Origin of the sequence: Paenibacillus turicensis, from assembly GCF_050461185.1 — a bacterium.
Taxonomy (GTDB): domain Bacteria; phylum Bacillota; class Bacilli; order Paenibacillales; family Paenibacillaceae; genus Fontibacillus; species Fontibacillus turicensis_A.
This window is the reverse complement of the sequence record NZ_JBCMOR010000001.1, coordinates 230,687-344,941: the sequence shown is the minus strand read 5'-3', so window position 1 is coordinate 344,941 and position 114,255 is coordinate 230,687. Positions and strand designations below refer to the sequence as shown.

The 114,255-nt window shown below is 38.6% G+C and carries 103 protein-coding genes and 1 tRNA gene (1 of these 104 running past the window's edge); 34 read left to right on the top strand and 70 right to left on the bottom strand.

Features of this window, described 5'->3' with window-relative positions; translation table 11 throughout:
* Together ABE099_RS01465 and ABE099_RS01460 are read right to left on the bottom strand one after the other, a co-directional pair.
* Positions 1-1,351 (bottom strand): DUF5704 domain-containing protein (locus ABE099_RS01465; RefSeq protein ID WP_430026802.1); only part of this gene is annotated, 1,351 nt, incomplete at its 3' end.
* Between the two features lie 36 nt (positions 1,352-1,387).
* A complete protein-coding gene (locus ABE099_RS01460; RefSeq protein ID WP_430026801.1) occupies positions 1,388-2,839 on the bottom strand; it encodes an S-layer homology domain-containing protein in 1,452 nt (483 codons plus the stop codon).
* Between the two features lie 711 nt (positions 2,840-3,550).
* On the opposite strand from ABE099_RS01460, the gene ABE099_RS01455 reads away from it, so the two are divergent.
* The gene (locus tag ABE099_RS01455; protein ID WP_430026800.1) at positions 3,551-3,952 is read left to right on the top strand and encodes a DUF7668 domain-containing protein; all 402 of its coding nucleotides are present in this window, start codon (positions 3,551-3,553) and stop codon (positions 3,950-3,952) included.
* Positions 3,953-4,046: 94 nt separating this feature from the next.
* Here ABE099_RS01455 and ABE099_RS01450 read toward each other — a convergent pair whose 3' ends face one another.
* The gene (locus ABE099_RS01450) at positions 4,047-5,099 is read right to left on the bottom strand and encodes an ankyrin repeat domain-containing protein (RefSeq protein ID WP_430026799.1); all 1,053 of its coding nucleotides are present in this window, start codon (positions 5,097-5,099) and stop codon (positions 4,047-4,049) included.
* A 273-nt stretch (positions 5,100-5,372) separates the two neighbouring features.
* On the opposite strand from ABE099_RS01450, the gene ABE099_RS01445 reads away from it, so the two are divergent.
* Positions 5,373-6,185, top strand: coding sequence for a formate/nitrite transporter family protein (locus tag ABE099_RS01445; protein WP_430026798.1), 813 nt, complete (start codon positions 5,373-5,375; stop codon positions 6,183-6,185).
* A 198-nt stretch (positions 6,186-6,383) separates the two neighbouring features.
* On the opposite strand, the gene ABE099_RS01440 is transcribed toward ABE099_RS01445, so the two are convergent.
* The 3 genes from ABE099_RS01440 to ABE099_RS01430 all read right to left on the bottom strand — a co-directional run bounded on the left by ABE099_RS01440 (position 6,384) and on the right by ABE099_RS01430 (position 7,541).
* Positions 6,384-6,872, bottom strand: coding sequence for an NUDIX hydrolase (locus ABE099_RS01440; protein WP_430026797.1), 489 nt, complete (start codon positions 6,870-6,872; stop codon positions 6,384-6,386).
* A gap of 180 nt (positions 6,873-7,052) precedes the next feature.
* The gene (locus tag ABE099_RS01435) at positions 7,053-7,334 is read right to left on the bottom strand and encodes a hypothetical protein (protein WP_430026796.1); all 282 of its coding nucleotides are present in this window, start codon (positions 7,332-7,334) and stop codon (positions 7,053-7,055) included.
* Positions 7,335-7,361: 27 nt separating this feature from the next.
* Positions 7,362-7,541 carry an aspartyl-phosphate phosphatase Spo0E family protein gene (locus tag ABE099_RS01430; protein WP_430026795.1) on the bottom strand — a complete coding sequence of 60 codons (180 nt, stop codon included), beginning with the start codon at positions 7,539-7,541 and terminating at the stop codon, positions 7,362-7,364.
* Between the two features lie 145 nt (positions 7,542-7,686).
* On the opposite strand from ABE099_RS01430, the gene ABE099_RS01425 reads away from it, so the two are divergent.
* On the top strand, positions 7,687-7,935 hold the full coding sequence (locus tag ABE099_RS01425; protein WP_430026794.1) for a helix-turn-helix domain-containing protein: 249 nt from the start codon (positions 7,687-7,689) through the stop codon (positions 7,933-7,935).
* A gap of 1,276 nt (positions 7,936-9,211) precedes the next feature.
* On the opposite strand, the gene ABE099_RS01420 is transcribed toward ABE099_RS01425, so the two are convergent.
* A complete protein-coding gene (locus ABE099_RS01420; RefSeq protein WP_430026793.1) occupies positions 9,212-9,610 on the bottom strand; it encodes a hypothetical protein in 399 nt (132 codons plus the stop codon).
* Between the two features lie 101 nt (positions 9,611-9,711).
* Between ABE099_RS01420 and ABE099_RS01415 the strand changes: the two genes are divergently transcribed.
* Both ABE099_RS01415 and ABE099_RS01410 read left to right on the top strand, forming a co-directional pair.
* On the top strand, positions 9,712-10,209 hold the full coding sequence (locus ABE099_RS01415; RefSeq protein ID WP_430026792.1) for a metallophosphoesterase family protein: 498 nt from the start codon (positions 9,712-9,714) through the stop codon (positions 10,207-10,209).
* Between the two features lie 286 nt (positions 10,210-10,495).
* Entirely contained in the window at positions 10,496-13,081 is a 2,586-nt protein-coding gene (locus ABE099_RS01410) for a glycosyl hydrolase (RefSeq protein ID WP_430026791.1), read from the top strand.
* Between the two features lie 86 nt (positions 13,082-13,167).
* On the opposite strand, the gene ABE099_RS01405 is transcribed toward ABE099_RS01410, so the two are convergent.
* Together ABE099_RS01405 and ABE099_RS01400 are read right to left on the bottom strand one after the other, a co-directional pair.
* Positions 13,168-15,033, bottom strand: coding sequence for an ABC transporter ATP-binding protein (locus tag ABE099_RS01405; protein ID WP_430026790.1), 1,866 nt, complete (start codon positions 15,031-15,033; stop codon positions 13,168-13,170).
* The gene (locus tag ABE099_RS01400; RefSeq protein WP_430026789.1) at positions 15,023-16,762 is read right to left on the bottom strand and encodes an ABC transporter ATP-binding protein; all 1,740 of its coding nucleotides are present in this window, start codon (positions 16,760-16,762) and stop codon (positions 15,023-15,025) included. Before ABE099_RS01400 ends, ABE099_RS01405 begins: the two co-directional genes overlap by 11 nt.
* 151 nt (positions 16,763-16,913) lie before the next feature.
* Between ABE099_RS01400 and ABE099_RS01395 the strand changes: the two genes are divergently transcribed.
* Entirely contained in the window at positions 16,914-17,747 is an 834-nt protein-coding gene (locus tag ABE099_RS01395; RefSeq protein WP_430026788.1) for a MerR family transcriptional regulator, read from the top strand.
* Between the two features lie 192 nt (positions 17,748-17,939).
* On the opposite strand, the gene ABE099_RS01390 is transcribed toward ABE099_RS01395, so the two are convergent.
* Positions 17,940-19,268 (bottom strand): HAMP domain-containing sensor histidine kinase, encoded by a 1,329-nt coding sequence (locus ABE099_RS01390; RefSeq protein WP_430026787.1) that lies wholly within the window; start codon positions 19,266-19,268, stop codon positions 17,940-17,942.
* Positions 19,261-19,992 (bottom strand): response regulator transcription factor, encoded by a 732-nt coding sequence (locus ABE099_RS01385; protein WP_430026786.1) that lies wholly within the window; start codon positions 19,990-19,992, stop codon positions 19,261-19,263. Before ABE099_RS01385 ends, ABE099_RS01390 begins: the two co-directional genes overlap by 8 nt.
* 115 nt (positions 19,993-20,107) lie before the next feature.
* On the opposite strand from ABE099_RS01385, the gene ABE099_RS01380 reads away from it, so the two are divergent.
* Both ABE099_RS01380 and ABE099_RS01375 read left to right on the top strand, forming a co-directional pair.
* Positions 20,108-20,806, top strand: coding sequence for a TVP38/TMEM64 family protein (locus ABE099_RS01380; protein ID WP_430026785.1), 699 nt, complete (start codon positions 20,108-20,110; stop codon positions 20,804-20,806).
* A 133-nt stretch (positions 20,807-20,939) separates the two neighbouring features.
* On the top strand, positions 20,940-21,488 hold the full coding sequence (locus ABE099_RS01375; RefSeq protein ID WP_430026784.1) for a GNAT family N-acetyltransferase: 549 nt from the start codon (positions 20,940-20,942) through the stop codon (positions 21,486-21,488).
* Positions 21,489-21,516: 28 nt separating this feature from the next.
* Here ABE099_RS01375 and ABE099_RS01370 read toward each other — a convergent pair whose 3' ends face one another.
* Positions 21,517-22,725: a benzoate/H(+) symporter BenE family transporter gene (locus ABE099_RS01370; protein ID WP_430026783.1), complete on the bottom strand. Its 1,209-nt coding sequence runs from the start codon at positions 22,723-22,725 to the stop codon at positions 21,517-21,519.
* 240 nt (positions 22,726-22,965) lie between these two features.
* Here ABE099_RS01370 and ABE099_RS01365 point away from each other — a divergent pair, with 240 nt between their 5' ends.
* The 8 genes from ABE099_RS01365 (at position 22,966) to ABE099_RS01330 (ending at position 28,539) form a co-directional block, all read left to right on the top strand.
* Complete coding sequence (locus tag ABE099_RS01365; RefSeq protein ID WP_430026782.1) at positions 22,966-23,517, top strand: stalk domain-containing protein; 552 nt, start codon at positions 22,966-22,968, stop codon at positions 23,515-23,517.
* 81 nt (positions 23,518-23,598) lie between these two features.
* Positions 23,599-24,306, top strand: a complete 708-nt coding sequence (locus ABE099_RS01360; RefSeq protein ID WP_430026781.1) for a response regulator transcription factor — start codon at positions 23,599-23,601, stop codon at positions 24,304-24,306.
* A complete protein-coding gene (locus ABE099_RS01355; protein WP_430026780.1) occupies positions 24,303-25,343 on the top strand; it encodes a HAMP domain-containing sensor histidine kinase in 1,041 nt (346 codons plus the stop codon). Before ABE099_RS01360 ends, ABE099_RS01355 begins: the two co-directional genes overlap by 4 nt.
* A 32-nt stretch (positions 25,344-25,375) precedes the next feature.
* A complete protein-coding gene (locus ABE099_RS01350) occupies positions 25,376-26,095 on the top strand; it encodes a cytochrome c biogenesis CcdA family protein (RefSeq protein ID WP_430026779.1) in 720 nt (239 codons plus the stop codon).
* Between the two features lie 27 nt (positions 26,096-26,122).
* Positions 26,123-26,671 carry a redoxin family protein gene (locus ABE099_RS01345; RefSeq protein WP_430026778.1) on the top strand — a complete coding sequence of 183 codons (549 nt, stop codon included), beginning with the start codon at positions 26,123-26,125 and terminating at the stop codon, positions 26,669-26,671.
* Positions 26,672-26,686: 15 nt separating this feature from the next.
* Complete coding sequence (gene msrB, locus ABE099_RS01340; RefSeq protein WP_430026777.1) at positions 26,687-27,784, top strand: peptide-methionine (R)-S-oxide reductase MsrB; 1,098 nt, start codon at positions 26,687-26,689, stop codon at positions 27,782-27,784.
* A 22-nt stretch (positions 27,785-27,806) separates the two neighbouring features.
* On the top strand, positions 27,807-28,178 hold the full coding sequence (locus tag ABE099_RS01335; RefSeq protein ID WP_430026776.1) for a VOC family protein: 372 nt from the start codon (positions 27,807-27,809) through the stop codon (positions 28,176-28,178).
* A gap of 109 nt (positions 28,179-28,287) precedes the next feature.
* Positions 28,288-28,539 carry a hypothetical protein gene (locus ABE099_RS01330; RefSeq protein ID WP_430026775.1) on the top strand — a complete coding sequence of 84 codons (252 nt, stop codon included), beginning with the start codon at positions 28,288-28,290 and terminating at the stop codon, positions 28,537-28,539.
* A 65-nt stretch (positions 28,540-28,604) separates the two neighbouring features.
* Here the strand turns inward: ABE099_RS01330 and ABE099_RS01325 are convergent, their stop codons facing one another.
* The 4 genes from ABE099_RS01325 to ABE099_RS01310 all read right to left on the bottom strand — a co-directional run bounded on the left by ABE099_RS01325 (position 28,605) and on the right by ABE099_RS01310 (position 32,776).
* Positions 28,605-29,183, bottom strand: coding sequence for a nitroreductase family protein (locus tag ABE099_RS01325; protein ID WP_430026774.1), 579 nt, complete (start codon positions 29,181-29,183; stop codon positions 28,605-28,607).
* Positions 29,184-29,239: 56 nt separating this feature from the next.
* Complete coding sequence (locus ABE099_RS01320; protein WP_430026773.1) at positions 29,240-30,193, bottom strand: iron-siderophore ABC transporter substrate-binding protein; 954 nt, start codon at positions 30,191-30,193, stop codon at positions 29,240-29,242.
* A 136-nt stretch (positions 30,194-30,329) separates the two neighbouring features.
* Positions 30,330-31,979 (bottom strand): helix-turn-helix domain-containing protein, encoded by a 1,650-nt coding sequence (locus tag ABE099_RS01315; protein WP_430026772.1) that lies wholly within the window; start codon positions 31,977-31,979, stop codon positions 30,330-30,332.
* A gap of 368 nt (positions 31,980-32,347) precedes the next feature.
* On the bottom strand, positions 32,348-32,776 hold the full coding sequence (locus ABE099_RS01310) for a nuclear transport factor 2 family protein (RefSeq protein WP_430026771.1): 429 nt from the start codon (positions 32,774-32,776) through the stop codon (positions 32,348-32,350).
* Positions 32,777-32,955: 179 nt separating this feature from the next.
* Between ABE099_RS01310 and ABE099_RS01305 the strand changes: the two genes are divergently transcribed.
* Together ABE099_RS01305 and ABE099_RS01300 are read left to right on the top strand one after the other, a co-directional pair.
* Entirely contained in the window at positions 32,956-33,267 is a 312-nt protein-coding gene (locus ABE099_RS01305) for an ArsR/SmtB family transcription factor (protein WP_430026770.1), read from the top strand.
* A 182-nt stretch (positions 33,268-33,449) separates the two neighbouring features.
* A complete protein-coding gene (locus ABE099_RS01300) occupies positions 33,450-34,385 on the top strand; it encodes an alpha/beta hydrolase (RefSeq protein ID WP_430026769.1) in 936 nt (311 codons plus the stop codon).
* 31 nt (positions 34,386-34,416) lie between these two features.
* Here ABE099_RS01300 and ABE099_RS01295 read toward each other — a convergent pair whose 3' ends face one another.
* The 14 genes from ABE099_RS01295 to ABE099_RS01230 all read right to left on the bottom strand — a co-directional run bounded on the left by ABE099_RS01295 (position 34,417) and on the right by ABE099_RS01230 (position 50,245).
* Positions 34,417-35,370 (bottom strand): tRNA dihydrouridine synthase, encoded by a 954-nt coding sequence (locus ABE099_RS01295; protein WP_430026813.1) that lies wholly within the window; start codon positions 35,368-35,370, stop codon positions 34,417-34,419.
* Between the two features lie 255 nt (positions 35,371-35,625).
* Complete coding sequence (gene gtfA / locus ABE099_RS01290) at positions 35,626-37,095, bottom strand: sucrose phosphorylase (protein ID WP_430026768.1); 1,470 nt, start codon at positions 37,093-37,095, stop codon at positions 35,626-35,628.
* Positions 37,096-37,156: 61 nt separating this feature from the next.
* Positions 37,157-38,113, bottom strand: coding sequence for a carbohydrate kinase family protein (locus tag ABE099_RS01285; protein WP_430026767.1), 957 nt, complete (start codon positions 38,111-38,113; stop codon positions 37,157-37,159).
* 8 nt (positions 38,114-38,121) lie between these two features.
* Complete coding sequence (locus ABE099_RS01280) at positions 38,122-38,619, bottom strand: DUF3237 domain-containing protein (protein WP_430026766.1); 498 nt, start codon at positions 38,617-38,619, stop codon at positions 38,122-38,124.
* Complete coding sequence (locus ABE099_RS01275) at positions 38,616-39,425, bottom strand: alpha/beta hydrolase (RefSeq protein ID WP_430026765.1); 810 nt, start codon at positions 39,423-39,425, stop codon at positions 38,616-38,618. The genes ABE099_RS01280 and ABE099_RS01275 overlap by 4 nt, the downstream gene beginning before the upstream one ends.
* Before the next feature lie 6 nt (positions 39,426-39,431).
* Positions 39,432-40,412 (bottom strand): alpha/beta hydrolase, encoded by a 981-nt coding sequence (locus tag ABE099_RS01270; RefSeq protein ID WP_430026764.1) that lies wholly within the window; start codon positions 40,410-40,412, stop codon positions 39,432-39,434.
* Between the two features lie 18 nt (positions 40,413-40,430).
* On the bottom strand, positions 40,431-41,237 hold the full coding sequence (locus tag ABE099_RS01265; RefSeq protein WP_430026763.1) for a Nif3-like dinuclear metal center hexameric protein: 807 nt from the start codon (positions 41,235-41,237) through the stop codon (positions 40,431-40,433).
* Positions 41,238-41,265: 28 nt separating this feature from the next.
* Positions 41,266-42,165 carry a carbohydrate ABC transporter permease gene (locus ABE099_RS01260; RefSeq protein ID WP_430026762.1) on the bottom strand — a complete coding sequence of 300 codons (900 nt, stop codon included), beginning with the start codon at positions 42,163-42,165 and terminating at the stop codon, positions 41,266-41,268.
* A 12-nt stretch (positions 42,166-42,177) separates the two neighbouring features.
* A complete protein-coding gene (locus ABE099_RS01255) occupies positions 42,178-43,101 on the bottom strand; it encodes an ABC transporter permease (protein ID WP_430026761.1) in 924 nt (307 codons plus the stop codon).
* 90 nt (positions 43,102-43,191) lie between these two features.
* The gene (locus ABE099_RS01250; protein WP_430026760.1) at positions 43,192-44,703 is read right to left on the bottom strand and encodes an ABC transporter substrate-binding protein; all 1,512 of its coding nucleotides are present in this window, start codon (positions 44,701-44,703) and stop codon (positions 43,192-43,194) included.
* A 140-nt stretch (positions 44,704-44,843) separates the two neighbouring features.
* On the bottom strand, positions 44,844-46,439 hold the full coding sequence (locus ABE099_RS01245) for a helix-turn-helix domain-containing protein (protein ID WP_430026759.1): 1,596 nt from the start codon (positions 46,437-46,439) through the stop codon (positions 44,844-44,846).
* A 2-nt stretch (positions 46,440-46,441) separates the two neighbouring features.
* Positions 46,442-48,151, bottom strand: coding sequence for a sensor histidine kinase (locus ABE099_RS01240; protein WP_430026758.1), 1,710 nt, complete (start codon positions 48,149-48,151; stop codon positions 46,442-46,444).
* A gap of 427 nt (positions 48,152-48,578) precedes the next feature.
* Positions 48,579-49,784, bottom strand: a complete 1,206-nt coding sequence (locus ABE099_RS01235; protein ID WP_430026757.1) for a winged helix-turn-helix domain-containing protein — start codon at positions 49,782-49,784, stop codon at positions 48,579-48,581.
* An 80-nt stretch (positions 49,785-49,864) separates the two neighbouring features.
* On the bottom strand, positions 49,865-50,245 hold the full coding sequence (locus ABE099_RS01230) for a flagellin (RefSeq protein WP_430026756.1): 381 nt from the start codon (positions 50,243-50,245) through the stop codon (positions 49,865-49,867).
* Positions 50,246-50,389: 144 nt separating this feature from the next.
* Here ABE099_RS01230 and guaD point away from each other — a divergent pair, with 144 nt between their 5' ends.
* Positions 50,390-51,799, top strand: a complete 1,410-nt coding sequence (gene guaD, locus ABE099_RS01225; RefSeq protein WP_430026755.1) for a guanine deaminase — start codon at positions 50,390-50,392, stop codon at positions 51,797-51,799.
* A 111-nt stretch (positions 51,800-51,910) separates the two neighbouring features.
* Positions 51,911-53,269 carry a uracil-xanthine permease family protein gene (locus tag ABE099_RS01220; RefSeq protein ID WP_430026754.1) on the top strand — a complete coding sequence of 453 codons (1,359 nt, stop codon included), beginning with the start codon at positions 51,911-51,913 and terminating at the stop codon, positions 53,267-53,269.
* Positions 53,270-53,416: 147 nt separating this feature from the next.
* On the opposite strand, the gene ABE099_RS01215 is transcribed toward ABE099_RS01220, so the two are convergent.
* Positions 53,417-53,986, bottom strand: a complete 570-nt coding sequence (locus ABE099_RS01215) for an SF0329 family protein (RefSeq protein WP_430026812.1) — start codon at positions 53,984-53,986, stop codon at positions 53,417-53,419.
* A 253-nt stretch (positions 53,987-54,239) separates the two neighbouring features.
* Here ABE099_RS01215 and ABE099_RS01210 point away from each other — a divergent pair, with 253 nt between their 5' ends.
* Positions 54,240-56,924, top strand: coding sequence for a transglutaminase domain-containing protein (locus ABE099_RS01210; protein WP_430026753.1), 2,685 nt, complete (start codon positions 54,240-54,242; stop codon positions 56,922-56,924).
* 105 nt (positions 56,925-57,029) lie between these two features.
* On the opposite strand, the gene ABE099_RS01205 is transcribed toward ABE099_RS01210, so the two are convergent.
* From ABE099_RS01205 to rsgA, 4 genes are all read right to left on the bottom strand, one after another.
* Positions 57,030-58,400, bottom strand: coding sequence for an amino acid permease (locus ABE099_RS01205; protein WP_430026752.1), 1,371 nt, complete (start codon positions 58,398-58,400; stop codon positions 57,030-57,032).
* A gap of 206 nt (positions 58,401-58,606) precedes the next feature.
* Positions 58,607-59,176 (bottom strand): GNAT family N-acetyltransferase, encoded by a 570-nt coding sequence (locus tag ABE099_RS01200; RefSeq protein ID WP_430026751.1) that lies wholly within the window; start codon positions 59,174-59,176, stop codon positions 58,607-58,609.
* 204 nt (positions 59,177-59,380) lie between these two features.
* Positions 59,381-60,460 (bottom strand): phosphotransferase enzyme family protein, encoded by a 1,080-nt coding sequence (locus ABE099_RS01195; RefSeq protein ID WP_430026750.1) that lies wholly within the window; start codon positions 60,458-60,460, stop codon positions 59,381-59,383.
* Positions 60,457-61,533 (bottom strand): ribosome small subunit-dependent GTPase A, encoded by a 1,077-nt coding sequence (gene rsgA / locus ABE099_RS01190; RefSeq protein ID WP_430026749.1) that lies wholly within the window; start codon positions 61,531-61,533, stop codon positions 60,457-60,459. Before rsgA ends, ABE099_RS01195 begins: the two co-directional genes overlap by 4 nt.
* A 529-nt stretch (positions 61,534-62,062) precedes the next feature.
* On the opposite strand from rsgA, the gene ABE099_RS01185 reads away from it, so the two are divergent.
* Positions 62,063-63,040, top strand: coding sequence for a phosphotransferase enzyme family protein (locus ABE099_RS01185; RefSeq protein WP_430026748.1), 978 nt, complete (start codon positions 62,063-62,065; stop codon positions 63,038-63,040).
* Positions 63,041-63,114: 74 nt separating this feature from the next.
* Here the strand turns inward: ABE099_RS01185 and fic are convergent, their stop codons facing one another.
* The gene (fic, locus tag ABE099_RS01180; protein ID WP_430026747.1) at positions 63,115-63,729 is read right to left on the bottom strand and encodes a protein adenylyltransferase Fic; all 615 of its coding nucleotides are present in this window, start codon (positions 63,727-63,729) and stop codon (positions 63,115-63,117) included.
* A 280-nt stretch (positions 63,730-64,009) separates the two neighbouring features.
* Between fic and ABE099_RS01175 the strand changes: the two genes are divergently transcribed.
* On the top strand, positions 64,010-64,537 hold the full coding sequence (locus ABE099_RS01175; protein WP_430026746.1) for a sigma-70 family RNA polymerase sigma factor: 528 nt from the start codon (positions 64,010-64,012) through the stop codon (positions 64,535-64,537).
* Between the two features lie 2 nt (positions 64,538-64,539).
* Entirely contained in the window at positions 64,540-65,874 is a 1,335-nt protein-coding gene (locus ABE099_RS01170) for a DUF4179 domain-containing protein (RefSeq protein ID WP_430026745.1), read from the top strand.
* Between the two features lie 120 nt (positions 65,875-65,994).
* On the opposite strand, the gene ABE099_RS01165 is transcribed toward ABE099_RS01170, so the two are convergent.
* From ABE099_RS01165 to ABE099_RS01135, 7 genes are all read right to left on the bottom strand, one after another.
* Entirely contained in the window at positions 65,995-66,753 is a 759-nt protein-coding gene (locus tag ABE099_RS01165) for an amino acid ABC transporter ATP-binding protein (RefSeq protein WP_430026744.1), read from the bottom strand.
* Positions 66,746-67,486, bottom strand: a complete 741-nt coding sequence (locus ABE099_RS01160) for an amino acid ABC transporter permease (protein WP_430026743.1) — start codon at positions 67,484-67,486, stop codon at positions 66,746-66,748. Before ABE099_RS01160 ends, ABE099_RS01165 begins: the two co-directional genes overlap by 8 nt.
* A 12-nt stretch (positions 67,487-67,498) precedes the next feature.
* The gene (locus tag ABE099_RS01155; protein ID WP_430026742.1) at positions 67,499-68,353 is read right to left on the bottom strand and encodes a transporter substrate-binding domain-containing protein; all 855 of its coding nucleotides are present in this window, start codon (positions 68,351-68,353) and stop codon (positions 67,499-67,501) included.
* Between the two features lie 12 nt (positions 68,354-68,365).
* Positions 68,366-69,373 (bottom strand): glutathione S-transferase C-terminal domain-containing protein, encoded by a 1,008-nt coding sequence (locus tag ABE099_RS01150; RefSeq protein WP_430026741.1) that lies wholly within the window; start codon positions 69,371-69,373, stop codon positions 68,366-68,368.
* A gap of 14 nt (positions 69,374-69,387) precedes the next feature.
* Complete coding sequence (locus ABE099_RS01145) at positions 69,388-69,900, bottom strand: GNAT family N-acetyltransferase (RefSeq protein WP_430026740.1); 513 nt, start codon at positions 69,898-69,900, stop codon at positions 69,388-69,390.
* Positions 69,901-70,214: 314 nt separating this feature from the next.
* A complete protein-coding gene (locus ABE099_RS01140) occupies positions 70,215-70,646 on the bottom strand; it encodes a GNAT family N-acetyltransferase (RefSeq protein ID WP_430026739.1) in 432 nt (143 codons plus the stop codon).
* A 60-nt stretch (positions 70,647-70,706) separates the two neighbouring features.
* Positions 70,707-71,828 (bottom strand): 5-methyltetrahydropteroyltriglutamate--homocysteine S-methyltransferase, encoded by a 1,122-nt coding sequence (locus ABE099_RS01135; RefSeq protein ID WP_430026738.1) that lies wholly within the window; start codon positions 71,826-71,828, stop codon positions 70,707-70,709.
* A 228-nt stretch (positions 71,829-72,056) separates the two neighbouring features.
* On the opposite strand from ABE099_RS01135, the gene ABE099_RS01130 reads away from it, so the two are divergent.
* Together ABE099_RS01130 and ABE099_RS01125 are read left to right on the top strand one after the other, a co-directional pair.
* Positions 72,057-72,872, top strand: coding sequence for a helix-turn-helix domain-containing protein (locus ABE099_RS01130; protein WP_430026737.1), 816 nt, complete (start codon positions 72,057-72,059; stop codon positions 72,870-72,872).
* Between the two features lie 113 nt (positions 72,873-72,985).
* Complete coding sequence (locus ABE099_RS01125; protein WP_430026736.1) at positions 72,986-73,681, top strand: stalk domain-containing protein; 696 nt, start codon at positions 72,986-72,988, stop codon at positions 73,679-73,681.
* A gap of 168 nt (positions 73,682-73,849) precedes the next feature.
* Here ABE099_RS01125 and ABE099_RS01120 read toward each other — a convergent pair.
* Positions 73,850-73,920, bottom strand: a tRNA-Cys gene (locus tag ABE099_RS01120).
* Between the two features lie 234 nt (positions 73,921-74,154).
* Here ABE099_RS01120 and ABE099_RS01115 point away from each other — a divergent pair.
* Positions 74,155-75,042 carry a LysR family transcriptional regulator gene (locus ABE099_RS01115; RefSeq protein WP_430026735.1) on the top strand — a complete coding sequence of 296 codons (888 nt, stop codon included), beginning with the start codon at positions 74,155-74,157 and terminating at the stop codon, positions 75,040-75,042.
* 45 nt (positions 75,043-75,087) lie between these two features.
* Here ABE099_RS01115 and ABE099_RS01110 read toward each other — a convergent pair whose 3' ends face one another.
* The 7 genes from ABE099_RS01110 to glyA all read right to left on the bottom strand — a co-directional run bounded on the left by ABE099_RS01110 (position 75,088) and on the right by glyA (position 81,744).
* Complete coding sequence (locus tag ABE099_RS01110; protein WP_430026734.1) at positions 75,088-75,594, bottom strand: peroxiredoxin; 507 nt, start codon at positions 75,592-75,594, stop codon at positions 75,088-75,090.
* Positions 75,595-75,628: 34 nt separating this feature from the next.
* Positions 75,629-76,336, bottom strand: a complete 708-nt coding sequence (locus tag ABE099_RS01105; protein ID WP_430026733.1) for a type 1 glutamine amidotransferase — start codon at positions 76,334-76,336, stop codon at positions 75,629-75,631.
* Between the two features lie 7 nt (positions 76,337-76,343).
* Entirely contained in the window at positions 76,344-77,573 is a 1,230-nt protein-coding gene (locus tag ABE099_RS01100) for a cysteine desulfurase (RefSeq protein WP_430026732.1), read from the bottom strand.
* Between the two features lie 18 nt (positions 77,574-77,591).
* On the bottom strand, positions 77,592-78,869 hold the full coding sequence (hemL, locus tag ABE099_RS01095) for a glutamate-1-semialdehyde 2,1-aminomutase (protein WP_430026731.1): 1,278 nt from the start codon (positions 78,867-78,869) through the stop codon (positions 77,592-77,594).
* Between the two features lie 185 nt (positions 78,870-79,054).
* Positions 79,055-79,291: a thioredoxin family protein gene (locus ABE099_RS01090; RefSeq protein ID WP_430026730.1), complete on the bottom strand. Its 237-nt coding sequence runs from the start codon at positions 79,289-79,291 to the stop codon at positions 79,055-79,057.
* Positions 79,292-79,409: 118 nt separating this feature from the next.
* On the bottom strand, positions 79,410-80,492 hold the full coding sequence (gene serC, locus ABE099_RS01085; protein ID WP_430026729.1) for a 3-phosphoserine/phosphohydroxythreonine transaminase: 1,083 nt from the start codon (positions 80,490-80,492) through the stop codon (positions 79,410-79,412).
* Entirely contained in the window at positions 80,479-81,744 is a 1,266-nt protein-coding gene (glyA, locus tag ABE099_RS01080) for a serine hydroxymethyltransferase (protein WP_430026728.1), read from the bottom strand. The genes serC and glyA overlap by 14 nt, the downstream gene beginning before the upstream one ends.
* A 92-nt stretch (positions 81,745-81,836) precedes the next feature.
* Between glyA and ABE099_RS01075 the strand changes: the two genes are divergently transcribed.
* Positions 81,837-83,357 (top strand): PLP-dependent aminotransferase family protein, encoded by a 1,521-nt coding sequence (locus tag ABE099_RS01075; RefSeq protein ID WP_430026727.1) that lies wholly within the window; start codon positions 81,837-81,839, stop codon positions 83,355-83,357.
* Here the strand turns inward: ABE099_RS01075 and ABE099_RS01070 are convergent.
* The 7 genes from ABE099_RS01070 to ABE099_RS01040 all read right to left on the bottom strand — a co-directional run bounded on the left by ABE099_RS01070 (position 83,275) and on the right by ABE099_RS01040 (position 93,000).
* Entirely contained in the window at positions 83,275-84,015 is a 741-nt protein-coding gene (locus ABE099_RS01070; RefSeq protein WP_430026726.1) for a YggS family pyridoxal phosphate-dependent enzyme, read from the bottom strand. The genes ABE099_RS01075 and ABE099_RS01070 overlap by 83 nt on opposite strands.
* A 261-nt stretch (positions 84,016-84,276) precedes the next feature.
* Positions 84,277-85,176: a carbohydrate ABC transporter permease gene (locus ABE099_RS01065; protein WP_430026725.1), complete on the bottom strand. Its 900-nt coding sequence runs from the start codon at positions 85,174-85,176 to the stop codon at positions 84,277-84,279.
* A 15-nt stretch (positions 85,177-85,191) separates the two neighbouring features.
* The gene (locus ABE099_RS01060; protein ID WP_430026724.1) at positions 85,192-86,166 is read right to left on the bottom strand and encodes an ABC transporter permease; all 975 of its coding nucleotides are present in this window, start codon (positions 86,164-86,166) and stop codon (positions 85,192-85,194) included.
* A 100-nt stretch (positions 86,167-86,266) separates the two neighbouring features.
* Complete coding sequence (locus ABE099_RS01055) at positions 86,267-87,937, bottom strand: extracellular solute-binding protein (RefSeq protein WP_430026723.1); 1,671 nt, start codon at positions 87,935-87,937, stop codon at positions 86,267-86,269.
* 183 nt (positions 87,938-88,120) lie between these two features.
* The gene (locus tag ABE099_RS01050; RefSeq protein ID WP_430026722.1) at positions 88,121-89,773 is read right to left on the bottom strand and encodes a response regulator transcription factor; all 1,653 of its coding nucleotides are present in this window, start codon (positions 89,771-89,773) and stop codon (positions 88,121-88,123) included.
* A gap of 17 nt (positions 89,774-89,790) precedes the next feature.
* The gene (locus tag ABE099_RS01045; RefSeq protein WP_430026721.1) at positions 89,791-91,614 is read right to left on the bottom strand and encodes a sensor histidine kinase; all 1,824 of its coding nucleotides are present in this window, start codon (positions 91,612-91,614) and stop codon (positions 89,791-89,793) included.
* A gap of 213 nt (positions 91,615-91,827) precedes the next feature.
* Positions 91,828-93,000 (bottom strand): DUF4317 domain-containing protein, encoded by a 1,173-nt coding sequence (locus tag ABE099_RS01040; protein WP_430026720.1) that lies wholly within the window; start codon positions 92,998-93,000, stop codon positions 91,828-91,830.
* Positions 93,001-93,246: 246 nt separating this feature from the next.
* Between ABE099_RS01040 and ABE099_RS01035 the strand changes: the two genes are divergently transcribed.
* Positions 93,247-94,185 (top strand): GNAT family N-acetyltransferase, encoded by a 939-nt coding sequence (locus tag ABE099_RS01035; protein ID WP_430026719.1) that lies wholly within the window; start codon positions 93,247-93,249, stop codon positions 94,183-94,185.
* Between the two features lie 159 nt (positions 94,186-94,344).
* Here the strand turns inward: ABE099_RS01035 and ABE099_RS01030 are convergent, their stop codons facing one another.
* The 7 genes from ABE099_RS01030 to ABE099_RS01000 form a co-directional block, all read right to left on the bottom strand.
* A complete protein-coding gene (locus tag ABE099_RS01030; RefSeq protein ID WP_430026718.1) occupies positions 94,345-97,740 on the bottom strand; it encodes a HEAT repeat domain-containing protein in 3,396 nt (1,131 codons plus the stop codon).
* Positions 97,741-98,205: 465 nt separating this feature from the next.
* Positions 98,206-99,039, bottom strand: coding sequence for a methyltransferase domain-containing protein (locus ABE099_RS01025; RefSeq protein WP_430026717.1), 834 nt, complete (start codon positions 99,037-99,039; stop codon positions 98,206-98,208).
* A 326-nt stretch (positions 99,040-99,365) separates the two neighbouring features.
* On the bottom strand, positions 99,366-99,830 hold the full coding sequence (locus ABE099_RS01020) for a GNAT family N-acetyltransferase (RefSeq protein ID WP_430026716.1): 465 nt from the start codon (positions 99,828-99,830) through the stop codon (positions 99,366-99,368).
* A gap of 23 nt (positions 99,831-99,853) precedes the next feature.
* Complete coding sequence (locus tag ABE099_RS01015; protein ID WP_430026715.1) at positions 99,854-100,267, bottom strand: HNH endonuclease; 414 nt, start codon at positions 100,265-100,267, stop codon at positions 99,854-99,856.
* Positions 100,260-100,658, bottom strand: coding sequence for an 8-oxo-dGTP diphosphatase MutT (gene mutT, locus ABE099_RS01010; protein ID WP_430026714.1), 399 nt, complete (start codon positions 100,656-100,658; stop codon positions 100,260-100,262). Before mutT ends, ABE099_RS01015 begins: the two co-directional genes overlap by 8 nt.
* A 52-nt stretch (positions 100,659-100,710) precedes the next feature.
* Complete coding sequence (locus ABE099_RS01005) at positions 100,711-103,125, bottom strand: DUF2357 domain-containing protein (RefSeq protein ID WP_430026713.1); 2,415 nt, start codon at positions 103,123-103,125, stop codon at positions 100,711-100,713.
* Positions 103,097-105,310, bottom strand: coding sequence for an McrB family protein (locus tag ABE099_RS01000; RefSeq protein ID WP_430026712.1), 2,214 nt, complete (start codon positions 105,308-105,310; stop codon positions 103,097-103,099). Before ABE099_RS01000 ends, ABE099_RS01005 begins: the two co-directional genes overlap by 29 nt.
* Before the next feature lie 365 nt (positions 105,311-105,675).
* Between ABE099_RS01000 and ABE099_RS00995 the strand changes: the two genes are divergently transcribed.
* Entirely contained in the window at positions 105,676-106,113 is a 438-nt protein-coding gene (locus ABE099_RS00995; RefSeq protein WP_430026711.1) for a GyrI-like domain-containing protein, read from the top strand.
* A gap of 339 nt (positions 106,114-106,452) precedes the next feature.
* A complete protein-coding gene (locus ABE099_RS00990; protein WP_430026710.1) occupies positions 106,453-106,977 on the top strand; it encodes a GNAT family N-acetyltransferase in 525 nt (174 codons plus the stop codon).
* A gap of 186 nt (positions 106,978-107,163) precedes the next feature.
* On the opposite strand, the gene ABE099_RS00985 is transcribed toward ABE099_RS00990, so the two are convergent.
* The 4 genes from ABE099_RS00985 to ABE099_RS00970 form a co-directional block, all read right to left on the bottom strand.
* Positions 107,164-108,309 (bottom strand): SDR family NAD(P)-dependent oxidoreductase, encoded by a 1,146-nt coding sequence (locus tag ABE099_RS00985; RefSeq protein WP_430026709.1) that lies wholly within the window; start codon positions 108,307-108,309, stop codon positions 107,164-107,166.
* A gap of 44 nt (positions 108,310-108,353) precedes the next feature.
* The gene (locus ABE099_RS00980) at positions 108,354-108,779 is read right to left on the bottom strand and encodes a MarR family transcriptional regulator (protein ID WP_430026708.1); all 426 of its coding nucleotides are present in this window, start codon (positions 108,777-108,779) and stop codon (positions 108,354-108,356) included.
* A gap of 124 nt (positions 108,780-108,903) precedes the next feature.
* On the bottom strand, positions 108,904-109,758 hold the full coding sequence (locus tag ABE099_RS00975; protein ID WP_430026707.1) for a phosphotransferase enzyme family protein: 855 nt from the start codon (positions 109,756-109,758) through the stop codon (positions 108,904-108,906).
* A 214-nt stretch (positions 109,759-109,972) separates the two neighbouring features.
* Complete coding sequence (locus ABE099_RS00970) at positions 109,973-110,242, bottom strand: AbrB/MazE/SpoVT family DNA-binding domain-containing protein (RefSeq protein WP_430026706.1); 270 nt, start codon at positions 110,240-110,242, stop codon at positions 109,973-109,975.
* Positions 110,243-110,512: 270 nt separating this feature from the next.
* Between ABE099_RS00970 and ABE099_RS00965 the strand changes: the two genes are divergently transcribed.
* Together ABE099_RS00965 and ABE099_RS00960 are read left to right on the top strand one after the other, a co-directional pair.
* Positions 110,513-111,673, top strand: a complete 1,161-nt coding sequence (locus tag ABE099_RS00965) for a DJ-1/PfpI family protein (protein WP_430026705.1) — start codon at positions 110,513-110,515, stop codon at positions 111,671-111,673.
* A 68-nt stretch (positions 111,674-111,741) separates the two neighbouring features.
* Positions 111,742-112,677 (top strand): helix-turn-helix domain-containing protein, encoded by a 936-nt coding sequence (locus ABE099_RS00960; RefSeq protein ID WP_430026704.1) that lies wholly within the window; start codon positions 111,742-111,744, stop codon positions 112,675-112,677.
* 70 nt (positions 112,678-112,747) lie between these two features.
* On the opposite strand, the gene ABE099_RS00955 is transcribed toward ABE099_RS00960, so the two are convergent.
* Entirely contained in the window at positions 112,748-113,815 is a 1,068-nt protein-coding gene (locus ABE099_RS00955) for a methyltransferase domain-containing protein (protein ID WP_430026703.1), read from the bottom strand.
* A 273-nt stretch (positions 113,816-114,088) separates the two neighbouring features.
* Between ABE099_RS00955 and ABE099_RS00950 the strand changes: the two genes are divergently transcribed.
* Positions 114,089-114,255: the start of a GNAT family N-acetyltransferase gene (locus tag ABE099_RS00950; RefSeq protein ID WP_430026702.1), read on the top strand. 295 nt of this gene lie beyond the right edge of the window; the window shows 167 of its 462 coding nt (coding positions 1-167); it begins with the start codon at positions 114,089-114,091; the stop codon falls past the right edge of the window.

Sequence of the window (114,255 nt, the reverse complement as noted above, 5' to 3'; positions counted from 1 at the left end):
CAATGCTATTCCCGTTAGCATCGGTGACGGTTGTTGTTTCCTGCCATTGTAGCGTAAAGGTTTTATTGACCGTAACCTCAAAGATACATTTCCCTGTCATCTGTACAAATTTATTCTGATATAAGTAATTTTTAGCGAATACATTGCCGTACAGGGATTCGGATGTGGGGATGCCTTGAAGGACGTTAAATTGCTCTGATCCGCGTTGGTCTGCTAAAATCACTGCACTTACATTGGGATCTAAATCTTTTCCACTCACTTCTTGTCCGCGTTCCTCTGTGCACTTGGGGTCTTTTGGCGTATCACCTTTGCCTTTTGTTGTATACACCCTTATCCGATCAGGATAGCGATAACTTTGGGCTCTGATGGTGTACATATAGGATGAGTTGTATACCATCAAGTATTTCCCTGGTTCATAATAACCCTTTGACTTATAATGCTGGGAGAAATAAATCTCAGCATGCCCAAGTGATGTAACCTTTAAATCCTTTTCCCAGGTATTTTGATAAGTTTGTCCATCTATCATAATATTTCCATAATAAGGAAAATGTATATTATTTCTTTCGTACTCTACCTCTACTCTTTTAGGATTATCTGTAGCAGCACCTGCATTTAATTGGTTTAAAAGTGTTGGATTCTCATCTATCCACTCTTCAAAAAACTTACCCACATCTTTATACCGCTCATTATAATAAGACTTTTGTCGAACAAATTTCGCCAAATGAGTAAAATAAGTCCCTGGATATGCATCAATACCGGAATTCATTTTAGTTGGTGTTACTCTTTTACTTTTATCTTCTTCCATCCAATTTGATGTATACCACATCACCCATTTTTTACCAACTAATTTAAATGCAATGTATGCTCCCGAAGGAGATTTATTATCCTTTGATATGACTGGAACCTTTTCAGGCTTTAAGGGTACATTTGCTTTAAATGTTTGAGAGTTTACTATCTGTGTTTGGACCACTTCATTACCTTTAAGAAACTCAATCTTTGTAATTTTATTCCCTATACCTGCATCTTCATTGACTATTGCTTTTAAATTTGGAAATCGAGTAAATATAGAGTCATATGCGTCTGTTTTGTATGTTATTTCTGGTTTATATTTGTATATCTTAGAAAGAGGTCCCTTATAGTTTTCCAGTCTAAATTTATTCTCTTCAGGTAAATATTCCCTACGAATATCGCCATTTACCTCATAATCCTTTATTTTCTTTACTGGATGAGCAACTTCTACAGCTTCTTGGTTAGCTCCAACTGCTTTTACTAGGGTGGAGTTCCATATGGGTAGAGAAGTTACCAATAAAGCAAAGACTAGTACTATGTTTAGCCATGATCTACTTTCCATGCTTTCCTCCTTATAACGGGTGGCACTACACTATAATTAATTTCTCTTATACTTTGGACCGTCTAGCTCTAGCACTGTAGCTTCTTGGTACAAATAACCTGCATTAGCTGGAGCCATAATATCAATTTTTAATTTGCGATTTTGAATCCAACCTGTTTTTGGTATAATTATTGCTGGTATATCATTATATTTTTTATACCAAAGTCTTGCAGTTTTATTTAATGTCCCTGAAAAAAACTTATCCAAATCGGGTGAATCAACACCATACATGACATAAGAAGGTCCGTTATATTCAGAATGGTACTTCTCTTTATTTTTATTAAAGATTTCACTTGTCTTAAAGTAGAGCACATAGCTTTTTTTCCATTTGTTTACTGAGTTTTTTTCTTCAGGTACACCTCCAATAATCCCCGAATTATTAAACCATTTCAATTCATTCACTGGTGGCAACAGCTTCAAATTAGGATCATTTTGATCTTCTAAATCGATGGCAATGACAGCGTCCAAAGCCCCTTTATATAGACCATCTCTTGACGTCATTGTCATTTTATCTTGCTGCCACATTTCCTCAATCGTCTTCCCCTTATAATCCTCTTCCTTCGTCACCATAATCTCAGGCATCACCGTAAATATATTTGTCCCATGCCAGGCTAACTCTGCACTCCCTACTGCATATTTATCTACAGGCAACTTCTCGCCATTTTTCACAGCTAAAATACGCTCGATAATCGTTACCGATTGCGCACGGGTGGTTGTCTTTGTTTCGCCAAGCTCCCCTTTACCAAGCCCTGTAACTAAGCCTGCTTTGGTTGCTAAATACATCCATTTACTATCCTCTTTTGCTTCTTCTCCAAGTCCTGCACGTACAGCAATGCGTGCCATTTCCTTACGGGTGATAACTTTATTCCAACCTAGATCACTATCTGAAAAGTCACTACTCACATATAACTTGTTTTCTTTTGCTACTTTTACAAAAGGCTCATACCATGTAGATGCTCCCTCTGTTTCAACAGGTAGCTTCATAGCCGTAACCACCATCTTCATAAATTCATCTCGTTTAATCGCTTGCTCAGGCTTAAATACACCACCTGGGTAGCCACTTACATAACCTTTTTCAATCGCAGCTGTAATGCTTTTTTTCGCCCAATGTGTATCCTTCACATCTGAAAAGGAAGTCACTTGCTGAGTCGTTACGTCAGACATTTGGCTACTACTTTCCTGATTTACGTTATCTTTTTCCCCACTCTTCTCTCGACTAGTACGATCCTTGTCTGTCAGTTCTCCATTATTGCTGCTCTTCTCCACCGAGGTATCTATATCTGTTTTAGTTTCTGTACCATTATTCTCCACCGTTGTTGTTGACATCACTGACGTACCGGCCTTCTCACTATCTAGCGCTTTCACTTCATTCCCATTACCCCAAAGCGCCCCTCCACTTGCAGCTACCAACGCCATCGCTAAAATAATACTGATCGCCTTTTTATTCATTGCCATTCTCCTTTGCTGTTCCTTTTTTAATATTTAAAAATACAATAATGATTAAAATCTTTTGAAAAAATTAAATAACTTTAAGATTGCTTAAATCAAATCTCTTTCCTTTTCGCTCCCAAAACTATGTATATTGCTATACTGAGATGTTCTTTCTACTATAGTTTTATTATTACCACTGCCTATCCTCACTCCTTTTACCTAGGACAAATTCCCTTCATCCAACCATAATGTTCCACTAAAATAGACTATTCTATCTATTGGACCTATTCGACAAAAAAACCCTTTTAACCTCCTTCATTCAGGATAATATGAAAAATATAGGAATATCTAAACATTAAAAAAAACACCAGCACCTATGTAGTATCTAATTGCCATTTTTAATGACACTAGTTAGATCCAATGTGTATGGTGTGCTTCATCAACAAACTGGAAAATCAGGAGATTCTTTTGAATTTAATCAAAAATAATTACCATTGCCAATGCTATAAAAAGGAATTAATCTGATTCCCAATTCCCTTCATTCATTTCATGATCATACGTAAAAACTGTGCATCTTTAAAAATTAATAAATTGTTAGCTTCTTCTTTTTATTTGTTATCTCAATCTGAAATAATATAAAGTAACTGTTATTGAGATATTGTTTTTTTTCATTTAAAGCTGTTATCATCCAAGGAAAGTTACACAAAGATCAGATCAGGAGGCTTTCTAATGATTCCTTACAATAATGAAGAGCAACATGAACACGATAAGGTATTTTTAAGCTTTATACAGGACTTTCTAGCACAATTATCCGTAAAAAAATTAAATGAGGCATACCTGATGCTTGACGATGCTTCTAACTATAGTAATGCTTGGAGCAAGCAGGATTTAGAACTTTTTCTACAGCTGAATATGGAGGATGAACCTTACTTAACGATTGACAATCCAAATGAGGTTACGCTTCCTTCCAACCATCGGTTTGATGTGTACGAATATAATGATGGGAGTGGGTACGGAGCTGAATATGATCTGACAAGTAATGGTGAATTAAATGATTTTACGATTATGTTTGATTTTATAAAAGGTAATGAGGGGTATTTAGTATATTTAACGGACATTCATGTACTTTAGACACATCAAAAAAAGGACGGCAAGTACCCACTTATCATTTAAGTAAATGGATAACTGTCGTCTGCAACTTGCTGAACTCTATACTCGCTAAATGCTAACGTTGATAATCTACCATACCTATCTTTAACGGCTGTGGATTAGCAAGCACCCATTTGACCGCTAAATGGCATAACAAAGCGGGTTCATCGTCACCTTGTCCAGATTGTAGCTCTGCTACTGCTTGAGCAGCTGATACTAAATCCTGCCCGCTTAAAGGTGTCCCTATCTCTAAATAATTAAGCAAAGCTTTTAGCATCTTTTTATACTCTTTGTCCCAGTTGATGCCACCGTTATTCATAATTTCATTGGAGACTCGACCCGTAATTCGAATGATCTCTCCTTGAATCGTATCTGCATGCCCACTTCCCGGAACAAGGTATTCCCACAATTCATGGTGTTGCTGCTGCCATGTCTCACTGTGCACTGCAATTGGCGACACTCCATCATGCTTATTAATTTTTCCAACTGGGATTACACCAAACATTTCATACAACTCATTTAGCGCTTCATCTGTTTCTTGTAAATAATCTTTATTAAAATGATCTCGATGGAATTCAAAACGTTCTCCGATTGCCATAACTGACTCCTGCATAGGCTTAGTAATTGGTGTATTAGCGCCTAGAAATACCTGTGCAACCTTAACCATATTTACAATATCGATATTAGAACAGCGTGCTAATGCACTTTCTAGTGGCGTGTAATTCATTCCATTTTTGATTGTAATATCTGCACCTAAGTTAATGAGCTGTTGAGTTGGTTCTGCCTTAAAGTAACCTGCAGCGATATGTAGAGGGGTATCCCCCCATCTGCTAGTAGCATTAATATCTGCCCCAAGCTCAACAAGCAAAGCAATATCTTCTCCACGTCCTACCTTAGCATGAAGTGCTGTTTTGCCATACGTATCCCGATGGTTGATATCTGCTCCTTGTTCAACAAGCCACTTTACAAGCTCATCTGGAATATGACGTAAAAATAGTGCGCTCTCCTTATTAGAGCCATCATAGGCATCTAACTCACATTTTTCATAAACTGCCTTTAACGTCTCTATATTAGCGGTTTCTAGCAACTCGGAGAAATCTTTGGGTAATGTTTTTCTCTTTTTAGCCATAGGTGCTCCTTCCATACAAATATTCAGTTTAATTTGCTCTTTTATTTTACTAATATTAATATCGAGTGTCTAATTGTCTTAATTTTGTTATATTTTTTGTGATCCTACGCACAGCGTATTTTTTTTAGATCAAGCAAACTATGAAATATAAATTAGATTGTGAAAAAATGCACAATAGTTAAACAGTAATGCTTTGAGGCTATGCACTTAGGAACCACATGGGAACCAATTAGAGAAAATGTTTTTTAGCTGTCCAACTACGGAGGGGATATCATGTTTACACAAAATTTAGAAGCAATTACGGATGCAGCAGTAAAGAAAAAAGAGATGATGAAGGCGAGTTTTTCCCGATATTTTGTATTGGCGATGCTTGCAGGGGCTTATGTAGGACTTGGTATCATTCTTATTTTTAGCGTTGGGGCTCCTTTAGCTGCCGTTAAATCACCATTACAACCGATGGTTATGGGAATGTCCTTTGGTCTAGCACTCACATTAGTTATTTTTGCAGGCTCAGAGCTATTTACAGGCAACAACATGTTTTTTACCGCAAGCACATTAGCTCGAAAAACGACTGTAGGCGATATGCTTACGAATTGGACCGTCGTATTTTTTGCCAATCTAGCTGGAGCATGTGTGCTTTCCCTCCTTGTGGTAGGCTCAGGATTGTTTAGCGCCGCTGGTGCAGAGCATCTCATTTATGCCGCTACAGCTAAAAAGATGAGTGCCCCGATTATGGAGTTGTTTTTCCGCGGAATTTTGTGTAACTGGCTTGTCTGCCTTGCAATCTGGATGAGCAATCGTACCAAAGAGGATATCGCTAAGCTTGTTCTTATCTGGTGGTGCCTATATGCGTTTATCGCGAGTGGTTACGAGCATAGTGTTGCAAACATGACCTTATTGAGCTTGGCACTGATGTTGCCAAAACATCCAGAAACAATCACATTTGCTGGTTGGCTACACAATATGATTCCTGTTACATTAGGTAATATCGTGGGCGGATCTATGTTTGTAGGTATGACCTATTGGTTTATTTCCCCGATTCGTAAAAAGACAGATAACTTAGTTGAGAAAAAAAGTGCTTTATAAATTGTAAGTGTAAGTTTAATATACTAAAGCTGAATATACTAAGTTAAGGAGCTAAGACGACCTCTTAGCTTCTTTTTGTTCCAACTTCTTTTTCCCAACCGTTATATCGTTCACTTAAACTATTAGCTTAATTGTAAACATCCATGTATTTGGTACAAAGAAAGCACGGACTATTTAGTCTACTGCTATTGCCTATTTCTATTGCTGTTTGTACACAAAATGCTTTATTTCAGAGCTGTAAGCCTGTAACAATTCTTTTGTATCCAACGGATAGAGTTCTATGTCCGCAATTTGATCTAGTGAGATCCAAGAAAACTCCAGCTTAGCCTGCTCATTTCCCCATTCATCAATCGCAAAAAAACTATGATCCAGTGGTATTTTTGATTCATCTTTAAGAGAAACATCGAAAAATAAACAAATTTGGTGACAGGGCTTGCCTCCCCAAGAAAAAAAGTTCTCACCTACCCATCTCAATCCGTTCACAGTAATATTCGCATTTATCTCTTCCAAAAATTCTCGTATAAGAGTTTGCTCATTAGTTTCACCAAAGCTGACATGTCCGCCAGGAAAGGAGTACCCCGAATCATTAATAGGTCTTTGCAGTAGTATTTTCCCATTATGAATCAGAATACCCGCAACTCTGTAGCTAAAAATATAATCTTCTGTCTTAAAAAGGATATCTGTCATTACGTCTTGTCCTCCTTTATATATAGAAAACAAAAACATTGAATTAATTACAATATAATAATAGGCTCTATTAATAAATCGGTACTTGACAGCAAATAGAGGGTGGTAGCTACGATCCAGAGCGTTCTTGCGATTGTGTTAAGAATGAGCCTAATAATATTAAAATAATATTTAAACTTACTATTCTATTATATTCTTCAATAAAGAATAGGAAAGCTGTATGCCATCCTCCATGCCCTGCTTGTAGAGCTGTTCTTGAATTAACGACTGCCTATAATGATGCTGATCTTCCCATGCTCTGAATTCAGGGGTTTGTACAATATTTTTATTTTCAAACATGTCATAAAACATTCTACGCTCTTCCCGCCGTATCTCTCGTAATTTGGACTCATTCTCAATTGTGGCCGTGACTTCATCTAACCTGTTTAGTATTGCTTGACTTAGCCATAACGGCAATTGCATTGCTTGTCCCCTTCCTACACCTTTAATCTATGTTCTCCTGCTTGCATTTTTTCTTTTATAAAGCTTCAAAAGTAATTCATCTACACGCTGACTTTGTGCTTGAAGCTCTTTGTTATGGCATAGTGGAATATTTTGCTCAAATGATCTTTTACCAAGCTCATTCAACTTGCTTCGTTCCTTCTCCAAATCGCTAAGCAGATCAGACATGAATATCCCTCACTTTTTTAGCACATAGATATCTAAGTGATTTTAATTTAATGCGAATATCGGTTTATTTCATTTTAATCCGATATTCGCATTAAAACAACTAAAAGATCACTTACAATTTGGGTAAAATTGTGGGGTGCTACTTATGAGACATAGAAAAGAGCCAATTGGCAACAAAAATATTATAGGTAAGCGTGTAACTAAAATTCGGAAAGCTCAAGGAATGAAACAAAAAGAATTTTTGGCTCGTTTGCAGACACTTGGTCTGGATATTAGTCCAACGAGTCTGTCTAGATTAGAGGGACAAGATCGACTTGTCCAAGATTATGAGGTTGTCATTATTGCGAAGGCACTTGATATTTCAGTGAATACTTTGCTGGGAGAAAAAGTATAAATTCTCCTTTTTCTATATCTCCAGTAATGCTCAAAATTCTTCATTATATTCCACACGTAAAACAATAGTTCCTCATAGATAAATTACTTAATAAATTTTTACCTATAGTATATTTAAGAATCATTAGAGGAGGCAGAAATTCCCCAATGTACTTACTGAAAAGTAAGCTAACAGAGATCTGGATACACTTCCCTATTATAATCCCAACAAAAAAAGGACTTTAATGAAGTCCTTTTTTGTTGGGATTATAATAGTATTTTGAAGTATATTTTAAATATTAAATAGTCTATGCTCCTTGGGGAAGTCCTGTATCTATTTCATCATGTAGCTTCTCTGGGTCAATTATTGAAAGAAAACTGGATCGGTATTCTTTTAATTTCTGTAATGTTTCATTAGTATATTTGTAGTAGTTATGGCTACTTGACAAGCATTTAACTTCATCCATGCAGAATATAGATTTTAATTAAGGTTCTTCGAGTTATATACCACATATGGTGGGTAAACTCAATTTCAAGAAAAAAAAACACAATATGTTGTGTTTTTCTCTTGACACCCACAACAAAATAACCTATACTGAAATTGTTGCGAGATCAGTAGGCTTAGTGGGGTTACAGAATAGACTTATTTTCTTTAGGATATTATTAAATGCGCCAACATTTAATAATAAAGTGTATTACTATTTATTATGCTAATGATCACATCTTATCAAAAATAGATAGCAAAATGCAATGTTAAATTATGTAAAATAATTTGGATCCTAGCTAAAAAAATGTACTACATACACTGAAAATAATATACTATTTGTTTCCTTACTAGGCTAATCAGCTGAAGTAAGGAGAGGTAAAAATGAGTAAACTTTACTGTTCTTTCCCGAAAAGTACGCATGTGTGTACACACATACGTACTGCACATTGGGTCAGAGGACACTTTAGACACGGTTACTGGATCCCAGCTCATATTCGCAGTGGTTCAATAGTATCTGAACATTGTCGATCATAGTCAAAGAGCAAGGAGAGGCATACCACCTATCCTTGCTTTTTACTTGTTAATTATAACTTCTTTAATTCATTTAATTTCTTGAGTACATAAACCAGATCCTGACTTTATACGAACAATATTCTTAGACTCATATAAGAATCTAAGTTGAACAATAAACTTAAACACTTCATGATTCTGGAATATAGTAACACTTAGACTTACCTTTCCCAACGGTAGGAATGGACGTTGACCCTACAGAAAAAATAGCCTGTATTCCTCACTAATCAATTTAATATTCTCACTTCCCCATCTCTTTCATAACCTCTATCGAATCAATCTCCCAACTCCAATTAGAGTAGACTAGTGAAAATAAAAGACTCCCTGAATATATATTTGTAGGATTATGATCTGAATCATAAGTAAAAATTTCGAAATTAGCTAAGATTTGAGCAGTTTTCATAGTACGATTTACCGTTTTAACATCAATCGTTGGCTCCGGTAAGTTATTTTGCTTGTTATAAAGTAGAAAATTTTTGACAATTTCATCATTTATTAATTTTGGATTAGCATCATAACCCTGATGAATATAGTTTTTCACGACGGTAACAGGAGCATGATACAGAGAAAAACCAACTACAGTGATTAAAATAATAACTAAAATAACGATAAGCATTACTGTTTTCTTAAAAGTTCTCATTTAGGTTCTCCTCTCATGTATATTTTAACTTTACTGCTCAATATGGGTATAATAGCAACATAACTTGAGATTTTAATTTTAACATACAGGAGATGATAATTATGAGAATTGGCGTCGTTTCAGATACACATATATTTCGTGCAGGCAAAAAACTACCTCAGCAGCTGATTGAGGAATTTAGTAAGGTTGATCTAATTTTACATTTGGGAGATTGGGTCGTGATGGACGTATATGATCAATTAGCTCAGTTAGCCCCTGTAGATGGAATTGCGGGTAATAATGATGGGTATGAAATCATTGAACGGTTTGGCGAAAAAAAGTTGTTAACCTTGGAGGGAAAGCGGGTTGGATTAATCCACGGACATACCCCTTATTCTCGTAAAGGAACCGATGGAAATGCATTACTCGCCTTTGAAGGAGAAAAAGTAGATATAATTTTATTTGGTCATTCACATCAACCCTTGATGCGGAATGAAAATGGTATTCTATTGTTTAACCCAGGTTCACCAACGGATAAGCGCCGTGAGAAAAAATATTCATTTGGGCTACTTGATATTACTGAGACTGGTATCAACGCCCAACACATTTTTTTCAGTTAACTTAGTTTATATATAAAATGTGACATTTATAGTCGCCTCCAACTTAACTATTAGGAGGTTCCTATCCTCCTACCGTAGTGCATTGCCCTCCTATTGAAATAGCATGGAATATCATACACTTTCTTTAGATTACTCTTGTTAAATTCCATGCTTCTTTCCTTAAAACCATTACTAATTTACTATATTTACAAAAATTGGTCTTTATGCTATGTTTAGATTGGAATCGCTTCCATGAATCAACAAAAGTGAAACTATTTTCATATTTTAATGAAAAGGAGTTTTGACGATGAAGAATTGGTTCAAGAAAGCAAGTGCAATGATGTTAGCAGTGACTCTTGTATTTGGCGTTGTTGGCTTTAGTTCACCCCCTTCCGCGCATGCAGACACCCCCTTATTTAAGCTAGAAGCAGAAGACGCTCAGCTTACTCCAGACCTTAAAGTCACCACAGATATTTATGGAGTACCTAAGCCTGGCTTTACTGGAACTGGGTTTGTGTGGATGCAAAGCTCAGGTACGATCACGTTTGATGTCACTGTGCCTGAAACAGGGATGTATACGATCTCCACTTCCTTTATGCAAGAGTTAAGCAAGGAAGGCCGACTCCAATATTTAAATATTAACGGCAAATCAAAAGGCTCTTACATGCTCCCCTACACTACATCATGGACTAACTTTAATTTTGGCTACCATAAGCTCAATAAAGGAATAAACACCATTCAAGTCAAAGCGGGCTGGGGCTTTGCGTACTTTGATAACTTTACAGTCGATGTCGCAAATCTTGATCCGCTCAACGTAGAGCCTATTTTATCTGACAAGCAAGCAACACCTGCAACACAACGACTGATGGACTACTTAACAGAAGTGTATGGTAAAAATATGCTTTCGGGACAGCAGGAAATATACGGTAGCGGAAATGATGGTAATTATGAGCTTGAATTTGACTGGATTTATAATTTAAGTGGCAAGTATCCTGCAATCCGTGGCTTTGATCTTATGAACTATAACCCGCTTTATGGGTGGGATGATGGCACAACAGAGCGTATGATCGATTGGGTTAAAAACCGCGGTGGGATTGCAACGGCTTCTTGGCATATTAATGTACCAAGGAACTTTACAACCTATAAGCTTGGGGACCCTGTAGACTGGAAGGAAGCCACTTATAAGCCTACAGAAACAAACTTTAATACGAAAAATGCTGTGATCCCAGGCACAAAGGAATATCAATATGTGCAAATGACGATCAGCGACCTCGCAGAGCAGCTGCAAATTTTGCAGGAAAACAACGTCCCTGTTATCTTCCGTCCTTATCATGAAGCAGAAGGCAACGGTGGATTAAATGGTGAAGGTGCATGGTTCTGGTGGGCATCAGGTGGTGCTGAGGTGTACAAGGATTTGTGGAATATGCTTTATAAGGAGCTAACCGAAACCTATGGCTTGCACAACTTAATTTGGACCTATAACAGTTATGTGTATAGCACCTCTCCTGCATGGTACCCTGGTGATGATAAAGTGGATATTGTAGGCTTTGATAAATATAATACGATCTACAACAGAGATGATGGCTTATCGGGTGTGCCAAATGAAGATGCGATTAGCTCGATTTTTTATCAGCTTGTTGATTTGACTAAAGGAACTAAAATGGTAGCAATGACGGAAAACGATACCGTTCCAAGCCTACAAAACTTGCTGGATGAAAAAGCAGCTTGGTTATACTTCTGCCCTTGGTATGGTGAATTCCTGATGGATGAAGCTTATAACTTTAAAGCTACTTTAAAAGAACTGTATCAAAGCGACTATGTCATTACATTAGATGAGTTACCTGACTTAAATGCTGAAAACCCTCAAACAAGTGCAACCATTTCACCAAAAAGCATTGAATTTGATAAATATGCGACCAATCCAGAGGATCAAGTCGTCACGATCAACTTTAACGGCAATACCTTGAATGGACTCAAGCTTGGCAACCAAGCATTAACCGAAAATACAGATTATACTGTGGACCAAAACACAGTGTTACTCAAAAAAGAGTTTTTGAATGGACTTTCTGTTGGTGAGCATTCCATTATTTTTGACTTTAACCAAGGTAATGATCCTGCGCTTAAAGTTAAGGTGACAGATAGTTCACCAAGCGCAACAATCTCACCACAAAAGGTCACCTTTGACAAAGGGGCAACCGATCCACAGGATGTTGTCATTAGCCTCTCTCTAAACGGACATGAATTAATTAACCTTACGAATGGAACTTTACCGCTAGTAGCAGGCCAAGACTATGTAGCTAATGAGAGTTCTGTTACATTAAGTAAGGATTATGTTGCCTCATTGCCTGTTGGGGAGCATAACATTACGTTCCAATTTAATGGCGGAACACCTGCAATCTTGACCATCACTGTGACTGACAGTAACATTCCAATTCCGAGTGGAGAATTAGATGTACAATTTTATAATGGGGATACTGGTAGCTCTACCTCTGGAATCTCACCTAAATTTAAGCTAGTGAATACGGGAGATGAGCCAATTCAGCTTAAGGATGTCAAGCTTCGTTATTATTACACGATTGACGGAGAGCAAGCACAAAACTTCTGGACAGATTGGGCTACGATTGGTAATGAAAATGTAACTAGCACATTTGTTAAATTGGAAACGCCGGTAACAGGGGCAGATTATTATGTAGAAGTTGGCTTTACGAGCGCCGCTGGGGTACTCCAGCCTGGACAAAGTGCAGAAGTTCATAGCAGATTCTCTAAGGCAAACTGGTCTGCTTACGATCAAACCAACGATTACTCATTTAAAGCAACAGGCAATCAATTTGCGAGTTACGACAAAGTAACTGGATATCTTAATGGTCAATTAATTTCCGGCTTGGAGCCATAAACTAAAGTAAGGTTACGCGCAACAATAGGCAAAAAGGGAGAACCACATTATGTTGGCTCTCCCTTTTCTATGTTTATCTAGCGATTTTACTCCCACTCAAAAGCGCCTGTATAAAGCTGATAATATATTCCTTTTTCACTAATCAACTGCGTATGATCGCCCCGTTCCTTAATCTGTCCATGCTCCATCACCATAATGGCATTAGAATTTCTAACCGTAGATAGACGATGGGCGATGACAAATACTGTCCTTCCCTCCATCAAATTATCCATTCCTAATTGAACTAACGCTTCTGTTCGAGTATCAATGGAAGAGGTGGCTTCATCCAAAATCATGACTGGCGGATTTGCAATCGCCGCTCTAGCAATCGCCAGCAATTGACTTTGTCCTTGGGAAAGTCCGTTTCCACTTCCGTCTAATTTCGTCTGATACCCCTCTGGCAAACGTTCAATAAAGCTCGCAGCATAAGATAACTTCGCCGCTTCCTTCACTTCCTCGTCACTGGCATCGAGACGGCCATACCGAATATTATCTGCCACCGTTCCAGAAAAGAGATGCGTATCCTGCAAAACAATTCCTAATGAACGGCGCAAATCCGCCTTTTTAATAGCCTTAATATTGATTCCATCATAAATAATTTCACCTTCGGTAATATCATAAAAGCGATTCAGTAGATTAGCGACGGTGGTTTTACCAGCCCCAGTAGCCCCTACAAAAGCAAGCTTTTGTCCAGACTTAGCATATAACGTAATGTCATGAAGCACTTGCTTCTTTCCATCATAAGAAAAGGACACTTGCTTTAGCTCCACTTTTCCCATTAAAGGCACGAGAGAGCCATCTTCCAGCTTCCATGACCACCCACGACCATTTTCTTCTTTTTGAAGTGTGACACGCCCCTCATCCTCTTCAGGATTTTCATCCATCATATTAAAAATACGCTGTGCCCCTGCTAATGCCACCACAAACATATTTACCTGTGAGGATATTTCGGCAATCGGCATCGTGAAGTTTCGAGATAAGCTTAGAAAGGCTGCAATGCTTCCTAACGTCAATCCTTTATCCCAGCCAGAGATCGAGAGCGCGCCCCCAACAATCGCCACAAGCACATAAATTAAGGTCGCAATATTAGCATTGACTGGCATCAAGATGTTGGAATATTTATTGGCTGTAGCAGAGCTTTCAAACAATTCATCATTTAATTTTGCAAATTGTTCAATCGTTTTATTTTCTCGGCTAAATACTTGAACCACCTTTTGACCATGGATCATTTCCTCAATATAACCATCTACGACACCAATCGATTCCTGCTGCTTGAAAAAGTGTTCGGTTGCTTTTGTGCCAAATTTTTTGGTAACCCATAACATAAGTCCTGCACCTAATAATACAACGATCGTTAATGGGATATCTAAATATAGCATTGTGCCAAGCACCACTAGAACAGTAATAAAGGTGGATAGCAGTTGGGGGAGTCCGTCCGTTAACATCATGTTAAGTGTATCCACATCATTTGTATAATGGCTCATAATATCGCCATGTGCCTTGCGGTCAAAGTACTTAATAGGGAGCTTTTGCATATGCGCAAACAAATGATCACGAATTTTTTTCATAATCTGTTGGGAAATTGTAATCATGAGCCTTTTAGCCGCAAACGTACTTATTACACCCGCCGCATAAATCAAGGCAAGGATCGTTAACGCTTGGAACAAAGCATTAAACATTGGATTTTGATCCCCAAGTAATGGCACAATGAAGTCATCAATAAGCAGCCTTAAAAAGGTTGCGGAGGCGACGGAGACTGCGCCACTGATTAATACAAACACTAGCACGAGACAAGACTTAAATTTATAAAATTTAAAATAGGATAAGAGTCGCTTCATCGTCTTCATATAGCTTATGTTCTCTGCTTCCATAGTTTCAGCTTTTGTATTCTCCAGCTTCTTGTTACTCGACATGCTCCTCACCTCCTTTTATTTGTGTATAATAAGCCTCTTGGTAAATTTCATTTCTGCCCAGTAGCTCCTCATGTGTACCGATATCAACCATTTTCCCTTCATCTAATAAAATAATTTGATCTGCGTCCTCTACGGAAGCGAGTCGCTGTGCAATAATGATTTTTGTCGTATCAGGAATACTTTCCTTGAATACTTTACGAATCATCGCATCTGTTCGCGTATCAACAGCACTAGTGGAATCATCTAAAATAAGAATTTTTGGTCGTTTTAGTAATGCTCTTGCAATACAAAGCCGTTGCTTCTGACCTCCAGAAACATTGCTTCCTCCTTGTGCTAAATGTGTATCATACCCATTCGAAAAAGTCGAAATAAAATCGTGTGCTTGAGCAGCCTTACATGCTTCAATCAATTCTTCATCTGTAGCCAACTCGTTGCCCCAACGAAGGTTTTCCTTAATCGAGCCCTCAAACAAAATATTTTTTTGCAACACCATCGCAACTTGACTTCGGAGCACACCAAGATCATAGTTCTTCACATTAATACCGCTAACAAGCACTTCTCCTTCGCTTGCATCATAGAGACGTGGGATTAACTGCACCAGTGTAGATTTTGCACTACCTGCGCCTCCAATAATCCCGATCGTTTGACCAGACTTAATGTTAATATTAATATTGGATAACGCATATTTGTCTGCTTTACTTGAATAGCGAAAGGACACGTTACGAAATTGTACATCCCCTGTTGTAAGCTGTGTTACTGGTGAAGCAGGACTTGTAATCTCAGGTTGCTCCTTTAATAAATCATTAATCCGTCCCGCAGAAGCTCGGGCAATCGCAATAAAAATAACGACGATCCCGAGTGTCATCAAGCTCATCAAAATTTGCATGGAGTAGGCGAACACACTCGTAAGCTCACCCGTTGTCATTGTTCCACCTACAACTAGCTTTGCGCCAATCCAAGAAATTAAGAGCATCACACCGTAAAGGATGACATTCATTAAAGGCAATTCATAAGACAAGATGCGTTCTGCTTTTGACATGAGTGTAAATATTTTTTGAGATACAGCTTTAAATTTTGAAATTTCATGCTCTTCTCGTACATAGGATTTCACTACGCGAATTCCCCGTACGTTTTCCTGTACCACTTTATTTAAATCATCATAACCATCAAAGGCACGTTCGAAGACAGGGAAGGAATATTTCATAATCAACAAAATACCAATCGCTAGAATTGGAATGACAACTAGAAACCAGCCCGCAATTGTAGGGCTAATTCGGTAAGTCATGATCGTTGCAAAAATCATCATCACAGGACTACGAAATGCAATGCGGATAATCATTAGAAAAGCATTTTGCACATGCGAAATATCTGTTGTTAAGCGTGTCACAATACCCGACGTTGAAAATTTGTCCATATTGGAAAAGGATAATTGCTGGACATGACGAAACAGATCATAACGTAGGTTTTTCCCAAAGCCCGACATGGCAATTGCCGAATATTTTCCCGCAAGGGCACCAAATAAAAGTGATACCAGTGCAAATAAAACAAGAATCAAACCGTATTTAACGATCATATTCATATTTCCACCTGTAATCCCTTGGTCGATTAGGTCTGCCATCAGTAAGGGTATAATAACCTCCATTGCAACCTCACCAAGTAAAAATAAAGGGGTCAGCCATGTATCCTTCTTATATTCTCTCAAACTTTGCAGCAATTTTTTAAGCATCATTTTCTCTCTCCTTTTAATAGTCCACACGATAGTCAACACTTTTTATCTACTGCTGCCTATATCACATCTGTTATGGATAAATGGTATTATAAACTGTATAGTAACTATACAGTCAATTTTATTTTTTTCTTTTAGGAGGTTAACTTCAGTCATGCATCAGAATGACCTATTATCCATAAGTGCATTTTCTAAAATGGTAGAAATACCACGCAAAACACTCATTTACTATGATCAAATTGGGTTATTTAAGCCTGCATGGGTAGCAGACAATGGCTACCGTTACTACCACCGCAGCCAACTAGATACCATTGGTGTCATTTCTATTTTTAAGGAGCTTGGCATGTCGTTGGATGAGATTCAAGCTCATTTAGGCAAACGCACACCCGCCAGTACACTTGAACTTTTACATAAACAAGAGAAACTGATCCAATTGCAAATTGCAAAGCTAGAACGAGCGCAGCAAATGATCAGTAAGCGCGCTGGGAACATTGAGCATTCGCTGAAGGTCAATATTAATGAGATGAATATTATTTGGCAAAACAAAACACCTATACTTTTGAGCATCCGTATGGACACGAACAAACAACAATTTCCAGAAGAGCTATGGAAGGATTTTCAATTCCGTCTCCATAAAGAAAACGCACCGATTGGATATCCAAATGGAGTTATTATTCCGCAGGAGAGCTTACTTAAGAAAGACGGGGATAAGATTTCCTATACGTATTGCTATATGGAGACCCATTTTCACAAGCAAGCATATATGCCAAAGGGATATTATTTAGTTTCCTATAGCAGAGCAGACTATGGAGATACAGATAAAATTTTTCCGCAAATTTTTGATCATATTGAAAAAAATAATTACGTCATCATTGGGGATGCTTACGAGGAATATTTGCTGGATGAGATCTCGATCCAAAATCCAAATGAATATTTGGTCAAAGTGATGGTGCATATCGAAGACCCAGTAAATGATAAAAACACTTGACACCGACTGGAGCCTGGTAGCTACGATACAGAGAGTTCTTACGATTGTTGTTAAAATCAACTTCCTTTTTATTGAATAATTGCTGGTGGAATTTGATTTTAGAGACAACCTTCAGAATCTCTCTGTCTCCTCGCTAGTTTGGGTTAACGTCAAGTACTGGTTTCAAGATTGAGCCCTTTTATTTTTTCACATTTATTTTTTCATCATAATAGGTAGTGTGATGTGTAATGTGAATAATTCCTCATTATTAACAACACTTAGCGTTCCATTAAGCTGCTGTATCATTTTTTGACAGCTAACCAAGCCAATTTCGTTACTATCATTTTTCTTATCCACCTGTTTAACGGCATTTTGCACAAGTAGGTGGAACATTGACTGTTCCATGTAATAGCTAATTTTTATAGGCTGTGACGGATTTGCATATTTTTGAATGTTGGAAAATATGTTGTCAAACACACGACGAATAGAAACCAGATTGACTTCAAGCCAACCTTCCTCAGGTTTTGTATCCATCTCAAATTTAAAATCCATATTACTTAATACAAATAGCTGCTCCTCGATGAGTTGATCCATCAATGCACATGCCTCATACGTTTCAAACTCGATTTCCTCTTCCTCAGAGTTAGAAGCAACGGTAAAGTATTCGAACAGCTTATCCGTTAGTGCTTTAATCTGATACGCCTTTTCTCTACTATTATGGATATATTGTACTAGGTCCTCCTGTGTCTTATATTTATTAAGCTGAATAATGTCCATGTAACCTAACAAAATAGTAAGCGGCGTACGCAAATCATGGGAAATCGTCGTAATTAATTCTCGATTGGCTTGCCTTATATTCTCTTCACTACCCAGTCGTTCCCTAAACGATTGCCGCATCTCATCTACACTTTGAGCTAACGAAGATAACTCATCATTGCCTAAAACGGTAATGGAATAATCTAAATTGCCACCCTCCAGTATTTTGATCTCGCGCTCCAGCACACCGATATAGGATGTTTTTTTGTTAATGAGAAACAGAAATGAAACGACAAATAAAATACCTGCCATAGAGAGGCAAAAAAGAAGGATGAGGTTGGAATACTGATATTCATAATAACCAACCAAATAAACCTCTGCATCCTGATCCGCAAACGTTATTGTCATAATTGGGATTTTTGATGGGATGATTTGCGTTAGAAGCTGTTCATTCATGGCAGGCGCAGGCTCTGTGTTGTTTGATGAATAAACTAGCTTTTTATCTGCAAAAAGATATAAATTTAAATATCTCTCCTTATTGATCCATGCCGATAATCGCTCATGATCTTTGGTTGAAATTTGCTCATTTTTAACAAAGGTGTTAAAGCGGTCTATTGCATCTTGTTGTCTTTTTTCAACAAAGGTGGATTTACTCAAATAATTATTAATTATACTTTCTCCAACTGCTTCTAAAACAAAAAATGATACGATAAAAACAAGTAGGGAAAACAATAAAGCAAACACTAATTTTATTTTCAGCTTTTTTCCGATGAGTAACTTATTCAATTTTATACCCCTTCCCCCAAACCGTTTTTACATATTTAGGGTTTTGCGGGTCATCCTCCAACTTTCCTCTTAAATTTCGAATATGCACCATGACGGTATTATTGCAGGTATAAAAATAAGGTTGTCCCCACACACTTTCATAAATATTTTCTGCTGAAAATACCTTTCTTCTTTTTTTAGCTAATAAGAGCAATATGTTAAATTCAATCTCTGTGAGTGCAATTTCCTTTCCACCTACAGTTACCGTTTTCGCATCTTGCTCCACAATGAGATCCTTAATAATAATTTTATCAAATTCCTCTACCTTCTCTTTTCCACGATAAACATAATATCTACGTAACAATGCTTTGACTCTAGCGACAAGTTCGGTATAGGAAAAAGGCTTAGACAAAAAATCATCACTACCAGACGAAAAAGCGAGTTGTTTATCTGAATCTTGTGTTTTAGCTGTTAAAAATAAAATAGGTGCGCTCGTTTTTTCACGAATTTCTACACATGCCTTTAGACCAGATTTATTAGGCATCATAATATCTAAAATGATAAGATCAATTTCTTCATTAACTTTATCTATCGCATCTTGACCATCCACTGCCTCAATGACGATATAGTTTTCACTTTCTAATAATATTTTAACGATTTCTCTAATTTCACTATTATCATCAGCAATTAAAATTTGCTTGCCCATACGATCCCTCCGTTCATGTCCAGTATAATGTTTGGTCATGATGTCCACCAGTCTATACAATAAACTTAAGAATTCTTCAGAATTAATGTAGATAACTCTTAATGAAATCAACTTATACTTAAAATATAATCACCGTCATGTAAGGAGCAGTGCGATGCGACATTTATCAAAAAATAATATTTTTAAAATAGTTTTGCTGATATTAACAGCAGTTTCAATCGTCATATTTATTTATTATTCGCCTGAAATTTTAAAAATACTATCCTCCATGGATAATTTTAGAGAATATATTCGTTCTACAGGAAGCTGGGGACCGATTATGTTTATTCTCTTTCAAGTTCTTCAGATTGTAATTGCACCTATTCCAGGAGAAGTCGTCCAAATTGCAGGGGGTTACATTTATGGTATTGGTCTTGGGACGTTATATAATACGATAGGTATGGTGTTAGGTTCAGCGATGGCATTTTATTTTACTCGTTTTATTGGTCGCTCTTACATTGAAAAGTTACTACAAAAGAAAGATTACAAGTGGATGGCACTCATAAACGACGAAAAGAAATTTTCCGTGTTTTTATTTATCTTTTTCGTTATTCCTGGGTTACCAAAGGACTTTCTCGTATACGTGGCTGCTTTAACGTCGATAGGTTCCTTGCGTTTCTTCATCATTCTGCTTGTCGCACGTTTACCATGGATTATCGGCTCAGTTGCCGTTGGCTCCACGATTCATTTAGAACAATACGGATCAGCGATCATTATTTCTGTCATCTCTGTGGTCGCTTTCATCTTCGGTTATATTTATAAGGATAAGTTAGTCCAAATTTTTTCAAAAACAGAAAATGAGACGGGAAAATAGATCTATACAAGGCACTTTTACGCAGGCTTACCGGGGTAAGTCAAGGAAAAGTAACGAAGTAGGGGCGAAAAGGCGTTAACAGATGACCTTGAATGACTGTTCAGACACGACCTAGTAAAGGAGAATATCACCTATGCTTAAATTTGAAACAAATCGTTTAATATTAAGAAACTTTGCTACAGAAGATGCACAAGGATTGTTAGAATATACGGAAAACCCTAGAGTAAACTGCTTCTTAATTGATAAAAATTCATCCTTTGAGGAAGCATTGCTGAAGGTTAAAAAAAGAAGTTGGGATGACACTTATATCGCAGTTGCTTTAAAGGAAAGTAATCAACTTATTGGCGAGTTATTTTTGATGAAGGAGGATCCTGATACTTATAGTGTTGGATGGCATTTTAATGAGAAATACGAAGGAAAAGGATATGCAACTGAAAGTGCTCAAGCACTTTTAAGGTATCTCTTTATGGAGAAAGACGCAAGAAGAGTGTATGCCTATGTTGAGGATGATAACTTACGGTCACAAAAGCTGCTCGAAAAGTTAGGCATGCGTAAGGAAGGTTGCTTTATTGAATATATTTCATTTACTAAAAATGAAGATGGCACACCAAAATATGAAAATACATTTCAATATGCCATCTTAAAGAGGGAATGGCTTGAGCTCACTTCAAACCTTCAATAAATTATTGATTTTACAACTTCATCACGATTTACCTTCTTAAAAACCTACTAAAGGATGGAGATTTGCCATTAATCAGTAGATGCGCTAACAACCCTGCAACAAGTCCCCAAAATGCACCACCAACACCAAGCAAGGTCACATTTGCTGCTGTTGCTAAAAACGTAATTAATGCGGTCTCACGACCCTTTGGTTCTATCAAAGCATTAGCAAGGCTCCCACCAATCGTACCAATTAGAGCGAGTCCTGCTAATGTTGCAATAAATGTAGCAGGAAGAATTAGAAATAAAGCAGCTAACGTTACACCAAAAATGCCCACAGTAATATAAAAAACTCCGCAAGCAATTCCTGCAATATAGCGTTTTGATGCATCCTCATGTGCATCCTTCCCTGTACAAATCGCCGCTGTAATCGCAGCTACATTAAATGCGTGTGAACCAAAAGGTGCTGTAATTAGAGAACCCAGGCCTGTTGCAATTAAAATTGGATTTGCACTCGTTTTGAAACCGTCATTCCGCAAGACAAGCATACCCGGCATGTATTGCCCAGTTAATGTAATAATAAATAATGGCAGTGCAACTCCTAATATAGCATGTAACGAAAACTGTGGAACGACAAACACGGGTGATGCAATGGTTAAAGTAATGGCACTGAAATCTGCCTTACCTGTACTCATTAAATAAATCATTCCGATGACTAAAATACCTACAATCGCATAGCGGGACGTAAATCTCCTTAATAAAATATAAGAAGCAAACAATATAACGACAAGGATCGGATCTATCTTTGCACCTTCAAATGCAGAAATACCAAACTGCAACAAAATTCCAGCTAGTAATCCTGAAGCAATCCCAGAAGGTATAAGCTGAACAAAACGTTCAAACATCCCCGTTAAACCTAAAATAATGAATCCTACTGCGGAAATCATGTAAGCGCCAATAGCTTCTGGATAAGGGGTGACAGCCAACGCTGACACTAGAAATGCAACACCTGGTGTAGACCACGCCGTAATAATTGGTTCCCGATATCGATAGCTTAGCCATATCCCAGTTATACCGACCCCAATGGAAATCGACCAAATCCATGATGTAGTCATTTCAGGACTTAAACCCGCAACTTTTGCCGCCTGAAATACAAGAATAAAGGTTCCTCCATAATTAACAATCACCGATATTAAAGCCGCAATCGTGGGTGATATTAAATCACGCCCACGTAGTAAAGGAGATGTATGTTTTCTCATCGTTCTCCTACCTCCTCTTCCTCTCTCTCTTTTTTTTCATTCCTTCAATATTCATTTTGTAAGTGAATGAAAAACTCTTGCTAGTATATCAACATTTGGACTGTTTATATCTATCCAAAGTACATAAAAATGATCAATCCAAAAATATCGTAATAAAATTGTAAGACTTAGCTTAGACAATCGTAAGCTCTGTTATTTAATCTAACCATGAAAGAAAACCAATATTGGAGGCTGAATAAAATGATGAAAAGAAAAACTAGTAAAACATTATTGATGACAGCGGTATTAATCCTTTCACTTACATTTTCTGGATTAACCAGTGCCGCAGGAATGAAAACGATGAAAAAGAACGGCATGGAGCTACTTAATTTAAGACAGACATCAGAAATGTATGGCTATAGCGTACAGTGGAACAGTAAAGAAAGATCCGTCACTTTAGTTTACAAAGGTAAGATGGATGGAATGATGAAAGATGACAACATGAGTATGAAAGACGATACGATGATGAAGGACGATATGGGCAAGAAAGGCGACATGATGATGAAGGATGATATGGACAAGAAAGACGACATGATGATGAAGGATGACATGGACAAGAAAGACGATAAGATGATGAAGGATGACATGAAGCCGACGGGCCAAAATATTAAACTTTGGATCGGGTCAAAAAAGGTAGTCATAAATGGGAAGCAAATCAAATTAGATACTGCCCCTACGATTTCTAAGGGTAGCACTTATGTAACTATAAAATTGGTTAATCAATATATGAAGCCTACAGCTTCAATGAAATAGAAGTAAACAAACTGCGCAGCAGCATCAGCCCATGGTATGATGAAGTCAAATTTATTTTTCTCAATTATGGGGTGATTCAGTGTGAATGAAACAATATTAGTCGCTGATGACGATGCAAATATTACGGATGTTTGTCGCAGGTATTTGGAACGAGAAGGTTATTTAGTTATTACTGCTAAAGACGGCTTAGAAGCCATCGAGTTATGGCACAGTCAAAGTCCAAGCTTGATCGTATTAGACCTGATGATGCCGGGTAAAAGTGGTTGGGAGGTTTGTAGTGAGATTCGGCAAACTGAAGATATCCCGATTGTAATGTTGACCGCCCGTGGTGAAGAGCAGGATCGTCTGATGGGACTGACGATGGGTGCAGATGATTACTTGACCAAACCCTTTAGTCCTAGGGAACTCGTGTTACGTGTACAGGCAATCTTACGCCGAATGCGCTATGTAAATTCCTCGCCAACTACGGCATCTGAACATACCATTAAATATGAAGGACTTACTATCGACGTTGGGAAGCGCAAAGTAGAGATAAATGGATATGAAATCGAATTAACTGTCACAGAGTTTGAAATGCTATATCTACTAGCAAGTCATCCAGGCCAAGTGTTTTCTAGAACACAGATATTGAGTAAAATATGGGATTTTAGCTATGAGGGAGATACAACGACAGTGACTGTGCATATTCGGAGATTACGGGAAAAGATTGAACCCACTCCTTCTGAGCCAAAGTATATTAAAACAGTCTGGGGTATAGGCTATAAGTTTGCAGGTGATGGTAACTCATGAAGCTACGTACTTACTTATTATTATCGAGCCTGTCAGGGATTGGTGTCTTATTAATTTGTTTATTTGTTAGCTATAATAAAATGTTTCTTTCTATTGAGCAATTGTATTGGTTGTCTAGTGTAACCGTTGGGGTGGGTGTCCTCTCTTTCATCCTTCAATATTTGATGACAAAGCCTTTAGAGAAATCGATACAGCAAATTACAGAGCAAACAATCCAAATTGCCGAAGGGGACTTCGATACCAAAGTCCCCTTAATCGGCCCCCAAGAGTTTAAGCTTCTCGCAGCACAATTTAACACGATGAGCACAAAATTAGAGGAAAGCTTCAACAATTTACATCACTCTGAATCTGCAAGACGGGAGTTAATTGCAAACGTCTCCCACGATTTGCGGACACCGCTAGCCTCCATCCAATCCTTTGTAGAAGCTTTAGAGGATGATGTAATTAAAGACAAGGATACCTTTGAGCGTTACCTCAAAACGATTCGATTAGAAACAAAGCGATTAGCAGGACTTATTCAGGACTTATTTGAATTATCGAGTTTAGAAGCAAAAGGCGATGTGTTCGAGCCTATTCCATATCATGCAGATGAGTTGTTACTCAGTACGCTGGAAGGCTTCTCTTTCCATCTCGCTGAGAAAAAGCTTGATGTTGAAATTGATTTACCACATAAATTACCTGCTGCACTGATGATGCCTGCACAAATTAAGCGAGTATTATCTAATTTACTACAAAATGCAATTCAGTACTCTCCAGTTGAAGGGAAAATCGTTTTATCCGCTACAGAGAAGGGTAAATTTTTATTAATTTCAGTTAAAGATGAAGGAGAAGGCATCGAAGAAACAGAAACCTCACGTATATTTGAACGTTTTTATCGAATTGATAAAGCACGTAGCAAAAATAATGGTGGCGCAGGACTTGGTCTTGCCATTGCAGAGTCTATTGTTGAGCTGCATGGTGGTGAAATTGGGGTGAACAGCACTATAGGAAACGGCAGTTGCTTCTGGTTCACACTTCCGATTTATTTCAGTCGCTGATCCTTAGCGTTGACTAAGCATTTAGTTAGGTGGTGATTGATTTGACTATTGATTTTGTATTTCTGTTTGGTGTGTTTGGAGCAGGGGTACTTTCTTTTTTCTCCCCTTGCATTTTGCCGTTACTACCAGTGTATGTATCCTATTTGTCGGGAAATATCGTTAATGAGGGTAGCAATATAAATCATGACTCGGTTACGATTCGAGCTGGATTTTTTGTAAGAACCTTGTTGTTTGTGCTTGGATTGTCCGTCGTATTTATTATACTTGGCTTTGGTTCTGGTGTACTTGGAAATTTGATCTCAAGCTCCAAGTTTATTGCATTTTGCGGAGCTATCGTTATCTTATTTGGGATTTACCAAACAGGATGGATTAAGTTTCCTTGGTTAGAGCGAGAACGTAAGCTATCTAGTAACCATGCTAACAAAGGAAGTTATGTTGGCGCATTCCTGCTCGGCTTGACATTTAGTTTTGGATGGACGCCATGTATCGGACCTATATTAGCCGCTGTACTTGGTATTGCCGCGGGGGAGGGCTCCCCTACTTATGGAGGATTACTGATGCTCCTTTATACGTTGGGTTTAGCAATTCCTTTTTTGATCATGTCACTATTTTCACAATTTTTTATTAAACGGGTGCGTCGTTTGTATAAATACATGGGTGTAATCAAAGTAGGCTCAGGCCTTATGCTTATTGTGATGGGCGTCTTGCTGATGACCGATCGGCTTAATATGATTGTAAGCTGGTTTCAATAATGATGGAAAAAATTAGGGGGACACAAGATGAAACGTACATGGAAATGGCTTGGTTATGTGCTTATTATAGGTAGCTTATTATCCATCTTAACCGCCTGTGGCACCAAACAATCCTCACAAAGCACGAATATGGGGGCACAAGCTACTATGAACAAAGGGGAAGCCGCTCCACAGTTTGTATTAAATGATCTCAAGGGCAACTCCTTTCAGCTAAAGGAGGCTCAAGGTAAAAAAGTATATGTGAAATATTGGGCTTCTTGGTGTTCGATTTGCCTTGCGGGTCTTGAAGACCTCAATACATTAGCAGGACAGGAAAAGGATTTTCAAATTGTAACGATCGTGACGCCTAACTACAAAGGGGAGAAATCTGCTAAAGAGTTTACTGAATGGTTTAACAGGCAGCCGTACAGTAACTTAACTGTCCTGTTAGATGAGGATGGAGAATGGGCTAAGCAGTTTGGACTCAGAGCTTACCCAAGTTCATTTTATATTGGATCAGACGGTATTTTGGCTAAATCACAACCAGGTCATGCCGACAATGAGCAAATTGTTAAGACTTTAAACGGAATGAAGTGAGGAAGGAGTAACGATATGAAGTTGATGAAAAGTAGTGTGTTAGGTTTATGCCTCATTACAATGATTATCGTTTTATCTGCTTGCGGTAGTAAAGCTGAGAGCAAAACTGCTACTGCCCCCTCGCCTCAAAAACCGATAGTAACCGTCAATGAGGATGAATTAAAAGAGGTGTATTTAGCAGGTGGCTGTTTTTGGGGAGTAGAAGCGTATATGGCACGAATTCACGGGGTTCAAGATGTCACCTCTGGTTATGCCAATGGAGAAGGTGAGCAGCCTACCTATGAGGATGTGATCCGAGGTGACCGTGGCTTTGCGGAAACTGTCCATGTAAAATACGATCCAAAACAAGTAAATCTACAGAAATTGCTTGAATATTATTTCAGAGTGGTTGATCCTACTAGTCTAAATAAGCAAGGAAATGATCAAGGTATTCAATACCGATCAGGGATCTATTATACGTCTGAGGAAGATGCTAAAATTATTCAACAGGCCGTAGCTGAAGAGCAAAAGAAATATGACAAACCGATCGTAACGGAAGTGGGGCCGCTACAAAACTATTATTTAGCTGAGGAATATCATCAGGATTATTTAGAAAAAAATCCAAACGGCTATTGCCATATTGATTTAAGTATTTTGGATAAACAAGAAATTGTAATTGATCCTGCAATGTACCCACGTCCAACAAACGAAGTCTTAAAGGAACGTTTAACCGATGCCCAGTATGCTGTCGCTGTAAATAATGATACGGAGCGCGCCTTTAGTAATGAATATTGGGACAATTATGAACCAGGCTTGTATGTCGATATTACAACGGGTGAGCCTTTGTTTTCTAGTGTAGATAAATATGATTCGGGATGTGGCTGGCCAAGTTTTACGAAGCCAATTGCACCTGAGGTAGTCACGTATAAAACGGATACAAGCTTCGGGATGGAGCGTACAGAAGTTAGGAGTCGAGCAGGTGACATCCATCTTGGTCATGTGTTTGACGATGGACCTGCCGATCGTGGAGGTAAACGTTATTGTATCAACAGTGCCTCCATTAAATTTATTCCACTAGATAAGATGAGAGAAGAGAATTATGGATATTTATTGCCACTGATGGAATCGAAATAGTATAAAGGAAGTGTTCTAGTAGATGAATTTACATCTAAATTGGATTACGCTTAGGGTACACGATCTTGAGTCTTCATTACAGTTTTATAATCAAGTATTAGGACTTCCTATTGAACGTAGATTCGAGAGCAGAGGAAAGCAAATCGCGATGTTAAGTATGGATGGGAAACCGAAGCTAGAGCTTATTCAAGGAAGTGAGCAAGTGATGAAGCCAGAGTGTGGGATTTCCCTTGGCTTTGAGGTTGAGTCATTAGATAAGGCTATGATTTACTTAGAAACCAAAGGTATCCCAGTAGCTCGCGGCCCCATTGCACCTAATCCCAATTTAAGTTTCTTTTATATACTTGACCCAGACGGCTTTGAGGTACAGTTAGCGGAACATAATAACAAATAATAATTAGCCAAGACCTTAACAGGATACTTTAACTATAATCATTATTTACCTTTAACTGGATATTTCTGCATAGTATGATAACACTATAATTCAGTTATAGGAGGCCCTAATGGCTAAAACAAAACGTGGTAAAGGCTTATGGAACACAACGTCAAGAGGAAGAGGAACTTGTCCAATCTGCCTCTCCACTCGGATCAAGTTGCTTTATTCTGCGACCAATTCGGAAGGTAAAACAGTAACAGTGTGTAAAAGATGTAGTTCAGCAACTGCAAAAAGTGCTGATCATGCTGTAGACACAGCGAATTTAGGATTTCGTAGGAAGCTACGGAGAGAACTAAATCAACTAAAGCAAAATGTGTAAAAAAGTTATACATTAAACGAGGGTACTCCTAATCAGGAAGTAACCTCGTTTAGCTGCCATATAACCTAAACCTCTTTAGAGCACTCCTTATGCCATACAGTCAATTGCTCAGCCTTACGTCTTGGACGAGATTTGGGTATATTCTCCGCATCATAATATCCCATATGGAGAGTTCCCGCGATCTTCTCACCTGGCTTAACACCAATCGCTTCATGAAAACGTGGGTCTTCATTATATTCATTCGTCTTCCACACGATACCAATCCCTCGATTCCATGCCAAAAGCTGAAGATTCTGAATAAAAGCTGCACATGCAAGTAATGCTTCTTCAGCTTCTTTAGGACGGGACTCCGCCTTAACAACTACAATTAAATGTGCCGCCGCATTCTCACAATAATCCCGCGTTGCACTCTCACCATATTTTTCTAGCTCCTCAGTAGTGTAGGTTGTTAGTACTGCTTGTGCAAAGGCATGTCTGCCTTCCTCGGAAAAAAGAATAAAACGCCATGGCTCTTTGGCAGAGTGATACGGGGCCCATACAGCATCATTTAGTAATTCATACATTATTGACTCAGGAATGCTTTGCCCCTTATATCTCCTAATGGAACGTCTTTCCCGAATAACACGACTCAATTCATCGTACATCATCTCGATCTCCATCTTGTTTATTTATTTTTTATTTTTTCGCCATCTTATTTATCTTATTTACTTTTTTCAAATTCACTTATAATTTGATCGATCGCATACACATTTGCTACAGGTGAAAAGCCAAAGTTAAACCATTCATTATCTCCAACAAGATACACGTGTCCATTTTTGACTGCCTTCAGACTTTTCCAAAGTGAATTGTCTGCCATTGCTTCGTATGCTTTGCTCGCCTGCTCCCCATCTCCACCACGATCCACTTGAATAATAAAATGATCTGGATTGTATTTTGGAAGCATCTCCAAAGACACTTCTACACCCGCCTCATCTTTCGGAAAAGCATCTACTGTCTTTAAGCCAAGTTCCTCATGAATGACCTTTCCTCTGCCTGATAGCGGTCCTGAAATAACACTACCTTTAGGCGTTATTCGCATATAAATGACTGTTTCGTCGCCAATTAAAGTATGCAGACGTTCCTTCGCTTCCTTTATTTTCTGGTCATAGTTCTGAATGACTTGCTCGGCTTTATCCGAGACGTTAAGTACCTTTGCAATTTCGCGTAGCTCATCTCGCCACTCCTCCTGACTTTTCAGCAAAACAGTAGGTGCGATTTGTGTAAGCTGGTCATAATGAGCTTCATCTCGCCAATCAGAGGCAATGATAAGATCAGGAGCCGCAGCCAGCACTTTTTCAAAATTAGGACCCGTACCATTTCCCAACTTAATCACATCTTTAAAGGCACCTTGAAAATAGGATGCAAATTGTTCATGATAATTCTCAGCCGCAACTGGAACTATACCTAGTGCATATAAATAATCAGGATATGTGACCGTAGTAGCTATAATCCGCTGAGGATGTGCAGGGATTGAGACTTGCCCTTTAACACTTTCTACAACCCTTTGCTTGTCCGTAGCTGATGTTTGCTCTTTTCCTTCTGTACTACAAGCTGTAGTTATTAGTAATAACAATATAGATGCTAATAAAGCAACCTTGCTTCCCATTCGTTTCATTTACATAATCCTCCATGTCATTTGCTGATGATAAGTCGATAATAAGTTGATAATAATTATCATTATCATAATAAACGAATACATGCCCACAGTGTATGGAGAAATAGGAACGATAAGTTGGAGTTTTGAGAATGAGCTACACATGATTTATGTTCTTCTTAGACTCCAGACAAGAAATAAGCTCTTGGATAGCAAGACATGTTGCTAGTGGAGAAAAGGAAAAGTTGTACCAATGCATTCCACCTACTGGGTAAATTGATTTTCCTTTAAATAATTTCTCATTATTAGCTTGGTTACCTCTTGCCCATTGTACATACATTTTCTGTGCGTTGTGAGATGGCTGATCGAGATGAAGAATGATATGATCTGCATCGAATTTAAAAGATGATTCCTTTGCTAATGTATAGCCTAATTGCTCATTGTGTAATGCAGGCATTGTCTGGAGTCCTAGCTCCTCATGAAGCATTTTTCCTCTGCTTGATTGTCTTCCATAAATAACTGCCTCATTTTTTGTTACCCGTAAATATGCCACAGACTCATTTTGTAAAATCTCACGCAATCGTACTCTGGCAATTTCAATCTGATATTCATAATTTTGGATTACATGCTTAGCCTCTTTTTTCTTTCCCAGCACTTCTGCAATATCACACAGTTCCTCACGCCAATTGTCTCTTTCAGGGAGTAGAACGGTTGTCGCAATACTAGAAAGTGTTTCGTAATTTTGTTGATCTTTCCACATTGGGGCTAAAATAAGATCAGGTTTAACGCTACGAATTGTGTCATAATCTAGCTCTCTCGTGCAGGGCAAACGTGAAATATTTGAAAATGGTTCTTTAAGGTACTCTGGAAAATCATCATTTCCCACAGGAGCAGCTATCGGTGTAACGCCGATCGAATACAAAAGCTCTGGATAGGTAACGGAAATGCCTAAATGGCGCCGATTCATAATATAATGCCGAGGAGAAGCACCTACAGATTGTTTAAACCTTCTACTAAAATAATGTTCATCCTGAAAACCAACCTCGCGTGCAATATCGTAAAGACGATTGCCTGCGATATGCATCAGTTCCTTGGCTCGATTGATACGCAGTTCTGTCAAATATTCTGTTGGACTTTGTCCAGTCATTTCCTTGAACAACGTATTATACCAACGGCGACTCATGTTAGCCATCTGTGCTAATTGTTCAATATTAGAAACTTCTCGGTAATGTTGCTGTAGGTACTGAATTGTTCGCTCCACTGCTAACTTTGCATTTTTCTCCCCTACCCTATTTCCCATGTGCTCAACTATAAAATAAATCAGATTTTGAAAACGAAAATGATTTTGGATCTGTAGCCATTCATCCTCTTCATCCCAGTACTGTAGCAATTCTTGCATTTTTTTCTCAAGCATATGAGTAGGTAAATTTTCCATGAGGCCATCATGGAGCCATTCATTTTGATTAAGCGGCCTTACGGTTGTAACGTTATCGTTTTCTTCCTTAGCATCCGATCCATCTATATAATTTATGGAAAATGATAGCTTAAAATAGACAAGTGGTTCATCACTCTTCTGAGCAAAAACCATTGGGATTTCAGGGCGTATATAGATGCATGCCCCCCTATGGAGCTTTATACTTTCATTCTCTATTTTTAAGTTGCCTTGACCTCCAGTGATTAGTAATAACGTATGTAACAGCGGTTTTTGATGCACTGTTAAATCAAGAGTTGAATTACACAACTGAATATTATTCATAACAAAATGAAAATCACGAAACGGAATTCCAGTTTTTATTTTCTGCTTCATTCTATACCTAGACCTTTCGATTCATTTAGATTTCTACTATTTATTTTAAATGATAATCGTTTTCAATTATAGAGCGTTAATGAATGTGGCAATCATCGCTAAGAAGGCATTTTATGGCGAAGATGCTGAGATGACGCATAATGTGAATTGAGTGGATGTGATTCGGGAAATATGAGGAAGGCGAAACTGATGGAGGATAACGGGGTGCAATTAAAAAATCCAGAAAGCATGAATCCCTTCTAAAGGTGTTCATGCTTTCTGATTTTTTTATACTTTGATGCTTCAATATCTTTTTAATATAATCGATACGTCATAAGCAAATCTTTTAATACAAGATTAATAATATCGTCATATGAAATTATTTCTCCTTAAGAAATATATTCACTGTAAGCTTCTTCAGTCGTCTGCACGTTCTTCATATAGATAATCTTTCCCTCTTCATTTAAACGCATAATATCTATACCTTCTTTGGTAAAAACCGTGCCATCTTTCGCTTGTCCACATACTGCCCAGTTAGTCTTATAGCTACCGTCAGGCTGAAGTACCCATGCATCCCACATATGTTTGATGTCTTTGTTGTACTCATAAATAGTTTTAATAACCACATCGAATCCTGTTCGGCTATTACCGTTTGAAATAACTTCGACATCCTCCGTAAATAAGGATAACAAGTCCTGCATAGCTCGATCGTCAGTGCGAGAAGCATCAAACAAACGGAAATAGTTATTTAACATTGTGATGTTCTTATCCGTGTTTACAGAGTTAGTAGTGTTTCCAGCAGTCGCTGTATTTGTCATTTTTATGACCTCCTGTATTTGCTATACCCTTTGTGAAAGTATAGATTTATCGGTTCGAATAATTTCGAACTATAAAGATATGAAAAGAACTATAACACACTTAATATGAGCAACGCAATACATAGATCGAAATTTTTCGAACATTGAAAGGAGATGTCGAATGTGCTAGTATCTACCTTATGAGAACTTTACCGATACCTACAACTTCAGAGATGAGCCTGACCACGGTGTGTAATGCATTAGGTGATCCGTTACGCATGAAGATTGCGTACTGTCTAGCTAGTTCGGGCGAGATGCACTGCTCCGCTTTTGAAGTCGACCATATTTCTAAATCAACGTTGTCCCACCACGTCAAACTGCTTCGTGAAGCAGGCATTATCCAGCCACGCATCGAAGGGAAACACCACTTTTATTCACTTAGAAAGGATGATCTAAATACCCGTTTCCCAGGCTTAGTTGATTTGATTCTGCAAACTGGAGACCATGATTAAAGACTAAAACCGATCGAAATTTTACGAATGTAAAGTTCCCATCGGTTTTTTTGGTTAGATAAGTTCCCCAAGACCTGAAATTATCCTATACATATCCTTAATGAAAGCCTCATTTATCTAATCATTCACACTGTAATTGATGCAAAATAATTCACAACATAAACGATCGAGAGGTCACACCTATGTCTTTCTTTAAAAAACGAAAGTGGATTTTATGGTTACTTGCTGTTTTTCTTATCGTGGTAGTCCCACTTACAATTTTCATGCAAATAATTATCCATTCCAACGTGCCATCACTTGCAGAAGGAAGTATTGAGCAGCGTTATGCACAACAGGGGAGCTATGATGTACAGATAGAAGAAGTGAAGGGAACGAACACTGAGGATTTATTTAGAATTTATTATCCCGCATTTCAAGTGAGCGAAACCTATCCTATAATTTCTTGGGGAAATGGAACAGATGCAACACCTGATCGGTACAACGAAATTCTTACTCATCTTGCTAGCTGGGGCTTTATTGTGATCGATTCCTATAGCAAAACAACAGGAACAGGTAACGAAATTATGGAGGGAATCGATTATTTGGTAGGTAAAAATCAACAAGTAAACAGTTTGTTTTATCAAAAAGTAAATGTAGATCAAATAGGCGTAGCTGGACATTCTCAAGGCTCAACCGGGGTCATTAATGCACATACCAGCTTTAAAAATGGAGCTTTAATTAAAACGATTGTATCCATTGCTCTACCTGATTTGAAGTATTGTGATCCAGAGGATGTGTACGATACAGCACGGATTCGGGTTCCTTTTCTTATTATGGGCGGTACACGAGATTTTCTAATATCACCACTATCCAGCAATCAAGACGCACTACAACATACTAACGCGAACACACCCGTTATGATGGGAATGGCAAAAGGTGCAGCACATACGGCAATAGAAGGTGATGGTGGCAATCACCGGGGTTACTTGACTGCATGGATGAGGGCTCATCTGCTAAATGATCAAGAAGCTAAGAAGGCATTTTATGGCAAGAATGATGAAGATGCCGAGATGATGCATAATCCGAATTGGCAAGATGTGATGCAGGCGAATATGGTGGAGGATAAAGGTGTGCAATAACAAAAGAAAAAACGGCATTTCTGCCGTTTTTTTACCTAAACTCATCCAACAACGCTCTCGCCCCATCTGTCGACTTAGCATTCATCAAATTATTTCTTAGTTCACTTGCCCCTCGAAACCCACGCACATAAATTTTGAAGAAACGTGCAAGTGCGCTAAAGGATCGTGGAATCTGGGCTGAATAGTGATCATGAAGATCAAGATGCAAACGTAGCAGATCAAGCAACTCCTCACTGCTATGCTCCTTTGGCTCAGTCTCAAACGCAAATGGATTTTGGAAAATACCTCGTCCAATCATAATCCCATCTACCCCATATTGCTCTGCCAGCTTAAGTCCTGTCTGACGGTCAGGGATATCTCCGTTAATCGTTAGCAACGTGTGTGGTGCAATCTCATCACGAAGCTTTTTAATCTCAGGAATCAGTTCCCAATGTGCATCCACCTTACTCATTTCTTCTCTTGTCCGTAAATGAATCGATAGGTTCACAATATCTTGCTGTAAAATATGGGTTAACCAGTCACGCCATTCTTCAACGGCAGTAAAGCCTAGTCTTGTTTTAACACTTACAGGCAATCCTCCCGCTTTAGCGGCTTGGATAATGTCCGCGGCAACCGTAGGTCGGCAAATTAAGCCACTTCCCTTGCCATTTTCGGCGACGTTGACGACAGGACAACCCATATTAATATCGATACCCTTAAAGCCTTCCCTCGCCATCCCAATGCTCATCTCACGAAAAAATTCAGGCTTATCTCCCCAAATATGAGCGACAATCGGCTGTTCATCTTCGGTAAAAGCTAAACGTCCACGCACACTTTTATGGCCCTCTGGATGACAATAGCTTTCCGTATTCGCAAACTCTGTAAATAATATATCGGGTTTGCCTGCTTTACTTACAACATGGCGAAATACAACATCTGTTACATCTTCCATTGGTGCTAATATAAAAAAGGGTCGTGGTAAATCACGCCAAAAATTTTCCTTCAACATTTCAAATCTCCTCTATAGCTACAGGACCGTTGTCCCAAAAATTGTGTTAAATAAGCTTTTATAACTTCTAAAAAATTTAAAATTGACTTAAATAATCTATGACAGTGTAACATTGTTTAATCATTAAGATCAATGCTTCCCGGTATTCCATATAAGCTCAAAAAAGAGCATCCCATTTAAGGGACGCCCACTTTATATACAAATTTGCAAGTTTTGAAAACACTATTAGTTAAACGCTACGCTCATATAGGCTTACACCAAATATTCGACTTCTTGCCCGTTATCATCAATATATTTAATAATAGTACGATTGCTTTGCAAGTTAATCAATAAGGTACACCATAATGTATCCTTTTTCCATGTAAGTATAACCTCATCCTTAGGGCATGGAACAATACTAAACTCTCCATTAAATGCATCGTATTCATTTCTGAAGCGGATCAACTGCATGAGTCTTTGAACGACACTTTTTTGTACCGCAACCTCAACTTCTTCTACAGTAAAGTTATGTCGATTAATTTCACGACCTTCACCTGATTTTTCAACGGCTTCGATATCATTTTCGCCAGCAAGAAGTCCTACATAATAAACCTGTGGTACGCCTGGCACAAAAAATTGAATAGCTCTAGCAGCCAAATAAGCGTCGTCATCATGATTTAAAACCGAATAATAGGAGCAACGAATTTGATGTACATCAAAGCCATCCTCAGACTTATGCTCGTCAGATAAGATCAAGCTAAGATTTGCTCCTCTTTCCAGACATACATCCACTAACTTTCTAGCCTCTTTAGGATCAATGAGCTCATCCATATCTGGCTTCACAGGGATACCGTCATGACAATCCAGCATCGTAAACTGCTTAGCAGGTCTGTTCTCTAAATATTGATAAAGCTTTTCGTTCGATTGCCCGATTAAAGTGTCCAATATCGTGTAGGGCAAAATAAAGTCATAAATCCAAAAGCCATGCTCAGCTAGCTTATATTGAATGGAATAGTGGGAATGAACCTCGGGCAACAGTTCAATACCAAGAGAGCTTGCAAGCTCGTTAATCCAATCTAGGAAATCATAGATTTCAGGTTCTACGAAAAAGCAGCTTGTCCCTAGCTTCTTAATAATATAACCAACTGCATCCAATCTCACAATTTTGACGTTATGCTTACTGAAGTTTTCAAAAAACTGCCTAAAAAGCGCCTTTACCTGCTCTGAATGAATATCTAAATCGATTTGCTCAGACGGATCGGTTTTGCCAAAGGTTGTCCATACCTTCTCTTCTTCACCTGTATTTTCAATCTGGAAGGTAGAATAGGGAAGTGGTCTACGTAAAAACATTTTATTGATGTCCTCATCAACTGGTTGTCCATCCGCCCAAATTTTATCTAACGTAATAAACAGATCGGCATATTCCGATTGTCTGCCCTTTTCCAAAAAATCTTGGAAATACTTAGACTGTCTAGAGATATGATTGACCATTAAATCAACCAACACATCAAAGCTTTCGCCAATGGCACTAACATCCTCCCAGCTTCCAAAAGCAGGGTCGATCTCTAAGTAGGTAAGCGGAGCAAACCCACGATCTCCGGAGGATGGAAAAGGAGGAAGGATATGAATGCCACCTTTAAATATGTCCGAAAAGTGCTTTTTTAATAGTTCATGTAGCGTTTTTAAGTCTCCACCCATAGAGTCAGGATAAGTAATAAGCTGTACTTTATTTTTTACTGCCATGTCACATTTCTCCTCCTGATTAGCGCAGCTCAGTTATTTTTCACTTTTTTCACTTTTTTCACTATAAGCTATATATTTTCTTAATTTCCTCAAGCTCAGGCAAAGCTACGACAGCCCCCATAAACTTCAGTTTATATGCGCTGACTGCAAAACCAAGCATTAAAGCTTCCCTTAAGGTATATCCTTTCACGAACCCTGCATAAAACCCTGACCAAAATGCATCTCCTGCGCCAGTAGTATCGACGATTTTATGTGCAAGTGTTGCAAATTCCACAGTTTCTTTGCCATTAGAGACGATTGCCCCTTCTTTACCTAAGGTCATGATGACCAGTTTGGCACCTAGCGTAAGAAACTTTTCAATTTGATTTAAATTAGTGTCCTTTCCAAACAATCGTTCTGCATCATCTTCGGAAGGCTTTACAATATCAACCTTACCTACGATAGACTTAATATAGGCAAGCCCAGCCTCTCCATTGTCCCACAGCATAGGATGGTAATTAGGATCAAAGCCGACTAGGCAACCATGTTCACTTGCAGTCATCATAACTTTTTCGATCGTATGGCGTGCAGGGCTTTTGGAAATAGGCCAACTGGAGAAGTGAACGATTTTAGAGCTTTTTATTGCTTGGTCAAGCTCGTCAGTATAGCTTAGTTGGTAATCTGCCCCCCTGTAAAAGATCGGGACAGGCGTGTTTATGCTTTTCGTGACCATCACCATACTCGTGGCATATTGTACTTGCTGTATAAGAGAAGGATCGACACCAGCATCCTCAACTTGATTAATCAAAAAGCTCCCCAGCCCATCTTTACCTACAGCCGCAGCAAGTCTAGCATGTATGCCGAGCCTGTTTGTATTCATTGCAATATTCGCTGGTGAACCACCAAAATATTTATGATAAGTGTTAGACTCAAAATTGTCCCCATAGTCATCTGAGATCATATCAATTAAAAGCTCACCGATGGACAACAGATCATTTTCTTTTTTGGAAAAAGTAAAACGCTCGTCAAATGTAAACATCACAACACCTATTTCAATTTATATATTTTTATGCATACCGTAGGTATTTCCGTTGCACTTGCACCTGTACCTTCACTTGTACCTGCTCCTGCTTCCAAGCTTCCGACAAAAACACCACTACGCAGCCAGTCGTATTTTCCATCCGCGACTTCAAAACGGGTTGTCGTCTTAATTAAACTAGAGTGACTAAATTGACTGGTTTGATTGCTTTGACTGGTTGGACTAAGTTGAGGCTCAGATGGCAAAATACCTTCATTTTCAACGGAGATAACAACCCCATCATCAGTTTGAAGCGCATATTTAGCAAATGCATGTGCTGTTTGATCATGACGTGTCGTATTCCAGTCATACCCACCTGATAAAATGCTGCCCTTTATATTAGGCCCAGAAAAAGTCCCACCTGTAATCGGTATCAGCCTTAACAATCCTTTTGGCGTATCCCCTACCTCTTGCGTTTGTCCTAATTCTACTTCGAGCTCAAGCACCAATTCCGCTTCTAGCTTCATACTGTTGCCCACTTCATCGCTTTTTCAATATACTCATTCCAGAATTTCCAATCATGCACCCCTGGCGCTTCAATGTAGGTATGCTCTACACCTTCGTGCTTAAGAAATTCATGATACGCTCTATTTTCCTTCAATAAAAAATCCTCTGTTCCACACGCCATATAGATGTTAGGAATCAATGTTTTTTCAGGATTCTCTGCAGTGTCCTTTTTCAGATTAAGAATTAACGCCTCAGGGTCTTTATCGCTCCCAAGTAGCTCATTTAAGTCGCCAAACACTCTTCGATAATAGTTATAGTCTGCAATAGGGTCTTTGTAATCCTTCGGGATACCTGCGATATTACGTGTGATCAAGGCGGAGGATAAGGCAATAATTTTACTGAAGTGCTGGGAGTACTTTAAGCCATTACGCAATGCCCCAAATCCCCCCATAGATAATCCACCGATAAATGTATCTTCTCTATTTGAAGAAATAGGGAAGGTTTTTCTTGTAAATTGAACTAGCTCATTTCCGATAAATTCAGCGTGAAGCTCCCCTTTATCACTATCATCTAAATAAAAGTTATTTTCTCCGCTTGGCATAAACACAGCGATATTATGAATCAGTGATAATTCCTGAATTTTAGCACCTAATCCCCAATCCATATGGTTGCCTGCATAGCCATGCAATAAATAAAGGGATTTTATAGGCCCCCGCTCTACTGGCTCTTGCCCTGGAATTTCTAGCGTATCCACAGGAACAAACGCAGTAAACGGAACCTGTCTTTTTAATGACTTAGAAAAAAAGTTCACTTGAAAAAATGCCATCAAAATCTACTCCTTTTCTCCATGTTCTAAAGCCCTTTTTAGTGCCTGTATACACTCACTTCTAGCTCGTTTGCTAATATCTACCTCATTGAAGATCGCATCAAAGCCATGAAAACATCCAGGATATAAGTGAAATTCAACGGGTACCCCAGCCTGTGCAAGTCTAGCAACATAATCTAGTGCTTCATCCCTAAAAGGATCAAGCTGACCGATAAACGTATAGGCAGGTGGAAGATTGCCTAAATCTGTAGCTCTGCTTGGCGCTGCATAAGGTGAAACCTCATCTGGTCTAACACTATGATTATCCTGTGCGACCTGATCATGGGTGCCTAAATACATGCTCCATGCAATAATATTACTTTCACGATTCCACGCTAATGGCATATTTTCTTCGTTGATCTCATAACTAGATGGGGTTTCATTACGATCATCTAACATTGGATACAAAGGCATCTGAAAAGCAATCTGCGGTCCCCCACGATCACGAGCCATTAACGCCAACGCGGCTGTTAATCCGCCACCAGCACTTGCACCTGCAATGGCAAGCCTTGCAAGATCAATCTGCAATTCATCGGCATGCTCTGCTGTCCATTTCAGACCAGCATAACAATCCTCAATCGCCGCTGGATAAGGATGTTCGGGTGCAAGACGGTAGTCAATTGATATCACAACACAATGAACCTCATTTACCATGTACTCACAAAATCCGTCATCCCCATCAGGGCTACCTAATACATAACCACCCCCATGAATCCAGTAAACGGCGGGTAAAACTGAAGTGGTTCTGTTCTTGGGCTCATAAATTTTCACCCTTAGCTCAGATTCTGAACCTTGAAAATGACGGATGGTGATATTTACATCAGGTGATCCCTCCAGCTTGGGTGGCTGAAAGCCTCTCATTTTATCTAAATCCTTAGACAGATCAAACCTTGGCGCATTATTCAATATATCTCGTAGTTCAGGTAAGACCCTTTCCTCATATGCCATTCCCCAAAACTCCTTTGCTTACAAGTAAGTAAACGGTTCTTTGCAGTCTATAAAATGAACAGGCACACCATCAAGCATCGGGGCTAACCATTCCGCCATATATTTCATCCCTGCTTCTTCACTACGCTCATGTCCTAATACAAGCATCGCTTTGTTCATACCAAGCGCAGCAGCATCACGTACATATGGAGTTAACGTCCATTCAATGATGTCTCCACAGACCATTACGTCCAAATCCTTCTCCCGCATTAACTTCATCGGCATCTCTTCTGTGCCAAGTCCAAGACTTCCGCCACCCACTAAAATCCCCACTCGTCTACACTTCGTTTCTGGCGATCCAACAATTTGAATGACCTGCATGTCTAGCTTTTCTTTAAAAAAGTTACTTAGCTCCACTAACGACATTTCAGGAATTTCATAACTGTGTGGATATTGTTGCCCTTCAATTAAATAATCCTTCCATCCGATTTCTTTGATCAAGCCATCATAAATTAAGTCTGTAGGTGCTGCATGCATATGATCATGAAAACGCCAAATCGCAATATTGTGATCATCAATCAGCTTTTTTTTCTGTAAATATACTGGATCATCACTAAGCCACTCTGTCGTATCCCGTCCAGTGTAATACGTGGGTTCATGCGTAATAATTAAGTTGGCTCCCTGTTCAATCGCCTGATTAATCACTTCCACTGTTGCCATAAATGTCGTCGCAATTCCAGTCACCTCTGTGTCAGGACTTCCACTCATCAACTGATCGCACGTCTGTTCAAATTTAATGCCACCAAATTGATTTAAAATTTCATCAATCACCTGTTGTACCTTCATTCTATTTCCTCCTAATTAAATGAATTGATTATCCTTTTACCGCACCCACAACGACACCTTTAATAAAATACTTTTGCATGAATGGGAAAATAATGACGATCGGAAGTACACCAATTACGGCTAAAGCCATCCGTACCGCATTACTTGGCAGCTGCACCGCTACAGCACCAATCGCAGAACCCGCCGCCCCAGATTTCAGGTATTGGATATTGTCCATCATTCTTACTAGTAAATTTTGAATTCCATAATATTGTGGTTTAGTAATGTAATACAAGCCGTTAATCCAATCATTCCAGTATGCAATCCCTGTAAAAATACCAATCGTGGCAATCGCAGGTGTAGATAAAGGAAGAATAATTTTGAAAAAGATTTTGAGTTCCTTTGCTCCGTCAATTTGAGCCGACTCTATCAAAGCGCCTGGCACATTATTGCGATAATAGTTTGTCATTAAAAACACGTTAAACGCATTCATTAAATAATTGGGAATCATTAATGCAAAGATCGAATCTTTAATATGGAATACTCTTGTCCACATAATATATGCGGGCGCGATACCGCCACTGAATAGCATCGTAAACAATACAAGGAATGAAATAATTTTTCCATATTTAAAATCACTTCTGGAAAGCGGATAAGCAAGCATCGCTGTGATGAGCACACCTAGCAAGGTTCCAACTGCCGTTACGAGGATGGATACCCCATATGCTTTAAAGATCGTTTTAGATTCTGAGATCAGGTAAGAGTATGCATCCAAGCTTAAAGCTTTTGGAAAAAAACTATACCCATTGGCAATCAATTCATTTTCTTGTGTAAATGAAGCAATAAAAATTAATAAGATGGGGGCGATACTTAAAATAACTAGAATTATAATTGCCACTTCAGCAAAAATCGTAAACCTTTTCTCCCCACGTGTTTGAAGTTCTGTCATCTGCTTTGCCTCCTAAAACAAAGAGTTATCCGAATCTATTTTTCGCACAATCCCGTTCGCTACCATCACTAATACAAATCCGACCAGTGACTGATATAATCCGGAAGCAGCAGCCATACCTGTATCATTCAACTGCATCATCGCCCGATAAACAAAGGTATCGATCGTCTGCGTCGTGTTATACAACGCCCCTGAATTCATAGGCACCTGATAAAAGAGACCAAAATCTGAATTCATAATTCTTCCTACAGCCAGCAAGGTCATAATAATAATGGTTGGCTTTAACAAGGGAAGTGTAATGTCCTTAATTTGTCTAAACTTGCCTGCGCCATCAATTTTTGCTGCTTCGTAAATACTTTTATCCATCCCTGCAATGCTTGCCATGTAGACGATGGAGGAATACCCCGCCGTTTTCCAAATGAAAACCAGCACAATAATGACGGGCCAATATTTTGCTTCTGAATACCATGAGATCTCCGGTAGATTAAAGAAACTAAGAATTGTTTTATTAATTAAACCTGAATCCGAATTTAAAAATGAAAACACGATATATGAGATGACAACGGTCGAAATAACACTAGGAATAATGAGTGCATTTTGATAAAACTTTGATAGAAATTTTTTAGTTAACTCTGTCATTAAAAGTGCAACAATGATTGCACAGATCGTACCAATCACGATAAAAGCTAAATTGTATAAAATCGTATTTCTCGTCATGATCCAAGCATCTTTGGTTTTAAATAAAAACGCAAAGTTATCAAGCCCAATAAAGTCTCCACCAAAAATACCTTTAGCAAAGTTTTGACTTTTAAACGCAATGGCAACGCCTGCCATCGGGATATAGTTATTAATGAGTAAGTAGATCATTCCCGGAATAGTAAGCAGCAGTAACGGCAATGAGCTTTTGGCGCTTTTACGTCTAATTTTTTGTGCCATATCTTTTATCCCTTTCCTGAGGTTAATAAAACCCTTCGCTGTGATAAATGAAGTGAAGATTATATTATCTTCACTTCATTGGACTTGATCTTATTTATTATTTTGTGCAAGCCATGCATCAAGCTGCTTTTGTTTTTCCGCTACGATGCGATCCATACCTGCTTCCTTGAGTGCTCTAATAATGTTTGGAAGCTCTTTGTCAGGATCAAGGCTACCCGTATTTAGTCCAGGTAAATATTGATTAATAATATTCATAACGGAGGAATATTCCGCTTTTAGACTAGAGCTATCGAAGGTGAAGCCAAATGCTTTTGATTTCGCAGATGAACTATTTTCACTCTCCATCAGCTTCATATCCGCGATACTTTGACCTTCCAATGCAAACTGATTAAACATGTTGCCTACAATCCCAGAGCTAAGTTGCGCTGTATAAGGGACAGTATTTGCATCTTTACCTTCAGGGAAGTTCACGTGATCTGCATCAATTTTAGTGTAGTCTTCTCCTTCTAGGCCAAACACGATCAAATTGACAATGTCTTTATCTGAGAACGTTAAATTCATAAACTTCATTGCTGCATCTGGTTTTTCACTGTTTGCAGAGATCGCCCAGCTCACTGCATTCACACTTGTCGTGGATAGATAAGGTTGAGCAAGTCTTACCATATTTACAGGTTTACCTGTCATAGCAGCGATTTGAGCACCTGATTCAAGTCCTGCATAACTTGCAATATAGGAGAAACCACGATCAGATGACATTAGTTCTGTTGCTAAAACGTTGGAGGTAGCTGCATCCTTAGAAATGTAGCCCTTTTTAAACCAATCTCTTGCGATTTTGATTTTTTCTTTAAACTGTTCTGTTTCATAGAAGCTAACCACTTTGGTGCTATCCCCAACTAAAACTGCTGTTGGCTTAAAGATGTCATCCGTCAAATAATCAATGTTATCCATTGTATTCAAAACACCAGATACGCCCTGATTTGCAGGAGCAATCGGAACCATATTTGGATATTTTTCTTTTACCTTAGCAAAAAGCGCATCTAGATCATCAATACTTTTGATGCTGTCTGGAGAAACGCCCAATTCCTTCATAATATCTTCGCGATACACAAGGTTCGGCGCAAGCGCATAACCTTTGTAGGCTGGAATCGCATAAGTTTTACCGTTGGATTGTGTAGACTTCAAGAAATCCTCGCCTACAATCTGCTTTGTTTCTTGCCCATCTTTAGCAAGTAGGTCATCTAGCGGCATCACCATATTTTTTGAGATATATTGGTTCAAATCCCCTAAAGTATGGAAAATATCAAGTTTTTCTCCACTCTGTATCGCAAGATTGACTTGTTGTGCATAATTTGAAATCGCCATCGGCTTTAGTTTTACTTTCACATTAATTTTAGGAATTGTAATGTCATTAATGGCTTTCTCTACCTTACTGGTATCCTCAGGGACTTTATTGAATGTAACAAAGGAATAGACAATCTCATCCGGATTACTTTGCTTTTCGTCTGTGGAATTTTTGGAATTGCCACTGCTACACGCTGATAGTAATGAAGTGGAAAGTGCAACAATAGCTAACCCACTCAAAAGCTTTTTAAATTTTTTCATCTGAATCCCCCTCAGCAGTTATAAATTAAAGTTGAGCTTTTTTTATATAATGTAATTATAGTAGTTCCCCTCAATTAAACGCTTTCAAAAACAAGGGGAACTTTTTTACTTTTAAGCGATTATAAAAAAAAGATGGTAGCTTAGGCTCCATCCTCCTTGCGATAAGTCTGGGGACTAACCCCTGTTAGCTTTTTAAAAACGGTAGAAAAATACGAAAAGTTATCAAACCCAACCTGAGCCGCAATCATGCTAATACTAGTATCCCCGTTTCTTAGCAATTCCTTCGCTTTTTCAATCCGGTATTGATGAATAAAATCCTTAATAACAATCCCCGTCTCGGCTTTAAACAGTTTAGCAAGATATTCGGGCGTTAAGAAAACACTTGCTGCGACATCATTTCTAGAAATGTCCTCCATATAATGCTCCAATATAAATTGCTTCGCTTTATCAATAATGCTCTCTGATTTTTTAACCTCCTCTACGTAATCGAGAGTTCTTGTCGAAATAAAGTGGACCCATTTCATCATGTCAAACACAGAATTGTTGGCACTTACGTTTAATTTTTGCGACATTTTATCCGAAAACAGCTTGTGCGCTTGAATCTCCTTTTTGTATAAAAAGGTGTATACAATTTGCATAAAATCTTGATGAATCGAATACATCGTTGATGCATCTAAACTATTTTTAGCTGCCAGCAGCTCAAGCTTATCTTTGATAAAATTGATGATGTTTACCTTTTCGCCTTTTGCAAACATTTCTTCTAGCGCTGTAGCATCAAGCTCATATTGACCTGTAAAATTAACAACCTCCGCATCATTTTCATAAAAAACTTTACTGCGAAATGTGAAGTTATTTTGATCTATTTCCTCTAATCGCTTTCGATCCTTAGCAAGTGACTGGTGTGTAGCATTGCTACATATATAACAAGCGACCATACGCTTTAAATATTGTTTGCAGATTTCGATAAACTCTTCACACTTATCTTTCACCTGCTTGTCCGTCACCTTGTCATGGATAATAACAGCAACATAATGGTTGCGATCTGTTGCATAATAAATAACATTTTGAAAGTCCATTTCACTAACAATGACTTCTGAAGACATCTTTTTTAAAATATATTCAAAGCTAGGATCATCCAAGGTTGAACCGGTTGGATTTTCTGATTTTAATACACTGACTAGCACTAAATGATAATTGCCCTCAGGGTCCAAGGAGAGATTTCTTTTTGTTATTTCATGTTGTATCGCTGATTTTTCAGATGGAATTTTAGAAAATAAAAGATCTCTCCAAAAATTCCTCAAAATTATTTTTTTATTTTCTAGCCAATATTGCCCATACTCGCTATACTGCTGAAGCCGATTTTCCTCATTAATTTTTTCGATCGCTTTTAAAACAGCCATTTCAGTTTTCTCAATGTTAAAAGGTTTAGTTAAATAACTGCTTGCTTTATATTCCAAGGCGGTAGAGGCAAAATGGAAATTTTCATGATTTGTTAAAAAGATAAATTCACTTTTATATTGATGTGAACGCACCCATTTTAATAAATCCAGACCAGATTCCTTAGGCATTTCAATATCACATAAAACGAGATCTGGTGGCTCTTCCTCAAAGCGCTTTTGTGCGCCAGCAACATGATGTGCGATTCTCACATCCTGAATACCAAGCTTGCCCCAATCAATCGAATCACGAACAACCTCAGCAGTAAGCAGGTCATCTTCCACGATAAGCAGTTTCAAAGCTAGTCCTCCTGTTCCATCGGAATAATGATTTCAACTTTTCCTCCTAATGCGTCCACATTAGATATTTTTAAAAGGTTATTTTTTCCATACAATAACGATAATGTCCTTTTAATGTTCGAGATGCCAATTCGATAGCCATCCATTGAGCCAACCACATCAGAATGGTTTACCTGTTCCAAAATATCCTCTGGAAATCCCTCTCCAGAATCTTCAATGACAATTAAAATGGCTTCTTTTCCCTCAAAATCAATTTGGTTTATTTTAACAAAAATCGAAAGTGGTTCATCCAACGTCATGGCATGTTTAAATGAATTTTCAATAAATGTGTGAATAATGAACTGAGGTATCGCCTCCTGCATAATTGTAGGTTCTACATCAAATACGTAAAAAATGCTATTTGGAAAGCGAATTTCCTGCATATAAAAATAGTTTTTAATATACTCAATTTCTTCAGCAATCGGGACTTTATTTAAGCCGCCCTTAAACATATATCTAAGATGATTGGATAAGGCATCAATGAATTTCCGAATATCTTCATTTTTGTCTTTGTACGTTAAGCTGTGAATGGTTGTAAGTGCATTTAAGAAAAAGTGCGGCCTAATCTGCATTTGTAGGTATTTTAGCTCTGCCTTTTGTAGTTCAATTTTTTCTTCATATTGACTTATTTTTAGACTTTTGATTTCCATAACCATAGAATTAAAGGATTGATTCAAAATTTGAAATTCAAGTGATTTCCCGCTTCCTTCGACTTGATAATCTAAATTGCCCTGCTCTAATCGTTTTGTTCCCACAACAAGTGCACGAATCGGGATTATGATTTCTTTTCTCAAATAATTAATAATAAAGGGCATTAAAACTAAGGATACGATACCTAAAAAGACGATAATCCACTGAATATATCCAAGTCCAAGCAATATACTTTTTTCTTTGATTATAATGGACAACCGCGTAGAGCTTGTCTCCTGATCACTTGAAATCATTAAGTATTTTCCGTTAAGCCTGTTCACCACTTGACTGTCATTGGGTAATGGGTAGGTGATGTCTGAAAGATTCATATTCCCTGCTGTAAATAAAAAGTTGCCCGCCATATCCGTTAAAACGACTTGCTGATCGGCATTATTATCCATCACATTAATAAATGACAGCAATGTCTCCGCATTAACCAAGGACACAATTAAAGTACCTGAGAAATCATAACCTTTAACAAAATAGAGCTTTCCATTAATAGAGATCGTACTCCATAAATCTTGAAGCGTATATTTCTGTTTTGATAGCTTGTTCCTAATGACATCAGATGTGATCACCTTATCTTGAGCGGTTAATCTACCACTGCTATAAAGAATTAAGCTGTCATTTTGTTTGTTGTACACAGCGAGTGCATCTGTCGTTGTACTGGAGCTTATTCTTTCCGCCAAAATACTAGACAATCTCATCGCAGCAAAATATCTTTCTGACTCACTGCCCGAATTTAAACTCGTAATATCATTTACACCATCCAAAGCGACATCATTTAAATCCTTCACTGCATTATTTAAAGAATGGTTAATGTCACGAATATGAATATTCATTTCATTCATGGCTGAATTGACTGTATTCGTTCTGATCACATGGAGTGAATAGAGATTGCTTGTAATGATGACAGCAAGAAGAACAATCATGACGACTGAAGTCCCCGCACTAATTTTAAATACTAAAGATTTCTTGCGCATAATTATGTTCTCCTCATCATAAATCGTGCTATTCAAGTGCCAAATGATTACTACTAACAAACATTCCTGCACCCACTGATGCAAAAGTTGTCGAGATTTTAATTCTTGCAGCTTTGTTTAGTATTGTTGCATGTTTTATGTTTTTTATGAAGTATTTTATTTGGCTCAATACAATAATCAGTCCTTGACAATCATGAAGTAAGAGGCTACGTAGCAGGGAGTGGCTTCAACCGCTGTTAAGGCCCCATTTTCTTTATAACATGTATTGAATGGATGAAATTGTGACCTTAAAGGCGGGCGCTCTCGCTTTTCCACCATCTCCCTGCTCCTTCGCTTCGTTAGCTTATTGTCAAGTACCGTTTCTTAAGTTAAGCCTTTTATTTTAAGAGAAAAAAAGACGCTCAGCTTGTGAGCGCCTTCCTCTTTATTACAATTGAAGCTCAGACTCTATTTCTACGACTTGACAGCCATTAAACAGAGCAAATCTATGGAAACAATCCTTCAACGCTGTCCGTAATTTTTTAGTTAGCTTAATGCCACTCTCCAACCATACTCCTTTAACAACAAGGATTCCCTCTTTGCTCCTGGCAACGATTTCAGCCCTTCCCGCAAATTTATCGCCATATAATAGAGGCAACACATAATGGCCAAATTTCCGTTTGGATGCAGGGGTATATATCTCCCAAATATAGTCGAAGTCAAATAACATATGGATCAGCTTTCGGTCCCAAATTAAATTATCCAGCGGAGCAATTAACTCGCAACGTTGTTGTGTTATTGCAATTTGATTTTGTAGCACCGCTTCAACAAGTGGTAGATCAGTACTAAGGCAATAAAGTATGTCTTTTATAGACTCTACAGTTATTTCAACAATCTCACCTTCGATTAGCAATTGACGAAAAACCTCATTGCGTTGTGCCGTTTTTAAACCCCAAATATTTAGCCAAGCATCTGATGCACGATTCCATAACAGGCCAACACCGCCAATTCGACGGAGTACACGCCACTTGTAATGCTGAAGCTCATCCTCTAACGGCTCCGGCGCATTTAACAAATCGGGTGGGATATGGTTTTTGGCAACATCATAATACTTACGTGTTCCTTTTTTATGATGGATAATTAATTCCCCTGACGAATACATCTGCTCAAGCATTGAACGAGATACATTAGTGCCACCACTCCAGTGAATCGCGGATTGCCAAGTAAAATCTCCATCTAATTTTAATTCCTGTGAGCTTAATGGACCGTTGTTCTGGATAGAAGTTAAAACTTGCCCCTTCAAATCCTTCATCTGTGGAAAAGACTGTTCATGTTGGCGCGCAGCTTGCCTGTAGCGCCCAAAATAGGGCCAGTCCTCTAGCGGTATAATCGCTAAATTTTTATCAGGATAATCGACTAACAACCTATCTTGATACAATAATTCCTCCAGCATTTCCTTATTAAATCCTTTAACTCGTGACTGTAATACAAGCTCAGCATTTTTCCCACACACATCAATAGGATCATATTGAATGCACCCGACCTGAGACACAAAATCAACAACGCCTTGTTTTCCAACGAATCGATATGAATTCATTAGTCCATGCTTTAATAATAAAAATTGGCGTGCTTGTTGTTTCGTCAACTGAATCATATAGGCGTCAACTCCTCCAAAAAAGGGAACAAACATTCTTATTTTATTGTACTATTTTTTGAAGTGTAAACACAAATCATTTATTTTAATAACTGCAATACAGCTTGTGAGCTTTGATTAGATTGCGCTAACATCGCTTGTGCCGCTTGCGTTAAAATATTTGATTTTGTATAATCCAGCATCTCCTTAGCAATGTCTGCATCTCGAATACGAGATTCGGCAGCAGTTAAGTTTTCTAACGAATTCCCTACATTGTTTAAGGAGTGCTCCATTCTATTTTGTAACGCACCGTAAATCCCCCGAAAATGCGATACTTTTGCAGCTGCTCCATCCGTTTTAGCTAATGCTTGCTCAGGAATAGAGGGTGGTAACAGCCCTAAATTCGCAACCCCCAACGCCTTAGCATCTACAGTAAATAGCGGTATAGAAATGCTCTGGCCGCTATTAGCTACTGTCTGCATCTAATATTTATATCAAATAGCCTAAAGTTATTCCCTAACTGATAAACTAATCATCTATATATTCGCCTTTTTCCTATAGACTAATCTCTTTTAGAGAATTATAATAACAAAAGCACCAAAAATACGAACGTTAAGGGGATATATATGGATCAATATATGTTATTGTTTCAAGGTACTGCTTTTTCCAGTAAGTCTCCCAAAGAAATTGAAATTTTAGCGGATTATTTATTTGCGATTAATGCGGATGGAATCATTGAGAAGGTCATTGCACCACAGGATGAGGAATATCAAGGTTTAATAGAAGCTTATCAAGGCACAGACCGCTTTCACCGCTTAAGTGAAGGTCAATATTTACTCCCAGGGTTTGTGGATCTGCACGTACATGCACCACAGTGGGCTCAATCAGGTACAGCCTTAGATATTCCACTTTATGACTGGTTAAACACCTACACGTTCCCATTGGAATCTAAATTTGCAGATTTAGATTTTGCAAAGCTGGTCTATGAGGATTTAGTTAGCACCCTGCTTGCCAATGGCACAACGACAGTGTTGTACTTTGCTACAGTCCATAAAGAGGCAAGTTTATTACTAGCTGAAATCTGTGCAAAACAAGGACAACGAGCGCTCGTTGGAAAGGTCGTTATGGATGATACCGAGCAAACACCGGACTACTACCGGGACTCCAGTACAACAACAGCATTACAAGATACAGAAGACTTTATTCTCGCTGTTCAGAAGCTTGCTAAAAATGTGAAACAAGGTGTGTATCCTGTTGTAACTCCACGTTTTATTCCTAGCTGTACAGACGAAGCACTAGAGGGACTGGGGAAAATTGCGGCTAAATATGATGCCTACGTACAATCCCATTGTAGTGAAAGCGATTGGGCTCACAGCTATGTAAAAGATCGTTGTCATAAAAATGACGCCTTTGCCCTGAATGACTTTGGACTACTACGAGACAAAGCAGTGATGGCACATTGTAATTTCCTTGATGATGCGGATGCCAAACTCTTTGCAGAAACAGGCACAGCCATTGCACATTGTCCAATTTCAAATGCTTATTTCTCGAATAGCGTCATTCCTACTGCTCGCTTTCAAGCCAAAGGAATCGACATTGGTTTAGGGACAGACATTTCAGGCGGGTTTTCACCTAGCTTATTCGATAATGTAAGGCAAGCCGTAATCTCTTCAAGAATGCTAGAGGATGGCGTCAATCCTGCACTACCTTCAGAAGAACGTGGGGTACCAAACTCAAGACTTACAATAGATGAGGCATTTTATTTAGCCACTGCGGGTGGTGGTGAAAGTCTAAGCTTACCGATTGGCCGAATTCAACCAAACTATGTATGGGATGTTCAGATTATAGATACGAAGCTTCCTTCTGCCAAGTTACCTATTTTTAATACGGTCAATAATAAGGGCAAGGATGGAGAAAATAGTGATACGAAGAGAAAAGATTTGCATGGCATCTTTGAAAAAATCATGTATTTAAGTAGACCTGAAAATATCCGTGAGGTTTGGGTACAAGGTGAAAAAGTGCACTCTCGCGACTAAAACACCTGATCAAAAATCTTATCTCTTTAAATTAAATCACATTTTAACGATCATTTTTTCTAGCTCTTAACTTCTTAGCTTACAAAATAAAAATTAGAGGTGCACATCTCAGTGAAATCACAGTCAGCAACGCAACACACAAATGGAAGTACACACAGTCAATTAACAGTTTTACCTGATGAAAAGCTATCGTTTGGCAAGTCTACTCTTTTAGGTCTTCAGCATGTGTTGGCGATGGATGTCTATGTCGTCCCGTTCCTCATTGCTATGTTAATTGGCTTACAGGGAGATCAGTCAGGCGCATTAATTCAGTCTACCTTTATCGCGGCAGGTCTTGCTACCGTGGTGCAAAGCTATTTTTGTATGAAGCTTCCTGTTGCTCAAGGCCCTTCATATGTTCCACTTGGTGCGATTGTTGGTATTTATGCGGCTAGTGGTGGTGGGCAATTAGGATGGAATTCCGTTTTAGGCGCGAGTTTAATTGGAGCGGGTCTTGTTATTTTGTTAGGGATGACAGGTTTATTTAACAAAATCGTAAAATCGTTTATTCCCCCGATCGTTGGTGGTACCATTATATTTATTGTAGGTTTATCTTTATTACCCGTCGCGATTCGTGACAACATTTATCAAGCCTCTGGGGCAAACATTAATCAAAATGTCATGTTAGCACTCATCTCTGCAGGTGTATTGCTTTTGTTCGTTGTTTTAGGCTCAATATTAGGTAAAAAAGGATCAATTTTTCGTATTATGTCCGTCATGTTTGCCTTAATCGCAGGATGTATTTCTGCTAATTTTATGGGTTTATTAAACTTTTCTGCGGTTGAACATGCAAAATGGTTTAGCCTGCCGCAAATTCCTTTTGCCGACTTTGGTTTTTCCTTCAACTTTTCTGCGATTGTAACGATGATCATTATCTACCTTGTATTACTTGCTGAAACGACAGGAACATGGTTTGCTGTTAGTAATGTGATTGATAAGCCTTTGACAGAGAAACATATTAATCGTGGGGTCATCGGAGAAGGGATCGGTTGTCTTATCGCTTCATTACTTGGTTCAACTCCAGTTACAGGATACTCCACCAATGCAGGTATTATTTCCATTACGGGCATCGCAAGCCGACGTGTTTTTCTTGCGGTAGGTGGATGGTTTGTTGTGTTTGGTTTTTCTAGCAAGCTTGCAGCTTTAATTGCATCAATTCCTACTGCGGTAATTGGTGGTGTGTTCGCCATCGTGTGTGGCATTATCGCGATTAACGGAATACAGGTGATGAAAAACCAGCACATTGGGGAAAAGGAAATGTATGTCATTTCTATTCCGATGATTTTAACGTTAGCTTTAGTGTTAATTCCGAAGGATTACTTATATTCTTTGCCTACCTTTGTGCAATATTTATTAGGTTCACCGATCTTGGCTGCGGCAATGGCGGCTATTATTTTAAACAAGTGCTTGCCTAATTCAAGTAAAAAATAAACTGTAGTTATATTCATTGATGTAAAAAAAGTTGGACGGAGAACACGAGTCACCTCAGTGTTGTTCCGCCCAACTTTTTTTCTTTTAATCTGTAATTTCTTTAAGTTAAGCAGAACTATTTGAGATCGCCATATTCAATACCATTGCTTATAATTTTCCTAGCCTTAGCTCATAAAAATACTGTACAATCGGATGCTTTAGCTTTATGCTGTCAGCCATATTTTGTATACGCTTTTTCCCGACGCGCCGATCGATCAACGCTAACACATTTAATAAAATATGATCGCTTTCCAGACTGTCTTCGATCGAAGTAGATAAAAACTTAGTTGCTACTGCGGTAAAATTAGATTTACTTAATACGGACTGGGCTAGTAAAAGGTCTTTAGCAAGCTTGGATAGCTTCCTCCCTTTGGCGATAACAACAAGACGATCCTCTGGCACATAACCGTTCGTATCTTTACGGATCACTTCTATTTCTTCATTACTAATCGGTATTTGAATATCTGGATCACTTTTAACATCCTGCTCGGTTTGATACCATTTTATTGCGTTGTTAGTATCATTAAGATTAAGTATGTTCTTTTTATCTACAACCAGATAACAAGTACCTGACTTATCAGGTAAATAGCGATAACTTGTTGCGCTGTATTTCACTCTCTCACCTAATGTAGGACTAAGAAACTCCTCCAGCTGTTGTTTTAATTTACTCCAGGACATGGCTGCCTCCATCTTCATATCTTCTTTGTATCTCTTCAATTGTATCAAATGATCTCTTCAAAATTTTATCCACCTTAAAAATAGATTTAACCCTTTTTCTTCTATTTTCTAGCACTGAATACCTATTCTCTTATCTTGACAATCCATCTATATGATCATACACTAGCAAATGTTATTAGGAAAATACTAGGAGGTGCTAATTGTTTTAGGTATAGCAAGCTAACAATTTCAAAAAATGAGAAAGCGGTGCAGCATGAAACGACTATTTGCAATTATACTTACAGTTACTTTAGTACTTACAGGATGTCAAAGCAATAATTTAACTAAAGGACCCGAAAAAGCTGAAGAGGTTAAAAAAGGTTCCACCATTTTAACTTTAAAACAGAAATACGGTACAGTTGACACCAAAGAAGTTATGCCAATGTATAACGTAGCACAAGATGAGGAATTTAAATTTAAGTTCAAAGCTGATTTAAGAAAATCAAATTTGACGTCCTACGATATTATTTCTGTACATACCGATATTAAAGCGTATAAAGCTAGTAAAGTGTATGCCTTTTCAGACAAAATTGATAACACTGTTACGGTTAAACCAATGAGTTGGGGTGTATTAACATCTGAATCTATGAAAAAGAGAGGTGAAAGCAGTTGGGGTGGCGCCCCAATCTATTACATTCGCCTAAATTATGATCCAGATGCAGAGCAGTTAACACTACTAGACGAGCCTATTATCATTCCGTTCACGGTAAAATCAGAGCTTCCTGTTCCAAACTTAAATTATGTCATCGACAAAGACAGACGTCTGTCGCTTGTCTGGGATAAGGTTGAAGGTGCAACTGAATATAAAATTTATCAACGTTCCAAAATAATTCTTAGAGAGACAAGCAACCTTCCTTTGCAAGGCGCGGAGGAGGCTTTTGAAGGCAATCTTCCTAGGTTACATGCAACAACAACTGAAACCACCTTTAATGACTTTCTTGAACCAGGTAAAGGTGGACTTGGTTATAGTGACAAATACATTACCTCACAACAAAACTTTGGGTTAGAAGGTGAATACTACGTTACTGCCGTTAACGGAGACAAAGAATCTAACTTTAGTAAAGGCATAGCAACAGCCCCATTATCCAAACAATTGCCTCAGAGTATTGATAAGCAAGAAGATAACAAGACGTATTTAAGTAACTATAGTGATACTAGCATGCTACCAAGTACGTTAAATGTTATATTTATCGACGGTTCTATTTCTTCTGAACCTGTCATTTACGATACAGCAGAGGTCGAACTTAAGGATTATGGCGTTACGATTATTCCATTTCACATTAAAGATACAGCAATTAGAAGTTATGTAAATGTGGAAAAGGTGACACAAGAGGATTTAGATCAACTTGCCAAGGAATCGTTAGCTACAGCCAATAACGGTAACGTTTTACCAGAAAATAATACACCTTATGTTCCATCACCTGATGTACCAACAATTATTAATGATGGAAATGCACCTGCTTCAGAACCAACACAAGAGCAAGAAGCACCTGCACAACCAGATACACAAAACACAGAGAAAGAATCATCACAACCTGAAAATTCCTCCTCTGAGCCAGCAGCTTCAACAGAGGAACAGGAACCAACGAAATCAGAAGATTCAAGCAGCTTCACCGATAGTAAAAATAACATGCTAAATGAAGACACACCTCAGGAAACACCATCAGATAGTCCTAATGCAACTTCTAACGAAATGCCAAACGGTACGTCAAGCGAAGTATCTAATGAAGGATCAACTGATACAACGAAAGAAAACTCAGATGAGACTATAAATGAAAAACAAGATTCAATTTCAGATACGGAACCTAGTCTTGTTGATGAGCAAAAATCGAATACAAAATATAATGTAGACCAAGGTAATCAGGAGATCGTACCAGAACCCGCTACTGGTGATATCATGATAAACGCGGATTCTGCCTTAGAAGAAGTATTAGCTAAAAATTTGATTGCTGGACAGAAGGAAATTTCCTTAAAGGCATTCCCAGAAGCCCAAAATTTCACAACTCTTGAAGATGCATTTAAAAAAGTCATTTACCAAAACCCATTGATTCTAGGGATAGAGCGTTATCAATATAACTATAAAACCTTAACTTTAATCGTTGAATATAGTGAATCAGCTAACGAGATTAAAAGAAAACAAGAAGAAATCATTTCTAAAGCGAAGCAAATTGTAGGTTCAATCATCAAGCAAGGGATGAGTGACGAGGAAAAGAGAAAAGCCATTTATGATTATTTGAATGATAATACGAAATATGATAATGCAGCTTTAGAAAACGCTAAAAAAAATAATTTTACAAATACAGACCCTGAGTTTAATGACTCCTTTACGACATACGGTATTATGGTTAAAGGGATTGGTGTCTGCGGGAGCTATGCTTCTACTTATAAAATGCTGTCCGACTTATCTGGGTTAGAAAGTATCGTAGTTGTAGGGACACTCGATGGAATAGGGCATGCTTGGAATAAGGTTAAGATCGGAAATGAGTGGTTTAACGTAGATGCTACTAATAATCAAACCAATTTGGGTATCCCTTATTACTTGTATAACTCTAATGACGAGACAGCTAGAAATCAAAATACAATTGAAAACAAAGAATATTGGATTGATTCTGAGATCGACAAATTCCAATCGAGTAATAACGCAGAAGATTATTATGTAAAAAATCAACTTGAGGCTACTTCGATTAGCGATTATAAAGATAAAGTAGAAACAGAATTAAAAAAAGGAGTAAAAACAGTCGTTCTACGTTTACACTTTGCTTCTAGTGTGAGCTCTGATGAATTAGTAACACCTGCTGCTGATGCTTTAAAAGCGGTAGATGAGTCTCTTTTAAATACTGCTCAAGTATATGTTTGGGAAAATTATGCTATTTTAGATCCAAAACCTGATCAGAAATAAAGTATATATTGTAAAGTTATAAGCAAAAAACAACCCTAAGCGTGCTGAAAAGCCACCTTAGGGTTGTTTCAGGTTGATTTAAAATAGTATCTCAACCACTAATCATTACTTCTGTTCATTTCCCTTTTTGCTCCCTAACCCAAATACAAAATAACATATCACCACAATCCCCATAAACGTAGCACCAACAATTAAAGGCAAACGAGTATCAGGGTTAAAGCCCATCCCAATAATAACTAAAATTAAATAAACGATAATAATATAGTTGCTGATTGGAAACCACTTTGATTTAAAATTATTTTCTGCCAATTCATTACCCCAACGCTTACGAAATTTAAACTGGCTAAATGCTAGCGCAAACCAAGGCACCATACCTGGTAGCACACTTGCACTGTAGATGTACAGAAAAAGCTTGGAGTCTGGCATCAGGTAATTCAAAATAACACCGATCAGTAATAAGGATATCGTCACCACAATACTATTACGAGGAACCCCACCTTTAGACAACTTCTTAAAAAAGGCAGGAGCTTGTCCATTTTCCGCTAGAGTATACAACATTCTTCCTGCGCTGTAGATGCCACTGTTACATCCAGACATCGCCGCTGTTAGCACAACAAAGTTAATAATGCCCGCCGCAGCAACGATCCCTACTTTAGCAAAAGTAAGTACAAATGGGCTTCCCGTCTCGCCCACCTCATTCCACGGGTACAACGTAACGATTACAAAAATAGCCCCTACATAAAAAATAAGAATACGCCATACGATGTTTTTGATCGCTTTTCTTAATGTGTATTTTGGATTTTCAGCTTCACCCGCTGTAATCCCGACCATCTCCACGCCTTGATACGCCGCGGTGACGATACATAATGCAAACAGAAAACCTTTAATCCCACCAGGGAAAAAGCCACCATGGCTCACCAAATTAGATAAACCGATAGGTTGTCCACCATTACCCCAGCCGAAGAAAATAAGTCCTGTTCCAATTACAATCATGACGATGATCGCTGTAACTTTAATCAAAGCAAACCAAAACTCGAATTCGCCATAAAACTTTACAGCCGCCAGATTTGCTGCTGCAATAATGAACACCCCAATAAGTGCTGGTAACCACTGGGGAATATCCGGGAACCAGTAACCAACATAAATGCCGATCGCTGTGACCTCTGCCATCCCCACTGTCACCCATAAAAACCAATAGCTCCATGCAGTAAGGAAACCAGCAAGAGGGCTAATATATTTGTGAGCAAATGTGGCAAATGATCCCGTAACAGGCTCCTGAATCAGCATCTCACCCATGATCCGCATAACAAAAAAGATAATAATCCCTGCTAGCAAATAAGCCAGCAACACCGATGGGCCTGCCCATTTAATTGTACTCGCTGAACCCATAAACAAACCAACACCAATTGTACCACCGAGTGCAATTAGCTCAACATGGCGGGGCTTAAGCCCTCTTGATAGTTCCTTTGATTCCACATGATTCTCCCCTTTTTGTGTCTACAAATTCCTGTTAACAGCATAATTAGATAAATCACATTAACGTAGCGCAGAATTACTTCATCAAATTGTACGAAAAATGTCGTGAAAATACAACATATATTAGTAAAGAAAGTGTGTAAAAAAATAGCAAAAACGTTCATTATTACAATGAACGTTTTTTAGAAGCAAGGTCAATCTCTTTTTTATTTTACATAATCTTGTTTTAAGATACCGTATATTTCTAAATCAATAACTCCTTTACCTGCCCAGATTGTTGCTTGTCTCAAGGTTCCTTCTTTAAGGAAACCATTCTTCAATAATACCTTTTTTGAATTCTCATTTAACGGCATAACCTCAGCCTGAATTCTGTTAATGTTAACATTTGTGAACAAAAAATCAACTAATATTTTTACTGCTTCTGTAGCAATCCCTTTTCCCCAATGTGATTCCGCTAAATAGTAGCCGATCGTCACGCTATTAACTTTTTGATTAAAATCTATAGCTTCAATAATGCCCAGCAGCTGCTCAGGTTCAGAGTTGGGAAAAATCCCCCACTTCACTCTTGTCCTTTTATTATAATCTCTTTCAAAATGGCCTATCATGTTCTTCACTGTATCTTTATTATGTTTAGGTATTATGCCACAGTATTTAAATACGTTGTCATTATTATAGATTTCAAAAACTTCGTCTAAATGAATATCTTCAACCTTTTTCAAAATGAAATCTTTCGATTTTAAATTAGGAAACTCTGCAAAAACTGCTTCTATATTCATTGCAACACCACTCCTAGTTTTCCTCCAAAGTTTAGACTAATCTACTTAAAAGTATATCATTTATTAGTTGCTTGGAGCAGATCTCTAAAAATTAACCTCAATGCTATAAACCATCGGTTCCTCCTCCGCAAAGCTACCTTTAGCACTAGGAGAACACCGATGGTTTTTTACCTAATTCGTTATATCACTGATCATAGCTGTTTATCATTTATTCTCAATGTATTGAAAAGGGGCTTCGGCTAAATAAATGTCGTGGAAAAAGCCTCTATACGGAATGTCTTCCTCCAAACATTTTATAAGATAATTTAATTCTTCATCACACTCTAATTGTTCACCATTATGTTGTGCCACTTCAAATGCATCAATTAGATTTTCTAGAATAGCCGTTTGAATAAATAAAGGCAACTTTTCTAGCATAACATCATCAAGATCAGTCTCAGAGCGATAACCGTCTAGCACAGTCTCAAAATACTCCTCCATAAATTTCTTTCGTTTGTTTACATCTTTTTCGAATTGAATCCAGCCAACACCATGTCCCCACACACTCGCCAAGTCGTACATATACCAACAAAAACAGGAGTTGTCGAAGTCAAATACCGTAATCTGCCCATTACTATAATCAATGTTGTAGTTTCCGTCGCTGTAATCAAAATGTACCATGCCATAATGATCAGAATGCCGATTAAGCCCCTGTAATTGCTCAAGAATATCGAACATCTTCTCCTTAACCACTGACGACAAAAAGTTAGGTGCTATTTGTTCAATATAGTTTTTATTGTATTTATCAAAGAAATCATATCTCCGATGGGTGGGCGTATAGGCTTTAGATAATTGATGCAGCTTCCCAAGCGTTTGGCCGCAATTGTAGAAGTATTCAGTCAGCGGTACTCCCTCACGATAACGGTAGTGGTTGTCTGCAAGCTGTTCTCCTGTGGCCCACTCGAACAAACAGATAAAGAAGACCTGATCCTCATGCTGAATTTCTTCTAAAAGCCGCTCATTCTTGGATTGAATGACATTGGATACACTTCCTCCATTTTCGTGTAAATAACGGATATATTCAAGTTCGCCCAGAAGGTCATTCTTACTGCGATCGCCCAGAAATGAGATGCGTATGACCCTATCTCGTGCATCTGCTTTATGGCAGGTGTAGACCAGATTTCTACCACCTTCATGGGGTTGAATTTGGGAAATGGAGTCATCCTCTAAACCATATAATATTTTAATTGTAGGCAATAAAACACTTTGTGCTGTTGCTACAGCTTCTTGGTAGGTTATACTCATTTACGCTTTCCTCCCCTTTTTTGCTGTCTCTCCAATACTTTAAAAGCTACCATCTGAGCTTCTTTATTTCGCATATATGCAGCTTTATCCTCTACGAATGCCGCTTCCCTTCTGAGTGCGAGATAGCTATCCCATCGCTCCCGTGGCAACTCCCCATTTTGTATGGCAATTTTGACGGCACATCCTGGCTCACTGACGTGCCTGCAATCGTGAAATTTGCAATTCCCAAAGTAATGTTCTACATCGGAAAACCCTTCACAGATACCTGCGGAGGCCTCCCACATCCCAAGCTCCCGCATCCCCGGCGTATCAATGATCATTACACCATTGTTTAGAAGAATAAGTTGGCGATGGGAAGTGGTATGCTTTCCTTTACTGTCATCTTCTCGGATGTCGCTCACCTTCATTAATTCCTTTCCTGCAAGCTTATTGACAAGACTTGATTTTCCTACACCGGAAGATCCAAGAAATACAATTGTGTTCCCTTTTATAAGGTAGTCTGAAAGTCCATCTATGCCATAACCGGTTTTAGCGCTAACGACATGAACCTCAACTCCGATTGCGATTTGATTCACCTTAGCGAGATATTGTGAGGTATCGGTAACCAAATCTGCTTTAGTCAGAATGATAACGGGAATAGCACCTGTCTGCCATGATAAAGCCAGATACCGTTCAATCCGACGGGGATTAAAGTCATGGTTTAGCGATTGCATAATAAATACATAATCAAAATTAGCAGCCACTGTCTGCTCTTTTATGGTCTTTGCAAAGTCAGCCGTATGACCGGATAAGTCATTTCGAGCAAATTTTGATTTGCGTGGTAACGTTCTAATAATCAGGCTTTCGCCATCAGGATTATATTGAATTTGTACGAAATCCCCTGTGGTAGGGAATTCTTCGGTACAATTGTTGAAGTAAATACCCGCCTTCAGTCGTGCAAGGCATTCTCCTTGCTCTGTAATAAGGCTATAGTGTTGTTTATGCACAGCGGTAACCCTTGCATAGGTTCCATCTGTGTATAGTGAATCATATTGTGGCGTGAAGCCATAGTCACGTAGTGTAAAAGTGTTCATGGATGCCTCCCTGTTTTTTGTAATGTAAAACCAAACCTAAGAAACTAAATTACGGTCCATACTTTTGTAATAGGGCGCAACGCAATAAAACCGCAGCAAGCAGCCGTTCATGGCTGTCTGCTGCGGTCTAATTATAAAGCAAAAATGAGTATAAAAATAACACACCTAGAAGTGTGCATCGTTGCTTTTGACCAAAGCTTCAATATTCACGAAAGGATACTTTTTTGGGCATGCCAAATAAAAGGGATACAATCCCCACAAAAATTCAGTCATGCGCCCTTATTCAGTTTTAAGTATGGGATACCTCAAAAGTTTTTGTGTTTTTCATTACGAAACAGCTCCTCTACACATTTATAAAACTACGATACAACATATGTAATATACCATGTCTCCTGCTAATTGTATATATTTGGACACAGCCTTAAACAACAATAACTTGGTTAAAAACAAGTATAATCAAACACTACATACTTTCAATAAATAAGTGGTGTTACTATATTCTTATTACTCTATAGGGAGAGATTGGGATTTGGACAATCATTTGAACATCGCACAGGAAGCCTTAAATCACTATCCAATAACATATAAATCCATTGAATTTATTGGACAAAGTGCAAATACGATCTACAAAATAACTGACCTAGAAAATAATATCTATAGTCTTCGTTTACATAGATCAAAAAGTGAAACGCTTGAAAGTATATGGACTGATCAAAAGGTGATTCGATCAGAAATGATATGGCTTCACGCCTTAACTTTGGAAACCGATGTCACGCTGCCTTCGCCACTTAAAAATATTCATGAGGAATTTATTACAAATGTGGACAGCACAAAATGCACCTTAGTAAACTGGGTGGAAGGTGAGCAAAAACCGTTTATTATTTCAATAGAAGATGCTGGGTACATAGGGGAAATGATAGGTAAATTACATAGGCATTCATCTCATTGGAATCCGCCCATTTTATTTGAACGTCCTACCTTTGATAGCGATCGAATAATAAACTCCCTTAATAAGCTTAAGGATCAAGCTAAGCTAGGGTCTATTCATGCAGGGGATATTGAGCTTTTATTAAATGCTGGTCAACGCATCATCAATATGATGAACTCCATTGAGAGAACACCTAACAACTGGGGTATGATTCATGCGGATTTGATTCCAAGCAATTTTGTATTTCGAGATCAAGAATGTAGACCGATCGATTTTGGTGCTTGTGGCTTTGGCTTTTATTTATTTGATCTTGGCTGGACATTTTCTTATATTCACCCTGCTCTTAGAGAACATTTACTTAAATCTTATTCGATGTACTATTCGTTACCTGATAATTATATTGAACAATTAGAAGGTTTTTATATTGCGGGTCAATTGGAAACCATGAATTTCTGGTTAGGTCTTCCTGATGCTCATGAATGGTTACCAAACCATATTCATAAATTAGCTCAACGAGAAGTTAATACCTATTTAAAAAATGAATCGTTTCTTTTTCATGGTATACCTTATTGGGAGTAAAACTGTAAAAATCAAAAAAGAGCCAAGAAACACCATCTTGACTCTTTTTCATTAATATACAATCACTCCATTTACTACTCGTTGTGGAGATCTCCCGTCTTATACACGTAATAACCCTCGTATTGATAGCTTGCGTCGATGCCCTTCATATAAATCTCACGGTCATTAATCTGATCTGTAAGTGCTGCTTTAAGGAGAACCTTAATCTCGACGTCTTTAATAGAACTTCTTTCCATGGCAAGCAAATAATCTTCTTTATCCACCCTACTCCAGTCAACAACTTGTCTAATTTTCTTTTTCAAGATGCAATCTAACCATATTCTTGCACTTCTCCCGTTCCCCTCACGAAAAGGATGAGCCACATTCACCTCAACATATTTTTCGATAATTTCCTCAAAGGTGGATTGTGGCATTTTTGAAACATTCTCAAGTGCTGCTTTAAGGTACATCACAGGTGCAAATCGAAAATTCCCCTTAGCTATGTTGACCTCACGTACTTTTCCGGCAAAATCATAAATATCTTCAAACAGATAATTGTGAATTTGGGATAACGCCCTAAATGTGCCAACTTCTAATGTATCCAGCATACCCGTCTCAAAAAGTTGAAGTGCTTTTTTCTTACTAAGCTTTTCTTCAACACGAGCAAGCTCAGCAGAATCGGTAATGCCCAACTTATTTTCCAGTGCCATAACTTAAACCTCCAATTATACAAACATTTATTGAAGCAGTGCTTTCTTTTTTTGTTGTAAGTGTTCTAACTTGTGTTGGTGAAATCATTTTTTGTAATCCCTTGAGCATGTAGTGCTTTTTGAGATTAAATTTTAACTATTCTTTTTTAACTCTATTAAATTACATATATAAAAGCAATTATTTGTAATCTTAATTTTTAGATTTATTTTATAATAACAAGAACCGTTCGGTCACTTTCACTGTCTAATATATAAATTACTCTATGAAAGGAGGCGCAATGTGACCCCTTCTCAACTTACTTTAGCGGCACAAAAAGGGGATGCGGAGGCTTTTACAGCCTTAATGGAAATGCATCAGAGCCGCCTATACCGAATTGCTTATGCTTATTTACATAATCAGGAAGATGCACTAGAAGTCATACAAGAATCAACCTACCGAGCATACCGCAATCTAAAAAAACTGAAAGAACCCAGCTACTTTGGGACGTGGATGATCCGTATTTTGTTAAATTGTTGTGCAGATGAACGTAAACGGCAAAGTCGGTTTAGACCCATTACGAATGTTCACACAGGCACGAGTATTCAGGAGCCTAGCAGTTGGGATTGCCCTCAGGACCCTGATCTCGCAACGGCAGTAGCCGATTTAGAACCACATTACAGGCAAATCATCATTCTTAGCTACTTTGAAGGCTTTTCACTAACTGAAGTTGCAGACATTCTCGAAATCCCATCTGGTACGGTAAAATCACGATTGCACCGCGCCCTTGGCAAGCTACGTGACCAACTTGAACCGAAAGGAGTAAATTAGCTATGACTGATGAACACAATCCCTATGAATCATTGGAAACCCGACTCCAGACTCGCAAAACAGAATATGACACAATTTCAGTACCCAATAGTTCAACATCCTTGGCTGTCCAAAGTGGAATTAAGCAAGCTACGCGAAAACATAAAATCCGTATGCGCTGGGTTATGAGCTGTATCTCAATTGCAGCATTTGTTTTGTTGTTTACCGGATGTATCCGTGTGTCTCCCGCATTTGCATCCTTTGTAAAGCAGTTCCCAGGCATGGAGGGCATCGTTAATATTATTGCACAGGACAAAGGTCTTATGATGGCAATTGATCAATCTCTCTTACAAAAAGTAGGGCTTACTGACGAGCATGACGGAATTTCTGTCACCGTGGAAGGTATTATTACTGATGAGTCACGCATGGTTATTTTCTACAAAATTAAAGGGTTGAAGGACGCAGAGAAAGGTAATTATACGATAGACTTGCTGGATCAAAACGGAATAAGATTACCTGTGGGATATAGCTATTTAGCATCTAACTCCATCTCAGATAATCAAGTTTATGAGGATGTAATAGATATTCTTTTACCAGATGATGTCTCTCCTCCAGATCAGCTAAGTTTTGTAGTCAAACCAAAAGACAAAAAACACGTAGGTGAGTGGAAAGTGACAACTCAAATTGATAAAAATTTAACCAGAGGCATGAAAAAAATAATTGATATTAATCATACACTAATAGTAGATGGGCAAAAAATCCTTATCAAACAAGTCACTATGTATCCAACTCGATTAGTGCTTGATGTACAATTTGATGCAAATAATACCAAAAAAATATTTGGTATGAGTGATCTGCAACTGATTGATGAACAAGGTCTTGCATGGAAAACGGATACTTCAATAGGTGAAGAAACTCGCTCCATTCATTTCGAAAGCATGTATTTCTCTTCTCCTAAAAAGCTTACATTACAAGGCTCTGGCTTGTCGGGTCTAAATAAAAAGGAGTTGGATTTTAGTCTTGATCTTCAATCACAAGAGATTAGCGGAGGTCCATCGGGTTTAAAAATGATTGGTAGCAAAATAGAAGGCAAAGATCTAGTAATTGATTTCTTTATTCCTACAGATATGTCGAATAATTTCACTCTCGCTTTTAGCAAAGTGAAGGATAGCATGGGAAAGACGTATGAGATAAATGAAACCCGTTGGCGTTCAAATAACGATACTGAACAAGAGCATACTGTAGTCTCGAGTGTCATTACAAATGGTGCAGCATTAAAAGATACGATTGAGATGAGAATCTCAACTTACCCTAGTAAAGTAAAAGCGCCGTTTTCTTTAGAAATTCCGATCCATTAATAATCCATTGATAATCAATGGACTTACTAAGTTTACAAATCATTACACAATCCTTAAGCTAAAGAATACCGATGAATATTTACTTAACGTAAATGTCCATCGGTTTTCTAATGAAATCAATTAAATCGAAAACTCTGGCTCAAAATTGCGGTAGTAATTGGCAAGAAATTGCTTCGTCCGATCACTTTTTGGCGAACCAAACACTTCATCTGGTGTTCCGTCCTCCACGATGACACCTTTATCCAGAAATAACACCCTTGTCGCTACCTTGCGAACAAAGTTCATCTCGTGAGAAACAAGCAACATCGTATATCCTTCCTCCGCCGTCTGCTTAATCGTATCCAGTACCTCTCCAACCAATTCTGGATCAAGCGCAGAGGTTGGCTCATCAAATAACAAAAGCTCTGGCTGCATCGCAAGCGCGCGGGCAATCGCAACACGTTGCTGTTGTCCACCTGAGAGTTGCTTGGGGAAATGATTAATCCGATCGGACAATCCCACTCTTGCTAACTGCTGATGAGCAATTTTACGTGCTTCCTCCTTCGCTATCTTTTTTACGATAATCAGACCCTCCATCACATTTTCAAGCGCCGTTTTCTGACGAAACAGATTAAACTGCTGAAATACCATTGCTGTACTTTTACGAAGCCTTTGCGCATCTGATCGGGATGCCTTAGCGACATTCACCTTGAAATCACCAATTGAAATGCTCCCTGAATCTGGTGTTTCCAATAAATTAATGGAACGAAGAAACGTAGATTTACCTGAACCTGATGAGCCAATTACAGCTACAACATCGCCTTTTTTAATAGATAAATCTAGCTCGTTAAGAACGATGTGTCCATGAAATGATTTTGTTAAGCCGCTAATTTCAATCAAGGATCACATCCCCCTTTCTTTTTCTTGCGCTTCTTAAATCTATATCCAGTCGCTTTTCCAAATAGGAAATAATTTGTTCAATAATAATTGTGAGTCCCCAATAGATCAGTGCCAGTGCGCAATAGGATTCAAAGTAACGTAGGTTGTTCCCAGCCAAAATTTTGGAATACGCCGTCATTTCCACCACGGAGCAGACAAAGGCTAGCGAGGTTCCCTTCATAAGGCCGATAAGCGCATTCCCTAATGTCGGTAGTGCCACCACAAAGGCTTCTGGCAAAATCACTCTCCTTAACACCTGCCAAGGCGACATCCCCAGTGAATGTGCGGCTTCGATTTGACCCTTATCTACAGATTGTAACGCTCCGCGAATAATTTCAGAGCTGTAGGCTGCCTCATTTAATGATAATGCCAATAGCACATAAAAAAGTGCAGGAATTAAATTTACATTATAGCTTGTATCATAATAGTAGTTGATGTACTTTAGTACAATCGGAATTCCAGCATAGGTCAGGTAAAGCTGAACCAGGATTGGCGTTCCTCGCGTGAAGGAGATAAATACCGTACCGATTTGGTACAATACAGGTATTCTTTTCATTTTTATAATGGCAAGCAGGAGCCCCAGTAATAGCCCTGCCAGCATCGATATCGCCGTCAAATACAACGTAACCGGCAAATATTTTAAAAGCTTAGGAATCAGCGTAAAAACAAGCTCTATATCAAATATATTTGGCATCTAAGTGCCCCCTTATTGCACTTCCGGAGCAAAGTCGCCACGCAAATACTTTTGGCTGATTTCTGTAATGCTGCCATCTTTAATCAATTCCTTGATCCGAGCGTTGACATCCTTTAGTAGTTGTTCGCTGTTGCTACCTTTGCTGAGCAGCAAATAGCTGTATGGCACGCCGATTCGGTCTGAATCCTCCTGAGACAAAGGAATAGCCTTCAGCTTAAGTCCATATTCGTTGATATATAATTGAAGCATTGAATTGTCGATCAGATTAAAATCAGTGACACCACTTTCTACATTTTGAAGAATAGGTACCATTTCCGCTTCCGTATATTTCAGCTTCACAGGAGTTTTAGCAAGTGTTTCGTTGTACTCCTCCAGTGCCACAGTATAGTTAACGCCTGAGCTAACCTCTGTTGACTTCCCCTCAAGGTCAGCAAACGATTTAATATCGTCACGATTTTCAGCCACAGCGATCACATACTGATTTTTGAAAATAGGATCTGAGAAGTAATATTTCTCTGCTCGTTTTGCATTTTTCGCAAAGTTGTTAGCACCAATCTGGTAACGGTCTGAATCTAATCCTGCAAATACGGAAGCAAACTCTGTTGCTTCAATAGTGGCATCATATTGTGGTAAACCTTCAAATATCTTTTTCACCACTTGAATATCGTAGCCATCCAATTCATTGCTATCATTTAAATAGGAAAACGGCTTAGGATTCCCTCCTGTTGCAATCGTGATTTTAGTTTTTTGAGTGTTATTTGCTGTTGTATTTACTTTTTCAGCTGTTTTCTCATTTCCGCAAGCGACAAGTGCCAACGTTAATGTTGCTGCTACAATGCCCAGTCCGATTTTCCCCCACTTTTTCATCTCTATATCCCCCTATTCTTTTGTCAAAAACTTATGCTCTGGGTCACTGCTTTTTTCCTTGCGGTTTTGCGGCTCAGACCAAACTCCCTCATAATCGATCTGATCCCAGAAGCGAGTGTTATAATCGATAAAGATGCCCACCTTCTTTTTATTGCTTTGTGCCATATCGCGCAGATAGGAATTGTTCTTGAATGCAGGAATTTCATATAAATCACGAGCGTAACCCCAGATATTTTTAAAATCGACAATGCGATTACGAATTGGTCCTAGATTTTTAAAATAATAAGTATCAAACCGAGCCAAGGTAACAAACAACCGAATATCGGAATCTGTGACGTAATCCCCAAACAAGAAACGATTATTTTCCAGACGCTCCTCAATTTCGTCCAATGCCTTGTATAAATGGTGGAACGCATGGTTGTACGCCTCAATGGTCTGAGCAAACATTGCCTTATAAACGCCATTGTTAACGTTGTCGAATAAGAAATCGTTGTACTTGTCTATCTCCACTCTTAAATGCTCTGGATAGAGATCAGGTGCACCTGGTTTATGCAGGGGTGCAAACTCCTTTTCCAGATAATTCGTTAGCCACACATAATCGTTATTGACCACTTTTTTTGTTTTAATATCAATCACAGCCGGTACAGTAGCTCTACCTGCATATTCTGGGTCTGCATTAGCATAAAGCTCAGATAAAAACTGTACATCCAACACAGGGTCCTTGCCATTTTCATCATAAACAAATTCCCAGCCTAAATCCTGTTCATGCTTGCCTCGTCCCACTAGATTGATGCTAATGGCATCCTCTAATCCCAACAGCTCACGTACGATGGAAGCTCGGTTGGACCAATGGCAACCTTTTGCCCAAATGAGGCGATAACGTCCCGCTTCTACTGGTAATTTATTTTCACCTTCGCCAAACGGAGTATCAAACCGATTTTTTTGCCGTACAAAAAATCCACGCTCATCAATTTCGTGCTCAATTTCTTTAGGTCTAACTCTGATTTCTGCCTCTGCCATTTCATATTCCTCCTCTATTCTATAAATCCCATTTCCCTCAAAAGTGGTTCGTTCCGATACAGAGCTAATCCCGTCTTCATCGATTTGAAGCCAAGACGACGATAGAAGTCCACTGTATTGGGGTGTGTATATAAAACAACGTTACAATGCCCAACAAAGGTCAACAAATTGTTAATAATCAGCCTACCTAATCCTTTGCCATGATACCGCTCATCAACAGCAATGTTGTATATCGCCGCTTGAGATATACCATCAGACAATGCACGCCCAAATCCTATCAACGTACCGTCGTCATAAATAAATGTAACTGCATAACTGCTTTCAAATGCTTGGCGATGAATCTCTGGTGCGGCATTTGATAAACCAAAATGACTCATCAACTCAGCTACACGATCCCATTCCCGATCCTCGCAGTCATTGCAAATGACCAAGTTAGGCACACTAACCTTCCTATCACTCTTGCTATTATGGTTAGAAGTAGCCTCCCCGCTCTCTGGATATACACGTTGCTCAATATCGTGACTCATCCCAGCGTTTTCCTTCCACAGGGCTCAGTACAACACGACAGGTTTTGTCCTTCTGTAACTTGTATTTCATTTGTCATTAAATTACCTCCCCTATTAATACCAAGTATTCATGTGTGTTTTAACTGATATTAAACTAATGTGATCTGCAAAGATAGTAAAAATCAGAACCACCAAATTAGGATTATCGCTATTGACAACTGCGCTAAATGACGATAAAATATCTTTTCTTTTTTTCCAAAAAATAAAGTACCAAAAAGCCGGTACAGCCCGTAAACTTATCCCTCGGCTGTACCGGCTTATATTTTCCCTTTCCGTTATATCCATTTATCCATATAAACAATCTTAATAAAGGAGGGCTCATAACTTATATCCCAATCCGCACGATAACCCAGCTTTTCATAAAAACCTACCGCTCGATCCTGGCTTGTGATAATGATCCTCTTGGCTTGAAATTCCTTTGCCCAACGCTCCGTTGCTTCAATTAAGATACGTCCATAGCCGTTACCCTGATATTTATCTATAACACAGACACGTTCGATTTTAGCTGTATTGCTATCTATAATATTCAGTCTAGCCGCGGCAACAGGTTCACTTCCAGCTAGCAACAACATGTATTTTGCCTGTTCTCCATCATGCTGATCAAATTCCATCTGTAGAGGAATATTCATGCCTTTGACCATAGTATGAATGCGCACATAATAGACAGCCGCTCTTTGCCAGGTACTACTTACTCTTATTTCCTGCAAAAAAATCCCCCGCTCCGATAGAGATTGTCCAAACCATTAAATTTCACTATTCAATATGCGCTAGTTATTGCCCCAGACCTCTTCCGTAATCTCCTTAATGAGTTGAAGCTTCGCCCACTGCTGCTCCTCTGTCAAAATATTGCCTTCTTCCGTAGAAGCAAAGCCACATTGCGGACTTAAATAAAGTCGATCCAGTTCAACATATTGAGCAGCTTCACGAATACGCTGAATAATCTCGGCTTTGTCCTCTAGCTCTGGGGTTTTGGACGTGATTAAGCCCAATACCACCTTTTTGTCATTGCCAACATAACGTAATGGCTCAAATCCCCCAGCACGATCAGAATCGTATTCTAAATAGTAAGCATCCACGTTTTGTTTAGCGAATAAAGCCTCTGCAACTGGCTCGTATCCTCCCGAGGTTGCCCAAGATGAACGGAAATTACCGCGGCATACATGCGTCGTAATAATTAGATCGTCAGGACGATCTGCTAGCACTAGGTTATTAATTCGGAGCTTTTCTTCTTTACGCTGTTCATCTGTGCTTCTGTCCTGATCAAATGCATTAGAGCGGCCTTCAAAAAATTGCCCCCATGAGCAATCATCCAATTGCACATTACGGCAACCCGCATCATACAGATCTCCGATAACATTCTTAAACGCCTTTACAATATCTTGGATTAACTCTTCTCGATCAGGATAAAATTGCTTCGTATTGTTTATATTTTTAGGTGAAATTAAAAGATGAAAAAACTGCGTTGGCGAGGGGATTGTCTGACGTACTACAATATCATCACCGGCAATACGTTTTACAAATTTGAAATGCTCCAAGAAGGGATGGTTTTCTCCGCTGATCTTGCCTGTAAGCTCGGCAGAATCTGACCGAGTCGCTGCACTTTTGAATACACTAGTGGAATTGTTAGTTGTTTTACCAACACCTTGTAACCCCCAGAAGAAGTCAAGATGCCACCAGCTTCTACGAAATTCCCCATCCGTTGCTACCTTTAAGCCCGCTTCCCTTTGCTTTTTCACCAAATCAGTAATCGCTTGATCCTCTATAGCCTTTAATTGCTCTGCTGTAAATTCCCCTCTAGCAAATTTTTCTCTTGCCGTCTTCAATTCCTGAGGCCGTAAAAAACTACCTACAACATCAAAACGAAATGGCGCTGTACTTGGCTTGCTCATTCTAATTCCTCCCTTTCACTCATAAAACACAGTAAACACATGTGGTTTTAATGATTTTAAAATACGAGGCTTCAGAAATATAGTAAAAATAAGAACTGTTTCATATTACTAAAGACATTGACAATACATTCGAAACCAGTAAAATAGTATAAAATCTATATTTCCAATAGATTAAGTTGGTTTAATTAAATTGTTAAACGATCCTCCGAAGAAAGGAGCCTATGTTTCATGACACCTACACACCAATCAAAGATTTATCAACCTTCTCAACCCCTGCTAGAGAATGTGGTAACCTCTTTTTCTGAAGCACGCTCCAAAGGCTCACCTTTATTTAATGGAGGCCTCATTTTTACTGAACATTATGTAGATGCAAATTATATTAATCAAGCTACGATTATCCCTGATGGCTGTGTGCATCTAGTCATTTGCTGTCATCCTGAACATCCGTCCGCTAACCTTTGCGGTAATTTGTACCAAGGGACCGAAGGACTTTTTATTCGTCAGGGGTGCCATTATTTCTCGATCTGCTTTTTACCAGGATATGCGGAGCATTTCTTCAAACATCCTATTGGTATGTTTAGTGGTCAAGAGTTTCCTGTGCAGGATGTATTGCCACATGCAGCTATTCTCTTGTCAAGAGTAGCTGAGGCAACTAATTTTGAGGAACGGATTACTGCATTTGAAAGCTTTTACATCGATTATATTAAGGATGAACTGAATATTAATCCATTGATACAGCATGCAACGCAGAGGATTATTAAGTCTCGTGGAAACCTCAATATTGCAGATCTATCCAATGACTGTGGGTATTCCACTCGTTATATGGTCAAAATTTTTGAAAAGTATGTGGGGTTGTCTCCCAAGCTATTCAGCCGAATCATGCGATTTCAGCATGTGGTGCAGGCGCTAGAGGTTAATGAGTATTCTCATATCCTAGATCATATTTATGAGCTTGGTTATTGCGATCAAAATCATTTCATCAAGGATTTTAAACAATTCAGCCGCCTTACGCCTAAAAATTATATACATCGTCTTCGTTCCTGATTGGTATGCTGTAAGTTACATTTTAATTCTGGATATTTATACTATGTGTTGATTAGAAATACAAACTTTGCTATACTCTTCAAAAAAAAGCATTGCATAGATAGGAGATCATTATGAAGAAAAAACTGCTAACCGCACTCGGAGGCTCACTCATTCTATTGATTGGGATTACAGCGGGTGCGCTCGCTAGTGGCAATCTGCAAGAGATCAAAGCTTTTTTAAATGGGGATTTGAAGGTTCGTGCTCATGGAGAAATTGTTCAATTAAAGGATATTAACGGTCAAACTATACTTCCAATCACGTACAAGGGCGTTACCTACTTGCCTGTAAGATCAGTAGCCTCTCTACTCGATGTACCAGTAAGCTACGATGCTACAGCAAAAGAGGTTATTATCGGTGGTGATGACGCTGGTCAACAACAAACTAACGTTCCAATTAGTAAAGAAGACTACAACAACACACTTTATACAAAAGACCCTGCACTTACGAAATTAGGTAACAAGGATTATAGTGAGGTGCTCTATAGTGCACCAAATTCTCAATTTAAGTACACCGCACTTAGTCCAAACGGTAAATATTCAAAGCTTGTCGTACAGTTTGCCGCAATCGCCCAAGATGTAAAGACACTTGAAATTAGAGATATCGACACGAACGCCTTGCTTAAAAAGGTAGAAGGCATCACGCCTGCTGCTGGGCTACAAACCATTGAAGTAAATATTACAGGTGTAAAAAATATTTCATTTGATGTGAATCAGCCTGTAGATGGCGGCTTCTTTATCCCATTGACTACTTCTTATTATAATAAGTAAGCAAAGGTTTATGTTATAAAACAGAAGACAAGCTTACACATGTTTATTGACATTTATAGCATTATTCTAAGCAGTCAAGTAGTGAAAAACCACCAGATTTTAATGTCTGGTGGTTTTTTTCATAGAGTCTGGGACAAAGAAACATATAGGAAATCGCTATTTTAGTAAAGGAGGTATCTGGGGTTGAACCAGAAATCAGGGCTTTGCAGGCCCTCGCCTTACCATTTGGCTATACCTCCATAAGATTTAAATTGTTAACTACGTTATGAGGTGGATCATTTATTAACCTTATTTTACCGTCTTCCTTCCATACGATCAATTCTAATTATAATATAGTAATGATAAGTTTAGCCTATGATTATTTAATAAAAATACATTAGAATTCCAATATGGTTTATATTATAATAATAGGAAAATATTATGATCATTATATTTATCGTTGTAACTAGTACAAAATAATGGAGGTTCACCTTATGGAACTCAAGCAATTAGAATATTTCATCACTTTGAGCCAAGAGCTACATTTTACTCGTGCGGCTGAAAAGCTAGGCATTACTCAACCGTCGCTAAGTCAACAAATTCGGTTGCTTGAACATGAGATCGGGATGCCTTTGTTTGATCGTGTTGGCAAAAAAACGATGCTTAATGAAGCTGGACAAGTATTGCTACATCATAGCTATAATGTGTTTCACGAGCTACAGCAGGCCAAAGCCATTATAAGTGAGCTACAAGGTCTAAAACGAGGTTCTTTAAAGGTCGGAGCGCTCTTAACCGTAATTAATTATTTACTTGCACCAACAGTAATGACATTCCATCAAAGCTATCCTAATGTAGAATTATCTGTCCTTGGTATGCGCACAGGTGATATTTACAATGGGCTACTGCACAATGAACTGGATTTGGGCATCGTATTTTTACCAATGGAGCATGATGATCTTGAAATTGTTCCATTATATGAGGAAAACTTAGCTCTTGCTGTTGCTGTGAATCATCCTGTTGCTAACTTAGAATTTGTCACGCTTGATATTTTAAAGAATACACCTTCTGTTTTGTTACCAGCTACATATTTTTTACGGCAGCTCATTAACGAGCAGTGTCAGACAACTTTATCCTTTACTCCCCAACCTGTCCTTGAAATGACTACAATGGAGTCGATTATTACGATGGTGAGTAAAGGGGTCGGGGTAACGATTTTGCCAAAAGGGTACTTGGATTACATCAACAATCCTAATATTGTAACCGTTCCACTTCAAGCCCCCACGTTAACTACACAAATTGGCGTTGTTTATCGCAAGCATAAGCATTTATGTGTAGCAAGCCGTGTATTCATGGAGCAATTAGTCGCAACGGTGAACAGTTAACCTTGTTCACTACTCGGTGATGCTTGATGGTAGATGATTTGTTTCTTAAGCTTGCTGTACTGCAAGCCATGTTATAACATCACTGGCATTTTGCTCAGGCTGGTGAATCGGGTAAAATATATGCTCAACGCACCCATTATTAATAATAAGTGTTGTCCTTTGCATAAATTTCTGACCTGCCAACTCAAAAAGCGGAAGCTCCATAGCAAATGCAAAGGTAAGTGTGTCGTCAGAAAGCAATGGGAATGGCAAATGAAGCCGCTGGACTGCTTCTTTCTGTTCATCCGTACTTTGCGTAGAAAGACCAAATAACCGCTTCACTCCTACCTCCTGAAGCTCCGCAAAATGATCACGAAATGCACAGGATTGCGAGGTACAGCCTCGTGCACCAGCAATGTCATCCCAGCCTGCTACAGCGCCCCCCTGTGCAGGGCTTATGCGTGGATACACATAAACCACAGTTAACCCTCCCTCGGAGAGATTGACGAAAGAGTCATCTGTGGCACGCAAAGAAATGTTAGGTATTCTATTATAGTTAACGATAGCTCTCACCTCTTCCCCAAGATTGATATTGGTATTGCTATTTTTACTTTGATAGCCGATAGCTTTCCTCCATTGCGTCAAGTAGCTTCACTAAAATAGCATTCGATTGACGAAGTAATGCCCTCTGATCCAACATTTGAGTCGCCTGCTGAGTATATGCCCCTGCTGTCATCTCATCCCCACAATGGCTAATCAGCCTTTCAATACTGTCATTACTGCTCTCTAAATGAAATTGGAGTCCAACAACATGCCCCTGATATTCAAACGCTTGGTTGGCGCAACTAAGACTAAGTGCAGCACTTTTTACACCAGCAGGTAATTGGAACGTTTCCCCATGCCAATGAAAAGGAATAAATTCGTGTGGTAGGTGCTGTAAAAGCTTTGTAGCTTTTCCCTCCGCCGTCATTTTTACAGGAAACCAACCTATCTCCCTATGCGGATTTTTGTAGACCCGCCCCCCGATCACCTGTGCAATTAATTGTGCACCTAGGCAAATGCCAAGCACCAATTTTTTATGCGCAATGGTCTCATTAATAAATTCCTTTTCCTGAATGAGCCACGGAAAATCTACTTCATCATGTACGCTCATCGGTCCTCCTAACACAATTAGCAGATCAAAGTCTGATTGAAGCGGAAATTGACTGTGCTCCTGCTCATATAACAAAGTCCCACTTAGCGTAAATCCATTATCCTGTACCCAATCAGCTATTTTTTCAGGTGTTTCAAACGGAACATGCTGTAAATAGTGCACCCTCACTCTAATTCACTTCCATTTCTTTAAAATAGTGTATTGCTTTATTTAATCCAACAAGAAGCTGCTCCACCTCCGCCTCCGTATTATACAAATAAAAGCTCGCTCGTGCGGTAGCTCCTACCTGAAAATGCTTCATTAACCGCTGACAACAGTGATGACCTGCGCGAACGGCTACCCCATGCATATCTAGAATCGTAGCTAAATCGTGTGGATGGATATTGCCTAAATTAAACGTAATAAGCCCACAACGCCCCTCATCTGGGCCGTATAAAGTAAAGCCATCCAGTTGCTTCATTTGCTCTAAGGCATAACGTGTCAAATATTGATCATGTGCCTCAATGACATCAAGTCCAATTTGCTCCAAAAAATCAATTGCCGTTCCTAAACCTATCGCTCCTGCAATGATCGGTGTCCCCGCTTCAAACTTCCAAGGGAGCTGCTTCCAAGTAGCGTCATACAGTCCAATCTCATCGATCATTTCCCCGCCAAACTCCACTGGCTCCATCTTTTCAAGCAGTTCGCCTTTGCCATACAAAACACCTATTCCAGTAGGCCCACACATTTTATGTCCTGAAAAAACATAAAAATCGCAATCTAGCTCTTGAACATCCACCTTAATATGGGCGATGCTCTGAGCCCCATCTACTAACATAACTGCACCATGCTTATGCGCTAGTGCTGCCATCTCCTTCACTGGATTAGCGATACCAAGCACATTGGAGATATGAGAGACAGCCACAAGCTTAGTGCGATTCGTGATTGTACTAGCAGCATCTTCAATTGAAAATGTACCATCCTCTTGAAGCGGAATATATTTTAGAATTGCTCCTGTTGCCTTTGCAACTTGCTGCCAAAGTAGAAGATTACTGTGGTGCTCCATAGCCGAGATAACAATCTCATCGCCCTCGTTGCAAACCGCACGCCCATAACTACTAGCAACCAGGTTAATAGAAGCCGTGGTTCCACGAGTAAAAATAACTTCCTCCATTCGTTTTGCATGAATAAAATGTGTAACCTTGGCGCGTGCTTCTTCATATGCTTTTGTTGCACGTGCACCCAAAGTATGAACCCCTCGATGAACGTTCGCGTTGTCTTGCTCATAATAATCCTTTAAAGTATTAATGACTTGAATTGGCTTTTGTGCTGAGGCAGCACTATCAAGGTAAGCAAGCGGATAACCGTTAATATTTTGGTGAAGTATAGGAAAATATTTTCTGATATAAGAAAGCTCCAACATCCTCATCCTTTACTGCTAAATTTTAGCTAATGCTTGATCATGGGCACTGATCGTTTTATCAATATCCTCATCGGTGTGCGCAACTGAAATAAAGGTAACCTCGTAAGGGGTAGGTGCAGTCAAAATACCAAGTGACAGCATCTCCTTATAATAGGAAATAAAATGCTGCATATTTGCACCTTGCACTGCATCGTAGTTCATAACATTGTGCTCTGCGAAAAAAGCTGAAAACATAGAACCTACCCTGTTGATTTGCAGTGGGATTCCTCTACGCTGAGCGCACTCCAGAAAGCCAACCTCTAGCCGTGCAGATTTCCGCTCCAGTTCCTCATAAATCCCATCCTGTTCTAGCAATTTTAAAGTGGTGTATCCTGCCGCCATCGCAATGGGATTGCCTGACAACGTTCCCGCTTGATAAATTGCACCAATAGGCGCGACCTGCTCCATGATTTCTCTTCTTCCCCCATAAGCGCCAACAGGTAAGCCACCCCCAATAATTTTACCCAGACAAGTAAGATCAGGCATGATTTCATACCTTCCTTGTGCGCCACTAGGACCAACTCGATATCCAGTCATCACTTCATCAAAAATAAGTAAGCTACCATATTCCTTTGTTATATGTCTTAAACCTTCGAGAAAGCCTGGCGCAGGTGGAATGGCGCCCATATTTCCTGCTACTGGCTCTACTATTACCGCTGCAATCTGCTCCCCATATTTTTCAAATAAATAACGCACACTGTCCATACTATTAAAGGGGGCTGTCAGGGTATGCGTAGCGACACTATCTGGTACACCTGGACTATCTGGCAATCCTAGTGTTGCCACACCTGAGCCTGACTTCGTCAACAAGGCATCTGCATGTCCATGATAGCCACCTTGGAACTTCACAATTTTTTGTCTTTGTGTATATCCTCTAGCTACACGCAATGCACTCATCGTTGCCTCTGTCCCTGAATTCACCATACGCACCATGTCGATAGAGGGCATACTATTACAAATATGTTCAGCCATCTTTACTTCAAGCTCTGTAGATAACCCAAAACTAGTACCAAAGGCTGCCACCTCCTGAATAGCCTTGACGATCTCCGCACGAGCATGACCAAAAATTAACGGTCCCCATGATCCGATATAGTCAATAAATTCGTTGCCATCCATATCATACAAACGTGAGCCTTGACCACGAGTAGCAAAAGCAGGTGTCAATCCAACGGTTGAAAATGCACGCACAGGACTGTTTACCCCACCAGGCATTACCTTTTTGGCACGCTCGTATGCTGCTAAACTATGACTCATCCTCTGTTTCCTCCCCTGTCTAAATCAAAATACTGATCTATTTCAACCATTCGGCTATTTCGTCTCATTATTCACTGATTCTTTATATACGGAGAGATATCACGATTCAACAGTCATTTGCCTGATATGAAAAGAAGGTATCGCTGTGGATACCCTCTTGATACCTGCTTCGCAGTCTAGCATTGTTAGCCCTTCACATCTTGCAGACTAGCGCCAAAATTGATATGAAATACTTGACCATCAATGACGAGTGCTGGAACGGATTTAACGCCTGCCTTCTCCGCTTCTTCTATCCGATTAGGAACCGCACCAAGATGTACAATCTCCGTATTGATTTTTCCTGTATCAAGATAATCAACAACAACCTGCTCTGCCTCTACACAAACGGGGCAACCTGCATGATAAAAAATTGCTTGAGCCATTCACGATCTCTCCTTCATCTTTTAGTGTAGCTTTGCTACTTGACTTCATTATAGGAAGGAGCATTGTGATCATCAATTTGAAATTGCTTATCGTTATGATAGGCTAGCCTAATGGTTATCACCCATTTCTCCGCTGAAAATCAATTAAAAAATCACCTAATGCCTGACAATGTGTATAAGGAACCGCATTATAAATGGAAGCACGGAGATGCCCAGCATCCCGATGACCTTTTAAGCCCATAAATCCTTCCTGCTCTAGCTCACCAAGCAGCTTATTTTCCAGTTCAGAGCTACAGGTACGAAAAGTAACATTCATCAACGATCTGCTCTCCTTATGTGCTAATCCTTCATAAAACCCCTCACTATGATCTAGCACATCATACAGTAATTTCGCTTTTTGTTGATTCCGAACAGCCATGCCTTCTACTCCACCTTGCCGCACAAGCCATTTCAAAACAAGATTCACCATATATACCGAAAAAACAGGTGGCGTATTATATAGCGAGCCATGCTTAACATGGGTACGATAGCTTAAAATATCAGGGAGTGTTTCAGGAATAAGTTCTAATAAAGATCGATGAATAATCGCGATCGTCACCCCTGCGGGTCCCAGATTTTTTTGTGCACCTGCATAAATATAAGAAAATGGCGAGGGGTCCACAGGACGCGAAAAAATATCACTGGACATATCCGCGATAAGCGGAACATCACCTGTATCAGGAAAACTATGATATTGAATACCATCAATGGTTTCATTAGATATGACATGTACATAGGCTGTATGATCTGGAATAGATAGTTGACTTAAATCAGGCATTTTCTTAAAGCCTGAATCCACCCCACTTGCTAATAGCGTAGTTTTCCCCAGCTTTTTAGCTTCCTTCCAAGCCTTTCCCGACCATGTTCCACAATGGACATAACCTGCAGTTTTTCCCTCTGTTAAAAAATTGAGAGGTACCATGGAGAATTGCAAACTTGCCCCACCGTGCAGGAATAACACTTCATATTCTGAGGAAAGCCCCATCAAATCTTTAATGAGTTGCTGTGCCTCATAATGAATGGCTTCATAGGCTTTACTGCGATGGGAAATTTCCATAACAGAAGTACCTGTACCTTGAAAGCTACGTAATTCTGCTTGAGCCTCTTGCAACACCTCGGCTGGCAATGCCCCCGGACCCGCATTAAAATTATAATAGCCCACTACAATCCCTCCGTAATTGTTCATATAAAGGGAATTGCGCCGTCATTTCTTGCACGCTTTTTGATACCTTTTCTTTGATCGCACTACTCTCAGGATTTTTAAGAACTAACCCTATTAACTTGGCAATTTCCTTCATTTCTGCCCCACCTAAGCCACGCGTTGTCATTGCAGGTGTACCTAAGCGAATGCCACTTGTAATTAATGGACTTTGTGTATCATGTGGAATCGCATTTTTGTTAGCAGTAATGCCAACCTCATCTAATAGACGTTCCGCTTCCTTCCCAGTACCTCCAATAGAACGCAAGTCCACAAGCACAATATGATTATCTGTTCCTCCTGATACCAAAGTGAATCCCTCATCTAATAAGCTCTCAGCGAGCACCTTAGCATTGTCTAGCACATTTTGAATATAAAAATTAAAATCAGGCTGAAGCGCTTCTCCAAAAGCAACGGCTTTGGCGGCAATGGCATGCATAAATGGCCCCCCTTGAATCGTAGGAAAAATCGCTTTATCGATGGCTTGTCCCCATGCGCTATTGCACATAATGATTGCTCCTCTTGGCCCACGCAGGGTTTTATGCGTCGTTGTCGTAACAAAGTGAGCAAAAGGGATTGGGCTTGGATGTAGCCCCGCCGCCACGATGCCAGCAATATGCGCCATATCTACAAATAAAAGTGCGCCAACCTCAGCTGCAATTTGAGAAAATAGCTCAAAATCAATCACACGTGGGTAAGCACTAGCTCCTGCCACAATCATACGTGGGCGATGCTTATGAGCAAGCTGTCGTACCTGATCAAAATCAATCCGCCCTGTCTGCTCATCAACACCGTAAGGCACAAAGTTATACAGCCTACCAGAAAAATTAACCGGACTTCCGTGTGTCAAATGTCCCCCATGTGCCAAATTCATGCCTAAAATGGTGTCGCCCACTTCAACAGCAGCGAAATAAACCGCCATATTCGCCTGCGCCCCAGCATGAGGTTGTACATTGACATGCGCTGCGCCAAAAAGCTCCTTTGCACGTTGAATGGCTAGCTCCTCCGCTTGATCCACATATTCGCATCCACCATAATACCTTCTTCCAGGGTACCCTTCTGCATACTTGTTAGTCAAAACTGAGCCTGTTGCTTCCATCACTGCCTCACTCACAAAGTTTTCCGAGGCGATCAGCTCTATTTTATTGTGCTGTCTCGACAGTTCTTGTGAAATTGCATTAAATATTATTTTGTCCTGTTGAGCTAATTTCTTCATAGTGATCTTCCTTTCTCTAATGCGTTGTAATTACAACATTTTTGCATGATAATATATTTAGAAATGGATTGACTGATTTGGAGGGAAATGCCTTGCTTACAGTAAACCGTCATGATCCTCGGCCGATTTGGCAACAGCTGCTTGATCAAGCGATTTCTAATATTACGACTGGAAAATGGCCTCCAGGTGAGTTGCTTCTCCCCACACGTGAGCTAGCACAACTAATTGGTGTTTCCCGTTCCACGATTCAAACGGTATATGAGGAGCTATATAGTCGAGGTTATACTGTAACCTCTCGTCGTGGTGGAACAAGAGTAAGTGAATGGACGTATAACGCCAACGTAGCTGAAGAGCTATCCCACAAGGGACCTACCTTGCCCCCATTGCCGTTATTAGACTCTGCCCTTAGCCATCTAAGCAACTGGTTTGGCAATGATAGTGATAGTAATACTCGTGAGCAAGCTACAATTGAAATTGACTTTACCCCCCACGAGCCCTATTTAGATGAACACTTTCTGAAGGATTGGCGACGTTCTTTTTTACATGCGTCCACAGATTCAACTATAGATAGCTGGGCTTATGGTGATGCATTTGGATTTTTGCCCTTACGAGAGCAAATCGCTCGTTACTTATCACTTGAAAGAGGGGTTCATGTTAACGTAGATCAAATCTTATTAACCTCAGGCGCACAGCATAGTCTCGATCTCATTGCCCAAGCCTTATTGCATGAAGGAGCGACCGTTTCAGTTGAAGACCCAGGCTTCCCTGCGGCATGGATGGCGATGAAATACCGTAATATGAACGTGGTACCTGTTCCTGTTGACGAGCATGGATTGTGTGTGGACCACATTGACCCTCAATCTGAGCTTGTCTACGTCACCCCATCACATCAATGTGCCGTTGGTGTAATTATGTCGGAGCCGCGTAGGCAACAGCTTCTACATTTAGCGGCAGAAAAAGGCTTATGGATGGTAGAGGATGATTATGACAGCGAATTTCGCTATCGTGGCGATCCACTACCCACTTTATTTAGTCAGCGTCCACAAAACACGTTGTACATGCTAAGCTTTTCCAAAATGATTGCCCCTGGTATTCGCATGTCTGCTTTAGTTGGCTCCAAAGAAGCGATCTCTCAGCTCGCCCGTGTTCAGGGATTAACGTACCGCCACCTGCCAATTATGGAGCAGCTAACATTAACCCATTTTATGGAACGTGGCCTGTTCATGCGGCACATGAGAAAAGTACGTAATATTTACCGCCGCAGACATGCAGCTATGACCAAAGCGATCATTTCAACTGGCTTAAGCGAGCACTTTACACTTACAGGTGCTGAAACTGGGCTTCATATGTTACTTGAAGCTGACTCAACCTTTGACGAAGGAAGGGTAACAAAGCTAGCGTTAGAAAGAGGTATCCGTATTTATCCACTTAGCCAATATGGGCTAGAAAGCACAAGAAAAGGCTGGGTGCTTGGTTTCGCCAAAGTAGATGAAGCCGCCATCGAAGCAGGAATTACCTCACTAGCAGAAATTATTTTAGATGTACATTCTCATTCCAATAATAACTATCAGGCAAATAACGTTCGCCAAACACTTTTGTCCCGACACGAATAATTGTTGCGCCTTCCTCAATGGCCACCATGAAATCACCTGACATCCCCATGGAGAGGATATCCATCTCTACACGCGGGATGTTTTTTTGTTTAATTTGAGATTGAATCGATTTTAATAAGCGAAAGCATCCTCTTGTTTCCTCATTGGTAGCCCCTAATTTACCGATTGTCATTAGTCCTTTAATATTTAAGGTTTCAAGCTGTGACAATTGCTCTACTAATTCCACCGCTGCTTCAGGCGCAATGCCAAACTTACTTTCTTCGTACGACGTATTCACCTGTACTAATATATTCATGGTTCGATTTTCCTTCAGGAGCTGTTGGTGTAACACTTGTCCTAGCTTCAAACGATCAACAGAATGGATCAAAGTCACATATTTAATAACGTCCTTGACCTTATTAGTCTGTAAATGACCGATGAAGTGCCATTCTACCTTATTGTATTGCTCCATAAGTGGAAACTTATCTCGAAGCTCCTGCGCTTTATTTTCTCCAAACAACACCTCGCCTGCTTGCATCGCCATTTGTAGCTTTTCAAGAGGCACAGTTTTAGTTGCCAATAGTAGCTGTACCTCCTCTGGTTTGCGGCCTGATACCTGACAAGCTAACTTCATCTGCTGTCTTACTGTGTTAAGATTTTCTTCAACTAAATTGCTCATGACATTCCCTCCCGTTCTATATGAATATTACTAACTTATCAAATTATGGTTTGTTACTATATATCCAAAATGAATAACTTGGAGCAGTCCATATTTTTTCATAAAAGAAACGCCTCTAAATAGATCAACCAATCCAGTTAGCTACTGGCTACTAAGGAGAGGTTCAATATTTAAGAGACGTTCTACGTTTAGTATTCACATAAATAATATTCACATATTTAGAATTGACTGTAATGCTTATGCTTTAATTTACTCCTTACGTTACTCCTTCACCCCACCAATAGTAAGGCCAGTAACAAAATATTTTTGCAAGAATGGATAGAGTAAAATAATTGGCATTGCCGTCACGATGGTGATCGCTGCTCGAATCGATACAGGGGTCACCATACTCGTGACATTTTTATATTGATCCACATTGACCGTTCCCCCTTGTGAAGTTGCTGAGGATAATAGCTTCATCAACTCATATTGTAGGGTGGTCAAGTTGCGGTTACCTGCCGTATAGAGCATGGAGTCAAACCAAGAGTTCCACTGACCTACTGCAATAAATAGGGCAACCGTTGCTAACACGGGCTTCGATAGAGGAAAAACAATTTGCATAAAAATTCGGAAATCTCCTGCACCGTCCATTTTTGCCGATTCGATCAGTCCCTCGGATAACCCCTGAATGTAAGTACGAATAACAATCATATTAAACACACCAATTAAGCCTGGAATAATGTACACCCAAAAGCTGTTCAAAAGTCCCATTTGTTTAATCAACATATACCCGGGAATTAAGCCACCGCTAAAATACATCGTAATGACAAACATCGTTGTCGCAAACTTGTTAAACATATATTCCTTCCGGCTTAGCACGTAAGCCAACATCGCTGTACAAAAGAGCTGCACCACCGTCCCCACTACGGTTCTAGCAACAGAAATAAATGCCGCTTGTGTCAAATGCGGATTTTGGAACACCGAAACATAGTTTTGTAGCGTCCATTCTCTTGGCCATAAATAGATTCCCCCACGAATCGTATCAAGACCATTATTAAAAGAGACGGCAATCGTGTTTAAAAATGGATATAACGTAACCACCATCACCAGTAACATCAATATGCCATTAGAGACCGAAAAAATCGTATCTCCTAGACTTCGTTTTCCACTAAATCGCTTCACAGCTTAACCTCCTTATCATATCAACCGCTCTTCACCAAGAGACTTCGCAATCCCGTTGGCGATAAAGATGAGCACCAGACTGACTACACTTTTGAAAATCCCTGCTGCGGTGGCAAGTGAGTAGTTACCAAGATTTATCCCATATTTCAAAACAAAAATATCGATCGTCTCGGATACATCCTGCACAAGTCCATTGCCCAGCAAATATTGAATCTCAAAGCCTGCATTCAGTACGTTACCCACGTTGATAATGAGTAGGATAATAATCGTTGGTTTGATGCTTGGAAGCGTAACGTTAAACATTTTACGGAAACGACCCGCACCGTCAATGGAAGCCGCCTCATATAGGCTTGGATTAATCGCCGCCATAGAAGCTAAATAAATAATCGTTCCCCAACCGATCTCTTTCCACATGCTCGACAGGCCTACAATGCCCCAAAAGTATTTAGGTTCGGCAAAAAAATTGATCGGTGCATCAATCAAGCCAAACTTCATCAGTAATATATTTACAATTCCCGTTTCTGTTGACAATACATTCGCCACGATCCCTGTCACGATAATCCACGATAAAAAGTGCGGAAGGTAGGAAACGGTCTGCACCACGCGTTTAAACAATACGAAACGTAGTTCATTTAATAAGAGCGCAAGCCCAATCGAACCCACAAACCCTAAAAACAAACTGATTAGACTCATCGCTAATGTGTTTCGAATGACACGTAAAAATGTAGGGTCAGTAAATAACGTCATAAAATGATCTAACCCTACCCACTCCTGCTCCATAAAGCCAATCCCCGGTCTAAAATTCTGAAAGGCCATTAGCCAACCCCATAAAGGCCCATACGCAAAAATGGCGATAAATATAATGAACGGAAACGACATCCATAACAATTGACGCTGACCTTTCATTCTTAACAAGTTATATCTTAACCAGCTTTTACCTGAAGGAATATGGCTGGTATTTACCGCAGGCTGCAACTCCTTTTTGGCCATGCTTCTCTCTCCTTAATTACTAGTTTTATCTATATGTCATATCAATTGAATAAGAAAGGCTATAGGATATCCCATAGCCTTTACTTTAACCTTCAGCTGATTAACCCCATAAATCTACACGTCTACGAACCTCTTCGGTAAGCGCATCCTCATAAGCTTTAATATCTACGCTTTGCTTCAGTGTGGATTGATATTCTTCCCATGCCTGATCAAACTGGGCAGGTGCCGTCATAATGACTTTAGGTAACCACTTACGTTTTACATCGTCCATCTTTTGTCTAGCAATCGTCTCTGGTTTATTTGGTTCAAAATTGAACGTATAAATCGGGAACCATGGTTCGTTATCTGTAGGAGGCTCTAGGAAATCAGTAAACTTGGTATAGCCGTAAGCCTTGAGTACTTTTTTGTCAATATCATTTAATGTAGCAAGGTATTCTTCAGGCTGTTCTTTTGGATCTAATGCATTTTTTCCGTCTGCTGTCATCCCTTCATGGTGTGGGAAATAGACAAGTGGACTTCCTGTATTCGCAAGTACCCAGTCTGGATCTTTCGAATTCGCACGTTGCTCCTCGTTACGAGAGAATATACCTTTATCATCCACTTGATAATCTACATCTTTTTGTCCCCATGTTCTTAGAACTTCAATCTCTGGGTCAAGTAGATCGTTAATGTATTGGAGTGCTCCCTCAACATCTTTACAGCTCTTCGTAATTGCAAGCCCACCGTTCACGTTCAGGATCGGCTTATGACGGTAACGCCCCTTCACATCCTCAGACAAAGTAATGGACAATGGTACATACGTTTTGTCAAACAGCTTTTGCTTCACAAGGGAGGCCTCTGCATCGAGGAACTGCCATCCTTGATCGACCATGCCTAGTACACGTCCTGTTGAAATTTTAGAAATGTACTGATCATAGTTCGCTGTAAATGTCTCCGTATCAACTAGCCCTTTGCTATATACTTCATTGATCTTTTTAAAATAAGCCTTCGCCTCTGGAATTGTATTGTAGTTTTTCGCAGTTAACGTTTCCTTATCAACGATAGCGGCACCTTCATTTGGATGTCCAGCTAGGAACAACGGTGGATTCTCCAGTGCGAAGTAACGCCAGTCGTAAGAAATAATCTCAAAGCCAATCGTTGGCTGACCGTTCATCGTTGGATGTGCTTCCTTATAACGTTCAATCAAGTCAAAATATTGGTCCAACGTTTTGATCGTCGGAAAATTGTCCCACTCTAACACTGCTTTCTGAATCCAAAACGCTTCCCCGCCATGCGTCACTTCCATCGATTCACCCTGAATGTTTCCGAATTGTGGGATGAAGTAAATATGACCATCGGTCGAGTTTTTCATTTTTTTCCAATCTTCACCTAAATAGTTTTTAATATTCGGATATTTGTCGATATAGTCTTCAAGTGGCACTAATGCGCCAGCTGACACTAATTGCTGCGTGCCATCACTACCATCAATGAAGTCTGGATATTCACCACCTGCAATTAAGACCCCAATTCTTTCTTTTGCAGTTTGCCCCGTAAGCCAATCCATTGTCACACGTACACCCGTTTTTTCCTCGATCGCTTTCATCACGCGGTTATCATCAGGTGCAATCTTACCTGGTACAGCAAAAAATGCGGAAAATTGCTTTAATTCTTTGCCATCAGCACTTTTCTCAGCCGCTGGCTTTGTTCCCGATGAACATCCAGCAAGCACAACCGTAAGCATCAAAGTCAGTAAAATCAACTGCCTAAATCTTTTTCTGACATCCTTTTTCATCATGACCCCTCCAGCCAAGTATGTGATCAGAAGCTCTTTAGAAAGCGCTTTCTAAAGCTGATTTAAAATTATCATTGTTACGCGCACTCCTCAACAGGACAAATTATAGACACAATCCCAATAATTCTAGGTAGTAATAACTTTTCAGACACGAGCTAGTTATATAAAAAATCCTGCTCCCCTTTATGGAGTGCAGGATGATGAATCTGAAGTATATAGCGCTTGTGCCCTTTTTCGATATTGGGCTGGCGTCTCTCCCCTGATTTTCTCGAACCGATTAATAAAATAATCAGAATCCCGATACCCTACCATGGTGGCAATCTCATACACTCTGTAATCTGTTCTACGGAGTAGCCTAGAGGCTTCCTCAATACGAATCTCATTCAAATAATCACTGAAGCTTTTAGCATAATGCTTTTTGAAGATCTGCCCCAAATACGCACTGTTCATGTAAAATTGCTCTCCTAGTAGCTTCAAGCTAATACTTTCCATGTAGTGCTCAGTAATGTAAGCCTCAACTTGGGCAAGCACCCCCATCGCATTCCACTTGTGCTTCTCCTTCAGCTTTTGTGCACATTTATACGAAAACTGAAATAAATTTTCAATGTTCTCTTCCATCGACAACATCGCATAATTTTCCTGAAGAAACGTGGATTGCATCCATTCTACATCTGGATTTACATCGTAGGTTTCGTCTGTGTTAACAAGCCCAATTAATGAATACGCTAAATAATGAAGATGGATCCCCACAATACCTGGCTCTATTCGTTCCTCTAAAAAAAATTGAAAAATAGCCTGAGCATGACTGCGAATATCCTCCATCCGATACTCCTCAATCGCCTTAATGAGCTCATCAAAAAGCTGTTTTTCTTTTCCCGAAGGCTGGTGACTAAAAACGGTCGTATCCATTTGCTCAAAATAGTAGATCGGTCCATATGCACTAAAGAAACGCAAGCTTTTGATCTTATCACAAGAATAATAAGATTCGTGTAGCTCCTCCAGTCGACTAACCTCCTTGCCCACATACATGGCAAACCCTGCCCTAGATTTCTCTGATTCGCTTGATTCCCTTAATTCCATTGATCCCTCGATCCGATTCAACTCGGTATACAATTGGGCAACGTACTGCTGGAGCGATACCCCCTCACGCCTCAGCAGTACATCCGTTATAATATGGAGCACCCTATTTTTCTCGCCCGTGAACGATTTAAGACCATGTCCTCTAGCATTTTGATTCACTATTGCTTCTACCTGTAGACCCCACTGCGCTTGCTGTTGCTCACTTCCTGACTCCGTTTCTATCATAATGCATCGGAACTTGTTCGCATGGCCGAACTGACTTTGGACACTAGCAATGTTATCTCGATTTGCCGTTCCAAGTAGAAGCGATTGTACATGCTGGGCCATTACGAGTTGCTCCTGTTTTTCCTGCTGTCGCTTCTCTTCCACTCTCTCTCGGAAAATCTTTTTAAACGTTGTCAGCACTTGAAGTAGCTCGTCTTTAACAATCGGCTTAAGAATATAATCGTTGACCTTATACCTAATCGCTTGTTTCGCATACTTAAACTCATAAAAACCGCTAAGTAACACCAGCTTCATCTCGCCGTCATATTTTTCATATAAAACTTTAGCGAGCTGTAACCCGTCCATCTCTGGCATTTTAATATCTGAAATAATGAGATCTGGCTGAACTTTCTCAATACACTCCAGTGCCTGTATTCCGTTAGAAGCTTGACCACAAATCTGAAACCCAAGCGCGTTCCAATCGATTAATAAAACAAGTCCTTGGCGAATAAATGGCTCATCATCCACAATCAACACGTTGATCATTTCCATATTGTTACTCCTTATCCCTAAGATGCTTGTATAAGAGGAACCTGAATCATAATCGTTGTTCCTTTGTACTTTTCACTAGTTATGTTCACCTGTATACTGTCATCAAAATACATACGAAGCCGGATATACGCATTCATAAAGCCGATACTACTGAGTTCGCTAAGTCGCTCCAGACTTGGATCAAGCATCAAATTACGGAGCAAAACTAGCTTGTCTTCCTCCATGCCAACTCCAGTATCTCGTATCATGATATGCAATTGGTCGTTTTGCTTATGAAAACTAACTTCGACCACACCATCATTCATACTGCCTTCAATCCCATGGATACAGGCGTTCTCTACAAAAGTTAATACGGTTAGCTTTGGAATTCTCATTTTCAAAATATCTGCTTCCGCAACATCAATTACAAATTGTAGCTTCTCACCAAAGCGATATTGCTGAATCACTAAATAACTTTCTACAAATGTAATCTCATCCTGAATCGTAACGAGATCGTTGCCCCAATTGATCGTCTGTCGCATCAGTAGCGCCAGCTTCTGAATAATGTCGGAGGTTTCATGCTCCTCCTTGATCAGACTCCGCATACGGATCGTTTCTAACGTATTAAACATAAAGTGCGGATTAACCTGACTTTGTAACGCCTTTAATTCAGCTTGCTTCTTGGAAAGTTCAAGCGCCTGTCGTTCAACCTGCCCTTTAAATACAATCTCGATTAGATTTTTAATTTTGAGCACCATCATGTTATAGCTGTGAGTCAGACTGCCAATCTCATCCTTGCCAATCGGCCCTGAGATGACCTCAAATTTCTCATGCTTCACTTGATCCAAATGCTTCGCTATTCGGTCTACTCTATGCACAAGTGATCTGGAAATGAGCCAAATGAGCAAGGTTGGTACTAGCAGATTAAGAATAATGAGTAACATCAGATTAAATCTGGAGTCCATAATTTCGGACAAGAAATCCAGCTTCTCCCCGCGCAAAATAATTTGCCAGTCCTCAGATACGATAGGAGTAGACTCTATGGATTGCTCTGCATCCATCCCAATGCTGGACATGAGATTAAATGGCTTTCTTGCCTCGTTCATCCTTGTATCATTTGAGAAAATAATGCGATCATTTGAAAAGATATAAATTTTCCCGCCCGAGCCTTCATTTTTTAGCGACTTGTTAATAAAGGCGTAGTCGAGATCGACTTTTAATACCTTTTCGACCTTTTGTTTCCCGAAATAGTTTAATTTGCGAATGATGCTAACCTTCCGTCCACCTTGGCTTTGCGACATCTCTGCTTGCTGTTTGTCAAAATACGAATAGATCATCATATGATTGTCACTGTTCATCAGCGCTTGATACCATTCACTGCTTCTAATTTCATCATTTAGCTTGATGAAGTTGCCGCCATTCACAAAAGTTTCATTATCAACATAAAACGTCACCTGATTTACCTGCTGATAGCTATAATAATAGCGAACTAGATTGTTGCCACTTAGCATATCGTAATAGGCAAGATAGTAGTCCTCCTGATTGCGATAGGTAGACTCCATAAATCGATTTAGCGTTGCATCCGTGTATAAAAAATTAGATACATACAAGCTGTTGTCCAGACTGTTGCGAAGATTAAAGCGAATCCGTTGCTGCATTTCATTGATGCGGCTTTGCTCCTTTGCCTCAATCTGCCCTTTAATACTTTGATAAAACACAGCATTTGTAGCCAACACAGGGATCAACACACAAAAAATAAATAGTAAGTATAGCTTCGTTTTTAAACTCCAATCATCCTGAAAGTGAAAATGATGAATACGCCGAACCTCCTGAATACGCTTACATAATGACTTGAATCTCATGTTCGTTGTGATCCCCTTCCCCCGTCCCCTCTATTAACACCATTATAACGGGCAAGCACAGGAATGGAATATACTTTTTAGGTCACAACACAAAAAGAGCACCCTAAATATTAGAGTACTCTGCTCGTTGTAAGATAATTTCACTATTTATTAATCAATTTAAATTACACTCATATATTGTCTTGATGAACACACATGTCTGATGAAATTGGCTCACAAGGTTTCTGTATTAAGCGTAAAGCCTTCAATCACGACATCTTCATCCACTTCAATCATGATGCAACGTCTACCTTGATAATTTACCTGTTTCACATGTCTCAGGTCTTGCGGGCTAACTGAAATTGTAGCCACCTTGGTTTCAATTTTAATAGATTTAGACGTAAACTTCGGTAAAACACTGGCCGCTTTCATCTCATAATTTTTGTTGTCAACGATGGTTTCGAAAGCACGTTCTACTTTCTCTGTCGTCAGGTTCTCCACGCCGCTTGCGGTCAAAACACGTTCCAGATCTCTATAATCCAGCTTCGCAGGTTCTTCCTCCTTGGACTCTTCGTTAATTTCGATAACTCGGTTGATCTCCTCGTATACATGGGCAATGGTAGCCGAGTCGAGCTGTTCACCAGCCACTTCCTTCACAATATCTTCAAAGATCGCCCGTTCCTCCAGTGCAGTAACGGACCTTTCTCCATTCAATACATTTTCAACAAAATGTTGGTCAGGGAAATTTGATTTTCCTGTACAATATAAAACACGATTCACATCGGAGTAGTTATCCGTCACGCTAGGGTACAGAAACCCTTGCTCTGGGGTGCTTAATTTGATAATGGGATCTACAATCACGTTGTATTTGAACTCTCTCTCCACGTAATCAAACAAGAGCGTTTTCCGCTGCTTCTCCGTGGAATTCACGCTGCACAAAATAAACGGATGGGCAAACACTTCATTTTTCTCGCTCTCTTCCGTCGCTTCATTTCTAGCATGGGTTGGCAAATAATATTGTCCACGTACGAACGTAACCACCATATCCCGTTCAAATTTAGCATCTACCAGCATTCGATCCACGAGTAGCATCATCAAATCCTGCCATTCTTCCGGATCCCCTGTTGCCAGTGCCTGATGAAGCAATACCTGGGCTGGGTCTTCTGCCACTTCTTGGAATTTCAACTCAAACAACTTCTGATCCAACTCACCCATCAGCAATTTTTTAAAATTACCCATGTACAGCTCTTGCTTCTCTCGATCTACCAATTCAAACGGATGACGCTCCCAATGATAGACCTCATTTGTTTCCTTCATAATATAAACGTTAAGAATATCGTAAATATGCAATAGATCGTGATCCAACTTAAACTGCTTACGTATATGTGCTATTTCTTTTTTATTCATAATTAATTAGACAACTCCTCAATTAAACTGGCTTTACAAGTATAAACGATATAAAAATTCTTCGCCAGAAGGAGTCTTGGGTTTAACTCACATTATAATACTACGTGATAAAAATCGATTCATCTGATTGGCTTCAACAATCAAAATTGTTAAATATAATCATACTTTACCTAGCAACCAAGAGATAAACCAGTTAATATACAGGAAGTATACCAAAACCAAACCGAATATAAAGGGGGAAAAAACATGCAGGAATTTACATTTGTAAAGAATTATAAAAACAATGAGACGCTTAGAAAAAGTTTCTTTGAACTTGCTAAGCGTACTTTTGATATAAGCTTTGAAGACTGGTATGAGCAAGGTTTTTGGGGTGAAGGATACATACCTTTTTCATTTGTTGAAGGGGAGAAGGTTATAGCAAATGCTTCAGTTAATGTGCTGGAGTTAGTGATTAATGGAGAGAAGAAAAAAGCAATCCAAATTGGAACCGTTATGACCCACCCTGACTATCAAAAAAAAGGATTATCTGCGAACTTAATGAATAAGGTGATAGAGGAATTCGAAAACAAGGTGGATTTCATGTATCTTTTTGCTAATGAAACTGTGCTTGAATTTTATCCGAAGTTTGGATTTAAAGCTGTAGAAGAGCATATTTTTTCAATAGACTTTCCATTTGATTTTCCTACAGACTCTTCAATGAGCTTAACAAACGTTACAACACCTACTCCAAGCCCACTAGCACAAGCTAGCATTAGAAAACTAGATGTCTGCCAAGCGGAGGACTTACGTTTGATTACTAAATTTGCATCAGAAAGATTACCCGTCTCTCAACGTTTCGGAACAAATAACACCAAAGGCATCGTCATGTATTATTGCCTGAACGTGTTTAGTGATCATATTTATTACCTAGAAAACGAGGACGTCATTGCTATTTTTAATAAGGAAAATAATCACATGGACATCTTTGATATTATTAGCATTAATGAAATGAATGAAAGCAACATTCAAAATATTTTAGCTACAATTGGCGGTAATGATACGGTAAAAGCCACCTTCCATTTCACACCTGATTATAAGGGTATTGAACTCAAAAGTGAGATTATTAATGATGGTTTGTTTGTAAGAACAACTGGGGACAACGTGTATCCTGCGAAGGTGAAGCATCCGGTTACGTCGATAGCTTAGAAGATAAAAATATAACTCATTAGCGAACATGAGGAACTGACTCCTGTTTAACAAACAAGAGTCAGTTCCTCGTCATTTTTAAGCAACACATTCACACAATTTTCTGTTTCTTTCACACCATGAAAAGCATGCACAGTCCCCATACTAATATTGAAACAATCACTCTTTAACCGTCCAAATATTCATCGCTTTTATTACAACAAGCCTGTGCTCGTGATTACGAAATTTATTCAATAAAGCCTTACAAGTGTCATTCCACAACAGGGCCACACCTGCTATTTTTAACAAAGAAAGAGCAACGTAAGTGGAAGCAAGTCTGTGGTCTTGCTCTAAACGAACAACGATATCAAGTAACTGCTCTGGTCTCCAATATGGCACACTTGAATTTACAATATGATTAGTCTGATTACACACATACTCTAGCAAAAGAGGCTCTTGCTCTATACTTTGAGTGATTTGGTCCAAGTTAAGAGTGGCTAGGTCAGGATTGTCCCACTGTGTCATAGCTAATTGTAATCGAATAACTTCCAGTTTCATTGAATTATCCTTCTTCAGACAGTCAATTATTCCGATAAATAACGAAGTTAAACGTTTTCTTTCAGGAAGGATTCTAGCAACTAATTTATCAATTAGAGCTATGAGACGTTGTCTTGCAGGCAAATCCCGTTTACTCCCCGTATCACATTGTTCCTGCATACCTGCATTCAAAAGTTGTCTACAAAACTCAACAACCCGATCGTTCACAAGTCCTTCACTGCTAGCCATGATGAGTGTATCTAAAGCAGCTCGCCACTGTCCGTTCTTCTGTAGATCAACAAATATTTTACCTGCAAATTCTGCAATCATAAATTCGTTACCATAAACCCAGGAAGTCATAGTACGAAAAGCATCATTAACGACTACAGGATCAGAATGACTAGTAACTTTAGTTATCAAATGCAAATAACGCTGACGCATTTTTCTCGGAAGTGCTACAGGTGATTGATTAAATAAGCTACGCACAATGTCCCGCTCCAAAGATAAAGACATACACTCTAATATCTCCCAACTTTGTTCATAATCCAAATATTGTCTTGCCGCATGACCAATAGCAATAATAACGTCTTTATGATTATTAGGCTTTTCGTGTTCACAAAGAAGTAAGACCTGATTTTCACTACTTCTATGATACCCAAGCAGTCGAATTGCCTCTTTTTTCACTGTGATTTTCAGCTTATCTCTATTTAAGAGTGTTGAGAGCTTTGACGTTAAAAAGATCGGATTTACTCTCCTTGCACATCTTGGGATGGAATACATCGCAACACGCGCACGATCTCCTTCAAGATTATCTAGCAACATTAAAATCGCTTGTTCAGGTTGCTCAATTAACGAATGCGCATGCAGAGCCGCTTCCACAACATGCACTTCCTTGTCCTGCAATAGCAAATCCCATTGCGCTGATTCGTAATCAGGCAGAGAAGCCAAACTCCTCATCGCTGATGCACGCTCATAAAAGCTTCTTTTGGTATCTAGTGCCACTCGCTCTAGAAGAGTAGCAAGTTGTTGTTGTTGACGAGGCAAATAACGATGAAATCCATCACGGGCAGGAATTAGGTAAATCGTTTTGCCTGTTAAATGCTTTCCTTTTAAAATTTTCCCCGAAATAAATGGATCTAGCCATTCTTGGCGCTTCAAATGTAAATGCTGAAACACTTCATAAAAAGCAATAAAGGTTGGATCTAAATCTAGTAATTCCCTCACTCTTTCATCTCTTGTGTCAAAAGGAGCTAACCAGTATCGGACAGCTTGTCTTGACACCTTTTTGCTCTTGACTATTTCACCTAACAAACTCTGTAGCTTAGGTAAACGATCAATTGCTTTGCCAAAAGCATCCGCGATTTGAAGTATCACATGATCATTTTCACGCTTATTTGCCTCCATACTAAAATCATAGATTTTATCAAATAAAGACTCCAGCGCAGGAGTAGGTATACCACTCCAATCTCTAGAAAATAACATAAATTGCCCACTTCGCATGGTCATACGCTCGAATACCCACAAAGCAAACCCAAACATACTACTTTCCATTTCTAAGACATGTGCTTGAAAAATACGAAATGCTAGCTTTTCCGTTGCTAATCTTGTTCCATAAGAAGTATCTCTAGCTTCAACAACCATATCCACTAGCAAAGTCAAATCACTGATTTGCTCCTCATTAAACAAGGTAACAGGGCAATTTGCTAGCTCGCTCATGACGACCATGCGAACGGGGTCCTGATCGTTTTTAACCCGAATAAGAAAATGAAGCGTCTCCTCCATCCCTCTTCGGGAAAGGGCGGTACTTTGTATAAGACGGCCATAGGCGTTAGCGCGTTCATTTGCATTTGACGTTTTCGTGGCTAGCACTAATTGCTCTCTAGCATGATCAATCAATAGACGTGCAGTAATTTCAAGCATCTGCTCCTCATTCTCCTGAATCTCTCGCAAACCAAGCATACGCTTCGCTTCACTGTCACGTAATTGATGGGGCAAAACATCTAGCAATGAGATAGGAAAAACCCGAAGCTTTCGCTCATATTCAGGATATGCCGCATTAAAAATTGCTGTACGCTTGGATGGGGCTAGAGTGTCCAATACTTTTGCTAGATGAGTAGGGTTGTCTGACAATATGCTACCTAGCACTGTCCATTGTTCAGTAGTAAAGCATGACCGCTTCTTCAAAACAACTGGTGGCATCCCCTGTTCTATTAAATGCCCTCTTATTTCATCACGAGTTAGCAATTCAAATACCCCTGAGGAATCAAATAACATTAATCTACCTAGCTGTTGCTTAATCACTGGATGAATGTAATTTCTTGGTCCATATTTCAGTGCAAAATCTAGCACCATAGCTGGCCTTTGTACACTTAGCTCCTCAATCGCTGTATCCAATGTCCACCATAAGCTTAATTTTTCACTTTCAGCAGCTTGCTGCAATGTGTAATCCACATACTTGATGACCTCATCAGGATGTCTTTTGGTTAGCAGGCGCCAATTGTTTATGGCATATCCGATTTGGGGAAGTCTATTGCTGACCGTTTCCTCCGAGCATATAGACAATAACTTCCCTGCTTCCTTCGCCCCCCAACGAGAGAGTACAAGCTCTAATAAACGTTCTGCCCAGTCTTGTCTGTTATTTTTAACAATGCCATCTAACAATTGATCACGACATTCTAGGGAAAAAGTAATGATTTCAGCCTCAATATTATATGTAGAATCAGTGACTACTACAGTTAAAAGTGTTGCGGCACGTTTCCTAACCCCTGACTTAGCATGTTTGAGAGCAAGCATTACAGCCTGTGAATCTCCTGTCACAGCGGCTCCCGTTAGAGCTAGATGTGCTTCATAAGCAGTTCCACTCTCCAGCAGTGCCACAAGCAACCCTGCATATTCTTCCTTTTGGTTCCGCTTCCATGATTGCCTGCCCAAAAGTGCTACCTCTTTCATCCGCTTGGAGTAACCTAACAAATCCAATTCCTCAAGTAACAACTTTTTATTCGTATCATGGTTATTTGTAAATTTAAATTTTAATGCCATTGATTATTCTTCCTCCTCTGCTCCAACTAAGAGTTAATCTAACTTTTGCAAGCTTCACTTATACGGTAATTCTGAGAATAGCTCCTAATTAAATCCCATGTATTTATTATACACTGCTTATATATAGTGGGTATCGTTAAGAATGATGTGAAATTAAAAAAGCCCCATGACAATTACAGTCATAAGGCTAATAATCAAGGAATATCTATTTCCATTTTGAATTTTTCAATCTTTCTTAGAGGTAAATTACTTATCTTATTTGGCTCAATCTTGAAATCAGTGCCTGACGACTAACCCAAACTAGCGAAGAGACAGAGAGATTCTTAAGGTTGTCTCTTAAAATCAAGTTCCATCCATAATTATACTTCATTAAAAGGAAGTTGGTTTTAACAACAATTGCAAGAACTCTCTGGACCGTAGCTACCAGCCTCCAGTCGTTGACAAGTACTAATTTCTAAATAGAGCCTAATTTTCTACCACATAAATCAAATTCATTCCACAATCCAGTGTTCCTGGTAGTTTAGTAAAAGCAATTTCCTTTTCTATAACGAGCTCCCAAAATTCCTTATCTTGTCTGGCATTTTCTAATGCAACATCGCCAGCTTGTGTGTATAATCCAGCAGAGCTTCGCTCTTTTACAGTGACAGGAAAATCAGCAAATAAGGTATCCATTTCAGAGCTTCTCATCATATGAACATAATGCTTACTTGGGACAGGATAATGCTCTTCATCTTGCACGCCTGTATTATATAGCCACCTCGTAGCCTCAAGACCAAATTGGTCTTTTTCATATCTGATACCATCTAAATAATAAAGGGATGCACCGATAAAACTCATCGCACCTACAATTAAGATTCCGCCCGGCTTTAACACTCTTAACATTTCACTTATTCCGTCTTTTTCTTTATCCAGAAGGTAGTTGATTACACCACCAATACACACAATGCAATCAAAAGAGGCATCTTCAAAATCCCCCATATCCAGCACATCTAATACACAAAAACTCTTCACTTGATCAAACAATGAAAGTTCTTTCATTTTCGATTTATTAAATTCGATTTGATGTGTAGAAATATCCCCTACAGTAAGTTCATCGCACATCTTCACGAGGTCTTTGGTGTATCGTCCAGAACCAGCACCTATTTCTAAAACCTTATCGTCCTGAGAAATGTACCGCTTCAGTATATCCAAATGCACATGGTAAAGAAGTTCTCCGTGCCCATCTTTTTCGAGACGAGTCCATTCACGATCTTCGTAATTATCGTACCTGTTTTTCGGGATTTCGGGGTTGTAACTCATGAAAGCATCTCCTCATCATATTTAATTGTCTAATTATTATAATGCCACTAATGTCGCTAATATCGCTTTCACTCATATCACCACCACCTCTCCGGTACCATGTGTAGAGATTTGTACTTCTTGGTAAATTTTTATTTAAATGAGCAATTAAATATGTTGTTTATGAATCTGTGTTTGATGAGAATGTTTTCCTAAATTATAGAGCTTTTTGGAGAAATGGATATGATTTTTTGTACAATGATTCCATAAATGTTGAAGGGGTAAAAATCAGATAAAATAAAAAAAGCCCTAAAAGGGGCTATTTCAAAAATCATGTCCACCATTTCTTAGCTTAACTCAGTTTGAAACCGAAAAGTCATTTCATCAGTTCCCTTAAATCCCATTGATTCATATAAATGTCGAGCATTATGACTAGCAAGTAATCTTACGGTTACGATATTCTTATTAGTTAACCAATGTAAAAGGGCATTTGTTAATGTTCTAGCATACCCTCTTTGACGAAACTGTGGTTCCACATAAACATCACCGATAAAACCATACTTACGATCTTTGTAAAAACAATAAGGAATATCCTCTTTTATAAACGCTCCAGCACAAGCAATAATTTCCCCTTCTTCTTCTATTACAAAATGCTGCGCAGACCCACTTGTATATAGCGTATTGTATGTAGAAATTACTTCTTCAAGAAAATTATCAATCAGTAAATGCGACATCCCCACCTCCTTAAACATTTTTAGTTTCAGTTCTGAAATGAATGGAATATCGCTTAATCTTGAAGGTCTGTAGGTCATGGAACACCGCCTAATTTGTAATGTTATGATTGTAATTTCAAAGGAAACATCCACACTTTTCTTTGGGTACCCTCATCATCCTTTTGTGTTTCTTGATAAGGTTCATCTGCTAAAGATACAATTCCACGATAAATATATTCAGTAGGTTCAAATACTTCAAATAAATGAACTTCTACACCACTTTTATCTGACTGAGCTAGAGTTTTATTTTGCATAAATAGTATACTTTGATCCCCTTTTTTACCCATACCAGTATAATGTAAAATGTCTCCGATCCACTTATCCTCATATAAACCTTTTGTGTGATCTGAAATTAAGATTAACGTATTAGTAGCTTTAGACCTACGCATCCCTCCCATATTTGCACATTTAAAGTCAGCTATAATATCAGCATGTGTTACTGTTTGTCCGACTCTATATTTATTGAAATTACTCATAGAAATCCTCCATTATCTTTTTGGCTATAGGAACGTCTGCTGGTAGAAGATCATATTGAAGTAAATCAGCAACCCTAACCCACTTGTACTTATCATGCACAGTCATCATAATTTCCCCGGCAACTATAGTAGAATAATAAGCAACAAGATTAATGATTATATCGTCGTAATTATGATTTACTTCTGTGCAAAATTCACCAACAGAAACAGTTATATTAAGTTCTTCTCTAAGTTCTCTAATGAGACATTCCTGTGGCGTTTCATTTAACTCAATTTTCCCACCTGGAAATTCCCATCCACCAGCCATTTTCTCTTTTGGAGCTCGTCTAGTAATTAAAACTTTATCTTCGTGCATAATGACTCCAGCAATAACTTTAATTGTTTTCATCATTTCATATACCTCTTTGTTAAACCATAATATTTTAATTAATAGTCATACACTCTTAAATATTCCTAATCTCTATAACACTGCCCAAATCTACATACTGCTTATGATCTAACTTTACCTGTACTCTTCCTTTACGACGCTTCTCACGCCATTCCCTTAAGTCTTCTTCTGTTTCTAATCTTAGTTCTGCAATTTCTAAAGCCCGATCCATAAGGTACTTATTAGTATAGAGGACTGTATAAATCCCTTGTCCTCCTAATGCAATAGGAGAACCTAACCGTTTCCACTCTGCAACCGTAAATCGCACATATAACTCTTCTTCGGTACCTGGACGAGAAGGTACTTCCTTAATCTCCTTACGCTTGACAACCTTCCAATCTAATATTTCACCTACCCAATGAATTCCCGTTTGATCTGAAGTACTAAATTTTTTTCTAGACTGGCACATAGCAACATATTCAATCTGCGTTAGCAGATTCACATTCAAAAGATTCTTTAACGGTACATGGTAAAAGGAGTTTTTTAGTGCTATTTCTACTTGCACTGGCCCTCGAACAGAACCAACGAGAACATTTTTACCTACTAGTTGATTTTTATAATATTCTTTAGTCCCCTGTGGACGGGTAGACCGTTCAAATGCCTTTTCAGGACTATCCTGAATAATTTCTTCCAGGAAAGATTCTACCAAGCTTGTTGTGTTGGGCAAAAATGGTAGAGCACCAATATTTAATAGCTCAATACTCTTATAAAATCTATGATTCTTATAGTGTTCTTCATCATGATAAGGAAAAAGGACATATGCACCAAACATGCTCCGTTCATATTCCCCCGTGCCTACCTCCTGGTATACAATTGCATCTCGATAGCGGTGCATGGTATTAATATCTTCCTCTTGTGGTCCTGGTTGCCCATAAGATTGATGATATTGGGTCCCTTCATATGCTGGATTCAAACGATATTTTGCATCAAATACATATTTGTATTCTTTAATTTTACCAGCATCTTTTTTCTTTAAAGTAAGTACATTATCAGGGCGTTGATTGAGTGTTGGCATCTTGTTTGAAACAGGAATTGTGTTGTAATTCAAGATAAATTCCTCTTTGTTAACTGGATTTATATACACCATTTTGGCACTCTGGGAACGATCAAGTGTTACAAAAATTCCATTACGATTCACTTTAATGATGTCCTGCTTTATTAACTTATATCGCTTACCAAGAATTTGATTCAGTTTTAAGAAGCACCAATATTCATAGAGTTGTGCGACATCCTTCATGGACAGACGAAGTAGATCGCCTTCAATGGATAATCCTTTAAGCAATAACAGATAACAGCGATAAACCTCTCTATATCCCGGAGCCATTTGTAATACTAGAGAAACTGAAATTTGTCTTAATACTCCTACTTCTCGTAAAAACTTCATGTTTATCAATGTCTGCAATTGGCTAAGCATTGTGTCAATGTTTTTTATGAGTAAGGGATCGGGAGTCCGACTTCTAACTGTCCAACGCTTTTTAAGTTCCCTTAGCTTCCTATGAATTTGTTCTAGCATCCAGCGAATGAACCGATTTTCATTAGTATCATAGGAAATCTGCTTATCGGCCTCCACTAATTTTGTAACCCTATAATTTTTGCTACCAATCTTCAAAAATCCACTAGTCCTATCTTCTATTAACCTTTCAGGATGTTTGGTCAGCTCACGTATATTTTGTTTTCCTGCCCTTTTAACCCGATTGGCATCCACTAAACGAGAATCCTGTATCAATTTATAATTAGGATTCTTGTTGATTCGATCAATAGCATTCAAGAGCTGTCTAAACACATTTTGAAGAATTGTAAAAAACTCTGTCAAACTCTGGTTTTGTGTGTCACGGAATCCTGTGAGTTGATAGGTTTTACGTAGGAAATCAAAAGTTAAATTGTATATTTGCTCATTTACTTCTTTTAGTATGTTTTGATAATCAAGCTTATAATCCATCTTGGATGGAAAAATTTCCATTTCTACACGGAGTAAGGTCTGTTCATCAAGACGGATTTCCCATTCTGTTAATCCGACCTCGTTAGCAAAATTTAGAACACCTGCAAGTATAGATTCACCTAAAGGCTTAATTGCTTGTCGGAGCAAAACATTCTCATGAAAAAAAGAAAGCTTACTCCCATTCTTTTTGTGAATTACTACTTCATACGATTGTGTCTCATAGAAACATGGAAATACATTCTCCCCTGGTCGCCAATCCACTAAACTATTAGCTTCCGGTGAAAAAATCTTAATCTGGACCTCACCAAGCTGCTTCGAGCCTACAAATCCCAACTTCGCATTCAGCCAGTCTTCATCTGAAGAGCGATGAAGTTGCAAAGCTTCAACCGTAGGATGATAGGGTCTTCCTTGTATGAAAAGAGTAAAAAGCTCCGTTTCTACGCGGAGCAATTCTACCTGCTCTTTAAGAGAGCCAATATGAGGTGAATCCATCTTCATCCAGCCTCCTTAGCATAAAAGCAAGCTTACGTGCACTTTGTGGGTATTTACTATTAGGTGGAGTCTTTCCCCTCTCCCATTTGGAATATAGTTCGGAAGCAACATTATCCATTAGTTCTTTCATATTCAGTGTCACCCCACTGTTATTCCCAAGAGTAACTTTCATTAACTCCAACAATACACGTCGAACCGAAGAATTACTGCCTTGAATACGCGGTAAAATTTTCTGCATCAACTGATGATCAAAAGCTTCTTCTTCACTCATTAACTTGAATCTTTCATTGTAGATCATATAGAAACATATCGCATCCCGAACACGAAAGCCTACATTAGCATGTGCATCTTCTAATAGAGCATTTATTTCTACTAATCTTTCAGTAGTCCGAACAACTAAATCTTTATGCATTTCATATGCATCAATAAGTTGTAAATAATCGGATCGTAATAAAAAATGATTATTTTGGTGCTCAGACACAGCTCCATTAATCTCATCAGAATCTCCTGTCAATTCATGCTCAAGTAAATTAATAGGAAACTGATTAAGATCAATATTATTGAACTCTATTGTATTGGCCCGATCAAGCACCTTTTTGCTAAAAGGATATGTAGTTTCATCCATATTTACTGTTCCAATTAAAAATACATTCTCTGGAATCGAGAGGTTACTGTATTTGATTTGATCTTCAGTTGTGTCTAAGCTTGATGATGAAATAATATCTTGTGTTTTGATTTTCTTTTCTACCCACTCTTGTGTTTCTAATACACTTAGTAGGTCACTAAAATAGTGCTCTACCCGAGCTAAATTCATTTCATCCAAACAGATAAAATATGGTTTATTTTGATTCTCTGGTATTCTCGCTTCAACTAAAATATCTGTTAAAGGACCGGGCTTAAATTTACCTGTCAGGTCCTTGTAACCTACTAGATCAGAAGGATCACTCCAATCTGGTCTAACTGGAATTAATGTATACTGTTTATTTTCTTTAGTAGCACCAAGAGCCTCAGCAAAAAGTTTTACAAGACGTGTTTTACCTGTACCAGAAATTCCCGCCAAAATAACAAAAGGTTTTGTTTTTAGAGAAAGGTAGAAGTTTTCGATGAGATGGTTAGGGAAGAAAAAGCCTTTTTGCTGGATATAAGACTTGATCTTATTAAGTACCATTGAAATCTTATCATCATTTGGTGGTAAAATTGGTATCACCTCACTTTGGATTAACGAAGTCTCTAACTCTCCTGAATCTAAAATCGTAAAACTTGGCCAGTTTACTTCTGGTGTACGAGTTTGTAACATTTTTAAACCTTGTCTAGAAAATCTATAAAGGTACCCCTGATTAACTCCGCCACCTGAATGAAGGGGTCCTTGAGTAATATTCAACTGCATAATCTGTTGATTAATATCTTCAATTGCAATAGTCGGCACTATTTCGTTGTAAGAAGTATGGATCAGACGTCCCTTTTCCTCCCAATTGTTACTTTTATGCTCCAGTGATGCTGGTTTGGAAGCTTCAATTGCCGCATCTGTCACTTGACTAACATACCGAATAGCTTTATTGGAATAGTGTAAAATAATATCTCCTTGCTTCACTTCCAGCATTCTCTCCCAATGCTGTTCCTTCCTATTTTTTTTATTTAATAGCGGAGCCCATAGGATCCCCTCTTTTTTTGCTGCTTGAATAGTTTCTCCCTGATTTACCCACCAAACATTTGGCATATGCGTATAAATTAAAAATTCCATACGGTACTCATATGGAGTACCTGTTTCATAAAAATTTATATATTCTGCCTGGTCATCTGGTACATTCACTTGTGTCTTCTTCTGCTCATCCGTTTGTTGATTTGCTCTTTCATTCATGATGTAGCTATATGAATGAGTAAAATTTTTGATTAATAGCTCTTTTATTTCCTGCCTTCCTGTATAACGGATATGAAGTACTTCTCTCCCTGATGCCTGGCGTATTCTAATTAATAAAGCTTCAAATGTATGATCTTCATAAATTAACTTTAGCTTCTGACTCTGTCCTGGGCCTGGTAAATGTCCTTGATTGGCGTCCATAAAATCCTCATGAAAGTCTGTTGGAATATGTGACCCATCTTGAAAGATAGAAAAATCGACCTTTTTACGCCCAATAAGATTAGGAATCTCATTGTCCTTCCACCAACTTTTTTGCTGTTTTATCATGTTATGTAGCTCCTCTACAGATTAAAAATTATCTCATTAATTTCATTAATTAATCTTCTTTATTTTTAGTTTCTCTAGCTATTTGAATCTTTTCTATAATAGAGTTAAAAATCTCTACTGCTCTGATATGTATTAATTAATTTAATGAATTTAAACTGCTTACTATATTCTAACAGAAACTAGCACACTAATATTACAAAATATTCAATCTGTTCCTCAATACTAAATATAATAGAGGCAATTTTTTTGTAACCATTTCTGCTGTTTTTAAAGTAAGCATTTTGTAAATGGTGGATACACTATACATTTACATCCCCCCCTCAATAATCTAAACTGGAAAACATACTATATTAAGGAGGTTTGATGTGACTATTTTGAATGATTTTGCTAGAGTTCGTACTTATAAACTGGAAGCGATTACACTGATTGGCTTTAAGGGTGGGAGTTTAGATGAGGAGAATGCATTATTTGACCTGCTTAGTGCAAGATTAGATGAAATTCAAAATAGAAAAAATAAACATCAGTATATGGTTGTAGAGGGAAATAAACCCTCTCCTATAGTTGCAGTTGAGGTAACCGAGATTGGATTGATTCCAGAGGGGATGATTAGCTATACGATTCCTAAAGGGGAATACATTGTATTTTCATTTGAGGCAAAATTTATCGGTGATTTTTGGGAGCAGGTCTGCTCGCCAGAAAATCAGGATAAATATAGCATTGACTTGTCCAAGCCTAGATTTGAAATCCTTACGTCAGAGTTTCAAAACAAAAAGACAATAGAGTGGTATATTTCTACAGAATAGAAGCTAATTAGCTCACTAACCTTCTGGAAGTAGGTCCTTATTTTCGGTTAGGCTTACGTTTGAATATCGAAGGAAAGTCTAATGCATTTCCTTTATGCTTTAATGATTCAATTAACTATAACCAAAAGTTGTATAGAATGTGAGTTGCACATATTTTTTAATTATAATCAACTTTTCCATTGAACCCTCTGCTGAAAGCGTGCTAAATTCTTAATAATCTAAAACAAAGGAGTTGCTTTTATGATTGATTTGCAAGATAACCTATACTTTACTACTCAAGGTGCGGAAGTGTAGTTCCCTAACTACTTACCGTGCCACTATAGACACGGAGGAAAAAAATTGATAATAGAAGAATTAAAGATTCGTGCAGAAGCACCAGCAGATTATAATGAATTGTTTCATTTACACTATACAGCATTTGGAGAACGTGAAGATGAATCAAGATTATCAGAACGTATACGTGAATCACAGGAGTTCATTCCTGAATTATCACTAGTTGCCTTAAGCAATACCCTCATCATTGGTCACGCCCTTTTCAGCAAAGCTGTAGTTGTGAATAATGACACCCAACATGAAGTTATCATCTTAGCTCCAATTGGAGTTAAGCCTGAATTTCAAAAGCAAGGTGTTGGTAGTGCACTTATTCGAAAAGGTCTACAATTAGCTAAAGAACTAAATTACTCACATATTTTTCTAATCGGTCATCCAACCTATTATCCTAAATTCGGTTTTGAGCCCGCAAGGCCTTATGGTTTTGAATTAATACAATTTATCGTTCCCAATGAAGTTTTTATGGTAGCCCACCTTCGTGAAGATGTTAAACTTGATGGTGAGCTTCGATATCCTAAATCCTTCTTTCTTTAATAAATAAACATTATGAAAGGTTAAGCTAAATATAGAAACGCTTCATGTGAAACGTTTAATCAATGGGCTACTTCGATTAGATGTGTTGATGAAGGTTGATATTAGACTTAGCGGAGCTAATTAGTTAATCGGTTAAAGGAAAAGATTAGGTTGAAGTTCCTAATCTTTTTTGGATTTCTTTATTTTTTAAAACGACTTATTACTATTACTTCCACACCAATTACACGGATTTAAATACTTCCTATATTTCGTCACTACTTGTTTCCCAACAATGGCGATTCCAATCCACCAAACGATCTCACCTACTATAATGAATGCTGGTACTAATGTAGTCTTGTAAGCAAGTGACAGGGACATAAATGGAACCAAGATCGCTAATCCATACAGCACAAATGAAAGAATCACAAGCACCAAAGCAATTTTATTCATTAATTGACTTGGTGTCTTCACTTTTAACCCACTATCATTTTCTCGATAAGTTGATTTATTTGATTCAGTTGATTCGTTTAATTTATTGGATTCATGGCTACTGTATAAATATTCTTTTAACATTTTCCCATACTTTTTCATCACGATAAAATCCGCTAACCTTGGCATTACTGAATTTACCTTTGCGAATACTCTTGTAGCGATCCCTCCCATAATACCTATGGTTGTTTTCTTTTCATAAGTTTTTATTAACTCTTGAGCTACATTTTCGACAGGTGCAATCTTTATCCCCATTTTTCTCCACAAATTATGAAAAGGTCTCTCAGCCGCGGTATCTGCTGGACTTGGGCAAAAGTAGGTTACTCTTATATCCTTACCTTCTATTTCCAGTTCTCTATTTACTGATTCGATAAACGAAAATACACCCGATCTCGTAGCTACATCAACTGAATAATATGGGAAAGCCATTCTTCCGTCAGCAAATCCGCCAATATGAATAATTGTGTTTCCCTTTTCATTCTTCAAATTTTTGAGCAACCCTTTTGTAATTAGTATCGTTCCTAAAAGGTTGATCTCTATTAGTTTTTCTATTTCGTCAGCGCTATGATCCTCTAATGATTTTCGCACATCATAACCCGCTGCATTAATAATTAAGTCAACTTCTGGTGACCACTCTGTGATCTTGTTTGATAATTGTTCGAGAATGCTAAAATCAGTTAAATTGGATGTGGCTATAGTAATATCACCATTCAAGTTCGCTTTTATATCATTAAGTTTTTCCTCATTTCTACCTACTAAAAAAAGCCTTGCACCCTTTTCTGAAAATGTTTTTGCAAAACCTGAACCTAACCCACCAGTTGCACCAAGGATGACAATCGATTTTCCCTCTAAATTTTTGGACATTGAAATTCCTCCACAATATCATTTCATTTTCATGGTTTTTAATGCTATAGTTTTTTGACTATTTCCCCAATAACACTTTCGAAAAATTTGTACTTATTTTCATCATTAATCGTATTTTTAATCAATGATTCTATTTTTTCATACAATACTTCATCGCCTTCAACAATTTTTTTCCCCTTGTCAGTTAAATACATATAAAACATACGCTTGTCTTCCGCTGATTGGACTTTTTTGACTAATTCCATTTTGGATAATTTACTTACTATTGCCGATATCGCCGGCTTTGTTAAATTTAATCTCTCTGCAACCTCAGAAAAATTAGGACCTTCCATATAATAAATGGTTGTAAGGTAGTAATAATCTTGACTACTAAACTTTTTAGCCTCTGACTCGCTTAGCTGAGCGTTAATATTGTTAATTGATTGCATCCATAGTTGGTTTGCAATATAGGCTATAGCATTTTTTATCATGTCTTTTAGTACCTCTCAATATAGTTAAACAAATTTAGTTAATTTTATTTAATTAAATGTTTTTAATCATCTTAGCAAATCTTTAGATAAGTGTCAAAAAAGGCTGGTATGTGAATCTCCAATCTTATATCCAATCGCTCATATTTTCTTTTATAAACGCGATCTCATCTATATATAACTTTTGGTGTCCTTCCGCTTTCATTTTAATAAACGCAACATTTCCCTTACTGCATTCCTCATCAAAAAGCTTTACCAAAGCTTCAAGTCGCATAATAACATTTTGTAATACTTCTAATACATCTAACACATCTATAACTTCAACTCCTGAAACTGTTGTAACATCTTCAATACCACGAGCATAAGCTTCAAGAAATGTACATAGTAATAACGCTCTTTCTGAGCAGTCTAGTATTTTATCATATTTTCGATATTTGTTTGTATTAGGATCATATACCTCCATACTGAGGGGTACAAAACGATAAACTGCATAGGCTACGTCCCATATCCTTGGAGCAGGGCATGCGGTATCAAAATCAATCAAACCAATTGGATTATTATGTTTAAAGATGACATTATAAGGCGCAAAATCGTTGTGACAAATCACTTCCTTTTGCAAGTTACCTTCATAACTTAAAAACCAAATATCATCTGCATGTCTCTCAAAATCCAAGGTAGCATCATGATACGCTCTTAACATTTTTGCAGCCAATTGAACCGTCAACATTTTACTTTGAATGTCGTTTTGGGTTGGATAATCTTCAATTGTTTCACCTTCTACAAAACTCAGTATCTCTTGCTTTACATTTACATTTTTAGTGCCCAGAAAACGAGGCGTAAATTGAATCCCCTTGTTTTCGAGATGTAAAAGCAATCTAGAAATCGTTTTGCTTTGGGGTTTTATATCTCTATAAATAATGTCCCCATCTCTACGCACCTCTGACATATTGCCCTTTTTCAAATCCTTATCTCTACTGCTCATTTTCTTAATCACTCCCCCATAGTGAAATCAAAATGTATTATCATCAGTTCAATGACCGATTCCATTTCAATTTCAATCAACCAATCATCAATTCAATTACTAACTTAGCTAATATATCCTCACTTTTTTAATACTCATAGTTTGAAAGGGCTCAAGCTTCAGAGAGCACATAATATTTTATGTAAATAGAAACAAATGAAATTTTACCTAATCATTAAATGATCTCATCTCCCATAGGTTCTGCAAGCATCTCTTCATGATTTTCCATCCCTGGTTTACATTGATTACGTAGCTTCAAAAAATGAGCTCTTAGCACAGCTTGATCGTCAGGAGCAGACGTTAATGGTTTCAAAATAATTTCATTATTCTCAGAGATTGCAAGGCCAACTACTGTACCTTCATTCAATTGTACTTGTTTGGACAATTCTAAAGGAATTCTAATTGCCAAGCTGCTGCCCCATTTTTTCACTGTGGTCGTTACCATAATTACAAATCCCCCTTGTTATGATATGAACCAATTTCATTACATTTTCACACTCATTATATAGCAAGTATATACAAATCTAGGAGCAGTTTGATACTTTTCTCTGGATTAATATTTTTTAGCCCAATGATACCCTATATCCTTCTTCTCCCTCTTTATCAATGTTCTAGGTTTATTTTCCTGTTAATACACCGAAAACCTCTGACAATGCGCTATTACGGGTTAAATTCATATTTGCTAAGCTATGGATACCAAAAGGAGGTAGTAAAAATGAAGAAGCTATTTATAACTGTCATTTGTTTTGTAATGAGTTCATTTATGGTACTTGGTGCTTTGGGAAGTGGTCCAATCAATACCGTCAGTGCAAAAGATACAATTACTCACAAAAAAGTACTTATGGTGATTGCGCCAAAGGATTTTGAAGACGTTGAAGTCATTGAACCTATGGCGATTTTACAGGCTAACGGCGCAAAGATAACCCTTGCTAGCACAACAACGGATACAGCAATTGGTCTTAATGGATTTAAAATCAAACCAGATATTAAAATTAGTGATGCAAAGGTAGATGACTACGATGCCATCGTAATACCAGGTGGAACAGGTGTGATCGGGACTTTATGGGATAACGAGGAACTGAGAATACTGATTCAGCAATTTAATGCTCAAAATAAAATCGTAGCCGCTATGTGTGCCGCTCCCCCAACTCTCGCTAAAGCTGGAATTTTAAAAGGTAGAACAGTGACCATGTTTCCTTGGGATGATGGAATTAAGGAGCTTACCTCAAGAGGTGCGATATATGTAAATGAGGAGACGGTTACGGATGGAAATATAGTAACAGCTAAAAATCCCGCTGCATCCAAAAGCTTTGGACTCGCCATCTCCGACGCGTTGAAAATTAGAAAGTTCTCTAAAAATATCCTTATGGTCGTCGCTCCAAAGGACTTTGAGGATGTAGAGTTATACGCTCCAAAAACGTTGCTTGAGATAAACGGAGCCAAAATAACTGTAGCAAGTACTACATCAAAGGCACTTGGGTTGAATGGATCAACGTATACCACCGATATTATGATCTCTAATGCAAAAGCAAAGGATTATGATGCGATTGTTATCGTGGGTGGTACGGGAGTGATCGGTACCCTGTGGGAGGATCAGGATCTCAGGAGCCTAGTGAAGGAGGCAAATAAGGAAAAAAAGATTATCGCGGCCATATGCGCAGCTCCACCAGTTTTGGCAAGAGCAGGTATTCTCAAGGATAAAAAAGCTACCATGTTCCCATGGAGTGATGGAATTAAGGAATTAACCAACAATGGTGTGAAATATGTAGATAAAGAGGTTGTTGTATCTGGTAATATTGTAACGGGAAGAAATCCAGATGCTTCAGTAGCTTTCGGATTAAAGCTGTGTGAGGCGTTAAAAATACTTGGTAAATAATAGATAGTTATATATTGTTTTCCTGAGCAGTGATATAATTAAACATATGATTGCTCAGGAGGCGTTGTATGGGTAAGTATTTTACAGAGGGTAGGGAATTTTATCAAGGCTATCAGCTTCCTATCTACCATACCAATGAAAATTGCTTTTGTGAGGGTACAGAACTGCGAGATCATTATAAAATGATTTTTGTTAACTCTGGTACTGGAATACTTAATCTTAATGATCGTAAGCACATCATCGTAGCTCCGTCTGCCCTTTGCCTGAATGAAAGTGACACATTTTTATTGGAATCAGAAGTCTCTCTTCAATGTAAGGCGATCCTATTTCACCCTCAAATCATTAATCAACAATTCGATTTCCCTCTACTTAAAGCATCTGACAATGGGCTATTTAAAGCCTCTGATCATGGGCTATCTGTAAATGAAATCCAAGATTTATATTGGTTAAATCCATTTTCAAGAAAAAATAATGAATTTATAGGTCTGCTCCATCTGGGTCCCAGCAATGCAAACAGAATAAGTAATATTATTGAAAACATAAAAAATGCCTTAGACATTCAAATGGATCATGATTGGCCTTGCAGAAGCAGAACTTATTTAATTGAAATGCTTTTTTTGTTATCAAGATTACTAATTATTGATGAGTCCCTTGAAAGCCTAAAGCTTGAAAAAGACCCTAGTGAAATCAAAGAAATCATTTTGTATTTATACTCAAATTATATGCACAAAATAACGATCCAGGAGCTTACCGATATATTTCATATCAACAGAACCTCATTAACAGAAAGATTTCGTGAAATTACAGGTTATCCCGTAATGGAGTATCTTATTAGACTAAGACTGTATTTAGCCTCAAAAATGCTCCAAGAAACGCTATTACCTGTCTCTGAAATTATGGAGAGGGTTGGCTTTTCAGATATTACACACTTTGGAAGGATGTATAAAAAAAGATTTGGCTACTCTCCTTCCGAATATAGATCGAGGCATTGCACCATGCTTTAAACTATAAACACTTGCTATTCACATATAATTTTTTAAGCCATGTATCCCTTAGACTCTAAAAATTCTTACCTTACGCCTTCCTCACCTTACTGACAAATGCCGTTGGTAACATTAAAGCTTTTCTGCCAAAATCATGATGGGATGCCATTGCTTTTTCTTTGTCCGTTTCTTCAATTAACTGTTCCACAACAAAACCATTTCTAGCCAAAGCGTTAATATATGTACTCAACATACGATTAGAGAGCATCATCTCTTTATCGCTCATATCAGCACAATACCATTCTTCATTAAAATAAGAGTTACTAAAAACAAGCTTCCCCTCTTCAACTGACACACACTTATGAATCGGATGTGACCACCCAAAAACGAAGACTCCATCTTTTTTCAAATAAGAATAAATGCGCTTAAATGTTAGATCTAAGTCTGTTGTCCAACCAATGCCATATACAGAGTAAACTAAATTAAAATAATCAACGGGTAACCCACATTCATCTTCCATAGGTGAACAAACTAGATTTGCACTGATTCCTTGGGATTGAAGATACTGATCTGTTTTCTCTATTTGATTCGCAGATATATCAAGTCCCCATAACTCCGTTGCCCCTAAATCTGCAACATATTTTAAGGAGCGACCATTGCCACAGCCAATTTCAAGTACAGTTTTATGCGACAAATCTCCAAGTAGGTTCAATTTCTCCTCTGATGGTAAATAACCTCCCCAGTTCGGTAACGCCGTTACACCCAAAAACTCACTCCCGATTGTATCCCAGAACTCAATATTAGTTTTATGGACTTCACTCACATTCATATCAACATTAGCGACTTTACCTAAAACTTCACCACCAACAATGTTCTTTTTAATGTTCTCAGCTTCTTCTATTAGTTTCATCATATTTTCCTCAGCTTTCTGTTTATAGTCAGCATCAGTCAGCTTCTCTCCTGAAAATAACTCATTAAGATTGATTTCGAGAATATCACAAATCGGCATCATCAGGGATAATTCAGGCATTCCATTGCCGCATTCCCATTTACTTACGGTTTTATTGCTAATCCTGAGAATATCAGCAAATTCGCACTGTGTTAAATGTTTCTCTTTTCTCAATTTTGCAATAAATCTTCCTATTTTAACTTGATCCAAACTGACAGCTCCTTTCTTTGAGAAAATTATATTTTAATCATTTATACAATCACACCCACGAACCGTAGAGTTTAAAACGGATATTTGTAAAATAGGTTGTCAAATATAACTCCAAAAAATGCTCCAATACATGTTTGAAAACACATATAACCTTTAACATTTAACACATATGTAACTATTGTTTATTTCTAATTCATAACTTAATATTAGTCGTGGAGTGGGTTTGTTATATTATTACATTTAGCAAATAAAGCATGGGTAAGGAGGATAGGTATGTTAACGAGAATTGCAACAATCAATGATGTTGAGCAGCTAAGAGTCCTATATAAAGAATTAGAATATGATGCGGTTAAATATCAGCCTGAACATTTTGTTGTTGGATACAGAGAGGATACTTTTTTTATTAATATATTTAATAGTGCAAATCAAAATATTATAGT

Excerpts from the sequence above, each read along its gene's own strand:
- ABE099_RS01460 (WP_430026801.1), bottom strand. The coding sequence starts at position 2,839 with ATGAATAAAAAGGCGATCAGTATTATTTTAGCGATGGCGTTGGTAGCT.
- ABE099_RS01455 (WP_430026800.1), top strand. The coding sequence starts at position 3,551 with ATGATTCCTTACAATAATGAAGAGCAACATGAACACGATAAGGTATTT.
- ABE099_RS01450 (WP_430026799.1), bottom strand. The coding sequence starts at position 5,099 with ATGGCTAAAAAGAGAAAAACATTACCCAAAGATTTCTCCGAGTTGCTA.
- ABE099_RS01445 (WP_430026798.1), top strand. The coding sequence starts at position 5,373 with ATGTTTACACAAAATTTAGAAGCAATTACGGATGCAGCAGTAAAGAAA.
- ABE099_RS01440 (WP_430026797.1), bottom strand. The coding sequence starts at position 6,872 with ATGACAGATATCCTTTTTAAGACAGAAGATTATATTTTTAGCTACAGA.
- ABE099_RS01435 (WP_430026796.1), bottom strand. The coding sequence starts at position 7,334 with ATGCAATTGCCGTTATGGCTAAGTCAAGCAATACTAAACAGGTTAGAT.
- ABE099_RS01430 (WP_430026795.1), bottom strand. The coding sequence starts at position 7,541 with ATGTCTGATCTGCTTAGCGATTTGGAGAAGGAACGAAGCAAGTTGAAT.
- ABE099_RS01425 (WP_430026794.1), top strand. The coding sequence starts at position 7,687 with ATGAGACATAGAAAAGAGCCAATTGGCAACAAAAATATTATAGGTAAG.
- ABE099_RS01420 (WP_430026793.1), bottom strand. The coding sequence starts at position 9,610 with ATGAGAACTTTTAAGAAAACAGTAATGCTTATCGTTATTTTAGTTATT.
- ABE099_RS01415 (WP_430026792.1), top strand. The coding sequence starts at position 9,712 with ATGAGAATTGGCGTCGTTTCAGATACACATATATTTCGTGCAGGCAAA.
- ABE099_RS01410 (WP_430026791.1), top strand. The coding sequence starts at position 10,496 with ATGAAGAATTGGTTCAAGAAAGCAAGTGCAATGATGTTAGCAGTGACT.
- ABE099_RS01405 (WP_430026790.1), bottom strand. The coding sequence starts at position 15,033 with ATGTCGAGTAACAAGAAGCTGGAGAATACAAAAGCTGAAACTATGGAA.
- ABE099_RS01400 (WP_430026789.1), bottom strand. The coding sequence starts at position 16,762 with ATGATGCTTAAAAAATTGCTGCAAAGTTTGAGAGAATATAAGAAGGAT.
- ABE099_RS01395 (WP_430026788.1), top strand. The coding sequence starts at position 16,914 with ATGCATCAGAATGACCTATTATCCATAAGTGCATTTTCTAAAATGGTA.
- ABE099_RS01385 (WP_430026786.1), bottom strand. The coding sequence starts at position 19,992 with ATGACCAAACATTATACTGGACATGAACGGAGGGATCGTATGGGCAAG.
- ABE099_RS01380 (WP_430026785.1), top strand. The coding sequence starts at position 20,108 with ATGCGACATTTATCAAAAAATAATATTTTTAAAATAGTTTTGCTGATA.
- ABE099_RS01375 (WP_430026784.1), top strand. The coding sequence starts at position 20,940 with ATGCTTAAATTTGAAACAAATCGTTTAATATTAAGAAACTTTGCTACA.
- ABE099_RS01370 (WP_430026783.1), bottom strand. The coding sequence starts at position 22,725 with ATGAGAAAACATACATCTCCTTTACTACGTGGGCGTGATTTAATATCA.
- ABE099_RS01365 (WP_430026782.1), top strand. The coding sequence starts at position 22,966 with ATGATGAAAAGAAAAACTAGTAAAACATTATTGATGACAGCGGTATTA.
- ABE099_RS01355 (WP_430026780.1), top strand. The coding sequence starts at position 24,303 with ATGAAGCTACGTACTTACTTATTATTATCGAGCCTGTCAGGGATTGGT.
- ABE099_RS01345 (WP_430026778.1), top strand. The coding sequence starts at position 26,123 with ATGAAACGTACATGGAAATGGCTTGGTTATGTGCTTATTATAGGTAGC.
- msrB (WP_430026777.1), top strand. The coding sequence starts at position 26,687 with ATGAAGTTGATGAAAAGTAGTGTGTTAGGTTTATGCCTCATTACAATG.
- ABE099_RS01335 (WP_430026776.1), top strand. The coding sequence starts at position 27,807 with ATGAATTTACATCTAAATTGGATTACGCTTAGGGTACACGATCTTGAG.
- ABE099_RS01330 (WP_430026775.1), top strand. The coding sequence starts at position 28,288 with ATGGCTAAAACAAAACGTGGTAAAGGCTTATGGAACACAACGTCAAGA.
- ABE099_RS01325 (WP_430026774.1), bottom strand. The coding sequence starts at position 29,183 with ATGTACGATGAATTGAGTCGTGTTATTCGGGAAAGACGTTCCATTAGG.
- ABE099_RS01320 (WP_430026773.1), bottom strand. The coding sequence starts at position 30,193 with ATGAAACGAATGGGAAGCAAGGTTGCTTTATTAGCATCTATATTGTTA.
- ABE099_RS01315 (WP_430026772.1), bottom strand. The coding sequence starts at position 31,979 with ATGAAGCAGAAAATAAAAACTGGAATTCCGTTTCGTGATTTTCATTTT.
- ABE099_RS01310 (WP_430026771.1), bottom strand. The coding sequence starts at position 32,776 with ATGACAAATACAGCGACTGCTGGAAACACTACTAACTCTGTAAACACG.
- ABE099_RS01305 (WP_430026770.1), top strand. The coding sequence starts at position 32,956 with ATGAGAACTTTACCGATACCTACAACTTCAGAGATGAGCCTGACCACG.
- ABE099_RS01300 (WP_430026769.1), top strand. The coding sequence starts at position 33,450 with ATGTCTTTCTTTAAAAAACGAAAGTGGATTTTATGGTTACTTGCTGTT.
- gtfA (WP_430026768.1), bottom strand. The coding sequence starts at position 37,095 with ATGGCAGTAAAAAATAAAGTACAGCTTATTACTTATCCTGACTCTATG.
- ABE099_RS01285 (WP_430026767.1), bottom strand. The coding sequence starts at position 38,113 with ATGTTTACATTTGACGAGCGTTTTACTTTTTCCAAAAAAGAAAATGAT.
- ABE099_RS01280 (WP_430026766.1), bottom strand. The coding sequence starts at position 38,619 with ATGAAGCTAGAAGCGGAATTGGTGCTTGAGCTCGAAGTAGAATTAGGA.
- ABE099_RS01275 (WP_430026765.1), bottom strand. The coding sequence starts at position 39,425 with ATGGCATTTTTTCAAGTGAACTTTTTTTCTAAGTCATTAAAAAGACAG.
- ABE099_RS01270 (WP_430026764.1), bottom strand. The coding sequence starts at position 40,412 with ATGGCATATGAGGAAAGGGTCTTACCTGAACTACGAGATATATTGAAT.
- ABE099_RS01265 (WP_430026763.1), bottom strand. The coding sequence starts at position 41,237 with ATGAAGGTACAACAGGTGATTGATGAAATTTTAAATCAATTTGGTGGC.
- ABE099_RS01260 (WP_430026762.1), bottom strand. The coding sequence starts at position 42,165 with ATGACAGAACTTCAAACACGTGGGGAGAAAAGGTTTACGATTTTTGCT.
- ABE099_RS01255 (WP_430026761.1), bottom strand. The coding sequence starts at position 43,101 with ATGGCACAAAAAATTAGACGTAAAAGCGCCAAAAGCTCATTGCCGTTA.
- ABE099_RS01250 (WP_430026760.1), bottom strand. The coding sequence starts at position 44,703 with ATGAAAAAATTTAAAAAGCTTTTGAGTGGGTTAGCTATTGTTGCACTT.
- ABE099_RS01240 (WP_430026758.1), bottom strand. The coding sequence starts at position 48,151 with ATGCGCAAGAAATCTTTAGTATTTAAAATTAGTGCGGGGACTTCAGTC.
- ABE099_RS01235 (WP_430026757.1), bottom strand. The coding sequence starts at position 49,784 with ATGATTCAGTTGACGAAACAACAAGCACGCCAATTTTTATTATTAAAG.
- ABE099_RS01230 (WP_430026756.1), bottom strand. The coding sequence starts at position 50,245 with ATGCAGACAGTAGCTAATAGCGGCCAGAGCATTTCTATACCGCTATTT.
- guaD (WP_430026755.1), top strand. The coding sequence starts at position 50,390 with ATGGATCAATATATGTTATTGTTTCAAGGTACTGCTTTTTCCAGTAAG.
- ABE099_RS01215 (WP_430026812.1), bottom strand. The coding sequence starts at position 53,986 with ATGTCCTGGAGTAAATTAAAACAACAGCTGGAGGAGTTTCTTAGTCCT.
- ABE099_RS01210 (WP_430026753.1), top strand. The coding sequence starts at position 54,240 with ATGAAACGACTATTTGCAATTATACTTACAGTTACTTTAGTACTTACA.
- ABE099_RS01200 (WP_430026751.1), bottom strand. The coding sequence starts at position 59,176 with ATGAATATAGAAGCAGTTTTTGCAGAGTTTCCTAATTTAAAATCGAAA.
- ABE099_RS01195 (WP_430026750.1), bottom strand. The coding sequence starts at position 60,460 with ATGAGTATAACCTACCAAGAAGCTGTAGCAACAGCACAAAGTGTTTTA.
- rsgA (WP_430026749.1), bottom strand. The coding sequence starts at position 61,533 with ATGAACACTTTTACACTACGTGACTATGGCTTCACGCCACAATATGAT.
- fic (WP_430026747.1), bottom strand. The coding sequence starts at position 63,729 with ATGGCACTGGAAAATAAGTTGGGCATTACCGATTCTGCTGAGCTTGCT.
- ABE099_RS01170 (WP_430026745.1), top strand. The coding sequence starts at position 64,540 with ATGACTGATGAACACAATCCCTATGAATCATTGGAAACCCGACTCCAG.
- ABE099_RS01160 (WP_430026743.1), bottom strand. The coding sequence starts at position 67,486 with ATGCCAAATATATTTGATATAGAGCTTGTTTTTACGCTGATTCCTAAG.
- ABE099_RS01155 (WP_430026742.1), bottom strand. The coding sequence starts at position 68,353 with ATGAAAAAGTGGGGGAAAATCGGACTGGGCATTGTAGCAGCAACATTA.
- ABE099_RS01150 (WP_430026741.1), bottom strand. The coding sequence starts at position 69,373 with ATGGCAGAGGCAGAAATCAGAGTTAGACCTAAAGAAATTGAGCACGAA.
- ABE099_RS01145 (WP_430026740.1), bottom strand. The coding sequence starts at position 69,900 with ATGAGTCACGATATTGAGCAACGTGTATATCCAGAGAGCGGGGAGGCT.
- ABE099_RS01135 (WP_430026738.1), bottom strand. The coding sequence starts at position 71,828 with ATGAGCAAGCCAAGTACAGCGCCATTTCGTTTTGATGTTGTAGGTAGT.
- ABE099_RS01130 (WP_430026737.1), top strand. The coding sequence starts at position 72,057 with ATGACACCTACACACCAATCAAAGATTTATCAACCTTCTCAACCCCTG.
- ABE099_RS01125 (WP_430026736.1), top strand. The coding sequence starts at position 72,986 with ATGAAGAAAAAACTGCTAACCGCACTCGGAGGCTCACTCATTCTATTG.
- ABE099_RS01115 (WP_430026735.1), top strand. The coding sequence starts at position 74,155 with ATGGAACTCAAGCAATTAGAATATTTCATCACTTTGAGCCAAGAGCTA.
- hemL (WP_430026731.1), bottom strand. The coding sequence starts at position 78,869 with ATGAGTCATAGTTTAGCAGCATACGAGCGTGCCAAAAAGGTAATGCCT.
- ABE099_RS01090 (WP_430026730.1), bottom strand. The coding sequence starts at position 79,291 with ATGGCTCAAGCAATTTTTTATCATGCAGGTTGCCCCGTTTGTGTAGAG.
- glyA (WP_430026728.1), bottom strand. The coding sequence starts at position 81,744 with ATGAAGAAATTAGCTCAACAGGACAAAATAATATTTAATGCAATTTCA.
- ABE099_RS01070 (WP_430026726.1), bottom strand. The coding sequence starts at position 84,015 with ATGAGCAATTTAGTTGAAGAAAATCTTAACACAGTAAGACAGCAGATG.
- ABE099_RS01060 (WP_430026724.1), bottom strand. The coding sequence starts at position 86,166 with ATGGCCAAAAAGGAGTTGCAGCCTGCGGTAAATACCAGCCATATTCCT.
- ABE099_RS01055 (WP_430026723.1), bottom strand. The coding sequence starts at position 87,937 with ATGAAAAAGGATGTCAGAAAAAGATTTAGGCAGTTGATTTTACTGACT.
- ABE099_RS01050 (WP_430026722.1), bottom strand. The coding sequence starts at position 89,773 with ATGGAAATGATCAACGTGTTGATTGTGGATGATGAGCCATTTATTCGC.
- ABE099_RS01045 (WP_430026721.1), bottom strand. The coding sequence starts at position 91,614 with ATGAGATTCAAGTCATTATGTAAGCGTATTCAGGAGGTTCGGCGTATT.
- ABE099_RS01040 (WP_430026720.1), bottom strand. The coding sequence starts at position 93,000 with ATGAATAAAAAAGAAATAGCACATATACGTAAGCAGTTTAAGTTGGAT.
- ABE099_RS01035 (WP_430026719.1), top strand. The coding sequence starts at position 93,247 with ATGCAGGAATTTACATTTGTAAAGAATTATAAAAACAATGAGACGCTT.
- ABE099_RS01030 (WP_430026718.1), bottom strand. The coding sequence starts at position 97,740 with ATGGCATTAAAATTTAAATTTACAAATAACCATGATACGAATAAAAAG.
- ABE099_RS01025 (WP_430026717.1), bottom strand. The coding sequence starts at position 99,039 with ATGAGTTACAACCCCGAAATCCCGAAAAACAGGTACGATAATTACGAA.
- ABE099_RS01020 (WP_430026716.1), bottom strand. The coding sequence starts at position 99,830 with ATGACCTACAGACCTTCAAGATTAAGCGATATTCCATTCATTTCAGAA.
- ABE099_RS01015 (WP_430026715.1), bottom strand. The coding sequence starts at position 100,267 with ATGAGTAATTTCAATAAATATAGAGTCGGACAAACAGTAACACATGCT.
- mutT (WP_430026714.1), bottom strand. The coding sequence starts at position 100,658 with ATGATGAAAACAATTAAAGTTATTGCTGGAGTCATTATGCACGAAGAT.
- ABE099_RS01005 (WP_430026713.1), bottom strand. The coding sequence starts at position 103,125 with ATGGATTCACCTCATATTGGCTCTCTTAAAGAGCAGGTAGAATTGCTC.
- ABE099_RS01000 (WP_430026712.1), bottom strand. The coding sequence starts at position 105,310 with ATGATAAAACAGCAAAAAAGTTGGTGGAAGGACAATGAGATTCCTAAT.
- ABE099_RS00985 (WP_430026709.1), bottom strand. The coding sequence starts at position 108,309 with ATGTCCAAAAATTTAGAGGGAAAATCGATTGTCATCCTTGGTGCAACT.
- ABE099_RS00980 (WP_430026708.1), bottom strand. The coding sequence starts at position 108,779 with ATGATAAAAAATGCTATAGCCTATATTGCAAACCAACTATGGATGCAA.
- ABE099_RS00975 (WP_430026707.1), bottom strand. The coding sequence starts at position 109,758 with ATGAGCAGTAGAGATAAGGATTTGAAAAAGGGCAATATGTCAGAGGTG.
- ABE099_RS00970 (WP_430026706.1), bottom strand. The coding sequence starts at position 110,242 with ATGGTAACGACCACAGTGAAAAAATGGGGCAGCAGCTTGGCAATTAGA.
- ABE099_RS00965 (WP_430026705.1), top strand. The coding sequence starts at position 110,513 with ATGAAGAAGCTATTTATAACTGTCATTTGTTTTGTAATGAGTTCATTT.
- ABE099_RS00960 (WP_430026704.1), top strand. The coding sequence starts at position 111,742 with ATGGGTAAGTATTTTACAGAGGGTAGGGAATTTTATCAAGGCTATCAG.